The sequence below is a fragment of the Micromonospora sp. MGP-C2 genome (assembly GCF_057766525.1).
Window position 1 is genome coordinate 6019445 of sequence record NZ_JBYMEN010000002.1, and the last position, 115343, is coordinate 6134787.

Genomic DNA, 115343 nt, shown 5'->3' on the forward strand with positions numbered 1-115343 from the left:
GGTGGCGAGGAGCACGGTGATCGTGAGTACCGCGTTGCGCAGCGCGGCGCCGAGGCCCAGGGCGAGCACGCCGATCAGTGCCAGGTAGGCGGCCACCGCGACGATGTCGCCGATCGTGCCGGCCACCGGGGCGCTGCCCCACTCGCCGAGCACCGGTCGGGCCACCAGGGCGCCGACGCCGCCGAGCAGCAGACCGAGGGCGAAGGTGACGGTGCCGGCGACGGCGGCCTTGGCCAGCAGTACGCGGCCACGCGACGGGGTGCACTGGAGCGTGGTCCGGATGGTGCCACTGGTGAACTCGGCGGTGATCGCCAGCAGGCCGAGCGCCAGCACCACGTACTGGGTCAACTCGACCGAGTCGATCAGCACGCTGCCGACGGTGACGATCCCCGCATCGTCGGCCGGGTCGCCGTTGGTGTTGCCGTTGGCGACATAGATGGCCAGTTGGCCGGCGCTCGCTGCCATCACCAGCAGCCCGGCCAGGGCCGTCCACCAGGTGCTGCGCACCGAGGAGAGCTTGGTCCACTCGGCGGCCACCGCGCCACCACGGGTACTGGTGCTCATCGCGCCCCACCTCCGGTCGTTCCGCCCGCGTACTCGACGCTGTCGGCGGTCAGTTCCATGAACGCCTGCTCCAGCGACGCGCCGTGCGGGCTCAGCTCGTGCAGTCGTACGCCCAGCTCGTGTGCCAGGTCCCCGACGCGGTCGGCGGTGGTGCCGGTGACGGTCAGCTCGTTGCGGTCGGCCGCCTGCACTGTCGCGCCGGCGGCGGTGAGGCGCGCGGCCAGGGCGGCGAGGCCGTCCGGGTGCGGGCTGCGGACCCGGACCGCGACCGCGCTGCCGGCGATGACCTCGTCGGTCGGGGCGTCGGCGAGCAGTCGTCCCCGGCCGATCACCACGAGCTGGTCGGCGGTGAGCTGCATCTCGCTCATCAGGTGGCTGGAGACGAAGACAGTCCGTCCCTGGTCGGCCAGCGAGCGCATGAGCTGCCGCACCCAGCGCACCCCGTCCGGGTCGAGGCCGTTCACCGGCTCGTCGAACATCAGCACCGGAGGGTCGCCGAGCAGCGCGCCGGCGATGCCGAGCCGCTGGCCCATGCCGAGGGAGAGGGTCCGTCCCGGTTTCCTGGCGGCCGGCGCGTCCAGCCCGACGGTGTCGAGCACCTCGTCCACCCGACGGGTGGAGATGCCGTTGCTGCGGGCGATGGCCAGCAGGTGCGCCCGGCCGGAGCGGGCCGGGTGGATGGCACGGGCGTCGAGCAGCGCCCCGACCTCGTGCAGCGGCCGGCGCAACTCGCGGTACGCGCGCCCGCCGATGAGGGCCTGCCCGGCGCTGGGACGATCCAGCCCGAGGATCATCCGCATGGTGGTGGACTTGCCGGCGCCGTTGGGGCCGAGGAACCCGGTGACCCGGCCGGGCGCGATGTCGACGGTCAAGGCGTCGACCGCGACGGTCGCCCCGAACCGTTTCGTCAACCCACGTAATGTGATCATGCGCTGACGCTAGGCGCGCGGCCCCCTGCCGCACCGCGCCCGAACGGCAGCACCCGACCCTGACTTTCGTCAGGTCGCGGGCGGGTCGGTCAGCCGACGTAGTCCTCCAGCAGAGCCGGTGTGAGCCCGGCCCGGTGGATCGCCTTCAGCGCCGCGAGCAGGTCGTCCATCAGCGCCGGCCGGAAGTGCATGAGCAGCACGTCGCCGGGCTGGACCACCTTCTCCGGGGTCTGGTAACGCACCTTGCCCTCGTGCACGGTCTCGGTCCAGTGGAACACCGCCTTCGCGCCGCAGTCGTGCGCGGCCCTCAACGTGGTGGCGTCGTGCTCGCCGAACGGTGGCCGGAACAGCGTCGGTCGCTTGCCGAACAGCGCCTCCAGCTTGTCCGCGGCACCGCAGATCTCGTGCCTCTGCCGGTCGTACGACCGGCCGGCCAGCGAGTTGTGCGTGATGGTGTGGTTCTCGACGACCCCGCCCGCCACCATGATCTGCCGGAAGTAGACGTCGTGCTCCTCGGCGGCCGGTGAGTTCAGGAACATCGTGACCGGGATGTGCGCCCGCCAGACGAATTCGGCCACCTCGGGCGGACGGGCCAGCCCACCGTCGTCGATGGTGATGAAGGCGACCCTCTGGTCGGTGGGCAGGCGGTGCCAGAACTGGGCCGCGCCGGTCTCGGGCAGCGGCACCGGTTGCGGCGGTGGCGCCTCGGGGAAGGTCGGCACTTGGGACACGTACCAGTCCAGGCTCCCGGGCACGGGCTTCGTCGTCGGGGACGGCGAGGTCGACGGCGCGGCAGGCGAGGCGGACAGGGCCGGCTGGTCCGTGGCGATCCGTCGGACGTGCAACGCCGGTCCGGCTGTGCAGGCACTCAGCACCAGCAGGGCCAGAAGTGTTACGACGGCGAGGATCCGACGCGCAGGGGTCGCTGACACGCCCGGAAACCTACCGAACAGAGATCAGGATCTCCTCAGGCCGGTGCCCCGGACGACGAAGGCGTCGGGCATCCGGAAGGTGAGATTGTCCGGGCACCAGGGCGGACGTACCACCCGCACCCCGTCCAGCAGCGGCGCTGCCTCGGCCACCACCACGGCCGCCTCCATGCGGGCCAGCACGTCACCGACGCAGCGGTGCGCGCCCGCCCCGAACGCCAGGTGCCGGCGGGACCCGCGCTGACCCGGGCGGAACTCGTCGGGGGACTGCACGACAGCAGGGTCCCGGCCGGCGCGACCCAGCCACAGCACGAGACTGCTGCCGGCCGGCACCGCCGTGCCGCCCAGCGTGCTGTCCGTCGCCGCCACCCGCCGCCAGGTGACGATCGGAGGTTCCAGCCGCAGCCCTTCCTCCACCACGTCGGCCACCGCGACCTCGCCCGTGCTCAGGCCGGCCCGGACCGCGGGCTCGCCAGCCAGCCGGTGCAGCAGCAGGGTGAGGAACTGCGAGGTGGTTTCCTGGCCGGCGACCAGCAGGAAGAAGAGCGCGCCCACCACCACGTCCGGCGGGTGCCCGGCCGCGCGCAGCTCGGCGGCCAACCCGCCGCCGGTGGTCGCGAAGTCGCGCAGTACGCGGTGGAACCGCCCCACCTCGGCGGCGAGGGTCACCTGCCGGTCGACGTCCAGCGGGGCCCAGAACAACTCCAACGCGGCACGGGCGAACTCCTTGACCGCGCCGACCGGGGCGTCCGGCAGCTCCACCAGCCGGGCCAGCACCAGCAGCGGCAGGTCGGCGGCGAGGTCCGCGTACAGGTCGACCGGCTCGCCGGCGTCGAGGGCCGCGCCGAGCCGAGCGACCCGGTCCCGGACCAGCGCGGTCAGCCAGGGCCGCTGCGCGGCGACTCGGGCGGGGTGCAGCGCGTCCGCGACGATCGCCCGGATCTGCGGGTGGCTCGCGCCCGAGTTGTTGGCGAGGGTCGGCGGCAGCCGGAACCGGTGCCCGGCCAGCACCCGCAGCGCGGTCACCGGCATCGGCGTCACCGCGTCCAGCGCGTTGTCCGGCCGATAGGTGACCGGGTCGGCGAGGACCTGACGGACCAGCGCGTGCCGGGTGACGACCAGGTGCGTGCCGCCGACGTGGTCCGGCACCCGGGCCACGTCCGGCCACGCGGGGTCGGTCACCTGCGCCCAGCTGCGGAACAGCACCCGGACACGCTAGCCGGGGCGCCCGGCAGCCCGGCGCGCAACCTCCAGACGGTGGTGCGCTTCACCCGGACGCTCTCCAGAGCTTCCGGCACCGGCACGTCGTACGCCGCCAGCTCGTCGAAGCGGTCCCGGGGCAGGAACGCCCGGCCGGGGTCACCGACCAGCGCCGGTGCGCCGGCCCGGGTGGCGCGCAGCAGGAACCGCAGCACCCGGCGGGCCATCGCGTCGCTGTAGAAGACGTCACCGGCGAGCACCACCTCGGCGTCCCCGGCGTCGCCGTCGAGGATGTCGCCGAACTCGGCGTCGACGCGTACCCCGTTGGCTTCCGCGTTGAGGGCGACCGCCGCCACCGCCAGCTCGTCCACCTCGACGGCTCGCACCGACGCCGCGCCGGCGCGGGCGGCGGCGATGGCCACCAGACCGGAGCCGGAGGCGAGGTCGAGCACCCGGCGGCCGGCGACCAGCTCCGGGTGGTCGGTCACGTAGCGGGCGAGCGCCTGCCCGCCGGCCCAGGCGAACGCCCAGAACGGCGGCGGCCGATCGGTGGAGAACTCTCCCTCGGTCAGCTCCCACAGCCCGATCGGTTCGTCCGCCTGGTGCAGCCGCACCTCGGGGACGAACGGGACCGGGGCCAGCCGGGCGTGCAGCCGGACGAACGTGCTGGAGAGCTCGGACACGTCGCCGATTGTCCCAGCGGCCCGGTGTCCGGCGTGTCGCGGGGGAGCGGTGACCGGTTCACCACCGTCGGTGAAAACCCACCCCGTCCTTGCCGGTCGGTGCGAACACACCCGTCTGGTCCGGCCGACGGGCCGCTCCTAGCGTTGCTCAGTGGAGACGACCGAACGGAGGGCGGCGGTGGTGACGGTGTGGCGGAATGCGGTGCGGGTAGGGGTGGTGCTGGCCTGTCTGAGCGGGGTGGAGCTGGCATTGGCCGCACCGGCGCAGGCGGCGTTCAGCACCGAACTGAGTGGGCTGCCGGCCCGGTTCACCGCCGGCGAGCAGGTGCGCACAGTGTCCGCCGTCGTCTCCCGGACGGACCGGCGCGGGGGCTGCGTGAAGGTGCGCTGGTCGATGGTGCTGAGCGTGCAGGGCCTCCGGCTCGACCAGGTGAAGATGGACCGGGTGGAGGAGGACGGTGACTTCCCGCTGCAGATTCAGACCGACGGTGACGTGGCCCGGTTGACCGACCGGCAGCTCGACCCGGGCACGCTCTGCCCGGGTCGCACGGTCACCGCCCGCTACCGGGTGGCCTTCGCCGAGGACGTCACCCAGGGGCGGGTCACTCTCGCCGCCGAGGCGTACGACGCCAACGCGCGACTGCTGGCCCGACAGACGGCCACCCGCTCGGTGGTGGGTGCGGGTGGCACCCCGACCAGCACGCCGAAGCCGACCGCCACCCCGTCGGAGCCCAGCGAGACACCGAGCGCGCCGGCCGAGGAGGAGAGCACGTCCGTGGATGAGCCGGTGGGGGACTACCCGGTCGACGCCGCGCCACCGGCGCCCGGGCGCCCGGTCTCGCAGACCGGCGGGTTCGGGGTGGTGCAGGCCGCGTTCCTGCTCGGCGGGCTGCTGCTCTTCCTCGGCATGGGGTTGCTGATGCGGCTACGGCACCTGACCCGGGCCGCGGGCGGAGATCCCGCGGAGCCCGACGACCCACCGGTGGACCGGCGCTGGGAGCGGCCCACCACCGCCGACCGTTGGCGACCGGCCCGCCGCTGACCTCAGGGCCGTGGGGGCCGGCGGACCTGCCGCCGACCCCCACGGTTGCTCAGTTGGAGAACGCCTGGAACTCGGCGATCCTGACCTGCGACCGGGCCGGACTGGCCGTCGCGCAGTCCGTCGTGGTGGCCGGGTCGTCGTCCTGCTCGCCCGCGTAGTGCGGGCCACCGGTGCACTGGCTCGCCAGGACCTCCAGTCGCAGGTGGGTGGCGACGGTGCTCGGCACCGCGAACGTCCGGAGGTTGATGTCCCGGCTGTACGCCCGGTACGCCCCGCCGGGGAACGCGTCGCCCGCGCTGGTGTAGATGCGCTGCCACCGCGCCGGGTCGGCGCAGTCGGTGGTCGTCGCGTTGCAGGCGGACACCGCGAACGAGCGCAGCGCGCTGAGCGCGTTCTGACTGCCGGTGTCGGCGTCGCCGGCGATCGCCGGGCGCAGCATCGCGCTGACGTTCACCCGCTTGACCGTCTGCGGGGCGCCCCGGGCAGCGCCACGGTGAGCTGCCGGCCGGCCACCCCGTCCAGGGAGGCCCAGTTCGTCGCCTCGGTGTCGTCGGCGACCCGGTCCAGGTTGACCCCGTCGCCGGTGATCGTCGCCCCGGACGCGGTGGACGCCAGGTTACGGCTCATCCGCAGGTCCACGTACCCGTCCTGACCGGCCCGGGCGACCACGCTGAGCCGCTGGTGCCCGAAGCCGGGCGCGACGGCCAGCAGGTCGTACGTGCCGGCCACCATCTCCACGGTGTCCGGGATCGGCGTCGCCGGGTCGGTGTCGGCGATCGGCGTCGCCCGAGCCTCGTACGTCCCGACGTACACCCGGATCGGCGCGTCGGCGCTGTCCCCGCGTGGACGGAGGGTCAGCGTGGCGTTGCCACCACGCGGGGAGGCGAAGCTCGGCGTCGGGTCGGTGTCGGTGGCACCGTTGGTGGCGGCGTCCCGGCCCATCCCGGAGCGGGCGAACTCGGCCCAGATCAGGTCCTGGTTGGCACCACCGAAGCGGAGCAGGTCGGCGGTGAGCATGTTGTCCCGCATGTCGAGCATGCTGACCTGGCTGGCGGCCTGGAGCAGGAACGAGTCGAACACCAGTTGCGACCAGCGCCGGTTGCCCGGGCACTGGTCGGCGGCGACCTTCCCCTGTGCGCAGTCGAGCTGCCGCTGCGGGGTGCCGAGGCCGTACCGCTTGACCAGCGCGGAGCGGACCCGGAAGTTGGTGGCGCGCCCAGATCTCCCCGTCGGCGTGCACGGCCGGGCCGCCGGTGTTGTAGCCGATGTCGGAGTAGTTGAGCGGGCTGCGGCTGAGGTCGTAGTTGCGGATGCCGCTGACCAGGTTGCCGGTGACGTAGCCGCCGGTGATGAAGGGCGTCTCGCCGGGCGCGCGCAGCCCGTGCTGGAAGAGGTACTCGGCGGCGAGCAGGTCGCCCCACGACTCACCCATCGACCCACCCTGGTGGCCGCTGATCCCGCTGTCCGGGCCGGCGATCATCCGGTTGGTGATCGCGTGGGTGTATTCGTGGCCGATCACCGTCATGTCGTAGTCGCCGTCCACACACGGCGGGTACGGCCCGCCCGCCTGCGGCTGCCACAGGTACATGTTGGTGGTCGGCGGCACGCCGTCGCGCCCGGTGCCCTGGTTGGCGTTGTTCCGGTTGCCGGTCAGCGCGCCCTGCTGGGCACGGCCCTGCTCGGCGTCACCGCCCAGCCCGGCCGGGGTGAGGTTGACCGCCTGGAGGTTCCACGCCGACTCGGTGAAGCCCAACTGGTACGACCAGTCGTGCATCCGGTTGTGCATGGCGAACAGATTGGCGATCGACGCGTCGGCGTCGTTGCGCTGGGCGGAGGTGAACACCTCCGGGTTGCACTTCGACTGGTGCCACTGGTCGGTGAAGGGGTATTCGTAGCGACGGTCCGGGCTGGTGGGCGCCGGGACGACCGGGGTGCCGGCACCCCAGGAGAGCACCGTGTTGGCCGAGTTGCCACGCGAGGTGAAGGTCGGCGTGCCGGTGGCCGCGTCGACGTCCCACGGCTGGCCGGTGGCCGGGTCGCGCCAGGCAGCCTGGCAGCCGGGTGCCGGGTCGCCGCACCAGCGCACCCGGGGGTCCTGCCCGGGGCCGAGGTCGCGGGGCGGGGTGGCCGGGAAGACCGCCCAGCTCGGGTTGTCGGAGTCGAAGTCGACGAGGTCCTCACGGACCAGCACCTGCCCGGTGCTGCCGTCCACGTAGCTGGTGAACGCGGCCGGGTGCTCGGTGTCCGCGCCGATCATGGTCACCTCGTAGGCGGCCCGTGGCCCGTCCAGCGGGGTGGGTACGGCCACCGACCGGATGGTGTGGCTGGCCACCGCGCCGGGGGTCAGCTTGGCGTCGGCGAGCGCGGCGGCGTACGCCTGCTCGGCGGTGCGGGTCGCGGGTGCCGGTGTTCCGGTGTTGCGGGCCAGCGAGGAGTTGACCGAGAGCACCGTGCCCTTGGCGACCGCGAGGGTGACGAGGCCGTCCGGCCCGGCGGGCAGGTCGCCGAACCGTTGCCGGAGGGTGACCACGGCACCGCTGCCGATCGGCCGGACCAGCACGCGTTCCATGGCGGCCACCGAGGCGGCGTCCAGCCCGAACAGGTCGCGGTTGGCGGTCAGGTAGGCGCGTGCGGCGGCCTCCGGGTCGGCGGGCAGCCCGGTGGCGAGAGGGGTACGACCGGGGCCGAGCGCCTGCGGGGTGCCGAGTCGGTTCCACCGGACGTCGGGGTCGGCGGCGCGGGCCAGGCCGCGCTGGCGGGCGTCGGGTGCCGCCGTACCGGTGCGGTTGTCGACGTCTGCGGGCTCGTGGCCCTCGGCGAACGGTCCGGAACTGCGCGCGGCGGACGCCGCGTTGCCGGTGGGGGCCGCGGTGCTCACGCCGGTGGGGAGCAGCGCGGCGACCGTCGCCGTCGTTGCCAGGACGGCGATGAGCCGGCGTCGACGCCGGCTCATCGGGGGTAACCACTCCGGTTGTGGCACGGGACCTCCTCGTGGGAGCGGGATGGCCGGCGAATCGCCGACCGTCAGTGCGCCATGACGCATGTGCATCTGTGGATATCAGTCGATCGTGGCGGCGGCAAGGGCTGAGGGCGCCCACGGGCCAGGAGTTCGAAGTCTTCGCCCTGGTTCCGGTGATCGACATGCTGCTCCGCGACTACCGGCTACGGGCATTCCACGTCGCGCACGACGACGGCCACCACCCACGGTGGCGGCCGTCGCGCTGGTGCCGCCGCTGTGGCGGCGGGTGAAGGATGGGCGGGTGCTCGCCCCAACGGCGGCGACGGCACACGGGGGCGTCCACCGCCGGAGCGTGACGCCGCGGGAGGGGTCAGTCGCTCGGCGCCCAGTCGGGGTCGCGGCCGAAGGCGGCCAGGAGGTGATCCTGCTCGTCGGCGTCGTCGGGCACCCGCACCCCGGTCCGGACCAGGTTGTTGCGCCGGTAGTCGTCGATCTCGTTGGCGAACCACCGTGCGGCCACGCGCACGGCGTCCGGGTCGAGCCGAGGCTGTACGCCGATCGCCACCGCCACGTCCCAGCCGTGGATGAGGTGCTCGGCGAGGAGTTGCTGGAGGTATTCCGCGGCGGGGGTGTCGCCACCGGAGAGGTGCACGGTGCGGTCGATCGTGCCGGGATGGGTGGCGGCGATCTCGGCCTGCGCGGCCGCCTCCCGCGCCGCCGTGATCGGGTCGGCGCCGAGCTGGTCACCGTCGAGTCGGTCGCCGACCTCCTCGATGGTCCGGCCAGCGAGCAGCGGAACGCTCCACCGGTCCTCGTTCACCACGTGGTTGACCAGGGTGCGCACGTCCCAGTCCGAGCAGGGTGTCGGGTCGGACCACTGGCCGGGCTCGACCTGGTCCACCCGGTCGACGAACTCGGCCAGGCTCCGGCGGTACGCCTCCAGCAGATCCATGCTGCCGATTGTTCCGGTCCACGGGGCGGGCCGAGCCGTTTTGCCCGGCCTGGTGTGGGTGATTGCGCTGGCCGCCCGGCTCAGTCCAGGTCGGTGGGGTCCAGGCCGAGCTCCCGGGCGGTGACCAGCCGGACCCACTCGCCGAACTGCCGCCGGGAGATCACCCGGTCGTGCACGGCGAGTTGGACGGCGAGGCCGTCCATGACCGCGCTGATCCGCCAGGCGGCCCCGTCCGGGTCGGCGCACTGGAAGGTGCCGTCGGCCACGCCCGCCGAGATCACCGCCGCCAGGTCCTGACGCCAGCGCAGGTCGAGTCGGCGGGAGACCTTCTCCAACTCCGGCGTACGCAGCGACTCGGACCAGCCGTCGATCCACATCGACCACGAGGCGCCCCGGCCGGCCGGGGTGTAGAGCTTGAGGATCCGGCGGAGTTTGGTCAGCGGTGGGGCCGAGGACCGGGTCACCACGTCCAGTCGGGCGAGATCCTGCTCGACCGCGTACGCGAAGGCCTGTGAGAGCAACCGCTCCTTGGTGGCGAAGTGGTAGAAAACCAGTGCCTGACTCACGCCGGCGGCCTGCGCCACATCCGCCGTTCGGGTATTGGCCAGCCCGCGCTCCACGATCACGTCACAGGCGGTGCGCAGCAGGGCATCCAGGCGGATCTCGGCCGCACGTCTCGTCACGACCGTTACCGTAACCCATCCGAGTGAACACGAACAGTTACCACGACACCCTGATCCGCGCTGCGACAGTCGGAAGCCGGACACTTTCTCAGGCCCTCTTCGATCGTTCTCCAAGGAGTGTCCGTCGAGGTCCGCCGGCACGACCTGATGCGCGCGTACACCCTTCTCGCGACCTGCGACACGATGATGACGATGATTGCCTAATGGTTTCGGAGGGTGACCGTCCGCAACGAATGGCGACATCAGGGCAGCCCCCTAGGAAGCCCTGCGGGATGGCGCTGATCCCACCCGCGCCGAGGGCGGGACGCGCCGAGGCGACCCCGAGTTGGCAGTCGTTCACCGGCTCGGCTAAAGTTCTCATCCGTCACCCGGGAACGTCCGGGGGCGTGCGGACGTAGCGCAGCTGGTAGCGCATCACCTTGCCAAGGTGAGGGTCGCGGGTTCGAATCCCGTCGTCCGCTCGGAGCTGCCGCCACGCATGACGGGGGCAACCTCGGTGGGGTGGCCGAGAGGCGAGGCAACGGCCTGCAAAGCCGTCTACGCGGGTTCAAATCCCGTCCCCACCTCGGCAACAAGCACGGGCGATTGGCGCAGTGGGAGCGCGCTTCCTTGACACGGAAGAGGTCACTGGTTCAAACCCAGTATCGCCCACCACAGAGAACGGCTCGTCACCGAAAGCCCGGTGACGAGCCGTTCTGCTTATCCCCTGGGCTCATCCGACGCTGAGCCGGTAACCGATCCCGCGAACGGTGTGCACGCGCAGGGTGTCGTCGGCGGCGCGCAGTTTGCGGCGTAACCGCTTGACGGCCGAGTGCAGGATCGACGTGTCGCCGAGGTACGCGCAGCCCCAGACCGACTCGAAGAGTCTCTCGTACGTCCAGACTCCGAGCGGTGCCGTGGCGAGTTGGGTGAGCAGGCGGCGCTCGAGTCGGGTCAGGGCCAGCGGTTGTCCACGCCACGTCACCAGATGGCCGAGCGGGTCGATCGTGAGGTCACCGAGACTGGTCCGGCCGGCGGTGACGGCGGGAGCGGCTGCGGCGGGAGTGGGAACGGCTGCGGAGGTGGAGAGCCGCGCCGGCCGGCTGCTGGCCGGCGGGCCGATCATCGCCTGCAACTCCGCGAGGTCGGTGCAGATCACCAGGGTGCCGAGGCCGTTCAGGCGCCGCACCATCCGCTCGCGCACCGACACGTCGGCGGTCACGCAGAATACGAGGGACACATCGTCGATCACTGTTGTACCTCCCCAGGGCCAGTGAAAGACAACGCTGTCTGAACCCCGTAGTCAATGGTTTCCGCACCCCGTGACCCGTTCGGGTTCGCTGACTACGCGCTCTCCGCTTCGCCCGCACGCCGCGTTCTGCGCTAAGTCGAGCGGATCAGGCTGGCTCGGAATCTCCCGTTCGACCGTCGCGGCCCCGCCCTCCGCCGGGGTTCCGGACACCCGGGCACAAGCCGGCACGAACGAGGCCAGGTCGGTGGTTTCGGCGCCGAGGGCGACGCGGCGATGGAGGTGTTCCGGACCAAGGGCTACGAGGGCACCTCCATGCGCGACCTCGCCGAGGCCACCGGCCTGGGCAGCGGCTCGATCTACGCCGCGTTCGGCAGCAAGGACGGCCTCTACCTGGCGGTGCTCGACCTGTACCGGCAGCGGGCCAGATCACGTCCGCTCGCAGCGCCACCGATCTGGCCGGCTTCCTGGTGACCAGCCTCCAGGGTCTTCGGGTGATGGGCGCCATCAACCCGGACCGGGCGGCGCTGACGCGCTACGCCGAGGTCGCGCTCACCTGCCTGGACTGAGTGGGGTGTGGCGCGCACGGGCCGACCACCTCGATCGAGGCGGCCGGCCCGTGACGTTGAGCCCTCACAGCGGAGGCGCGATGTCCCGCCGCTCCTCGACCTGGCGGTACTCCACCGGCTGCTCGGTGGTCGTGACGACCTGGCGGCGGCGACTGAAGATCAGCGTGGTCATGATCAGGCCGAGCACGCCGGCTCCCATCAGGATCCAGCCGACCACGTCCAGGTCGATGCCGCCGACGCTCGCATCCAGCGCGAAGGTGAGAATCGCGCCGAGCGCGATGAGGAAGATGCTGGTGCCGATACCCACGACAGCCTCCTTAAGGGGGTGTGGTGTGCTGTCGAGATTCCTCAATACCCCGCCGGCGACCAGTGCAACCGCAACCGCGCAGGGTGCCGCGCCAAGCGATCTTGGCGTCAGGTAGAGTTCACCTGTCGCCGGCGGTTGTCGGGGACGTGCGGACGTAGCGCAGCTGGTAGCGCATCACCTTGCCAAGGTGAGGGTCGCGGGTTCGAATCCCGTCGTCCGCTCGCGATGTGCCCCACGGGGCCACCACGGGCGATTGGCGCAGTGGGAGCGCGCTTCCTTGACACGGAAGAGGTCACTGGTTCAAACCCAGTATCGCCCACCACCCTGGCCGCCGGGCTCCGCCCGGTCTGCCAGTAACCGGCTACTCACCGGCGCGGAGAACCTCGCTCAGCCGGTGCCGTCGCCGCAGCGCCGACTCGACAGGTATGACCGCGGCGGCCGTCGCCAGCAGCGCCACGCTCACCAGGCCCAGCAGCCACCACGGCAGCACCGCCGCAGGTTCGGTGGCGTGGCCGGTGAGCAGCCGCAGGTCGAGCGGGCCGAGAGTCAGGCGTGCGAGCAGGGCCCCGAGTGGCGGGCCGCACACCGCAACGACCACGACCGGCGGCAGCAGCTCTCCGGCGGCGACCCAGCGGGCGTCGCGCGGCCGCAGGCCGAGGGTCCGCAGCCGGGTCAGGGTCTGCCACCGCTCCGACGCGCCGGCGGCGGCGGCGAGCGTGAGGCCGAGCAACCCCAGCGCCAGCAGCACCGCGGCGGCCGTCCACGCCAGCCGTAGCAGCCCAGCGGTCAGCGGAGCCACTCGCTGCGCCCGCAGGACGTCCGTGCGCAGCACGACATCGGCGGCTACGCCGGTGTTCGACAAGGCCCGCGACGCGCCGGGGCCGGTCACCCAGACGGTGTTCGGAACGGCGGGCAGCCCGGCGTCGGCGAGGGCCTCGGCGTCCACTATGACGACGTCGTCGACACCGCCGACGGAGGGAGCGGTACCGACCGCGGCGAGACGAATCGCCGGGGCACCGTCGCGGGATAGCTGCAGCTGCGTGCCGGTCCGCAGGTTGCCGTCGCTCGATCGGACCAGCGCTGGGACGTCCCCGGGGCCAGGGCCGGGTGCCGTGAGGCGGGCCAGCGCCGGCGCGTCGGGCAGCGGAGTGGTGGCCAGCAGACGCTGGAACGCGGCGGCGTCCACGATGACCAGACGTGGGGTGAGCAGTGTCGATTCGGTGAAGACGCGTGCCGAGTCGGTCACCTGCGCGACGACGACCTGCCCCACCCCGGGTGCGGCGGCGATGCGCTCGGCGAGTGCGGGCGTGGCCGCCTCGGCGTCGGCGCCGACGTCGAGGCGGGCGTCGGCGCCGACGGTGCTCCACGCGCCGTCGTCCAGACCCCGGGTGACGGTGGTGCCGAGGATGAGCGCGAACGACGCGAGCGCCGTGGTGCTGACCAGAACCAGCAACGGCAGCGCGCGCCCGGCCGTTGTGGCCGCCTGGGCGGCACCGAACACGGCCAGCGGGCGGCGCGAACGCAGGGCCCCTCGGAGCGCGAACCGTGCCCCGAGGGGCAGCAGCCGGAGCAGGACGAGCGCGCCGACGAGCGCGCCCAGAGTGAGGGCGCTGATCGGCAGGATCAGATCGCCGGTCAGCTCAGCGGTGTCGCCGTCGGAGGCGACGGGCAGGAGCCCACGCTGGTGCAGTGTGACGAAGGCGGCGACCGCGGCGATCAGGACCGCGGCCTCAACTGCGGCGCGGCGCAGTTGGCCGGTGGCCCGGATCCAGCGTCGGGCGGCCGGGTTGGCGGGTTGGCGCCGGTCGCGGCTGGCGCGGGCGGCGGCGAGGGTGCCGAATGCCGGCCCCGCGATGGCGCCAGCCAGGACCACGGGGACGGCCCAGGTCCAGGAGACGCCCGGAGCGGCCGCGCGGGCCAACGCGAGCCCGACGGCGGCGGCCGACAGGGACACCACTGTGGACTCGATGATCAGTTCCGCCCCGAGGTCGGGTAGCGCCGCCCCACGCTGCCGGGCGGCGCTCAGCACCGGGGTACGGCGGCGGACCAGCAGGTCGGCGGCGAGCAACAGGACCAGTGCCGTGGCGGTCAGCACTCCGGTGAGCAGGACGGCGGCCAGTGCGAAAGCAGCGCTGTTCCGTGTACGGGTGTCGCGTAGGGCGGTGTCGAGCTGCGACTCCCACTTCAGGGTCTGGCCGCGGTCGCTTGATGAGCCGGAGGCTGCCTTGAGCTTGACCACCTGGCTGGCGAGCGCCGCGGTGGCGTCCCAGCTGAGCGCGTCGGGAACGGGTGCGAAGTGGACGGTACGTCGCAGTTGGTCCTCGTCGACGGCGAGCCGGGCGTCCGGCAACGACTCGCGCGACAGCAGGCCGGCGAACCGGGTGATGCCCACGCCGTCGGCGCCGGCCACGGGGCGCAGGAGTGCAGGAGCCAGGAGCCAGGCGGGGTCGACGCTGTCCGCCGGTCGATAGATCCCGCTGACCCGGATGTCCTTGTCGCGACCCTGGCCGTCCCTGACCGGGATTCGGTCGCCGGGGCCGAGATCGAGTGCGGTGGCGTCCTCCTCGGAGAGGCCGACCTGCACCGGCCAGGGCGGTCCGTCGTAGCGGGTCTCGACGTACTCGTCGGAGACGGTGGGGCCGGGCGGGCTGCCGGCGATCCAGGTCACGTCCGGGCCGCCGAGGTCACCGGCCAGGTAGGTGAACTGGAAGGTACGCGGCACGCTGCCGCCGGTGATGTTGAGGACCGGGCCGTTGACAGCGGCGACGGGTGGGAGCAGCGCGGCGTCCAGGTCGGGGCCGAGCGCGTAGGTCGCCTGGGCGCGGAAGTCGTCGAGCTCCTCGGCGAGGCGGGGCATCCGGACCCGTCCGCCGGTCGGCCCGTCGTCGCGTTCCCAGTTGGCGTGGACGAGGACGTTCGAGTCGTGGCCGGCGCGGCGGACCGTGTCCTGGACGGCGTCGTCGGCGGCGGCGCGCAGCAGCGCCGGCACGGCCCCGGCGAGCAGCGTGACGGCCGCGATGACGACGGCGGTGAGCAGCAGTGGCCCCGCGTCGGTACGGCCACGGCCGCGGATGCTGGGCCAGTGCAGCGCCGGCCACCGGCGGGTCAGCCACCGGTTCACGGCGACACCCGCAGGTGCGCGGCGTCGGCCCGGCGGACCTGGACGGTGACCACGACGGCGACCGCCAGCATGCATCCGGCCAGCAGTACGGCGAGCAGTGCGGCCTCGGCTGGCCACGGCCAGTGTGGCTGGGTGGCCGGAACGGGCGCGGCACCGGTGTCGGAGCGCACGAGCAGGGGAGCGACGACGCGGGTGGCGAGCGCGCCGACGACGGCGCCCGCCGCGAGCAGGGGCAGCAGAACGCCGGCGTGCTGGCCGAGCAGCACGGCCCGGATGCCGCGCCGGGACATCCCCAGGCCGCGCAGCCGCGCCACCTCGACGGCGCGGACCTGTAGATCACAGGTGACGTGCAGGACGACGCCGGCGAGCAGCAGCAGGGCCGCGGCCGGGACGATGAGCCGGAGGGCGGCCGGCAGCCCGGCGCGCAGCGGGCCGCCGGTGAGGCGGGCGGTCTCCGCCTCGCGGGTCGCGACGGTGCCCAGGTGCAGGGCGGTGGCCCGTTCGGCGGCACCGGGACCGGCTGGGTGGCCGACCCACCAGGCGTCGACCGGGAACGTCAGGTCGCCGGTGACGGCGCGTGCGCGGGACAGCGTGTCCAGGTCGGCCAGGACGGCGACGGCGCCGGGGGCGGACGGTACGGTCGGCACGACCTCGGTGACGACGACCGGGACGGGCGTGATGCCGACCGTGACGCTGAGCTGGCTGCCGTTCTCGGCACCGACCTCGCTGGCAAAGCGGGCGGAGACGGCGACGGGCACCGGGCCGGGGTCCGGGAAGGCGGTGGCGACGAGCGTTCGGGCGGCGTCCTCGGCGCCGTCGAGGTCGACGGTCGCGGCCATCCGTAGCGCGGATCCCGTCGGCGTGGCGGACACCATGACGCTCGGGTCTCTCACCTTGCTCGGGACCGGCGGTGCGGACGTGGCGGTCCAGTCCGATCCGTCTGTGGATCTCTCCGTCGACGCGGCGGGCGGCACGGTGAGCGTGACGGCCACGGCGACGGGTCCGCCAACCGCGTCGGCGGTGACCGGCAGGGCGACAGCGACGAGGCGCTGCCCGTCAGCCGTCGCGCAGGCGGGCAGCCGATAGTCCTGGCCGTCGAGCGGTACGGCGGGACCGGTGCAGGACGTGCGCAGGCCGCTGGCGTCCTGCAGCAGCAGCCGGGGCGTCACGGTGAGCGGTGCGTCGTCGTCGGCGGTCCCGCTCAGGACGAGCGGGGCGCCTTTCCCGATGGCGAGGCCGGTGACCCGCGTGCGCGGCGCCAGCGTGGCGCCGACGCCCGCCCATCCGCGGTCACTGTCCAGCCGCCCGCGCAGCAGCGCGTCGGCGCGCGTGGTGTCGACGGCGACCAGGCGCGGCGCATCGCCGGCGGTGCCGAGCCACTGACCGACGGAGGTACCACGGTCGAGGGCCGGACTGACCACCCCCGCGGTGACCGCGCTGACGACCGCGCCCTCTCCGGCGACCGGCGCCGTGCTGAGGGTGAGTGCCAGGTCGGTGCCGACGGAGAGCGCGGCCTGGTCGCGCTGCGACTGGTGCCACGTGCTGTCGAAGGCGAGACCGAAGGTCCCGGCCGCGCAGGCCAGTCCGACGAGCAGCCCGGCGGCGACCGCCTGTGGCCGGCGGGCGGCCTCGGAAGCCGCCAGCGGAAGCGCCAGCCCACGGGCGCGGTACGCCAACCGTTCGGCGCCGCGCAGGGCGGGCATCACCACGCGGAGAGCCAGGGCGGCGCCTGCGGTGAGCAGCAGCGCGGGCGCGAGCACCCGGACGGCATCGGCGCGTGGGCTGGCGGCGGTGGGCTGCGCGTACAGCTGCCACCATCCGGCGGCGGCGAACACCGCGAGCATCAGGTCGGCGCCGGATCGGGCCAGCAGTTCGCGGCGGGTGCCCCGATCCCCGGCTGCCGGGACGGGCCGGATCGCCAGGACGATGAGGGCGGCGGCGAGCACCAGCGCGCCGCCGGCGACCGCGAGGACCTGGGCACCGGCGATGGCCGGCCGGACGGTCAGGCCGGCGCCGTCCAGCGGCGGCAGGTGGGTCAGGCCGGCGTGCAGGGCCGACGAGGCCGGTGTCGCGAGCGCTGCGGCGACGGCGGCGACGAGCCCGGCCTCGAGTGTCGCGGTGGCGGCGAGTTGGCGACGGCTGGTGCCCAGGGCGGACCGCAGGGCGGTCTCGTCGGCGCGTATGCCCGCTGTCAGCCGGCCGGCGAGGACGAGTGCTGTCGCGGCCAGGACACCGCCGAGGGCGGCGATGGCGAGCACGACGGCGGCGGTGACGTGCCGTTGGTCGTCGGCGGCCCGCAGGGTCAGCGGCAGGTCGGAGGCGACACGGGCGAGCGTGACACGGTCGCCGAGGGTGCCGGCCAACCGGCGGTCGGCGCCGCCGACGGCCCCGGCCGCGGTCTCCAGGTCGTGGCGGTTGGCGTGGGACAGGTCCGGATGGGCGGTGACCTCCATCCGGTCCACTGTGGCACCGGTGGTGACCAGGTCGGCGAGGTCGACGAGGAACGGGCCGTAGGCGTTGACCGGCTGCAGGAAGCGGCCGTCCCGATAGCCGGTGGCGGAGCCGGCCGCGGCCAGCGGGTCGCGTTCCCAGCCGCGCCCCGCCAGCGGTCGTACGACACCGACGACTGTCAGGTCGATGGCCGGGACGGGCGGGTGGGCCAGCTCGGCGCCCAGGCGCACCCGGTGACCGGGGGTGAGGCCGAGCAGGTGGGCGGTGGACTCCAGCAGCACCGCGTCGCCAGGGTGCTGTGGCCAGCGCCCGGTGACCAGCTCGGCGCGGGCCGGCAGGTCGTCCAGCCCGGACAGGTACGCCTGGGCTCCGACGGTGGTGCCCTTGGCGAGCGTGGGCGGCAGCGCTCGCAGCACCGTCGACGCCCGCGCGGTCGTCGTCACCGGGAACGGTGCGAGCGCGGAGGCCACCACGGTGCGGGTGTCGGCGGCGACGGACCGCGTGTCCCCGCCCTCGACGGTGCCGGTGTAGACGGTCACGTCGACGGCAGCGGGGGCGGCGCGGGCCATGGCGACCTCCAGCGCCTGCTCGGCGGTGCGGGTGACCAGCAGGGTGCAGGTGCCCAGGAGTGTCGCGCCGATCGTGACGACCCCGAGGAGGGCTGCCAGCAACGGCCACTGCGCGCGGGCGCGCCGGCTGACCAGCCTCAGCATCGTCGGGTCATCCGGCGTCTGGCACGGACTCGTACGGCTGCCCGGTCGCCTGTTCGTCGAGGTGCCCGTCGTGGATGCGGATCACCCGGTCGGCCAGGGCCATCATCACCGCGTCGTGCGTCGACACCAGCACGGTGACGCCTTCGGATTCGGATATCCCGCGCAGCAGGGCCATCACCGACAGGCCCGTCTCGGCGTCCAGTTGCCCGGTGGGCTCGTCGGCGAGCAGGAGCCGGGGCGAGGCGGCCAGCGCGCGGGCGATCGCCACCCGCTGCTGCTGGCCACCGGACAGCTCGGCCGGCCGCTGCTGGGCGTGGTCGGCCAGGCCGACCAGTTCCAGCAGCAGCTCGACCCGCCGCTCGCGCTCGGTCGGGGCTACGCGGGCCATCCGCAGCGGGGCGGCGACGTTCTCTGCGGCCGACAGCACCGGGATCAACCCGAAGCTCTGGAAGACGTACGACACCTTCTCGCGCCGCAGCCGGGACAGGCCGTCCTCGTCGAGCGCGGTGACGTCGCTGCCGTCGACGTGCACGGTGCCGGCGTCCGGGCGGTCCAGGCCGCCGATGACGTTGAGCAGGGTGGTCTTGCCCGAGCCGGACCGGCCGACGAGCGCCACCATCGAACCGGCGGCCACGTCGAACGACACGCCGCGCAGGGCGTGTACGACGGTCGGCCCGGTGCGGAAGCGCCGGTGTACGCCGCGCACGCTGAGCAACGGCTCGCTGCTCATTCGCCGCTTCCCGAGTCGGGGCGGATCGTGATGTGGTCGGGTTCCAGGGCCAGCCGGACCCGTCGGGTCAGCGCCAGCGCCTGGCGGAACTCACGGGGCACCTGGACCCGACCGGCCCGGTCCATCACGGCGTACTCCTCGGCGATCACATGCGTGTCGCCCTCGGCGTCGGTGGTGGTGCGGCGCAGCACCTCGCTGCTGGTGCGTCCATCCCGGATCGCGACGGTCCGTTCGACCTGGCTGCTGACCTCCGGATCGTGGGTCACGACGACAACGGTGACGCCGTAGCGTCGGTTGACGTCCCGCAGGACGCCGAAGACCTCGGCGGACGTGGCGGCGTCCAGCTCGCCGGTCGGCTCGTCGGCGAGCAGGACCCGCGGCTTGTTGGCCAGCGCCACCGCGATCGCGACCCGCATCTGCTGCCCTCCGGAGAGCTGCCCGGGGCGCCGATCGGCGCAGTCGGCGACACCGAGGCTGTCCAGCAGTTCGGCCGCGCGCGCCCGGCGCTCCTTGATCGCGGTGCGGGCCGCCGTCATCGGCAGGTCCACCATCTCCCGTGCGGTCAGGTAGGGGATCAGGTTGCTCGCCGTCTGCTGCCGTACGAACCCGACGGTGTGCCGCCGGTAGTCCACCCGGTCCGCGCGGGACATCGCCAGCAGATTCCACTTCTCGACCCGGACCCGCCCGGCGGTGGGGGCGTCGATGCCGGCCAGGATGGAGAGCAGCGTCGACTTGCCCGACCCGGAGGCACCGACGACGGCGACCAGCTCACCGCTCTCCACGGCCAGGTCCAGCCCCTGCAGTGCCTGCACCTCGATCGAACCGGTCTGGTAGATCCGCACCAGGTTCTCGCAGACGATGAGCGCGTCCCGGCCGAACTCGGGCGCCCGTGCGGATGGCTGCGGCAGGGACAGCGGTGTGCTGGACATTCCCTGCTCCGTCCGGGTTGTGCTCACGCAGATTGAAGCAGTTTCGCAATCGGCAGCTCCGTTGACCATGCCCTGGGCGGCTTTCCTGCATTCTGGACGAGGGTGCCGCGGGATCGCGCACCGCGACGGCCACGCACCGGGCGGGTTCTGCCACGGGCAGATCCGCTACCGGTGAAACGGGGTGCCGCCCGCCGGGCCGCGGCGGCACTGTGGGGCGCATGAGACTGCTGGTGCTGGGTGGTACGGGTTTCGTGGGCGGGGCGACGGTCACCGAGGCCGTGCGGCGGGGTTGGTCGGTGACCGTGTTCAACAGAGGTCTGCACGGCTCGGTCCCCCCGGGCGTACACCGGTTGCGGGGTGACCGCACCTCGCCAGGCGGTCTGGCGGCGCTGGCGGGCGGCGAGTGGGACCTGGTGGTGGACACCTGGGACGGCGCGCCGCGCGCTGCCCGCGACGCCGCCCGCGTCCTGGTCGACGCGGTCGGCCACTACGTGTACGTGTCCAGCGGGTCGGTCTACACCGACCCGGCCGCGCGCGGGTTGAGCGAGAACTCCCCGGTGGTGGACGCCGACCCGGGCGCCGTCGACGGCGACTACCCGCAGCTCAAGGCCGGTGCCGAGCGTGCCGTGCGGGAGGTTTTCGGCGACCGCGCGCTGGTCGCCCGGGCCGGGTTGATCCTGGGCCCGGGGGAGGACATCGGCCGGTTGCCGTGGTGGTTGCGGCGCATCGAGCGCGGCGGCGACGTGCTCGCGCCCGGGCCGGTCGACCTGCCGGTGCAGTACGTCGACGTTCGCGATCTGGCGGGGTGGATGCTGGACGCGGGCGCCCGGCGGTTGGGTGGCACGTTCAACGCGGTCGGTCGTCCCGGGCAGACCACGATGGGTGAGCTGCTCGAGGCGTGTGTGGCTGCTACCGGTGCCGACGCCCGGTTGCGCTGGACCGATCCGGCGACGATCCTCGCCGCCGGTGTGCAGGCGTGGAGCGATCTGCCGATCTGGCTGCCGACCGGCCACCCGTACCGGGGGCTGCTGGAGCGGGACGTGACCCGCGCTCTCGCCGCCGGGTTGACCTGCCGGCCGGTGACCGAGACTGTCGACGACACCTGGCGGTGGCTACGCGAGGTCGGCACTGTGCCCTCCCGGGCCGGGCGACCGCTGCACAGCTCGATAGGGCTGGACCCGGCCCGGGAGGCCGCGGTGCTCGCCGGCTGACCGTCCCGTCAGCCCTGCCCGCCGCGCACCGCGGAGGTGTCGACCACCTGCGCGGCGGTCAGTCGCGGCGTGTGCGGTGGGCCCGAGTGTGCCGGGTCCGCGATGCCCAACCGCAGCACGATGTACGGGTAGCCGATCACGGAGAGCATCTGCCGCAGGGTCTGCCGGGTGCCTGGCACCTCCACCGCGGCGCTGAGCGGCACCACCGACACGCCGAGCCGAGTGGCGGTCAGCCAACCGGCGGACAGCGCCTCCCCGGCACGCAACCAGCTGTCCCGCTCGTCCTCGTCGCCGTGCAGGATCGCGTACACCGCCATGCGGTCGTGGCCGGGACTCACGGGCAGGCTGCCGGGGCGGCCGAAGTCGCGACCCGGCACTGTGGTCTGCGGCGGCTGTTCGGGCAGCACCTCCGCCGGCAGGCCGGTGCCCTCGCCGGCGCGGCTGGTCCAGTAACGCAGCTCTGCGCGCAGCTCCGGGTCCTCGGCCTCGATCGTGTCGGCGTGACTGGCGGTCGCGGCCAGCTCCAGCACCTGGTCGCGGTCGAGGATCTGCAACCGGCAGCCCTCCGCGTTGACCGCCCGGGTGATCTGCTCGATCGCCGTGGACGGCACCGGCTCGTCGCTGACCGGCCGCCGGTCGGTGTGCCGGACCTGCATGCACTGCACCATGTGCATGGCGTCCGGGTCCGCCTTTGTCTGGCTCAGGTCGGTCAGTCGGGCCAGCAGCTCGCTGTCGCCCGGGTCGGGCAGTCGCTCCACCACGGCGCGCCACCCCTCGGCCGCCAGCGCGAGCCGTGCGTGGTGCAGGGCGGTGCCACAGCTGATCGCGAGCAGCCGACCCTCCGGGTCGGAGGCGGCGAGCTGCCGATCGGCGACCGAGCGCAGCTCCAGCGCGTCGGGCAGCACCCGCCAACGCCACGGCTGGGTGTTGTGCACCGAGGGGGCGTGGCCGGCGGTGGCGGCGGCCTCCGCCAGCGCGGTGGTCAGCTGGTTCTCCTGACTCATGGTCACGACCTTTCCGTCTCTGCTCATCGTGCCTCACGACACGGCTGTGGTGCGGGGGTTGCCGCACCATCGTGTGGCATACCGGTGGTGTCACCGCAGGGCCACAGGTCCCGACCTCGGCGGGCCGGTCCGCCCGCCGAGGTCGGTCCAAAACCCTCGACACCGTGGGTACGGCGCTCCAGGTCGGCGGAGGTCAGCGTTCCCGGACCACCGCCACCGGGCAGTTGGCGTGCTGGATGAGCTGTTGGCTGACCGAGCCGAGCAGCATCCCGGCCAGCCCGCCCCGGCCCCGGCTGCCGACCACCACCAGCCGCGCGTCGCGGCTCGCCTCGATCAGCATCGCCGCCGGGCTGGCAGGGACCAGGTCGACAGTCACGGCCAGATCGGGGAACGTCCGCCGCCACGGCTCCAGCGACTGCTCCACAGCGGCCTGCTCGTCGGGCACACCGGCCGCCCCGCCGGGGCCCGGTGTCCAGGCGTGCAGGACGCGCAGCGGCACCTGGCGCTGCGCCGCCCGTTCGGCAGCGAAGCCGAGCGCCACCAGCGACGGTCCCGAGCCGTCCACACCGACGGCCACCCGGCCGGTCGACGCGTCGACCGGAGCGCTGCCGACCCCGTCCCGGACCACGACGACCGGGCAGTGGGCGTGCGCGGCGACCGATATCGCCGTCGACCCGGCCAGCAGACCACCGAAGCCACCGTGACCCCGGCTGCCGAGCACCAGCATGCCCGCCTCCGCTGAGCGTTCCTGCAACACCAGGGCGGGCGGCCCGTCGTACACCTCGCCGGTGATCCGCAGGCCGGGGTTCGCGGCGGCGGCGTCGGCCGCCGCCTTGCGGACCAGCTCCTCGACCTGCCGGCGGGCGGTGTCGTCCGGCCAGACCCCGGGCGCCACGCCGGGGCCGACCCAGCTGGCCACTGTCAACCACTCGAAGACGTACGCCAGCCGCACCGGTTGGCCGCTGTGCCGCGCCTCCTCCAGCGCCCAGTCGAGAGCCACCGAGGCGTCGGTCGAGCCGTCGTAGCCGACCAGGATCTCCGCGTCGCGCACGTCGTCCTCCTTCAGGGGTTGGTCGGGTCGGTTTCGCGGACCCAGCGCCACTCGGCGACCTGCGGGTCGTCCTCGCCGTACTGGCGGGTGTAGTCGCGGGCAGCCTGTCGGGCATCGACCATCCGTTGGCGCAGGTGCGCGGCCCGGGCGCCCAACCCGGGCACCCGGTCGATGACGTCGATGACCAGGTGGAAGCGGTCCAGGTCGTTGAGCATCACCATGTCGAACGGGGTGGTGGTGGTGCCCTCCTCCTTGTAGCCGCGCACGTGCAGGTTGTCATGGTTGGTACGCCGGTAGGTGAGTCGGTGGATCAGCCACGGATAACCGTGGTAAGCGAAGATGATCGGCCGGTCCGGGGTGAAGATGGTGTCGAATTCCTTGTCCGGCAGGCCGTGCGGGTGTTCGGTGTCCGGCTGGAGCCGCATCAGGTCGACGACGTTGACCAGTCGCACCTTCAGCTCCGGCAGGTGCTGGCGCAGCAGTTCGGCGGCGGCCAGCGTCTCCAGGGTGGGCACGTCCCCGCAGCAGGCGAGCACCACGTCCGGCTCGCTGCCGTCGTCGTTGCTGGCCCAGTCCCAAATGCCCAGGCCGCGGCGGGTGTGCTGGATCGCCTCGGTCATCGTCAGCCAGTTCGGCGACGGTTGCTTGCCGGCCACCACCACGTTGATGTAGTGCCGGCTGCGTAGGCAGTGGTCCATCGTGGCGAGCAGGGTGTTGGCGTCCGGCGGCAGGTAGACCCGCACCACCTCGGCCTTCTTGTTGACCACGTGGTCGATGAAGCCCGGGTCCTGGTGCGAGAAGCCGTTGTGGTCCTGCCGCCAGACATGGCTGGACAGCAGGTAGTTCAGCGAGGCGAGCGGCTGCCGCCACGGGATGGCCCGGGTCACCTTCAGCCACTTGGCGTGCTGGTTGAGCATCGAGTCGACGATGTGGATGAACGCCTCGTAGCTGGTGAACACGCCGTGCCGGCCGGTCAGGAGATAACCCTCCAACCAGCCCTGGCATAGATGCTCGGAGAGCACCTCCATGACCCGGCCGTCGGGCGAGAGGTGGTCGTCGCCGGGCACGGTCGCGGCCACCCACGCCCGGTCGGTCACCTCGAAGGCAGCGCCCAGTCGGTTGGAGGCGACCTCGTCCGGGCCGAACAGTCGGAACGTCTGCGGGTTGGCGCTGATCACGTCGCGGATCCACGGACCCAGCACGCCGGTCGCGCCGGCCATCGGGGTGCCCGGCTCGGGGACCTCCACGCCGTAGTCGCGGAAGTCTGGCAGGGCCAGGTCACGCAGCACCAGGCCGCCGTTGGTGACCGGGTTGGCGCTCATCCGCCGGTCACCACGCGGCGGCAGCGTCCGCAGTTCGTCGACCGGTGCACCGGTGGCGTCGAACAGCTCCTCCGGCCGGTAGCTGCGCAGCCACTGCTCCAGCTCGGCCAGGTGCGCCGGGTTGTCGCGTACGCCCGACAGCGGCACCTGGTGGGCACGGTAGGTGCCCTCCACCTGGATGCCGTCGACCTCGGCGGGACCGGTCCAGCCCTTCGGCGTCCGCAGGATGATCATCGGCCAGCGGGGGCGTTCGACGACGCCACCGGAGCGGGCCCGCCGCTGGATCTCGGCGATCTCGTCCAGTGCCCGGTCCATCGTCGCGGCGAGCGTGCCATGCACCTGCGCCGGGTCGTCGCCGGCCACCACGTACGGCTGGTAGCCCGAGCCGCGCATCAGGTCGAGCAGGTCGGCCTCGGGGATCCGGGACAGCACGGTCGGGTTGGCGATCTTGTAGCCGTTGAGGTGCAGGATGGGCAGCACCGCCCCGTCGCGCGCCGGGTTGAGGAACACGTTGGAGAGCCAACTGCCGGCCAGTGGCCCGGTCTCCGCCTCACCGTCGCCGATTACACAGGCCACCACGAGGTCCGGGTGGTCGAACGCGGCGCCGTAAGCGTGGCTCAGCGCGTACCCCAACTCACCGCCCTCGTGGATCGAACCTGGCACGTCCGCCGCCACGTGGCTGGGGATGCCGCCCGGGAAGGAGAACTGGCGGAACAGCTTGGACATCCCGGCCTCGTCGCGCGCCACGTCGTGGTAGCGCTCGGACCAGGTGCCCTCCAGCCAGGTGTTGGCCACGATGGCCGGACCGCCGTGGCCGGGGCCGGTGACCAGCATGGCGTTGACGTCGCGCGCCACGATCACCCGGTTGAGGTGGGCGTAGATCAGGTTGAGGCCGGGGCTGGTGCCCCAGTGACCGAGCAGCCTCGGCTTGACGTCGTCGACTGTCAACGGCTCCCGCAGCAGCGGGTTGTCCAGCAGGTAGATCTGCCCGACGGTGAGGTAGTTCGCGGCGCGCCAGTAGGCGTCCAGCCGACGCAGTTCGTCTTCGGTCAGAGGGCTGTGCAGGTCAACAGCAGAATCCATGCTGCGTAAGCCTCTCGCGGGTCGGGTGGGCGTCCGGCGTCCAGTCTCGTCGCTGCGGTCGCCGGTGGTCAGGGCCGTTGGTCCCGGGCCGGGCGGGCAGTGTGCCCGGTGAGCGGCTTCTCGGCCAGACCGCGGACGACGACCACCGGGGCTGGGGAGTGGTAGAGCAGGGACTGGGCCACGGCCCCCAGCATGGCTCGGCCCGGTTCGTCGCCACGGGCGGCGACCACCGCCACCTGTGCCGAGCGGGACATGTCGATCAGCACCTCGGCGGGATCGCCTCGGACGACGCGGCACTCGGTGGGCACCCCGCCGTGGAGATCGGTGTGCCGGGCGAGCGCCTCGCTGAGCTGCTCGGCGACCGCGTCGGTGTCCTCGTCGTACTCCACCACCCGCAGGGCCAGCAGTCGGGCGTCCCTGCGGGCCGCGCACTCCACGGCCCACTGCAGGGCCAGATGTGAGCTGGGTGAGCCGTCCACGCCGACCAGCACCGGCCCCTGCGGCGGCGGTTCGCGGCGGACGACCATCAGCGGGCAGCCGGCCCGCGCGGCCAACTGCACGGCAGACGTCTCGGCCGGGATGCACTGGCCGCTGCCGGCCATGCCACTGTCACCGACCGCGAGCAGGAATGCCGTCTCGGACCGCCGGATGAGGGTGGGCAGCAGGGCGCTCTCGACGATCTCAGCGCCAACGGTCAGCCCTGGCTCGGTCTGGTGGGCGAGTTGGGCAGCCTGTGTGATCAGTTGCTCGGCCCGGTCGCGGGGTGCGGCGACGGTGTCCGCCGCGAAGGCAGCCTGCCAGTCGAAGGTGTGCAGCAGGTGCAGTGGCCGGCCGTGGCCAGCGGCCTCCTGCGCGGCCTGTGCGACGACCGGAAGGTCGAGGTCCGACCCGAGGCCGACCAGCACCGGTGCGTCGGCGGGTGCGGCCATCCGATATCACCTCCCGGGCGTCGCGCCCGGCACGACCAGCCTGTCCTGACCGAGGCTAGTCGGATGGTTTCGGCGGCGGGGCGGTTCTCGTTACGTCACCGTCGTCCGTCAACCAGGGTTGACAATGATGGCGCTGTCAACGTATGTTGACGGCATGAGTCAGGCGACAGAACTCGCGGCGGCAGCCGGCAGCACCGACCCCCGGGTCGGGCTGCGCGCCGTCCGCGCGCTGCGCCGGCTGCTCGAGCGGCTCGAGGTGGTCCAGGTGGACAACGCCCGTCGACAGGGCTGGTCCTGGCAGGAGATCGCCGACGCGCTCGAGGTCAGCCGGCAGGCGGTGCACAAGAAGCACGCCGGGCGACCGGCGGTCAACCAATCCTGGGAGGCGTGATGTTCGAACGGTTCACCGACCGGGCGCGCGACGTGGTGCGCCGGGCGCTGGAGGAGGCACGGGTCGAGGGCCAACGGCCGGTCGGCACCGAGCACCTGCTGCTCGCCCTGCTCGCCGACGACGCGGGCCTGGCCAGCCGGGTGCTCGCCGACGCGGGCGTGCGCGCCGACGACCTGCGCGAGCGCGTCCGCCGGCACACCGTCAGCGGTGGCGCGGGCCTCGGCGACGCGGACGCGGCGGCCCTGCGGGAGATCGGCATCGACCTGGCGGCGATCGTGGCCCGCATCGAGCAGTCCTTCGGCCCGGACGCGCTGCGCGAGGCCGTGCCGGCGCCGCGTCGTCGCTGGGGGCGCAAGCGGTTCCTCGGCGGCCCGTTCTCACCCCGGTCCAAGAAGGTGCTGGAGCTGTCCCTGCGGGAGGCGCTGCGCCTGCGCCACAAGCACATCGGCACCGAGCACATCCTGCTGGGCGTCCTCCGTGAAGGTCACGGGCTGGGCGCGCAGGTGCTCACCGAGTCCGGCGTCGACCTTGACGATCTGCGCCAACGGGTGGAGAGCGCGCTACGGGCGGCGGCCTGACAGGTGGGCTCGCGTTGAAACCTGTCTGTGGCACTTTCGACGCGAGCCCCACGCTGGGTCGCTGAAGATGCCCCGGTGATGCACACTGGCGCCCGTGGATGCTGGACAGGACAGGCGACCCTCGGGCGGCGACGGCGGGCTGCGCTCCGCCGTGGTGGTCAACCCCGTGAAGGTCGACGATCTCGACGAGTTGCGCCGCACCGTCGACGACGCCCTGGCGGCGGCCGGCTGGCCCGCGCCGCAGTGGTTCGAGACGACAGTCGACGACCCGGGCCGCGGTCAGACCGAGCAGGCCGTCAAGGACGGTGTCGACCTGGTCTTCGCCTGCGGTGGCGACGGCACCGTGATGTCCTGCGTCAGCGGTCTGGTCGGCACCGACGTCGCCCTCGCCGTTCTGCCGCAGGGCACCGGCAACCTGCTCGCCGCCAACCTGGGCCTCTCCACCGACCTGGCCGCCGGGTTGCAGGTCGCCGTCGAGCGGGGCCGACGGCTGCTCGACGTCGGCGCGGTCGAGGACAAATACTTCACAGTGATGGCCGGCATGGGCTTCGACGCCCAGATGCTCGAGGCCACCAACGAGACCACCAAGGCCCGCATCGGCTGGCCCGCGTACGTGGTGGGTGCCGCCCGGCACCTGCGGGACCGGCCGATGCGGGTGCAGATCCGCATCGACGACCGTCCGCCGCTGCGGCGCCGGGCCCGCTCGGTTCTGATCGCCAACGTCGGCCGACTCCAGGGCGGTGTTCGCCTGCTCACCGAGGCCGAGCCGGACGACGGCTGGCTGGACGTCGCAGTGCTCACCCCGCGCAGCCTGCGGCACTGGCTCGCGCTCGGCTGGGCGGTGATCCGCCGCAGCGGCCAGGTGCCGCGGATGGAGGTCTACCGCGGTCGGCGTGTCGTGGTCACCAGCAACCGTGCCCAGCCCCGGGAGCTGGACGGCGACCTCATCACTCCGGGCCGGCAGCTGCACGCCGAGGTTCGCCCCCAGGCGCTCTGGCTCTGCGTCCCGCAACCCGAGGACGCCCCCGACCTGGCCGTCGACGCGCAGGGCGCAGGGGAGCGGGGCGAGCAGCTGATCGAGGAAGCGCGCCGTGAGTAGCACCCGGATCGTGCCGGAGACCCGGCTGATGGCCGACGAGGAGCTGTCCGCCGACGACGCCTGGCACACACTGCGCCGCGAGGGCGGCTGGCACCTGCTGCGCGACGCCTTCATCCGCTTCCGCTACGGCGACGGGTTCAGCCACTCCCGGGCCTTCGCGCTGCAGCTGTGCCTCGCCGTGGTGCCCTTCCTGATCGCCCTCACCGGCCTGATCAGCGAGCTGGGTGTCCAGGAGGGCGGCCAGGTGGTCGCCGACACCGTCCTGGCGGTCACCCCCGGCCAGAGCGCGCAGATGGTCGGCGAGCTGCTCGGCGAGGGCGAGAGGGTGGAGGACGCCGGGGAGCTGGCACTCACCCTCGGTCTGCTCACCGGCCTGTTCGCGCTGACCACCACGATGGCCCAGATCGAGCGGGGCGCCAACCGCATCTACGGGGTCGAACGGGACCGCCCGGCGCTGCGGAAATACCTCCGGGCCGCCGTGCTGGCCGTCACCGCCGGTCTGCCCGCGCTCGCCGGCTTCCTGATCCTGGTCGGCGGCGGCGCGATTGGCGACTCGGTACGTGAGCACTACGAGTGGGGTGAGGTCGCCCACGGCGTCTGGAACGTGGTCCGCTTCCCGCTGAGCCTCGCGTTGACCGTCCTCGCCGTTGCCGTGCTGTTCCGGCAGGCGCCACGCCGCAACCAGCCCGGCCTCTCCTGGCTGTTCTTCGGTGCCGGCATCGCCACGGCTCTGTGGTGGCTGGCCAGCCTGCTGCTCGCCGCGTACGTGCGGTTCAGTGACGATTTCGGGCAGACCTACGGTGCGTTGACCGGCATGATGGCGTTGCTGCTCTGGGCCAACCTGACCGGGATGGCCCTCTTCGGTGGGCTGGCCTTCGCCGCCCAGTTGGAGGCGCTGCGCATCGGTGTGCGGGAGCCCGCCCAACCGGACCTGTGGGAGCCCGAGGCGGACCGGGCCGAGCTGGTCGACACGGGGGACATGACCGCGCTTTAGCTGCCCGGCGTGTACGCGTGACGCGGATCGGGTAAAGCGCCTCGCCAGACAACAAGGGAGGTGCGGGGTGACCGCGGTCAAAGAGGTGGCACGGCGTCCGATCGGTCATTTCGCCGAACGGAGCATCGCCGGCCTGGTGGCCGTCACCGGCGCCGGGGTGGCCTTCGGGCTGCTGTTGATGCTCGTCCGGGTGCGGTGGAGCCCTCTGCAGGACGCCGACCACGCCGTCGCCGAATGGTTCAACGGACTCGTCGCCCCGCACCACGCACTCGTCACCGTCCTGCAGGCGGTGACCGACCTGGGCGGCCGACCGATCCTCATCTGGTTGGTCACCATCGCCGTGGTCGGGCTGCTGATCCGGCGCCAGCCCCGACTGGCCGTCTATCTGATCATCACCGGGGTCGGTGGCCTGATCCTCGACCCGTCGCTGAAGACGCTGGTCGGCCGGCTCCGCCCGGTCGTGGACGTGCCGATCGCCAGCGCCCCGGGCAACAGCTTCCCCAGCGGGCACGCGCTCGGCTCGTTCGTCGCGTATGGGGCCCTGCTGCTGGTGTTCCTGCCGGCGATGGCGCCGCGCTGGCGCAAGCCGGTGATCGTCGGGGTCGGCGTGCTGGTGGCGTTGATCGGTTTGACCCGGATCGCGCTGGGCGTGCACTTCATCTCCGACGTGCTGGCCGGCTGGCTGCTCGGCGCCGCCTGGCTGGGCGTCACCGCGTACGCCTTCCAGCTGTGGCGGCGCGAGCGCGGGCGACCGGTGCCGCCGTTGAGCGAGGGCCTGGAGCCGGAGGCGGGGCACGACATCGCCGCCGCCCCCGACGAGGAGCACGTGCTGGCCCACCCCCGCTCGGCGGTGGCCGAGCTGCTGGTCGGCTGGGTGCTCGTGTTCGGAGCGTTGTACGGCTTCGGCACGTACGTCAGCTACCACGCCAAGGGCACCTTCTTCGACACCCTCGACACCGACGTGCCGCGCTGGTTCGCCGAGCGGCACACCGACGTGCTGACCGAGGTGAGCTGGTGGTGGAGCAAGTTCGGTGACACCCACGCGATCCTGCTGATCTCGCTGGTGTTCTGCCCGCTGGTGCTGGCGGTGTGGCGGCGCTGGCGGCCGGTGCTGTTCGTGGCGCTGGCGATGGTGGGTGAACTGACCCTGTTCCTCGCGTCGGCGCGGGCGGTCGACCGGCCCCGCCCGGCCGTGGAGAACCTCGACGGGCAGATGCCCACCTCGTCGTTCCCGTCCGGGCACATCGCGGCCACGATCTGCGTCTGGCTGGCGATCACCCTCATCGTGTTCCCGCGTACCGACCGCTGGTGGCGTTGGATCTTCGTGGCGGTTGCTGTGATCATGCCGGTCGGGGTGGCCACGTCCCGGATGTACCGGGGCATGCACCACCCCACCGACTTCATGGGCGCGATCCTGCTCTCCGCGCTCTGGATCGGGCTGCTCTACCTCGTGGTCCGTCCCAACGCCGACCTGTTGGAAGGCAACCAGCCGGCCATCGAGTCGGAGGACGTGGACACCCTCGACGACGAGCTGGCGCGGGCCGGCCGAGCCGACTGAGCGCCGCCGTGCTGCGGGTGATGACGTGGAACATCCGCACCGGCGGTCGGGATCGTGGCGGCCCCGGCCGGCTGGATCAGGTGGTCCAGGTCGTCAACGAGCAGGCACCTGATGTGCTGGCCCTCCAGGAGCTGCGCGGTTTCGACCGTGACGGGCTGATGGCCACCGTGGCGGGCCGGGTGGGGATGACACCCCACCTGGCCCGGTCCTGCTTCGGGCAGCCGGTGGCGGTGCTGGTCCGGCCTCCGTACCGGGTCGTCGACGCGGGGACGCTGCGGCGGCCTTTCCACCACGGCGCGGCCCGGGTCGTGGTGGCCACCTCCGCCGGCCCGTTCACAGTGTTCGGCACGCACCTCTACCCGTATTCGGGGGGACGGCGGCGGATGGAGGTCGACTGGCTGGTCGCCGAGCTGCGGCGTACCCCCGGCCAGTTGGCGCTGATCGCCGGTGACCTCAACTCGCTCGACCCGACTGTCGACCACACCGCTCAACTGGCCGGCATGCCCGCCCTCTACCGGCGGCGGCACCTGCGCCGGCGCGGCGGCGCCGTGGACACCCGCGCGATCGCCCGGCTGCTCGCCGCCGACCTGGTCGACCTGTGGCCGTCGTGCAACGTCGGGGCACCGGAGGCTGTCGGCCACACCGTTCCGACCCGGTTCGGCGGGGCCGAGTTCGCCGGGATGCGGCTGGACTACCTGCTCGGCACCCGGGCGGTGGCGCAGCGGGCGGGGGAGTGCCGGGTGATCCGGGGCGCGACGGCGGACACCGCCTCGGACCACTACCCGTTGCTGACCACGCTCGACCTCGGCCCGGCCGCAACCGACACCTGAGGCCTGGCACGGACCGGTTACCGTGCCCACCGTGACAGACCGTCCCATCGCCCACTCGCCGCTGCCCGGGCCGTCGAGCGAAAACCGTGGCGCACCAACGGTGGTGCGTCCGACATCGTCGACTGTGGACACGGCGGAGCCGGCCGCCGTCGCGCTCCCGCTCGTCGCGGCCGTCGCGCGGGGTGTGGCGCTGGTCGTGGTGCTGCCGGTACGCCTGCTCTGGGAGCTGATCGCGGCTGCCGGCCGGCTGGTGTACCGGAGCCTGCTCAGCCCCGTCGGCCGGTTCCTGCACCGGTGGCTGCTGTCCCCGCTGTCCTGGGCGCTGCACCGACTCCTCTGGGTCCCGCTGGTCTGGTGCGCCCGCAACCTGCTCTGGCTTCCGTTGCGTTGGGTGGCCCTGACCCTCGTCTGGCTCCCACTGGTCTGGCTGGGGCGGGGTCTCGCATGGGCCGCCCGCACCCTGATCTGGCAACCGCTGGTGTGGCTGGCGTACGGGATCGCCTGGGTTGCCGGCACGCTGGTCTGGGCGCCGCTGGTCTGGCTCGTCGAACGCCTGGTCCTGCCGCCGCTGCGCTGGCTGGGCGCGGCGCTCGCCCCCGTCGGACGGCTGCTGTGGCGGGGCGTCGGCGTGCTCGCCGGGGCGGTGCGCGCAGCGCTCGTCGGGTTGGTCCGGGGGATCTGGTGGGTCGTCGTGGGCTTCGGCCGGCTGGTCGTCACCGCGGTGGTCGGCGCGTGGCGGGCGGCCGGCCGGGTGCTGCGGCTGCTCCACCGCCTGCTGCTGCTCCCGCTCGGGCGTGGGCTGCGCTGGGTGTGGCGGCACACGGTGCTCCCGCTGCTGCGGGGTGTCCGGTGGGTCTGGTCGGTGACTGTCGTGCCGGTGGCGCACGGGCTCGGGGTGGCCTGGCGGGCCACCGTCGTACCGGTGGCCCGGTGGACCCGCCGCGCGGTGCTCGACCCGGCCCGGTTGGCCTACCGGGAGGTGCTCAGCGCCCTGGGTCTGCGCCGCTGACCGTCACGCGCCGAGCGACGCCGCTGACAGTGGCGGCGCCGAGGCGCGGACGCCTCAGAGCACCAGGTTGAGCAGGACGGTGAGCACCACCGAGGCGAGGATCGAGAAGAGGATCATCAGGAGGCAGCCGAGGCCACCACCGAGCGGGCGGATCTCCACGTTGCCGAAGCGCATGAGCGTCACCTGTCCAGGAGTGCGGGATGAGGGGTGAGCAGACGGCGGCACGCGTCCGCCACCTGCGTCGGGGCCGTCGTGACCACGTTGTGCGCGGCGCCGGGGACGACCACCAGGTCGGCGTCCGGCACCAGCCCGGCGGCCTCGTCCCGCCACGGCGCCGGTACGACCGGGTCGCGCGCACCGGTCACGACGAGGGTGGGCGCGGTGACGCGGACGAGGTCCGCCTCGATCGCGTTGTGCACCGAGTGCGACAGCGTCGCGAAGACCCGCCAGGGCCGGGCGTTCCAGACGTCCCGGACCAGGATCGGCGCCTGCAACGGCGCTTCGCGCAGGCAGTCCACCAGCCAGCGGCCGAACAGGGCCGTGCGGGACCGCGCGGACGGGTCACTGGTCGGTCCGGCCAACACCAGAGCGCGTACCGCGTCCGGGTGGTTCGCGGCGAGCGCGGCGGCCACCTCCGCGCCGAACGAGTGACCGAGCAGGCAGACCGGCGGCAACCGGTACGCGGCCAGCCAGGCGGCCACGTGCTCGGCGTGAGCGGCCACGTCGTATGCGCCCCGCGGGTGCTCGCTCAGCCCGAACCCGGGCAGGTCCGGCACGTACACCGGGTGGGTGGGGGAGAGCGCGACGGCCAGCGCGGTGAGGTACCGGTGCGAGACCGCCAGGCCGTGCAGCAGCACCACGGGAGGCGCCCCGGTGCCCGGGTCGGCCCCGCGCCGGGTGTGGGTGCGCAGTCCGTCGACCAGCCGCCACTCGCTGGTCAGCCCGGCGGCCGACCGGGGAGCGGCCATGGCGAGCCGCAGCTCGCCCGGGCCGAACCGGCCGGCGGGCGTGAGACGGGTCGACTCCTCCGACTCAGCGGTCGGGTTCACAGCTCGCGCAACCGGGGCAGCAGTTGCTCCTGCGCCCAGTCCAGGAACATGGGCTGGGTCTCCCCACCGACCTGGATGATCGCCACGTGGGTGAAGCCGGCGTCGACGAACTTGCGGAACGCCTCCACGTGCGCGTCCACGTCCGGGCCGCAGGGGACGCCCTCGGCGACGTCCTCCTCCCGGACGAACTGGGTGGCGGCGGCGAAGGAGTCCGGCCCGGGCAGGTCGGCGTTGACCTTCCAACCCATCCCGAACCAGCGGAACTGGTCGTGCACGATCTTGCGACACTCCGCCTCGTCGGGGCCGTAGCAGATGGCCACCTGTCCGTAGCGGGGCTGACCGGCCCCACCGGCGTCGTCGTACATCTCGATGATGTGCCGGTCGGGTTCGGTGGAGATGATGCCGTTGCCGTACTCGGCGGCCAGCGTCGCGGACTGCCGACCGGAGGCGGCGACGGCCATCGGCACCGGCCGCTCCGGCCGGTCCCAGATGTAGGCGTCGGGCACGTCGAAGTGGTTGCCGGAGAAGGTCAGCGTCTCCCCGTTGAGCAACGGCCGGATGATCTGCAACGCCTCCTCGAACATCTCGTGGCGTTGCTGCACGTGCGGCCACCCGCCGACCACGTGCTCGTTCAGGTTCTCGCCCGCACCGAGGCCGAGGGTGAACCGGCCGTCGGAGAGCGCGCCGATCGTGCTGGCCTTCTGCGCCACGACGGCCGGGTGGTAGCGGCGGATCGGGCAGGTCACGAAGGACATCAGCTCCGCGCGGGAGGTGGCGTGGGCGACCGCGCCGAGCACCGACCAGGCGTACGGCGAGTGGCCCTGCGAATCCAGCCAGGGGTAGTAGTGGTCGGACATCACGAGCTGGTCGAAGCCGGCGGCCTCGGCGCGTACCGCGTGGTCCACCAGTTGCTTGGGACCGGCCTGCTCGCCCATCAGGGTGTAACCGACGCTGACCATCCTGTATCCCCTTTCACCGACGGATCGTTCCCGGGATACCCAGGTCGGCGGCCGTCAACCCTCCCGTCCGGTTCGACGCGGGTGCTGCTTGACGGATCGCGGCGACCTGCCTACCGTCGCTCTTAACCGGTTAAGAGCCGGCTGTGGCGCACATCCTGTGGTGGGGATGATCGCCCCGTGACGGCCCGCGTTCGCGTGGGCCGTTGCGGCTGTCTGGGCTCGGAGCCTGTCAACTGAACCGGTTGCGGTGGCCAAGCCATCGTCCTACGCTGATGCCTGCGCGCCGGGATCCGGGCGCGGCTGCCGGGCTGCAGCCGCCTTCCCCTGTCACGTCCCACCCCTGTCGGGCACCGGGGGTCCTCCCTGAGGAAGGCCATGAAGACTCGACTCTCCGCCGTCGCGGCGGCCCTGCTCGCGTTGCTCGTCGCCGTGCTGGCATTCGGCCAGCCGGCGCACGCCGCGGCTGGTTTCTCCGTCGCGAACGGCAGGTTGTACGACGCCAACGGCGCCGAATTCGTCATGCGCGGCGTCAACCACGCCCACACCTGGTATCCGCAGCAGACCAGCTCGTTCGCCGACGTCAAGGCGCTCGGCGCGAACACCGTGCGGGTGGTGCTCTCCAGCGGCGACCGGTGGACGCGCAACACCAACGCCGACGTCGCCAACGTCATCTCGACGTGCAAGGGCAACCGGCTGATCTGCGTGCTGGAGGTGCACGACACCACCGGGTACGGCGAACAGAGCGGTGCCATCACTCTCGACCGCGCCGTCGACTACTGGCTCAGTCTCGCCGACGTCCTCGCCGGACAGGAACGATTCGTGATCGTCAACATCGGCAACGAGCCGTACGGCAACCAGAACTACGCTTCCTGGGCCACCGACAACGCCAACGCGATCAAGCGCCTGCGTGCCGGCGGGCTGACCCACACGATCATGGTGGACGCCCCGAACTGGGGACAGGACTGGTCGTTCACCATGCGCGACAACGCCGCGTCGGTCTTCGCCGCGGACCCGGCCCGCAACACCGTCTTCTCCATCCACATGTACGGGGTCTTCGACACCGCCGCGGAGATCAGCGACTATCTGGGCCGCTTCCGTTCCGCGGGGCTGCCCATCGTGGTCGGTGAGTTCGGCTTCAACCACTCCGACGGTGACCCGGACGAGGACACCATCCTCGCCTACAGCCAGGCGAACGGGATCGGCTGGCTCGGTTGGTCGTGGAGTGGCAACGGCGGCGGCGTGGAATATCTCGACCTGGCCACCTCGTTCAACCCGGCCAACCTGACCACCTGGGGTCAGCGGCTCTTCAACGGCGCCAACGGCATCCGGCAGACGGCCCGGGAGGCGAGCGTCTTCAGCAGTTTGCCGCCGACCACCCCGCCGCCCACGACTCCTCCGCCGACCACGCCGCCCCCGACCACGCCGCCCCCGACCACGCCGCCCCCGACCACGCCTCCACCTGCGGGTGGCTGCACGGCGACCTACACGGTGACCGGCCAGTGGCAGGGCGGCTTCCAGGGTGAGGTGCGGGTGACCGCCGGCAGCGCCGCGATCACGGGCTGGACCACCCGGTGGACGTTCGCCAACGGCCAGAGCGTCAGCCAGACCTGGAGCGCGACAGTGACCAGCAGCGGGGCCACCGTGACCGCCCGCAACGTGGACTACAACGGCCGACTGGCCGCCGGTGCCAGCACCACCTTCGGATTCATCGGCGGCTGGACCGGCACCAACAGTCTGCCGGCGGTGAGCTGCACCGCCAGCTGACCAGGCACCACGCATCGGTGGCCGGGTCCCGCGCGGACCCGGCCACCATGCCTACCGCAGCGACCTACGCATAGCCCATGATGGATGGACCTCGCAAGACGTCAGGCTGTGGGATTCTCCACATTGATGGGGGACAGTGGCTCACGAGATTGATCCCTAAGGTGAGCCTGCGGTTGCTTTCCGGTAACCGCTCAGCCCGCAGGGGCCACGGGGGTCCTTCATGTACGACTGTGCACAGTCGTGCCCACGATCGACGGGCACGACCCGCTTCACCACGCCCGGAGCCAGCGCGCCGCTCTCAGGAGCAGGCCAGTGAGCGCGGCACGGCGTGTCCTTGCCGCGCTCCGACGCACGTCGTCACTGACACCGGTGCGCGCCGCGCAGCGTCCCTGCCTTCTGATCCAGAAAGGATCATTGGTGTCATCGTCTTATCGACGGCGAGCAGCGCAGGCAGGCCTGCTCGCGGCAACCCTGGTGGCGGGGCTTCTCCAGGCCTCATCCGCTCAGGCCGTTACCGGAGGAACGCCCGTCACCGACGGGTCGTTCGGCTTCGTCGCCAAGGTCGACGTCGGGCCGCTGGAGCGCTCGTGCAGCGGTTCGGTGGTCGACCCCTGGTGGGTGCTCACCGCCAAGAGTTGCTTCAGCTTCAACGGTCAGGCCGTGGTCGCGGGCAAGCCGACCAAGCCGACGACGGTCACCGTCGGGCGCCCCAACCTCACCGCGACCACGGGCGCGGTCGTTCCGGCCTTCCGGATCGTGCCGCACCCCGATCGTGACCTCGTCCTCGTGCGGTTGGCCCGTCGGGTCGACGTGACCCCGGTGGCACTGGGGGCCGCACCGACGGTCGGCGAGCAGCTCACCGGTGCCGGCTTCGGTCGTACCGCCAGCGCCTGGGTTCCCGATCAGTTGCACAGTGGCTCGTTCGGTGTCCAGGCGGTCGGGGCGTCCACCCTCAACATCCTGGGGAGCGGGCAGACCGGAATCTGCCGCGGCGACCTCGGCGGCCCCACCGTCCGGGTGGTGAGCGGCAAGCCGCAGCTCGTCGGTGTGCACTACAGCTCGTGGCAGGGTGGGTGCTTGGCCGAGACGGAGACTCGCCGCGACGCGGTGGACAGCCGGGTCGACGACCTCGCGCCGTGGTTCGCCGCGACGATGCCGCAGGGCGTGGCGACCGACGGCTACGAGGACCTCAACTTCCTGTACACGTCCGACCCGGGGCAGGTCTCCCCGAACACCTTCCCGGCGACCTCGACCGGCGGATTCGCCGACCCGCTCGGCTCCTGGAAGAGCACCGAGACGAGGTACAACCGGGACCGGATCAAGGTGTTCAACGACGACTTCGACGGTGACGGCATCAAGGACCTCGTGGCTCTGTCGACGGCTGCCGATGGCAGCTTCGCCATCGACACGTTCATCACCCGGGCGGACGGCAAGTACGGCGCGCCCATCCGTTCCTGGACGGCCGGAGCCAACTGGGTCATATCACCAGCATGAAGATGGCCTCCGGCGACTTCAACGGTGATGGCCGGGCTGACCTGACCGCCTTCTACGGTTACCAGTCCGGCAACGGCGACGAGGCATGGCTCAACTGGATCTCCCGTCCGGACGGCGGCTTCGACGCCCCGGTCACGGTGTGGCAGGAGTCCACCTTCGGCACCTGGGGGTTCACCTCGGTCTTCGCCGGCGACGTCAACGGGGACGGCCGGGCCGACGCCTCGCTCTTCTACCGCTACAGCAACGGGGCCATGTCGATCTTCACCTGGCCGGGTCAGGCAGACGGCAAGTTCGGCACCCCGTACACCTCCTGGTCCACCCCAGCGGACAAGCCGTTCGCCGCACTCGCCGAGATGAAGGTGATGGACGGCGACTTCAACGGCGACGGTCGCGGTGACGTGGCGGTCCTCAAGTATCGCGGTTTCAGCAGCACCAGCCTGCACACCTTCACGGCCAAGGCGGACGGGAACTTCAACGCGCCCGTCCAGTCCTGGTCGTCGACCGAGTTCGGTCACTTCGCCAGCATGAAGCTGGCCTCCGGTGACTACAACGGCGACAAGCGCGACGACCTGGCCGTCCTCTACAGGTACGCCGATGAGGGCCTCAGCATGAACACCCTCACCTCGACCACGAGTGGCGGCTTCAACGCGCCCATCGGATCGTGGCTGAACCGGCCGCGCACCTACGGCTGGTGGCTGAACATGAGGTTCGACGGCGAGTGACCGTCTCTGCGTGATGGCGGTGCCCCCGCCTCCCGGATGGGAGGCGGGGCACCTAACCGCCGTGCGGCGGGTCAGTGCTCCCCGGTCAGGTTCACGATGACCACCCCGGCGATGATCAACGCAATGCCGGCGAGCTTGGCCAGCCCGACCGGCTCGTCCAGGAACACCGCCCCGATCGCCACGATGGTCGCGGTGCCCAAACCCGACCAGAGGGCGTACGCGACGCCCACCGGGATCTCCTTGACTGCCTGGGCCAGCAGGAGAAACGCCAACAGGTAACCGGTGACGCAACCCAGGGTCGGCCAGAGGCGGCTGAACCCGGCGGTGCTCTTGAGCAGACTGGTCGCCAGCACCTCGGCGAGGATGGCAATCCCCAGCAATACGTACGCCATGCGTCCCCAGTTCTGACTGCTCGGCCGAAGTCGTCGGTGGTCAGGCTAACGCCGGCGGGCGGGCGGCACCGGTTCGGCGGCGAGCCGGGCCGCTCGCATGGTGAGGTAGCGCTGCTCGGGCAGGCTGCTCGTCCGCGCCGCGGCGGCCCGGTAGTCGACGATCGCCCGCTCGCGGTCACCGGCCATCTCGTGCAGGTGGGCGCGGGCGGCGGGCAGCCGGTGGTGCCCGGCCAACCGGGGGTCGTCGGCCAGGGCGTCGAGGGCGGCGAGACCCGCTGCCGGCCCGTGCACCATGGCCGTTGCCACGGCCCGGTTGAGTGCCACCACCGGGCTGCCGACGAGCCGTTCCAGCACCTCGTAGAGCGCCAGGATCTGCGGCCAGTCGGTCTGCTCGGTGCTCGTTGCCTCGTCGTGCAGGGCGGCGATGGCGGCCTGCACCTGGTACGGGCCGACCGGCCCACGCGGCAACGCCCGGGTGACGAGGGCGACGCCCTCGGCGATCGCCGTCGCGTCCCAACGACCGCGGTCCTGGTCCGCCAGTGAGATCAGCTCGCCGGACGGCCCGGTCCGTGCCGGGCCGCGCGCCTCGGTGAGCAGCATCAACGCCAGTAGACCGGCCGACTCGCTGTCGTCGGGCAGCAACGCGTGCAGTGCGCGGGTCAGCCGGATCGCCTCGGCCGCGAGGTCGATCCGGCGCAGGTCCGGGCCGGTGGTGCTGGTGTGCCCCTCGGTGAAGACCAGGTAGAGCACCTGCCGTACGGCCGCCAGCCGTTCGGACCGCTCCTCCGGCTCGGGCATCCGGAACGACAGCCCGGACGCGCGGATGCGCTGCTTGGCACGGCTGATCCGCTGGGCCATGGTCGCCTCGGGCACCAGGAACGCGCGGGCGATCTCGGCGGTGCTCAGACCGCCGACGGCGCGCAGGGTCAGCGCCACGGCCGACGTCGGGGCGAGCGCCGGGTGGCAGCAGAGGAAGAGCAGGACCAGGGTGTCGTCCCGCTCGGCGGTCAACTCGTCGTCGGCGGCGGGTGCGTACCGCTGGTCGTCCGGGTCCCGACGGGCGACCAGGTCCTCCCGTCGGCGTCGGGCCTGCTCGCCGCGGATCAGCTCGATCATCCGGCGGTAACCGACCTGGATCAGCCAGCCGCGCGGATTCGCCGGCAGCCCATCGACCGGCCACTGGGTCGCGGCGGCCAGCAGGGCCTCCTGCACCGCGTCCTCGGCGGTGGCGAAGTCACCGAAACGGCGGGCGAGCACGCCGAGGACCTGCGGCGCCAGCTCGCGCAGCAGGTCCTCGACGTGGGGGTCGGTGGCCAGCGTTCACAGCTCCTGCGGTGGGGCGGACATCACCGGGTGCACCTCGATCGGCATGTTCAGCGGCCGTCCGCCGGGGCCGGGCGCGGTGGAGATGTGCGCGGCCAGCCCCACCGCCCGCTGCGGGCTGTCGCAGTCCACGATCCAGAAGCCGGCGAGGAACTCCTTCGTCTCGGCGAACGGCCCCTCGGTGACCACCGGCGCGCCGCCCTCCCCGGCGCGGACGATCCGGGCCTGCTGCGGGCCGCCGAGGCCCTGCCCGTCGACCCACTCCCCGGCGGCGGTGAGCTTCTCGTTGACCTCGCCCATGAACGCGATGTGCGCCTGGACCTCCGCCGGGGTCCAGGTGTCGATGCTCGGGAAGTCGGTCCCGGCGGCGCTGAACTGCATCAGCAGCATGTACTTCATGGTTTGCTCCTCACAGCTGCGCACCATCCTCGGTGCTCTCACCCTGAGGTAGAAGCAGCCAGCGCCGTTCTCGACACCCCGCCCGAAGAATCTCCAGAATCTTTTCAGTCGACGGCGTCGACCTCCAGCACCAGGCTCTGCTCCGGGTGCAGCGCGGGCAGTTGGACACCCATCCGGGCCAGTGCCGCCCCGCTCAGGACGACGCCGTCCGCGACCCGGCCCGGTGCGGACCGGTCGATGGTCGCCGGCGCCGGCACGCCGGATGCCGGCCGCACCCGGTAACGGCGGTCCGGGTCCAGGCCCGGCAGCCGGACGGGGCCGGGGTACGGCGTCGCGGAGGTGGCCAGCCGCGCCACCGCGTACACCGCTCGGGTGCCGTCGTGGTCGATGACGCCGTGCGCCCAGACGGCCGGGTCCGGGTGGTCGACCCGGACCACCCGGCCGGCGTGCAGCAGCGGGCGCAGCCGCTTGTGCAGTGCCACCCAGGCAGCCAGTTCGGTCTGCTCGTCGGTGCTGATCGAGGCGATGTCCCACTCGATGCCGTGGTGGCCGAAGAGCGCGGTGGCCGCCCGGAATCCGAGGTCGTGCACGCGGTTGGTGGTGTGCGAGCGTTGCGGGCCGATGTGCGTGCCGATCAGCTCCGGCGGCAGCAGCAGGCCGGTCCAGCGCTGGATGCTGAGCCGTTCCAGGGCGTCGTTGCAGTCACTGGCCCAGACCCGGTCGGTGCGCGCCAGGATGGCCAGGTCCACCCGGGCCCCGCCGGACGAACAGCTCTCGATCTCCAGATCCGGGTGGAGGCTGCGCAGCTCGTCGAAGAGCCGGTAGACCGCAAGGGTCTGCCCGTGCACCCCCGGGTGGCCGTGGTGCCCAGCCTCGGTGAGGTCCCGGTTCTGGTCCCACTTGAGGTAGCTGATGCCGGGGTGTTCGGTGAGCAGCGCGTGGAGCCGGTCCCGCACGTGGTCGTACGCCTCCGGGCGGCTCAGGTCGAGCACCTGCTGGTTGCGCCAGGACGGCGGCAGTCGCCCCGGTACGGCCAGCAGCCAGTCGGAGTGCGCGCGGAACAGGTCGGAGTCGGGGTTGACCATCTCCGGCTCCACCCAGAGACCGAACTGAAGGCCCTGGCCGGTCACGTGGTCGATCAGCGGCTGCAGGCCGTCGGGCCAGACGCCCTCGTCGACGTACCAGTCGCCGAGGCCGGCGGTGTCGTCGCGCCGACCGCGGAACCAACCGTCGTCGAGCACGAACCGCTCCACGCCGATCTGCGCGGCCCGGTCGGCGAGGGCCCGCAGCCGGTCCAGGTCGTGGTCGAAGTAGACCGCCTCCCAGACGTTGAGGGTCACCGGGCGGGGGGAGCGCGGGTGCCCGGGCCGGGCCCGCAGGTGCGTGTGCAGCACGTCGCTGAGCCCGTCCAGCCCGGTGTCGGACCAGACCGCGTAGAGCGACGGAGACTCGTACGACTCGCCGGGGCCGAGCCGGATCTCACCGGGGGTGAGCAGCTCGCCGCCACCGAGGGTCGATTCGCCGGTGGGCCGACGCTCGGCGAAGGTGACGTGGTCACCGCTCCACGCGGTGTGCACCCCCCACACCTCGCCGTGGCCGAAGCCGAACCCGGCGGTGCCCGCCACCAGCAGCAGCGTGGCGTCGTGACCGGTGCGACCGTGTCGACCCTCGCGCACCCAGGCGCCCTGCTGCCACCGGTGCCGCTGCGGGGACCGTTCCCGGCACCACCGGCCGGTCAGGTCGAGCAGCTCGGTGGCGACCGCCGGCACCGGCAGCACCGGGGTCAGCTCCCGTAGCTCGTACGCCGTGTCGCCGTCGTTGCACAGCCGGTGCCGGACGGTCAGCAGCCCGTGCGGGTCGAGCATGATCTCGCTGGTCAGGGTCAGCCCGGCGGCCGGGTCCGACGCCCGCACGGTCAGCAGCGCCGCGCCGGGCCCGTCGTCGCGCACGTCCAACCCGTCGAGGCGGAAGGAGGTGGACCAGTCCCGTCCGTCGCGGTGCCCGGCCAGCCCCGGACGGCCACTCCAGCCCGCACTGGCTTCCGGCAGCAGCGACAGCACGGGCGGCTCGTCGAAGCTGCTCGGCACCACCGGCGGCACTGTCGCGTCCACGAGCTGCCGCAGGCCGTCGTCGTCGAGGTCGCCGACGTCGCCGCCCCAGTGCACGACCCGGGGCAGCCCCGGGCCGCGCGCGTCGAGCACCAGGCTGGTCCGCGCGCGGCGCAGGTGCAGGATCGTCATCCCTTCGAGGCTCCCAAGGTCAGGCCCCGAACGAAGTGCCGCTGGAGCATAAAGAAGATCGCCAGGGTGGGGATCGCGACGAGCACGCTGCCCGCCGAGACCAGGTTGTTGTCGGTGAAGAACTCGCCGCGCAGGTTGTTCAGCGAGCTGGTCACCGGGAACTTGTCGCCGGTGCGCATCAGGACGGTGGCCCAGAAGAACTCGTTGTAGATCCAGGTCACCTCAAGGGTCGCCAGCGCGGCCAGGGCTGGCCGGCACAGCGGCATGGTGACCTGCCAGTACTGCCGCCAGATGCTCGCCCCGTCGACCATCGCCGCCTCGTACAGGTCGCGCGGTAGCGCCTTCATGTAGTTGCTGAGCACGAAGACGCAGAATCCACACTGGAAGGCGACGTTGATCAGGATCAGGCCCCAGTAGCTGTCGTACAGCAGCTCCGAGTCGCTCATGAACTCCGGCAGTGGCACCTCGGTGAACACCCGGAACAGTGGGATGAGCAGCGCCTGCTGGGGCAGCAGGTTGGCCGCGGTGAACACCCCGAGCAGCACGATGTTGAGCTTCCAACTGAACCGGGCGATCACGAACGCCACGCAGGAGGCGAGGAAGAGGGTCAGCAGCACGGCCGGGACGGTGATGTAGACCGAGTTGAGGAAGTGCTGGCCGAACTCCGCCGTCTGCCAGGCGGTGATGTAGTTGTCGAAGGTCCAGCCGCCGAACGAGACGTAGCCGTTGGCGGCGGTGTAGTCGTACGAGCGCAGCGAGGTCAGCACCGCCCAGGCGATCGGGAAGAGCCAGACCAGCGCGACGACGATGAGGAAGCCGTGCAGCAACAGCCGCAGCGGGGTCAGCTTGCGGCGGCGCGCCGGCGCCTCGGGCTCGCCCTCGGTGGGCCGGGTGACGGTGGCGGTGCTCATTCCCGGTTCTCCCTCATCACGGTCGCCAGGTAGATGGTGATGAAGACCAGCGAGACGATCAGCATGATCGTCGCCAGCGCCGAGCCGAACCCGATCCGGCTCGCCTCACCCACCACGTTCTGGGTGACCAGCGCCGAGATCAGCTCCAACCCGTTGCGGCCCTTGTTGACCACCCAGACCAGGTCGAACGCGCGCAGCGACTCGATCACCGTCACCACCAGCACGATGATGTTGATCGGCCGCAGCACCGGGAAGACGACCCGGAAGAAGGTGCGGCTCTCCGAGGCGCCGTCGACCGCCGCGGCCTCCCGCAACGACGGGTCGACGCCCTTCAGCCCGGCCAGGTAGAGCAGCATGATGTACCCGACGTGCCGCCAGCCGGAGGCGACCATGACCGCCCAGATGTTGACGCTGGAGTCGCCGTACCAGTCGACGTTGCTGCCGAACACCGCGTTGATCAGGCCCTGGTCGCGGGAGTACAGCAGCTGCCACACGAAGCCGATGAGCGCCAGCGAGAGCACCACCGGCAGGTAGAGCGCGGTCTGGTAGAAGCGGCTGCCTTTCAGCTCCTTGTCGAGCAGGACGGCCAGGAACATGCCGAACGGGGTGGCGATCACGAACAGGACCGCCAACCACAGCAGGTTGTGCTGGACCGCCGGCACGAACGGCGGATAGTTGTTCACCACGTCGCTGTAGTTGCGGGCGCCGATGAACTCGATTTCGTTGAGGGGGCCGATGCCGTCCCAGTTGGTGCCGGAGAGCAGCACGGTGGCCGCCGCCGGCAGCCAGACGAACCCGGTGACGAGCAGCAGCGGGACGAGCACCATCAGCGTGATGACCACGCGGTCGGTGCGGGACAGGAGCCGTAGCCGCCGACGACGGCCACGACCACCCGTGGAGGTGGTCGCGGCCGGCGGCGGCACGGCGCGATCCGCTTGGATCAGGGGCAGGTCGGACACGATGTCCTCCCCTTTCCGCCGTCAGTCAGTGAAGATCGACTTTTTCTGGTTCTCGATGGACGAGGTGAGCCCGCTGATGTCCTTGGGGTTCTTGATGAACTGCTGGATCGCCGGGATGATCACCGTCGAGGCGAAGTCCGGCCGGGTGTCGCGGTCGAGGAACTGGGCGATCTCGGTGGCCGAGCCGACCAGCTCGGCGGCCTTCTTCTGCAACGCGGTGTAACCGCTGACGTCGGCGCTGCTGTTGGCGACGAGGGTGGCCGGGTCGTTCTTCACCGTGATGTTCGCGGCGTCCTTGCCGCCCACGTACTCCAGCAGCTTCCTGGCGTTGGCCTCGTTCTTGGGCTTGCGGGCCATCATGTAGCCGTCGATCGGCGCGTCCAGCGCCTTGGCCCCGATCGCCGGGTCGATCTCCGGGAAGGTGAAGAAGTCGAGGTCGCTCTGCTCCTCGTTGCTGAACTGCTGGCCGACGAAGAGACCGAGCAGGTACATGCCGCTCTTCTTCTGCTGAAGCGACTGCGCCGCCTCCTGCCAGGTGCGGCCGAGGCTGTCCGGCTGGTGCAGGGGGAGCAGACCGGCCCAGGTGTCGAAGACCTTCTTGACCTTGTCGGAGGTCCAGGCCTCCTTGCCGGCCATCAGGTCGATGTGGAACTGGTAGCCGTTGATCCGCAGGTTGAGGATGTCGAAAGTCCCCATCGCCGGCCAGCCGTCCTTGTCGGCGAACGCGATCGGGGTGAGGCCGTCCCTCTTCATCTGCGCGCTGAGCGCGGTGAGCTGGTCCAGGGTCGTGGGCACCTGGTAGCCGTACTGCTGCCACACCGACTTGCGGTAGAACATCGCCCACGGGTAGTACGACGAGGGCACGAAGTACTGCTTGTCGTCGTCCCCCGTGGACGCCTTCTTGAAGGCGTCGGAGAAGCCGGAGAGCTTGCCCCACACGTCGCTGATGTCGCTGGCCAGGCCCTTGGCGGCGAAGAAGCGCATCCGGTACCCGGCGAACCACATGTAGACGTCGTCCGGCTTGCCCTGCAGGTAGTTGTTGATGTTCTCCTGGTACGTGTTGTGGTCGACCGTGTTGATCGCCGGCGTGATGCCGGATGCGGTCTTGAACCCGTCCATGACCTTGGCGGTGACGTCCTTGGGCTTCGGGTCGGACTGGTTCGAGCCGACTGACACGTCCTTCGAGTCGGACCCGGAACCGGAGTCGTCGCCGCAGCCGGCGAGCAGGCCGGTGCCGAGCAGCGCGCCGGTGCCGGCAGCGCCGGCCAGCAGCGAGCGTCGGTTGAGGCCGGCGACCGAGGGTGGTACGAGCCGAGCCAGGTACTCGGCTTGGGATTGGGGACGGGACATCTGTGCCTCCTGCGGGTGAAGAGGTGCTACGCCCAAGGGTCATCAGGGTGGTGAAGGCAGAGCGGCCGTCGTGGTCAGCGATCGGGATTCACCGAGAACCCACATTGACGAACACGAACGGCCATTGGGGGCTCAAAGTACCGCTCCGACGGGCGCTGTCAAGAGGGCGTTCCGCCTCCGCTAACCCAGTTGTGACATGGCTGTTACGAGGTAAACGTTGGAAAAAAATCCATGTTGGAACCTGTTGACTTGCGTGTCCGGGCCGGTGCACCCTCAGCTCTCATGCGGCGATGGCAGGGTGACGGCATCTATTTCGGCGGCGACTACAACCCCGAGCAGTGGCCCCAGCAGACCTGGTCCGAGGACGTCGAGTTGATGCGCCGGGCCGGGGTCAACCTGGTCTCGGTCGGCATCTTCTCCTGGGCGCTGCTGGAGCCCACACCGGGCCGGTTCGAGTTCGGATGGCTGGACCGGGTGCTGGACCTGCTGCACGACGGAGGCATCCAGGTCGACCTCGCCACCGCCACCGCCAGCCCACCGCCGTGGCTGGCCCGCGCGCACCCGGAGACGTTGCCCCGCCGCGCCGACGGCGCGATCCTCTGGCCCGGCGGACGACAGGCGTACTGCCCCAGCTCACCGGTGTTCCGGGAGCGGTCGCTGGAGCTGGTGCGAGCGGTCGCCGGCCGGTACGCCGAGCACCCGGCCGTGGTGATGTGGCACGTCTCCAACGAGTTGGGCTGCCACAACGTGCACTGCTACTGCGACGTCAGCGCCGAGGCGTTCCGCGGCTGGCTGCGGGCGCGCTACGGCGACCTGGACCAGCTCAACGACGCCTGGGGCACCGCGTTCTGGAGCCAGCGCTACGGCGACTGGGCCGAGATCAACCCGCCGCGTACCGCGCCGACCTTCGCCAACCCCACGCAGCAACTCGACTTCCTGCGCTTCTCCTCCGACGAGCAGCGCGCCCAGCTGCGCGCCGAACGGGAGGTGTTGCGGACGTTGGTCCAGCAGCCGGTCACCACCAACTTCATGATCGGCATGGGCGTCAAGCACATGGACTACCACTCCTGGGCCGACGACGTGGACCTCGTCTCCAACGACCACTACCTGACCGCCGCCGACCCGCAGGGACATCTCGGGCTGGCGCTCGCCGCCGACCACACCCGGGGCGTCGCCGGCGGTGATCCGTGGCTGCTCATGGAGCACTCCACCAGCGCGGTCAACTGGCAGCCGCGCAACGTGGCCAAACTTCCCGGACAGCTGCGCCGCAACAGCCTGGCGCACGTCGCCCGGGGCGCGGACGGCGTGCTGTTCTTCCAGTGGCGCGCCTCCCGGGCCGGCGCCGAGAAGTTCCACTCCGCGCTGGTGCCGCACACCGGCCCGGACACCAAGGTGTTCCGCGAGGTCTGCCAGCTCGGCGCGGACCTGAAGGCGCTGGCCGAGGTACGCGGCAGTCGGGTGGACGCCGAGGTGGCGATCCTGTTCGACTGGGACGCGTGGTGGGCGGTCGAGTTGGATTCACACCCCAGCGCCGACGTCACCTACGCCGACCGGCTGGGCGCCCTCCACGCGGCGCTGTGGCGAGCCGGCGTGACCGCCGACATCGTCCACCCGTCGACGGACCTCAGCGGCTACCGACTGGTCCTGGCACCGACCCTCTACCTGGTGCGGGACGCCGACGTCGAGGCGCTGCACCGCTACGTCGAGGGCGGTGGCACCGCCGCCGTCACCTACTTCAGCGGCATCGTCGACGCGAACGACCACATCCGGCTGGGCGGTTACCCGGGCGCGTTCCGTGAGCTGCTCGGCGTACGGACCGAGGAGTTCTTCCCGCTGCGGGAGGGCGAACAGGTCCGGCTCGACGACGGGAGCACCGCGGACGTGTGGACCGAGTGGCTGCACTCCGAGGGCGCCGAGGTGCTGGCGTCGTACACCGATGGGCCCTTGCCGGGTGTGCCGGCGCTGACCCGCCACCGGGTCGGCGACGGCGCCGCCTGGTACGTCGGCACGCGGCTGGACGAGCCGGCCACCGACCGGTTGGTCGCCCGACTCGTCGACGAGGCAGGTGTCCGCCCGGCCGCGTCGGCACCGTCCGGTGTGGAGGTTGTCCGTCGACTCGACGGCGACCGGAGCTGGCTGTTCGTCATCAACCACACCGATGCCGAGGTGCGGCTCCCGGTGCGCGGCACGGAGTTGCTGACCGGGGCGCACTGCGCCGGTGAGCTGACCCTGCCGGCCGGTGAGGTGGCGGTCGTCCGGGAGGATCGGGCCGACGACCCGGCCTGACCCCGGCGACAGCCACGGCACGAAGGAGGTTCCCCAGATGCTCGCCCAGCAGCGGCAGACCGCCATCCTCGATCTGATCCGCCAACGCGGCGGCGTGCGGGTCAGCCACCTGGTCAGCCGGTTCGGTGTCTCCGACATGACGATCCGGCGCGACCTGGAGGTGCTGGCCGAGCGTGGTCTGGTGGACAAGGTGCACGGCGGCGCGACGCTCGCCGGGCCCGGTTCGGCCGAGGAGCCGGGCTTCGCGGCCAAGTCGATCCGCCAGCAGGCGGAGAAGCGGGCCATCGCCGAACGCGCGGCGAGAATGGTGGAGCCGGGGATGGCCATCGCGCTCTCCGCCGGCACCACCACCGCCGCGCTGGCCACCCTGCTCTCCGACGTACGCGGGCTGACCGTGGTGACCAACTCCATCCCGGTGGCTGACGCGCTCTACCAGAACCCGCGCGCCGACCAGACCGTCGTATTGACCGGTGGCATCCGCACCCCGTCGGACGCGTTGACCGGGCCGGTGGCCGAGGCGGCGATCAGCGCGCTCAACGTCGACCTGCTCTTCCTCGGTGTGCACGGGCTCAGCCCCCGCACCGGGCTCACCACGCCGAACCTGCTGGAGGCCGGTGTCAACCGCTGCCTGATCGGCGCGGCGCGTCGGCTCGTGGTGCTCGCCGACCACACCAAGTGGGAGATCATCGGTATCGCCACCATCGCCCCGCTGGAGGCCGCCGACGTGCTGATCACCGACCGCGGCCTGCCGACGGAGGCGCGTGCCGCGATCGGCGAGCAGGTCGGTGAGCTGGTGATCGTGGAACCCGACTAGGCCGCGCGCAGGCAGGGTCGTCCGGGCAGCGGACGTCGCGAGGGGCCCCGCGCTTCACAGCCACCTCACAGGGGTGCTGGATAGGGTGCCGTTCGAGTCAACGTCCGACTCCAGCCTGGAGCGGTCGGCGTCGCACAGGAGTTTCGATGGTCTTCAAGAAGATGTTGAGCGCGTTCGGTGTCGGCGGTCCCAGTGTGGACACCGTGCTGACCAACCCCAACACCCGGCCCGGCCTGACCCTCGACGGGCAGGTCAACCTCGTCGGCGGCGACGCCGAGGCAGCCATCGAGCAGGTTGTCATCGGGCTGGTCACCCGGGTCGAGGTCGAAGGACACGACACGGAGTACGCGGGCACGATGGAGTTCCACCGGATGGCGGTCAGCGGTGCGCTCCAGCTCGCCCCGAAGCAGCAGCTCTCCATCCCGTTCCAGCTGCCGGTGCCGTGGGAGACCCCGATCACCGACGTGTACGGCCAGCGCCTGCACGGGATGACGATGGGCCTGCGCACCGAGCTGGCGATCGCCCGCGCCGTCGACAAGAGCGACCTGGACCAGGTGGCCGTGCACCCGTTGCCGGTGCACGAGCGGATCCTGGAGGCGTTCCAGCGGCTCGGCTTCCGGTTCAAGCACGCAGACCTGGAGCGGGGCCACATCCGTGGTGTCCAGCAGACGTTGCCGTTCTATCAGGAGATCGAGTTCTTCGCCTCCCCGCAGTACGCGAGCACGATCAGGGAGGTCGAGCTGACCTTCGTGACCAGTCAGCGCGGTGTGGAGGTCATCCTGGAGTGCGACAAGCGGGGCGGGTTCCTCAGCTCCGGGCACGACACCTTCGGCCGCTACCAGGTGTCGCACACCGACGCCGACCGGGTGGACTGGGCGCAGGTCGTCGACGGCTGGCTGCGCGAGACCACCTCCCGCTACGGCAGCCTCCGCTCCCAGTACGGCCCGAGCCACGGTCACAGCCGGGGGCACGGGATGGGCGGGATGGTGGCCGGTGCGGCCCTCGGCGTCGCGGGCGGCATGATCGCCGGCGAGATGATCGAGGATGCGTTCGAGGGTGACTTCGGCGGTGACTTCGGCGGCGACGAGTAGTCGTCCAGACACGACGATGGCCTCCGGGAGGTACTCCCGGAGGCCATCGTGCGCTGTGCTCGCGCTACCCGCTTAGTGGCGGGCCTTGCGCTCCTCGCTGCTGCGCCAGTTGCTGCCGGCCTTGGCCAGGCCCCGGCTACCGAGGTAGCCGAGCGTCAGCAGGGTGATCAGGAACCAGGCGTTGTCGGCCCGGAAGATGTCCACCCCGGCGGAGTTCTTTCCGACGACCTGCGACGCGCCCAGTACGGCGGCCACCGCGATCAGGTAGATCCAGAACTCGGTGGTCTTGAACGCCTGCTTGGTCTCCGTACCAGGTGCCTGCATGTCGTTGCGATGCCCGTCGCGCATGACCGGCATCTGCTGGGTGGGCATGTCCCGCGTCGAGGCGGGGTTCTGCGGGTCGTTCATCGGCCGGTTCATCGGCCGGGTGGAAGCAGCCTGCGTGCTCATCTGGTCCTCCTCAGGATGCGATGAGTCGTACCTGCATTCCCTCGCCCCGCTACCGCGTTTCGGCCACGGCACGGTTCGCTTTCGTGGCGGGGACAACCCCCGACTACCCGAGGCCCGGGAGCAGGTAACACCGATCGCCGGCCGGAAAAATCCGGCCGGCGATCAGGTGGGCCTGCGTGTCAGCGCAGGCCGTTGCGGATCGCGACGCTCACCAACAGGTCCGGGTCGTCGGTGATGATGCCGTCGACACCGAGGTCGATCACCCGCTGCATGACCGCGGCGTCATCAACGGTGTACGGGATCACCTTCAGGTCGTCGCGCGTCTGGAGGGTCCGGACGTCCGGTCCGTGGAAGTACGCCGGGTTCTCCCGCAGGTACCAGTCCGCCGAGGCGACAGTGCCCTGCTTGGGGTCGTGCACCTGCCAGTTGGCCGAGACCGTGCCCGCACCGGCGGCCCGGGTCAGCCTGCCCAGGTCCTGGTGCTTCCACCAGTCCAGTCCACCGGTCCACGGGCTCTTCACCGACGGGTTCCCGTACACCGCCTGCAACGAGCACTCGTCGGCGAGGGACGTGCACTCGGCCGGGCCGTACTGCCAGACCAGCGCGACAGTGTCGATCCGCCGGTCGAGCTGCCGCGCGTACGTGATGGTGCGCCAGTCGAACGACTGGATGGTGGCCCGGTTGGTGAAGCCGGCGCGCTGGATGGCGTCGACGAGCTTGCGGGTGAAGCTGCGGTACGGCTCGGTGTCGTTCACCACCGGGCTGATCTTCGTTTCGATGTTCATCCCGATGTCGGTGCGACCACTCGCCTTCACCAGGGCGAAGACCTCGTCCAGGGTCGGGATCCGGGCACCCGGTGCGGGCACCTGCGCGGGCAGCTCGGGCAGCGTCCTCGTGCCGCAGTCGACGGTCTTGAGTTGCGCCAGGGTCAGTTCGTGCACCGGCCTGCCGACGTACGGGAATTTCCGGTCTCCCGGGCGCACCGGGGCGGTGTCGACGCAGTGCGACCCGTTGACGGTGCGGTCGTGCAGCACCACGAGCCTGCCGTCGGCGGTCACGCCGGTGTCCAGTTCCAGCGTGGAGATGGCCCGGTTGGACAACGCGTTCGAGAACGCCGGCAGGGTGTTCTCCGGACGGGTGGCCCGTCCCCCGCGGTGCGCCTGGATGTCGAACGGCGCCGTGTACGCCTTCGGCAGCCGGTAGCCGCGCTGCGCCAGCAGGCCACGCAACCGGTCCGGGTAGTCGGTGATCATGCCGTCCACGCCGTCGTCGATCAGCTTGGCCATGGTCGGCACGTCGTCGACGGTCCACGGGATCACCTTGATCCCGTAGCGGTGCGCCTGGGCGACCATCTCCCTCGTGACGTACGGCTGGTAGCCCGGGTCGGTGACGGTGCCGTTCTGCGGGAAGCCGTGCACCGGTGAGAAGGCGCTCGCGCCGAAGCTGCGGATCGCCCTGATCGGGTCGCCGCCGAAGTCGTCGATGTCCAGCCCGCCCAGCCACGGCGAGGCGCCCGGCTGTCCGGTCTGGAGGAAGTCGTAGTTGGTCAGGGCGACCAGCGGCAACTTCGGCTCGACCTGCCGCATGCGCATCAGCGCGCCCCAGTCGAAGCTCTGGATGGTGACCTGCTTGAGCAGCCCGGCGGCGCGGATCTCGGCCGCGGTGACCCGGACGAACTGGTCGCGGGGCGCGGTTTCGGTCGGCGCGCCCGCCTCCACCTTGGTCTCGACGTTGAGCTTCACGTCCTTCGCCCGATAGCGGTTGACCAGTGCGAAGACCTCACGCAGCAACGGCATCCGGGCACCCGGGACGGCGAGCTGGCCGGGCTTGTCCGGCAGGGTCTTCGAGCCGCAGTCCAGCGAGCGCACCTGGGCCACGGTGAGCGTGTTGACGTACTTCCCGACGTACGGGAACTCCGGGTCGCCGGGCGTCACCGCGGCGGTGTCGACGCACTTGGCGCCACTGATCTTCCGGTCGTGGGTGACGACGGCCTGACCGTCCTCGGTGATCTGCACGTCCAGTTCGAGGGTGGTCACCCCGAGCTGGAGGGCGTTGCCGAAGGAGGCGAGGGTGTTCTCCACCCGCAGCCCGAGGCCGCCCCGGTGGGCCTGCACGTCGAATGTCCGGTCCGGTCGCGGTTTCGCCTGGGCGGGCACCGCGAACCCGGTCATCACCGTCGCGGCCACCAGGGCCGCGACGGCGGTACGGCGTACTGTGCGCACGCTGTCATCCCCTCTGCCGGCGGGCATCTCCCACCGGTCGCCGGACAGCATGGACATCGCGGACTGCGGGCAGGCGGCCAGTGGACGGCGCGACGATGAACCGCCGTGGACGACCTCCCGGTCACGCCGGGTTTGGTCGGCGGGTGGCCGGGCACGCAGTCAGTTCCACAGCTTCTGCGAGGTGATGATCGTGCGTGAGGACGACATGCGGCAGGACGCCGCCCGCCAGGCCGAGGATCGGATCGCCGGAGGCGTGTACGGCAAGGGAGCCGTCGAAGAGGTGACGGTGCCCCGCACCGATGTGCTGAGCGAGATTCAGCGCGACGACCCGCTCGACCCGGCGCACGAACGGATCGATCCGCAGGTGCTGCGCGACGGCGGCCCGGTCGGCGGGCAGGGCGCGGTGACCACCACCGGTGGTACCGCCGGTCCGGCGAGCGTACGCAGGGTGGCCCGGCAGCCGGAGCGACACCCGGGCAAGGTCGCCCCGACCACGACCGGCGACGCCACCACCGGCGGTCTGAGCACCCCGATGGGCGGAAGCACCAGCGACCAGTCCACGTCCGCGACCGGACCCGCCAAGTCCACCCAGGATCACGCCGGCGACTAGAGCGGAACCCCACCGTGATCAATGAGGTTGGCGTGGCTGTCGTAGATCACAGTCCACGCCAACCTCATGATCGACGCAGGGGTTGGCCGGGAGGCCGTGGGGGATCAGCTTGTGGGGCGCAGGATGCCCAGGCGTTGGGTGGCTCGGGTGAGCGCGACGTACAGGTCGCTGCGCCCACGCGGCGACTCGGCCACCATCCGGTCCGGGTCGACGACCAGCACCGAGTCGAACTCCAACCCCTTGGCCTGCGCCACGGTCAGCACCACGACCCGGCTCTCCAGCTCGGGGTGCTCGCCCACGGCGGCCTCCGGCAGGGCCGCGGTCACTGCCGCACCCAACTCACCCACCCGGCCGGCCGGCACCAGCACGCCGAGCCGACCCTCGGTCAACCGGGCCGCCTCGCGGGCGGCTTCGGCGACCAACTCCGCCGCCAACCGCTCGTCGGGCACCGCGCGGTCCCACGGGGGTACGCCGCTCTCCCGCACCGAACGCGGCGGACGCAGCGCCGGGTCGATCTCCGCCAGCACCTCGGCGGCGACCGCCATGATCTCGGCCGGGGTGCGGTAGCTGACCGTCAACTCGGTCAGCCGCCACCGCTGGGCGACGTACGGGTCGAGGGCGTCCGCCCAGGAGGGCGTGCCGCTGAGCGCGCCGGTCTGTGCGACGTCCCCGACGATCGTCATCGACCGGCTCGGGCAGCGGCGCATCAGCAGCCGCCACGCCATCGGCGAGAGCTCCTGTGCCTCGTCCACGATGACGTGGCCGAACGCCCACGTCCGGTCGGCGGCGGCCCGCTGCGCGGTGGTGAGGCGGTCGGCCTCCTCCTGCCGCTCCAGCAGCCGGTCCGCGTCGATCAGGTCGGTGACGCCGAGGATCTCACCGCCCTCGGCCTCGTCCTCGACGTCGATTGAGCGGGAACCTCGGGCGATCTCCAGCACGCCCTCGGCGTACTCCCGTTCCATCATCCGGATGCGGTCCCGCCGGGCGGCGGCGGCCCGCTCGTCCTCGCCGAGCAGCTCGGCGGCCTCGTCGAGCAGCGGCACGTCGGCCGGCGTCCACCCACCGGGCTCCCGCCGCAGCAGCTCCCGCTCGTCCTCGGTCAGCATCGGCGTGGCGGCGGCGATGCGCTCCGGGTCGGCGTACAGGTCGGCGAGCAGCCGCTGCGGGGTGAGCACCGGCCACAGCCGGTCCAGGGCTGCCTGGATCTCCGTCTCCTCGCGCAGCTCGCGGCGGATCTCGGCCCGGTCCGCCTCGTCGAGCAGGTTGTCCCCGCCCAGCGGGTCGGCGCCGATCCGCTCGGCCACCTGGTCGGCGATGGCGTGCACGATCTCCACGTCGAACAGCGCGCGGGCCAGGTTGTGCGGGCGGTCGATGCGACGTACCCGGTCCCGGGCGGCCCGCACGATCTCCGGGTCGAGGGTCAGCGTCTCCCGCTCGACCTCGATCTCCAGCGGCTCGTCCGGCACCCACTGCCGGTCCCGCACGGCCAGCGCCAGGACCTCGGCGAGCACCGCCCGGCCCTTGAGCGCCGCGGTCTCGGCCGGCTCGGTCCGTTGGGCGCTCACGCCCGGGAAGAGATCAGCCTGGGTACGCAGCAGCACGCCGGTCTCCGCCAGCGTCGGCAGCACCTGGGAGATGTAGCGCAGGAAGGTCGCGTTCGGGCCGACCAGCAGCACGCCCCGGCTGGAGAGTTCGCGGCGGTGGGTGTAGAGCAGGTACGCCGCCCGGTGCAACGCGACAGCGGTCTTGCCGGTGCCGGGGCCGCCCTGGACCACCATGACGCCCGGCAGCTCCGCGCGGATGATCTGGTCCTGTTCGGCCTGGATGGTCTCGACGATGTCGCGCATCCGGCCGGTCCGGCCCGCGTTGAGCGCGGCGAGCAGGGACGCCTCGCCGGTCAGCTCCTCGTGGCCGCCGGGTGCGGCGGTGTCGATGTCGAGTACCTCGTCGTTGAGGCCGGTGACCTTGCGCTGGCGGGTGCGCAGGTGCCGGCGCCGGCGTACGCCCTGCGGGTTGGCGGCGGTGGCGAGGTAGAACGGGCGCGCTGCCGGAGCCCGCCAGTCCATCAGTAGCGGGTCGTAGTCACCGCTGGTGTCGAAGATGCCGATCCGGCCGATGTAGCGGCGGGAGTCGTCGTCACCGTCGAGGCGGCCGAAGCACAGCCCATTCTCCACGGCGGAGAACTGCTCGACCTGATCGGCGTACATCGCTACCGAGCTGTCGCGCTGCGAGCGGTCCTGGAGGGTGCCGCCGGTGTTGCGCAGCTCGGCGGTGAGCCGGTGGGCGGCCTGCTCACGCAGCCCGTCCAGCCGGTCGTAGAGCATCGAGACGTACTCCTGCTCGCGACCGATCTCGTCGTCGAGCGGCAATTCGCCGGAACCGCCGGAGTGCCTTGACAAGCCGTCTCCCTAAAGATTAGAATCCTTTGCAGGAACGGCTTTTAGCCGTTCTTTTTTGTGTCCTCGAACTGTTGAAGATAGCGCGTTCCGTCGGCTCTCACCAAGCCGGACGGGTCGGCGCGCCGGTGATCGCGAGGTGGCGGCGGATGATCCTGCGGACCGGGCAACGGGTGGTCTTCATCGGCGACAGCATCACCGATTGTGGTCGACGTGACGTCGCCGCGCCCTACGGCAGCGGATACGTGAGCCTCGTGCGCGCCCTGGTCGACGCACGGCACCCCGAGTTGGAGTTGGAGTGGGTCAACCGGGGTGTGGGCGGCGACACGGTGCGGGACCTGGCCGCCCGATGGGACGACGACGCCATCGGCGAGCGCCCCGACTGGCTCGCGGTGCTGATCGGCATCAACGACATCTGGCGGCACTACGGTGACCGGCCGGATGAGGCAGTCGGCATCGAGGAGTACGAGCGCACCCTGCGTAACCTGCTTCGGCGGGCGGTCGCCGCCACCGGCTGCCGACTGATCCTCGGTGACCCGTTCTTCATCGAGGCGGACCGGAGCGTCCCGCAACGCGCCGACACGGACCGGTACGCGGCGATCGTGGCGGGGCTGGCCACCGAGTTCGACGCGGTGCACGTGGCCAACCAGGCGGCGTTCGACCGGGTGCTGGCGGTGAGCCCGTCGACGCGCTGGGCCGACGACCGGGTCCACCCGCACCTGCCCGGCCACGCGGTCCTCGCCGACGCCTACCTCACCGCACTCGGCGTGACCTCCGCCCGCTGACCGGGCGTCCACCGCAGCGAAGCGCCGGGCCGACCGTCAGGTCGACCCGGCGCGAACACCGTGTGGATCAGCCGCGCGCGGCCTGGTACAGCCGCTCCGGAGTGACGGCTCCGGCGAGCACGCGGCCGTCATCGGTGAGCAGCACGCTGAACAGCTTGCTGCTGAAGAGCCGACCGCTGCCCCAGTCACCACTGACCGCCGGCAGTCCACCGAGCAGCTTCGACATGTCCACGTCCGGCGAGCCGGCTGGTGGCGTAGCCAGCTTCGCGGAGGTCTTGGGGCCGCCTTCGAGCCCGTCGAGGCGGCCGACCAGCACGGTCGCCCAGCCGGAGCCCACCGTACGCACCTGCGGGTCACCCGAGGGTGCGACGTGGCCGAGCTTGCCGGCACCCGGGCCGCCGGCCGGCCGCTCCGCCTTCTCCTCGGTGACTGTCACACCGGGCGGCGGGTTGAACGTGAACTGGTCGGCGTCCGGGCGGCGGTAGTCGACCTGCGTGAAGGCCATCTCGAACGCCGGCCGGTCGCTGCCCTTCGCGAGCACCTCGAAGCGCAGCGGCACGTGCTGCTTGGCGTCGATGGCGATCCGCACCTGGTGCACCAGTGAGTCCTTGTCGCGCGGCTGGAGCACCAACTCGTAGGCGTCCTGGCCGGCGACCGTGGCCGACCGGCCGACGCTGACCTCGGTGCTCGGGTCGATCGCGCCCAACGCCAGGTCGGCTGCCTGCTGCGGGGTGGCCGGCATGGTCGCCGCCGGCTCGGGGACCGGCTTTCCGGCGCCGGCGTCGCCGCCCAGCGTGAGGTGCTTGGCGGTGTTGCTGCGACTCTGCCAGGTCCAGACGTCCCGGCCGTTGCGGATCACGTCCTGCTCGCCCAGGGTGTCCAACAGCGCGACCCGCTGCTGATCCGGGCCGGAATACCAGACCCGCAGGGTGTGCGTGCCGGTCAGCATGGTGGTCAGCTCGTTGCCGGGGACCAGCCCGACGAGAGGCGGCAGGCCGAGATCGGCGCGCTGCACGACGGTCCCGGACAGCCCCTCCAGCCGGGAGGTCTGCAGATCGACCAGAAGCTGGGCCGCGGTACGCGGTGGCAGGCTCGGCTCCGCCTCGGCGGCGAACGTGCCGATCGCCGCGCCCCCGCCGATGACGGCGACGGCAGCCGTGGCCGGGACCAGCCAACGAAGGACGGGACGGCTTCTCAGAACGGACATGGTGACACCTCCTCCGCACATCCTCCCCCCTGTGCCCTGTGAGTGTGCTGAGGACGCCGGACCAGCACGTTTGACCCGGGTGGCACCCTTGGACCGTGCGCTTGCTGGTGGTGGAGGACGAAGCCCGGTTGGCGGCCGCCCTGCAACGCGGCCTCCAGGCGGAGGGGTTCGCGGTGGATGTGGCGGGGACCGGTCCGGCCGGCCTGGACGCGGCCCGGCACGGCGGGTACGACGCGATGATCCTCGACGTGATGCTGCCCGGCCTCTCCGGCTACGAGTTGGTCCGGCGGCTGCGGGCCGAGCAGCACTGGTTGCCGGTGCTGATGCTCTCCGCCAAGGACGGCGAGTACGACCAGGCCGACGGCCTCGACTGCGGGGCCGACGACTACCTGACCAAACCCTTCTCGTACGTGGTGCTGCTGGCCCGGTTGCGGGCGCTGCTGCGCCGGGGCGCGCCGGAACGCCCGGCGGTGCTGGCGGTCGGTGACCTGCGACTGGACCCGGCCCGCCGACGGGTGACCCGGGCCGACGACGAGGTGACCCTGACCGCGCGGGAGTTCGCGCTGCTGGACTATCTGATGCGCCGGCCCGGCCAGGTCGTCTCCAAGACCGAGCTGCTGGACCACGTCTGGGACGCGAGCGTGGAGACCGCGCCGAACGCCGTCGAGGTGTATGTCGGTTACCTGCGCCGCAAGCTCGGCCGCGACCGGCTGGAGACGGTCCGGGGCGCCGGTTACCGGCTGGCGACGTGACCGCCGACGCCCCGGCGGGTGCCCGCCGGGCGTGGCTCGGCTGGATGCCGGTGCTCGGGCTGCGGGGGCGGCTCATGGCGCTCGGGGTGTTCGGCCTCACCATTGGGCTTGCCCTGGGCGGGGTGGTGCTGCTCGGCGCGCTCGGCTTCGTGCTCCAGCGGACGGTCGACACCGAGGCGTTCCGAACCGCCGACGCGGTCGCCCTGCTCGCCGCCGAGGACGCGCTGCCCGACCCGCTGCCGGTGGCCGGTGGCCAGGTGCGCGTCCAGGTCGTCGACGCGCAGGGGCGGATCAGGGCCGCCTCGATCGACGCCGACCGGCTGGTGCCGATGGTCCGCCCGGAGCGGCTGGACCGGGACCGCCGCCAGCGCCTGGACGTGCCGGCCGAGCGGGTCGGGCTCGCCGGTCCGGTCCGGGTGGTCACCGTGCCCGCCGGCACCGCGGCCGACCCGCTCACCGTGCTGGTCGCCCGCTCGATGGCCGACGTGCGGCACAGCGCGCACGTCGTCCGGACCATCCTGCTGGTGGCGTTCCCCCTGCTGGTGGCCGTGCTGGCCGCCGTGGCGTGGCGGGTGGTGGGCGCGACCCTGCGCCCGGTCGAGGCGCTCCGCCGAGGCGCCGAGGAGATCACCGGGCGGGCCGGCGCCGGCCGGTTGCCGGTGCCCGCGTCGGCCGACGAGATCCACCGGTTGGCGGTCACCCTCAACGGCATGCTGGACCGGCTGGAATCGGCCCGGATCCGCCAGCGGGCGTTCGTCTCCGACGCCGCACACGAGCTGCGCAGTCCGTTGACCAACATCCGGACCGAGCTGGAGGTGGCTCAGCGTCTCGCCGACCGGACGGACTGGACGGCCGTCACCACCAACCTGCTCACCGACACCGAGCGACTGAGCCGGCTGGTCGACGACCTCCTGCTGCTGGCCCGCCTGGACGAAGCGCCACCGACCCGAGGCGTCGGCCCGGTGGAGTTGGGCGCGCTGCTGGCCGAGGTCGCCGCCCGTTACCCGTCGCCGCCGGTTCGGTTGACGCCGCCGCCGGGCCCGCTCTGGACGACCGGCAACGCCGACGAGCTGCGGCGCGTGCTGGCCAACCTGGTCGACAACGCGGTCCGGCACGCGTACGGCAGTGTGGTGCTCGCCGCCGAGGCGGCGTCGACGGACGGGCGTGGCTCCGGGGCGTACCACCTGGTGACGGTGACCGACGACGGCCCGGGGATCCCGGTCGCGGACCGGGAGCGGGTCTTTGATCGGTTCACCCGGCTGGATGACGGACGGGCCCGCGACGACGGGCGCCGGCCTGGGGCTGGCCATCGTCCGGGAGTTGGTGCGACGTGCGGGCGGCAGCATCAGCCTGACCGACGCGCCGGAGCAGTGCGGGCTGCGAGTGTGTCTGCTGCTGCCGGCGTTTCCGGGCGAGGACGGCCCTGGGCCACAGATTGACGGTCCGTGACGGCGAGCCTGCCCCCACCCACCCACCGATGACCCCTTTGCTCTGCACCCGCGGACGCGACAGCTACTTAGCGTGACACTTCACCGATGCCTGTCGAAGCGGCTGCCGCGACGTCTCAGCTGCTCGTCAGCAGTGGTGCATCGAGGTAAGCAGAGCAAAGGCTGGGTGGGATGTCTGGCTGGGTGCGCCGGAGGTAACGGAATGTCACGGCGGGCTCGTCAGTGGGCAAGCCACGCTGAGTGAGGTCGGCAGGGTGGGGCCGGCGGGGCTTGGCCGGCGAGGGCGTGGTCGGCGGGTCGTGCCTGGCGGGTCAGCGGCGGCGGGTGCAGACCTGCTCGGAGCTGGCGACGGTGTCGGTGGACCAGACGACGGCGACCGTGAAGCAGTAGTCGTTGGTGCGGTTGAGCGCGTAGATGACGTAGCTGGTGGTGCCGGCGGGCAGCGTCGCGAAGACGTTGCGGTCCTGGCCGGTCCGGCCACCCGCGATGACCACCGGGCCCTCGCTGCCGGCAGGGTAGGTCCAGTTCAGCGCGATGCTGTCCCGGCTGTCGCGCAGCGTCACCGCGCCGGGCGGGCTGCCGGGCGGTGCCGCGGGGCCAGCCGACGGCGGCAGGGTGCCGGTGGAGGCGGGCGCGGTGCTGGCCAGTGAGGCGGTGCTGGCCGGTGAGGTGGCGCTGGGGGAGCCGCTCGCCGGTGGCGGGGCCGGCTCGTCGTCGCCGTCGACCTGGGCCACCCCGGCGATCACTGCGGCGGCGCCGAGCAGGACCACGACCACGCCGGCCACCAGCACCGGCACCAGCCGCTTGCGCTGCGCCGACGGCACCCGGTGCACGGGCACCGGCAGCAGCCGGGACGGTGTGTACGGCTCAAGTGGCGCGTACGGGTCGGAGGGCTCGTACGGGTCGGACGGGTCGGACGGCGGGTGCGCGTCGGCCCGGCGCAGCCTGTACACCCCGGACTGCTCCTCCGTGCCGCCGGCCAGCCCGACCACGGACGGGGGCACCGGAGTGTCGGTGGTGTACGACGAAGGTTCGCTCGCCGGCTCGGGTGGCCATCTGGTGCCCGCCGGCCCGACCGGTTCGTCTGCGGGCACCCGGGGGTTCGGAACGGATCCGCTGCCCGCCGCCGCCCCGGTGTGGTGCGGGGGAGGCGCGGGCGGGTCGTAGTCGGAGTCGGCCGGGCCGTCGCGGTGCGGAGGGACACGAGCTGCCGGCACCACCGGGGTGTCCCGGGCCGTGGGCGGGTCGTCGGCGCAGGCATGGTCGGGGTTGGCCGCCGCCCGGGCCAGCGTCGCCACCTGTGCCGCCAGCGGGTCGTCGGCGGGCAGGTGCTGCCGGCACAGCTCGCGGGCCAGCGCCAGGTTGTCGTGCGCCTCGGCGAACTGCCCGCAGTCCCGCTGCATCGCCCCGAGCCGCGCCAGCATCTTGATGCCGCTGGGGTGCCCGTCGCCGTACACCTCGCGGTGCAGCTCCCAGGCATCCTGGAGCCGGTCACGGGCCACCGTGCACTGCCCGCGGGCGTACTCGACGGTGGCCAGGTCGGCGTGCGCCGCGAGCACCCGCAGCGACTCCGGACCGTCCTGTGCGGTCAGCTCGATGATGACTTCCTGGTAGAGCCGGGCGGCCCTCGAATGGCTGCCGACCCGGTGCAGCACCGCGGCCAGGGTTGCCGCGGCGGCCACGGTGCGCGGGTCGGAGCGGCCATGCAGTCGGGTGGTGGCCGCGTACGCGAAAGCGGCCCACCCCCGGGCCGAGTGCGGCTCACCGAGAGCCACCAGCACCCGCGCCTGGAGGCTGGCCGCCTCGGCCAGCTCGCCGGTGGCGTTGGCCGGGCGGGGGTCAGCGTCGGTGAGCGCGTCGGAGAGCAACTGCTGCGCGCCGGCCAGATCACCGGCCGACACGAGGTGGTGCGCCTGATCAGTCAGTTCGCCGAAGCCGGAAGACACGCCCCATCGTGCTCATCCGACGACGGTAAGTACAAGACCCGCGCCGGTGTCGATTGGTCAGGAACCGGTCAGGTGCTCGGCCAACGTCTCGCTGATCCGGCGCAGCTGGTCGACCTGGGCGGGGCTCAACGCGTCGAACAGGTGCCGTCGTACCCCCTCGACGTGGCCGGGCGCGGCGGCCGCGAGGGTGGCGAAACCCTCGTCGGTGAGCACCGCGATCTGCCCTCGTCGGTCGGTGGGGCACTCCTCGCGGCGTACCCAGCCGGCGGCCTCCAGCCGGGCCACGGCGTGCGACAGCCGGCTGCGCGACGAGCCGGCGGCCTGGGCCAGCTCGCTCATCCGCAGTTGGCGGCCTGGAGCCTCGGAGAGTTGGACCAGGATCTCGTAGTACGCGTGCGGCATGCCCGCCTCGCGTTGCAGCTCGCGGTCGAGCGTGTCCATCAGCACCCGGGAGGCGGTGAGGTACGCGCGCCAGGTGCGTTGCTCGTCGGGGTCCAGCCAGCGGGTCATGACAGCCATCATATCCCCTGTAGTTGAACGTTCAACCAAATCGCGCTAGTCTCGGGCCATGGGTATCCACCGGCTCAACCACGCGGTCCTCTACGTCAGTGACCTCGCCCGCAGTGTCGCGTTCTACAGCGACGTGCTGGGCTTCCGCCCGGTGGCGATGACCCCGGACGGCTTCCGGGGTGCCACCTTCCTCCAGGCCCCCGACTCCACCAACGACCACGACCTCGGTCTGTTCGAGATCGGCGCCGCCGCCGGGCGGTCGACCGCCGGTCGAGCCACCGTCGGCCTCTACCACCTCGCCTGGGAGGTGGACACTCTCGACGAGTTGGCCGCCACCGCCGAGCGACTCGCCGCCGCCGGCGCGCTGGCCGGCACCTCCGACCACGGCACGACCAAGAGCCTCTACGGCAAGGACCCGGACGGTCTGGAGTTCGAGATCGTCTGGCTGATCCCCGCCGACCTGCTCGACGACAGCGCACTGGCTGCCCGCAAGCAGATCGGTCGGCTCGACCTGGACGCCGAGCGGCAGCGCTACGGCGGGCAGACCAGGGGCGGAGTGGGGATCTCCGTCCCGGCCTGATCGGTCGTACGGTAGAACGGACCGATGCCGACCGACCGGACCACTGATTTCCTCCGCGAGCTGCTGGTCCGCCAGTTGACGACCTGGCTGCCCGCGGCCCTGCACCGTTCCCGGCGGGCCACCGTCGCACTCGCGGGCACGACCGCGGGCAGCGCGGAGGCCGCGCTGCGCCTGGTCGCCGCGCACGGCGACCAGGTGCGCGGCCGGCAGGTGACGGTGCTGGTGCTGGCCGACGGCGCCGCCGATCTGCCGGCCCGACTCGGCCCGATCGAGGCGGAGCTGCCCGCCGAGGTCACCGTGCACCTTCTGCCCGGTGACCCATACCGGCTTCCGGTCGCCGTGAAGGCCGCCGGGGCCGCTGGCGCCCCGCTGTTCTCCTTCGTGGACCTGCCCGGCGCCGTGACGCCGAAACTGCTCACCGCCGCGACCAACGGTCGCACCGGAGAGCTGCTGCTGCACACCGGCGACAGCGCCCGTGACGCGCTCGTCTCCGCCGGCTTCCCCCTGGTCGCCGAGGTGGCGCCGGTGCTGCCGGACGGCGACGCGGCCGGTGTGATCGCGTTCGGCAGCCGCTCCGACCGGAGCCTGGAGGCGGTCCGCGACGCGCTCTGGGCGATCGGCGCGGATCTCGACGTGCGCTACCGCGACCCGGCCGACCCGATGGGCGCGACTGTCGACGTGGCCGGCGATCCCGACCTCGAACCACTGATCCGCGAGCTGCTGGCCGAGCTGCGTGAGGGCGGGTCGCGGCCGGTCACCGAACTGCGCCGGCACACCCTCACCGCGACCGTCTACCGTGCCGTCGACACCAACCGGGCGCTCGCCGACCTGCTCGACGCGGGTGAGGTGCGGCGCGACCGCGAGGCCGGCAAGCTGGCCGGTGACGAGATCATCGCCCTGGCGCGCTGAGCATCCCGCACCCCCACAGACGCCGAGCGGGGTGCCGGTGAATCACCGGCACCCCGCTCGACTCCCGGGATGATTACGACCGGGACTTGTCCTGCTTCCAGGACAGCGGACCCGGCAGGTCGACCCGGTGCGCCTTGGCCTTCGAGTTCCAGGACCAGCGACCGATCTTGATGCTCCACGAGGAGAAGCCGTTCTCGGTGAAGTTCAGGATGATCGGACCGTACTTCTTGCGCTTGCGAAACATGAGGCCCATCGGAGGTCTCCCCTCGTCACCGTTCCCTGCCGTGTCGAGATCGAACATGCCCGAACCGACAACTTTTGAAACCCTCTCAATGTCCGTCCTGGACACTGCTCCGCCGCGTACCCGAATCTCTATCCAACAGATAGGTGTTGCGGCACGGTAAGCGCTGCTGAGAGCACTCCGTAACATCGGCAGCGGCGGAAGTCTCATCTGCTGGAAGGTCGTTGACCGCTCGATCCCGTGCCCGGCAACATGAGGTCATGTCGCAGCGCGATGAGCTTCTCCTCACCGCTCGTGTGCACGTCGACCTGGTCCGGCACGCGAGGCCCGTCACCCTGGTGTCGGCGTGACCACGCTGGAGCGTCCGACGACGGACGCCGCCGAGCTGCGTACGCCGAGCCGGGACCTGTTCCGTGCCCTGCTGCGTCGGCAGGCCACCAGCGTCACAGTGGTCACCGCCGTCGCCCGCGCCACCGACCCCGCGTGCCTGGGTGGGATCGGGGCACCGATCCGGGCGGGCTTCACCGCCACCTCGTTCACCTCGGTGTCGCTGGATCCGCCGCTCGTCTCGTTCTGCCTCGGGACGGCGTCGTCGAGCTGGCCGGTGCCGGCCCGAGCCGAGCACGTCGCGGTGCACCTGCTGGCCGCCGGGCAACGGGAGGCCGCCGCCGTCTTCGCCACCAGCGGCATCGACCGGTTCGCCGCGTACCCGGACTGGACGCCGGGGCCGTTCGGGGTGCCGTTGCTGACCGGAGTGCTGGCCCGGCTGCTCTGCCGGGTGGTGCACCGGGTGCCGGCCGGCGACCACACGCTGGTGATCGCCGAGCCGCTCGCGTTGGGCGACGGCGGGGACGGCGCGCCGCTGGTGCACCACCAGGGTGGCTACACCACGGCGGTCGAGGTGTGAGCGCACCGACCACGCCGGACCTGCTCGCGTTGGACCGGGCCGCCCAGGAGCTGCTGTTCCGGGCGGCCCACACGGTCAGCACGTTCACCGACGAGCCGGTCACCGACGCCCAGGTCGCGGCGATCCACGACCTGATCCGGTACGGGCCGACCGCGTACAACGGCCAGCCCCTGCGGGTGCTGCTGCTCCGCTCACCGGCGGCGCGCGCCCGACTGCTGCCGTACGTCTCCAGCAGCAACCGGGCCAAGACGGCCGCCGCTCCGTTGACAGGGGTCCTCGCCGCCGACGTGGACTTCCACCAGCGGCTGCCCGAGCTGTATCCGCACCGTCCGCAGGCGCGGGACTGGCTGGCGAACCGGGCGGCGCGGGTCGAGCAGGCCCGGTTCAACGCCACCCTGCAGATCGGCTACCTGATCGTCGGTGTCCGCGCGGCGGGTCTCGCCGCCGGCCCGATGGCGGGCTTCGACGCCGCAGCCGTGCGGCGGGAGTTCTTCCCCGACGGTCGCCACGAGGTGCTGCTCCTGCTCAATTTCGGGCACCCCGGCCCCGAGGCCTCGCACGAACGTCTGCCCCGGCTGGACACCGGGGAGGTGATCCGCACCCTCGACGATGCCGGCTGAGCGGTGGCCGGGGAAAAGGGCCGTCCCCGGTGTCGGCGGTGCCGGCACCGGGGACGGGAGTTTCGCGGATCAGGCGCCCTTGACCCAGTCCAGTGTGAAGCGGGCGAAGAAGATGCCTCCGGTGTTGCCCACCTCGTACAGGTTGCCGATCGTGCCGTCGTTCAGCACGGCCATCGTCGAGTAGCCCGCGCCGCCCGGCTTGACCAGTGCCCGCGCCGGCCAGCTCGCACCGTCGTCGGTGGACAGCCGGACGGTGAGGTCGTTGCGCGCGGCCGGGGCCGCGTTGTTGCTGAACAGCGCGGTACGGGTCCGCACCGGCGCGCCGTTCGTGCCCAGCTCCGACGGGCGCAGGTAGGAGATCTCGTCGGCGTTGCAGAGCGGATCGGTCAGCAGGGCGCTGGCCGTGGCCGGGCCGAACGTCGCGCCGCCGTCGGTGGAGGTGGAGTAGAACCGGCTACGGGTGCTGTTGTGCCGCATGTTCTGCACGATCGCCCCGGTGCCACGCTCGATCGCCTTGCTCTCGTTGATGTTGCCGCCGGCGGGTCCACCGCGCTTCCACGTCGCGCCGTTGTCGTCGCTGTAGACGTTGCCGGTCTGGGTGAGACCCGCACCGTCCCGGTAGACGAACGGCTGGATCAGGCGCCCGGTGCTGCTCTGGATGCCGTGACCGGAGGAGAAGAACGCCTGCTGCCACGTCGGCACCTTGATGGTCGGGTTCAGCTCGACCGGGGCACTCCAGGTGGCGCCGTTGTCCCTGCTGGTGATGTATTGCAGGTGCAGGCTGTTCGGGTCGTTAGCGGTGTTGAGACCGGATGAGCCGGACCAGAAGCTGATGCCCGGCTTGGGGGAGTAGGTGTAGAAGCAGTAGACGACGCCGGTCTTGCGGTCCACCAGCAGGCTGGGGTCGCCCGCTCCCTCGCTCGTGGTGGCGGGGGCGTGGATGATGCGCGGCTGGTCGAAGGTGCGACCGCCGTCGGTGCTGCGGGTCATGGCGATCTGGATGTTGTTGGTGCCGCCACCCAGGTCGTACGAGCCGTTGATCCGGGCGTCTGCGACGGCGATGACGGTGCCGTTGTTGGTGACGGCCATGCCCGGGATGCGGACCGAGGCGGAGGTGCCGTCGTAGCGGCCGTTGGGCCCGTTGAGGTTGCGGATGACGGACTGCGTGCTGATGACCGTCGTGGCGTTCATCTGCGGAGTGCCGGCGGCCAGGCCGCACCCGGCGGTTCCCCGCAGGGTGCTGTCGAAACCGGGGGCGGTGACCCGCAGGGTGTACGCGGTGCCGGTGCCGACCGTCCAGTAGTGCAGGTAGTTGCCGCCGGCGGCGATGGTGCGCGTCCACGGGGATCCGGTGCGCCCGGGCCAGGCGACTGTGAAGTCCCGGGCGGTGGTGGTGCGGTTCTCCACCGCGAGCTGGAGCCGGCCGGCCGTGCAGTCGTAGCTGGCGACCGCGGACATGCCGGTGCCGCAGTGGAAGATGCCGGCGGAGGTGTCGTCCAGTCCGGTCGGCGTGGTCGTGCGCAGCGTGTACGCCGTGCCCGCCGGCAGGGTCCAGTACAGCTCGTTACTGCTGCTGCCGGCGGCGACCGTGCGGGTCCAGGGGGAGTTGGTGCGGCCCGGCCAGGTGACGGTGAAGGTCTGCGAGGTGGTGCTGCCGTTGGTGAGCCGCAGGTTGAGCCGGCCGGTCGTGCAGTCGGTGCTTGCCGTCGCGCTCACACCGGCGGGGGCGGCGTGAGCTGGCGTGGCGGGCAGGATCGCGGCCACGCCGAGGACGGCGACCACGACCGCCGTCACTCGGCGCGTCAGTACTCGGACAGGAGACACGGGGGATGTCCTTCCGGGGACGGGGGTGAGGAACGGAGAACTTAGCCATAAGACGTCGGATATCTGACGTCCAAGACGCTAAGGGGCGCCGGGCGGGTCGTCAATAGATCGACGCTCGGGTGCCCGTGGCGGCTGCCGGGTGCGGGCGTGTGGGCTCGATTGCGGACGCAGATGATCGAAGATGCAAAACGAGCTTAGATATTTACATCTTGTTGCATCGTCTGGCAGGCTCGCTCTACATCGATCATTGTCGACACGCTGGCGACCCGGCCCGTCCCGGCCCTCGGCCGCCGCCGGCGTGCCGACGATGCCTGTCCGAAGGAGACACCATGCAACGGCGCCAACTCCTCACCCTGGGTGTGCTCAGTCCGTTCGCGGCGATGCTGGCGTCGGGCGGCCCGGCCGGTGCTGCGGCCGCGGCGCAGGTCTTCGGGTTCTCCGCCGATGGCAGCAACTTCCTGCTCAACGGTCAGCCGTTCCAGATCCGCAGCGGGGAGATGCACCCGTCCCGCATCCCTGTGCAGTACTGGCGTCACCGGATCCAGATGGCCAAGGCGATGGGCATGAACACGATCGCCATCTACGTGATGTGGAACCACATCGAGGAACGTCCGGGCGTCTTCGACTTCACCACCGACCGGCGGGACATCGCCGGCTTCATCCGGCTGTGTCAGGCCGAGGGCATGTACGTGCTGCTGCGTCCCGGCCCCTACGTCTGCGCCGAGTGGAACCTCGGTGGTCTGCCGCCATACCTGCTGCGCAACCCGAACATCAGTTTGCGGGTCCGCACCGCCTCCGACCCCAACTACATGGCGGCCGTCACGCGCTACGTCAACGCGCTCGCCGCGCAGGTCAGGCCGCTCATGGTGGCCAACGGTGGGCCGATCCTGATGGTCCAGATCGAGAACGAGTACGGGTCGTACGGCAGCGACGCCGTCTATCTCGAGGAACTGCGGCAACTGTGGCTGGCCGCCGGGATCACCGGGCCGTTCTACACCGAGGACGGGCTCGGCCAGGTGCAGGGCAACCGAACGGTCGTGGCCGGCGGTGCGATCGCACTCAGCGGTGGTGACGCGGCGGCCATCGCCGCGGCCCGGCAGTCCTTCCCGACCGTCCCGGCCATGTCCGGCGAGCTCTACACGGGCTGGTTGACGCACTGGAGCGACGGTGGCTTCGCCGGGTCGAACACCGACATCTCCACCCAGCTGCGGGGCCTGATGGCCGGCAGGCTGTCGTTCAACCTCTACATGATCCACGGCGGGACGAACTTCGGGTACTCCGCGGGCGCGAACGCCGCCGACAACGGGACCGGCTACCAGGCGGACATCACCAGCTACGACTACGGCGCGCCGATCAACGAACAGGGCGGCCCGTCGCGGCTGTACCCCACCTACCGCGAGATCATCGGCACGGCCCTCGGGGTGACGCTGCCGGCCGTGCCCGCGCCGAACCCCACCATCGTGCGTACCGGCGGTCAGGCGGTGGTGCCGACGCCGTACGCCTCGCTGTGGGACAACCTGCCCGCCGCGCTGTCGACGCAGACGAACCCCCAACCGATGGAGATGTACGGCCAGAACTCCGGCTTCATGCTGTACCGCCGGGTCCTGCCCGGCTACACCCGGGCGACGCTGGACATCAGGTCGGTGCGCGACTACGCGACGGTGTTCCTCGACGGCGTCTACCAGGGCGGTCTGTCCCGGAGCAACCTCCCGGCGGCCTACACGACCCCGCTCGGGGTGACCGTGCAGGACGCGCCGCTGGCGTTGAAGACCTCGGCCAGTGGCAGTCCCACGCTCGACATCCTGGTGGAGGGCATGGGCCGCAACAACTTCGGCCAGGCCCTGGTCGACCGCAAGGGCATCACGGAACGGGTGTCGCTCGTCGACGCGGGCACCCTGACCGGCACGTTGACCAACTGGCAGACCCACCTGCTGCCCGTCGACGAGGCGTTCGTGGCCGGCCTCCGTCCGGTGATCACCAACAGCTCGCGGCCCGGCATCTTCTTCAAGGCCACGGTGAATCTCACCCAGACCGGCGACACGTACCTCGACATGTCCCGGTGGACCAAGGGCGTGGTCTGGGTCAATGGTCGTAACCTCGGCCGCTACTGGAAGGTGGGGCCACAGCAGCGGCTCTACTGCCCGGCGCCGTGGCTGCGGGTGGGGGCCAACGAGATCGTCGTCTTCGACCTGCACCAGGTGCAGGCGCAGCCGATCTCCTTCGAGGCCACACTGAGCGGCCAGTCGGGCGCCGTCCGCCACACGGTGGTCAACCGGGCCAGCGGCAAGGCCCTCGACGTGCCGGACCTGTCCCGGGTCACCGGCGTGCAGTTGATCCAGTGGACCCCCAACGGCGGGACCAACCAGGCGTGGTTGATGGCTGGCGCGGTGGGTGGCGTCACCACGATGACCAGCGTCAACTCCGGGCTGCTGGCGGACGTCGAGGCTGGCTCCACGGCTGAGGGGGCGCGGGTCATCCAGTGGAGCGCGACCGGCGGCGGCAACCAGCAGTGGCGGGTCGTCACCGCCACCGGCGACTTCGTGAAACTCGTCAACGTGCAGACCGGCAAGGTCCTCGCCGTGGCCGGCGGGGCGACCACCAACGGTGCCGCCATCGTGCAGCAGAGCGACGCCGGCAGCGCCTCCCAGCACTGGCGGCTCACCCCGAGCTGATGCCCCGGGCGACATGACACCGGCCGGACCAGCGGTTCGGCCGGGACGGTGAGGGCCGGGCAGGCGACCGGCTGCGGTGCGGCGACCGCAGAGGTCACCTACCGGCCCTCACCGGCACGGGCTCACCGACGCGTGATGTCCACCCCGCGCTCCCGGGCACGCTCCGCCGTGGTGCGGTACGGAACTTTGCATCAGGGATGCAAGGATGGGCGCATGGGCGGGCCGAGCGACCGGAGTGAGACGTGAACCAGCGCGAGCGGTGGCACCGGCTCCTGGAGATGGTCGCGGTCGAGGGTCAGCTCGACATCGAGTCCACCGCCCGCGAGCTGGGCGTGAGCACGGCGACCGTCCGACGTGACTTCGACGAGCTCGCCACGCAGCAGTTGGTGACGCGTACCCGGGGCGGAGTGGTCGTCACGAACGTGTCCTACGACCTGCCGCTGCGCTACAAGGCGGTCCGGCAGGCATCGGAGAAGCAGCGCATCGCCGCGGCAGCCGTCGCACTGATTCCGCCGGGGAGCACGGTGGGGCTCAACGGGGGCACCACGACGACAGAGGTGGGCCGGGCTCTCGCGCTGCGCACCGACCCGAACGGGCAGACGACGGCGAACACGGTGGTGACCAACGCGCTGAACATCGCCCACGAACTCATCGTGCGGCCGCACATCCGGGTGGTGCTCACCGGTGGGACGGCCCGCCCACAGTCGTACGAGCTGGTCGGCCGAATCGCGGAGACGATGCTCGCGTCCGTGGCGCTGGACGTGGTCGTGCTCGGGGTGGACGCGATCGACCACCAGCACGGCGCCAGCGCGCACAACGACGGCGAGGCGGCGGTCAACCACGTCATGGTGACCAGCGCCGCCCGGACGATCGTGGTGGCGGACGCCTCGAAGCTGGGCCGCCGGAGCTTCAACCGGATCTGTCCGTTGGGCAACATCGACACCCTGATCACCGACAGGGCGGCGGACCCGGAGCAGGTGAGCCTCGTCGAGCAGGCCGGGGTGAAGGTGGTGCGGGTCTGACGGGCGTCTCTCGACGGCAAAGATGGAACTCGATGCGAAATCGTCGCCGATTTCTTGCATCTTGAGTCAAGTGGGTGCAGCATCCCTGCTTATCGGCCCTCGTGAATGTCCGGAGCCGCGTCGACCCCTCACCACACCGGGAGAAATCGATGATCTGGTCATCGCTGCCCGCGTTCCGTCGCCCCCGCACCGCCGTCCGGGCCGCCGTGGTGGCCCTCATCCTGCTCGCCGCGATGCTGCAAGCCGTACCCGCTCATGCCGGCACACCGGGAAGCGCCACCGGCCTCACGCGGGCCGGGAACACGTACACCATCGCCACCAACACGGCCGCCCGCATCCGGGTGACGCTGACACGCGCGGACATCTTCCGCGTCTGGGCGGCACCCAACGGCACATTCACCGAGCCGGCGGCGAACGAGATCACCGTACGGACCGACTTCGGTGGGGTCGCCAGCACGGTGACCGACGACGGCACCGCCTTCCGCATCACCACCGCGGCGGTGGTCATCCGGATCAACAAGAACCCCCTGACCATGCAGGTCCTCCGCCCGGACGGGCGGCCGGTCTGGCGGGAGGCACAACCGCTGGACTGGTCCGCCGGCCGGACCACGCAGCGGCTGGTACGCGACGCGGACGAGCAGTTCTACGGCACCGGCCTTCGGCTGGGCGAGTGGGCGCTCCGCGACAAGACGGTGCCCATCGCCGTGGACAACCAGTGGCGGGAGAACACGAACGCCAGCCCGGCGCCCTTCTACCTGTCCACCAATGGCTACGGCGTCCTGCGCAACACCTGGGCAGCCGGCTCCTACGGCTTCACCGCACCGGTGACCACCACCCACAACGAGGAACGCTTCGACGCGTACTACTTCGTGGGTGATTCGCTCAAGGCGGTGCTCGGCGCGTACACCGACGTGACCGGCAAGCCGTTCCTGAGCCCGATGTGGGGCCTCGAACTCGGCAACGCCGACTGCTTCAACGCGTCCAACCCCACCTACCAGGGCGACCACAACCGGGCCGGGCACCAGCGGACTCCCGACGTGCTGGCGTACGCGCGGGAAGCCCGGGCCAAGAACATGCCGTCCGGGTGGTTCCTGCCCAACGACGGGTACGGCTGCGGCTACACCGACCTGCCGTCGACAGTGGCGGGCGCCAAGGCACTCGGCTTCCAGACCGGTCTGTGGACCTCCGCCGGGCTCGGGTCCATCGACTCGGAGGTCGGCACCGCCGGCTCGCGCGGCGTGAAGACCGACGTCGCCTGGGTGGGCGGCGGTTACCGCGACGCGTTCCGTGGTGTGCAACAGGCGGTGGACGGCATCGAGCGGAACTCCGACGCGCGCCGCTACGTGTGGACCGTCGACGGCTGGGCCGGTAGCCAGCGCAACGCCGTTGTCTGGACCGGTGACACGTACGGCCGGTGGGACGACATGCGGTGGACCGTGCCGGCCGTAGCCGGCGCGGGGCTGTCCGGCTTCAACTACGCCACCGGCGACGTCGACGGAATCTTCGGTGGCAGCCCGAACACCTACGTGCGGGACCTGCAGTGGAAGTCGTTCACGCCGGCCTTCATGACGATGTCCGGCTGGGGCGCGACCAACCCGGCACCCGGCTACCAGGACAAGCAGCCCTGGCGCTATGCCGAGCCGTACCTGTCGATCAACCGCAGGTACCTCCAGCTCAAGATGCGGCTGATGCCGTACCACTACACGATGAGCCGCGTGGCCAGCGTGACCGGCGTGCCGGCGACCCGGGCCCTGGTGCTGGAATATCCCAACGACCCGGTCGCCCGCGGCAACGCCACCGCCGGGGAGTTCATGGCGGGCGACGCCTTCCTCGTGGCGCCGGTGGTCTCCGACACCGAGTTGCGCGACGGCATCTACCTGCCGGCCGGCACCTGGACCGACTACTGGACCGGGCGGGTGTACCAGGGGCCACTCACGTTGAACGGGTACGCCGCACCGCTCGACCGGCTGCCCCTGTTCGTCAAGGGCGGTTCCATCGTGCCGATGTGGCCGCAGATGAATTACACCGGCGAGAAACCGGTCTCCACACTCACCTACGACCTGTATCCGCGCGGCGCGTCGAGCTTCACGCTCTACGAGGACGACGGCATCACCCGCGCTTACCGGAACGGGGCCTATGCCACCCAGCAGGTCCAGATGACGGCCCCGGCGTCCGGCACCGGAACGGTCACCGTGGACGTGGGCGCCTCCACCGGCACGTACGCCGGCAAGCCGTCGTCGCGGTCCTACGAGTTCAGCGTGCACCTGGCCGGTGCTCCGCAGGCGGTCACGGTCGCCGGCCGGACGCTGCCGCCGCTGAGCACGCGCGCCGCCTACGACTCGGCCAGCAGCGGATGGTTCTACGCGGACGGAGTTCTGTGGATCAAGGCCGGTGCGCGGAACACCGCGTTCCAGACCCGGATCGACGGCGCCGTGCTGCCGGTCGCCGGCACCAGTACGACGCCGCCGCCGATCCCGAGGGACGGCTGGCGCCTCGTGTACGCCGACAGCGAGGAGACCAGCGCGGAGAACGGCGCTGCCACCAACGCCTTCGACGGTAACCCGGCCACCTTCTGGCACACCGCCTGGTCGTCGGCGGCCGCACCCCTGCCGCACGAGATCCAGATCGATCTGGGTGCCACGTACCGGATGGATGGAGTGCGGTACCTGCCACGGCAGGACGGGGGAGTGAACGGCCGGATCGGCCGCTACGAGGTGTACGTCTCGGACAGCCCGAGCAACTGGGGCACCCCGGTGGCGTCGGGGACCTTCGCCGACACGTCGACGCAGAAGGTGGTGCCGTTCGGCGCTTTCCGCAGCGGCCGGTACGTGCGGCTACGGGCACTGAGCGAGGCTGGCGCCCGGGGCCCCTGGACGACGATGGCCGACCTGGCGATCACCGGAACCCCGGTGACGTCGGGGAGCTGATCCCCGCGCGGCCCGTCGGACAGGGTTGCCGCCCTGTCCGACGGGCCGCGGCCAGAACCGGGACCGAAAACGGGGTCAGGACAAGGACCACTGCTGGTTGGCCGCACCCGTGTACGTCCACTGGACGACGGCGGCACCGTCGTTGGTCGCGGCATTCGCCACGCTGAGCGCCTTGCCGGAGTTCCTGTTGATGATCTTGTAGTGCGCGCCGACCGGGATGACGCTCCACAGCTGGTTCGTGCCGCCGTGGCTCGTCCACTGCACGACGCTCGCCCCGTCGGCGGTGGATGCGCCAGACACGTCCAACACCTTGCCGCTGCTGCGGTTGACGATGCGGTGGTAGCCGCCGCCGGCCTCGACGAGAGTCCACCGTTGGTGCGCCGCACCGTTGCTCGACCACTGGATGGCGCCACCGCCGTCTCCGCTGCCGACCGGCACCTCAAGCACCTTGGCGCTGTTGCGGTTGACGACCCGGTACTCGGTCGACGGGTCGAACGCGGCGGCCGGGGTCGCCGCCCGGGACACCTCGACCTTGTCCGCCGTGACCGCGGTGCCGGACGAACTGGCGTTCCTGCTGTTCAGCACCCGCACCCGCAGGACGTGCGAGCCCTGCGCGAGCAGTCCACTGGTGAAGACCATCGCCTGGTCCACCCGCGTGGGGGAGTACAGGTCGACCACCGTCTCCTGGCCGCCGTCGATCGAGACGCCGGCCCGTCCGTGATTCGCCGCCCTGGCGGCGAAGAGCTTGACCTTGTTTCCGGTGAACCGGACCTGGTACGCGCTGTCGAGCGTGCTGCTGTAGTGGTCGTCGCCCTGGAACTGTCGGGCGCCGTTGGTCCCGTACTGCCAGGTGCCCGAGTAGCTGAACTGGTTGTCGCCGGTTCCCGTGGTGTTGTCGTTGACCTGGACCACGCTCGGCACGCCCGGGGCGTCCCCGATCGCGTCCACGCGGGTGAAGAACGCCTCCACGGTGCTCGACCGTGGGCCACCCCACAGACGCTCGGCGAGGACCTCCGTCGGCCGCTTCGCGTACTGGTCGAACCACTCGTCCGTCTGGTGTTCCACAGCATCCGACCAGCGCGCGATCTTGTAGCCGTTGACCTTCGCGTTCGTGTCCGGAGTCCAGCTCTCGTACACGTTCTTGGCGTTGACGTAGAGGTTCAGGCCGGGAGTCACGTACAGGGTGCTCTCCGGAACGCCGACGACCGTGTAGCCCAGGTTGTAGAAGTAGTTCAGCGACCCGGTGTACGGCGTGAGGACGATGCTGGTCGACGGCTTGATGCTGGTCTGCTGGCCGTTCGTCTCCCACCAGTTCCAGAGCTGGGCTGTCTTGCCGTACGACCGCACCTTGTCGTTCATCAGGTTCATGAACTCGGTGAAGACGTCGCCGGTGTAGGGGAAGCCGCGTGCCTGTGCGTAGCTGACCAGCTCGGGGCAGCTGTTCTTGGCGGCGTCGTTCTGGTATTCGTCGCCGCCGATGTGAAAGTAGGGGCCGTCGAAGAGCGGCACGAACTCCGACAGCAGGTTCATGGCGAACGTCCGGGCGGAGTCCTTGGTCAGGTTGAGCGTCCAACCGCCGTTCGATCCACCGGGCCAGGGCGCGTAGTCCATCGACGGGCAGGTGAACCGCGTCGTCGGGTCGTACGTCGTCATCGTGGTGGCGTGCCCGGGCAGGTCGATCTCGGGAACGATGGTGATGTGGTACCGCTTGGCGACATCCTGCATCCGGCGCAGGTCGGCCTTGCTGTAGGACTGGGCAGACGCCAGACCGGGGTACCGGTCGCTGCGGAGGCGGAAGCCGTTCCATTCGGTGAAGTGCATGCGCAGCGTGTTCAGGCGCAGCCACGCCATGCGGCGCAGCAGGTTCTCGAGATAGTCCATCTCGTAGAAGTGCCGGCCGACGTCGAGCATCAACCCGCGCTCCCGGTACTGCGGGAAGTCCCGGATCGTTCCCGCCGGCGCTGTGGTCGCCGTCGCGCTCTGCTTGATCATCTGCAGGAGGGTCTGCGTGCCGTAGTACACGCCGGCCGCCGCGTTTCCTCGGACCACGACGTTCGGGCCGGCGGTCAGCAGGTATCCCTGGTCGCCGATGCCGGCGTCCGTCGTGGTGAGGGTGAGCAGGATGTCGCCGGTCGCGGGCGCCGACGACGAGATGACAGGTACGTCGACACCGCTGATCGCGCCGAGGTCGACGCGTAATGCGGTCGCGGCCGTCGACAACTGGGCGGTGTGGGCGGGGTCCACCAGGATCCGGGAGGTCGCGGTCAGCGTGTAGACGCCGGTGCCGCCGGTCCATTCCCGGACGCTCGGCGCGACCTGCGGTGCCGGGTTGGCCGCGTGTGCCGCCGACGGAACCTGGAGCCCCGCGCCGGCCAGCAGGGCGGCGAGTACGAAAAGAAGACGCTGTTTGCGGGATGGGAACACTGTCGCCTACCTCCGGTCGGGTGACGCTCAGAGCGGCAGAAGATCCTTGACGTTGCCCTGCAACAGGGGCAGGTTGCCGCTGTTGGCCTGCGTGCCCACCAGGTGCACCGGGACGGAGCCGGTGCAACTGACGGCGAGATTGGACAGGGTGCAGCCGGACAGCATCCAGCGGGTGCCCAGCAGGTTCGTGGCGCGGATGTCGCTGTACCAGAGGGTGTTGCCGGTGAAGGTCGGCGGCAGGACGCCGTCGACGACGACGCCGGTGCCGGGATTGCGGTCGACCCCGCCGATCGGAAAGGCCAACGCGGTGCTCCACCGCACGGGCACGCCGCCGTTGGAGTGGTTGACGGTGTTGCCGGTCAGGCTGCCGTGACCCCAGTTGTCGCTGGTGAGAGCGCCGTACGGGCTGGTCTGGGCAAACGAGTAGTAGGCGCCGTAGCAACCGACGACCACGTTGCCGTTGATCGTCCAGTTCCCGGACGAGTTCCAGATCGCGAGTCGGCACGACGTGAAGCTGTTCGCGGTCAACTGCGAGTATTCGCTGCGGTCCGCCATCGACACACCGAAGTAGCAGCGGTGGAAGGCGTTGCCGCTCACCTTGAGCCGGTAGCCGAAGTAGTCGTCCGCCGTCGACCCGGTGACCGCCAGGCCGGCGCCGCGCCAGTTCGTGAAGTCGCAGTCCAGGATCCGGACGCCGGTGCTGCGGCTGATCCGTATGCCGACGTGCGCGAACTGCGGTGCTGAGTCGACCGGGCTGGCCGGGCGTCCGAGGAAGTGGACTCCGCTGATGGTGACACTGCTGCGACCCGCGATGGACAGGGCGCCGGTCTGATCGTTGGCGACGGTGACCGTCGCGCCGTTGCCAACGATGACGCAGCGATCGGGCAGCGCGACAGGAGCGGTAAGGGTGTACGTGGCACCGGATGTGAGCTGCACCTGGGGCGTGCGGGCGAGGACGGCGTTCCAGTCGTCGGTGACGCCGAGGACCGGGAGGGACGTCGAAACGATCGCGGCGTCGGCCCGGCCGGGCGGCGCGACAGCGGCGAGGGCACCGGCGGCACCCGCCACAGCGACCGCGCGGCGGGAGATTCCTGTGGTCATGGTTGTCCTTCGGACAGCGGGGGAATTGTCCTACGTCAGATGTCGGACGAACTTACGAGCCTTATCGATACTCGTCAAGGGCACCCCGGCGCCCGGTTGGGCCGTCCGTGCGGTCGTCTGAGGTGTGCGATCTGTGCAACTTTCTGCAATATCCGTGTCGTCCGCGTGGCAGCTCACCGACCGACTCCGACGCCTCACCAATCCTCGCTGATCCTCGCGTCTGTGGGGCGACCCAACGTCGTACACCGGCTCCGGGCGGGCTGGGAGACCTTGACGGCAGTAGGGTCAGATCCTAGGGTCTGCAACATCCTGATTGATATAGGTGGTCGGATTTCACGAAAGATCATGCGTGCTCGTGTAGCCGGCATCTGCCGGAGGAGGCGGCCAGATGACGATCGAAGACCCGCCGCGGGTCCCGGATCGGCGTGACCTGATCATCTCGGTGGCGCTCAATCCGGCCCTGGACATCACCTACACCGTTCCCCAACTGGTCCCGGACACGTCGCACCGGGTCACCGGCGTGGTCGCCCGTGCCGGGGGCAAGGGTCTGAACGTCGCCCGGGTGCTGCGTCAACTGGGCGCCGAGACAGTGGTCCTGGGTCTGCTCGGCGGTGCCTCCGGCGAGCACATCGAAGCGGAACTGGCGGCGGCCGGCGTGCCGGCGCAGTTCACCCGCCTCGGCGCGGAGACCCGTCGGACGGTGACCGTCCTCGCGCAGGGCACGGCGACCGTCCTCAACGAACCTGGCCCGCACGTCACCGAGGCGCAGTGGGCGGCGTTCCGGGACGCGTTCGCCGAGCGGGTGCGGGGCGCACGGGTGGTGGTGCTGTCCGGCAGCCGGCCGCCGGGCGTACCCGAGACCGCGTACGCCGATCTCGTCACCATCGCGCGAGCAGCCGGGGCCGAGACCATCGTGGACGCCGACGGCCCGGCATTGCGGCATGCGTTGGCCGCTGGACCGGCGTTGGCGAAACCGAACGCCCACGAGACGGCCGACCTGCTCGGACGCTCGGTACGCACCCGCGAGGACGCCGTCGCGGTGGCGCACCGGCTCGTCCGAAGCGGCGCCACCGCCGGTGTGGTGTCCCGCGGCGCGGACGGATTCGTGGCGGTCACCGGCGGGGCCGCCTACAGCGTCCGTGCGCCCGAACGGGTGTCCGGCAACCCGACCGGCGCGGGCGATGCCCTCGCGGCCGTGCTCGCGTACGGGCTCCTCACCCGCGCGCCCTGGCGGAATGTCCTCGCCCAGGGCGCGGCCGTCTCGGCGGCCGCCGTCGCCTGCCCGTGGGCGGGCGAGTACGACGACGACGTGGCTTCCCGGCTGCTGCCCGGAACCACTGTGGAAAAGCTGGAAGAACACCGCACCGACAGAGAGCAGGAACCGTGTCGCACGTCGCCTCCGAGATAGCCTCCCAACCCGAGACGTGGCGTCGCGCCGCGGACCTGGTCGCCCAGCCGGGCGTGGCGCGGGCGCTGCCCCAGCCCGGTGAGCGCGTCGCCGTCGTCGGCTGCGGCACGTCGTACTTCATGGCGCAGAGTTTCGCGACGCTGCGCGAGTCGGCGGGCCAGGGGGAGACCGACGCCTTCGCGGCCTCGGAGTTTCCCTCCGGGCGGCGGTACGACCGCGTCGTCGCCATTACCCGCTCCGGCACCACCACCGAGGTGATCCGGCTCCTTGAGCAGCTGCCGCGCGGCAGCCGCTCGACCGTGATCACGACCGATGCCGACCGGCCGGTGAGCCGGCTCGTGAGTGACTGCGTCGTCCTCGACTTCGCCGACGAACAGTCGGTGGTGCAGACCCGCTTCGCCACGACCGCGCTCGCCGCTTGGCGCGCCGGCCTCGGAGAGGACCTGACCGAGCCGATCGAACAGGCGCGCGCCCAGCTGAACACGCCGGTCGACCCGGACGTCGTCGGTCGGAGCCAGTTCACCTTCCTCGGCACCGGCTGGACCGTGGGGTTGGCGCACGAGGCGGCCCTCAAGCTGCGGGAGGCCGCACAGATGTGGGCCGAGTCGTACCCGGCGATGGAGTTCCGGCACGGCCCGATCAGCGTGGTGGACCACCGGTCCGTGGTCTGGATCTTCGGGCCGGTGGTCCCCGGCCTCCGCGACGATCTGGCCGCCACGGGCGCGATCGTCGTGCACGAGGACGTCGACGCCATGGCGCACCTCACCACCGCGCAGCGGCTCGCGGTCGAGCTCGCGAAGCGGCGTGGCCTGCACCCGGACCAGCCCCGGCTGCTCACCCGGTCCGTCGTCCTGACCGCGCCGGTTGCCTGAGGACCACTGATGACCCTCGTGCCCACCGCCGACCTGGTGGCGGCGGCCCGAGCCGCCGGCACCGGCGTGCTCGCCTTCAACGTGATCACGATCGAGTACGCCCAGGCGATCGCCGCCGCGGCGGAGCGTGCCGGCCGGCCGGCGATCCTGCAGATCAGCCAGAACGCGGCGCGCTACCACTCGGGCCTGTCGGCCATCGCAGCGGCGACGGCCGAGGTCGCCTGGAGGTCCAGCGCGACCCTGTCGCTGCACCTGGACCACGTCGACGACATCGGTCTGCTGGGGCAGGCTCCCGACTCGGGCTTCAGCTCCGTGATGGTCGACGCATCCGCGCTGGCGTACGCCGCCAACGTGGCGACCACCCGCAAGGCGACCGAGTGGGCGCACGACCACCGGCTGTGGGTGGAGGCCGAACTCGGCTACGTCGGCGGTAAGCCGGACGCTCCGGCGAGCGCCCACACCGCCGGCGTCCGCACCGACCCGTCCGAGGCCGCCCGGTACGTGGCCGAGACCGGCGTCGACGCTCTCGCCGTCGCGGTGGGCAGCTCGCACGCGATGGCCGACCGCACCGCCTCGTTGGATCTCGACCTGGTGGCCGCGATCCGCGAAGCCGTACCCGTGCCCCTGGTCCTGCACGGTTCCTCCGGGGTGCCGCTGGACCAGATCCGCGCCGCGGTCGGTCATGGCATGGTGAAGATCAACGTTGGTACGGCCCTCAACGTGGCGTTCACCGACGCGGTCCGTGAGGCCCTGCCGCAATCCCGAGACCCGCGCCGCTACCTCGCAGCGGGACGGGACGCGGTGACCGGGGTTGTCGAACGACTGCTCACGCTCCTGCCCGCGACGCCGTAGCCGGCCGCCGCGCCGCCGGGCGGTGCGCTGGCCCTGTGCCGCGTTGCCGGGCCGCGCGCTGGTCCTGTCCCGCGCTGCCGGGCCGTGCGCTGGTCCTATGCCGTGGGGAGGGCCGGCAGGGGCTCGGACATGTTGAGCCGCAGGGCTGCCGCGACGGCGCCTAGGGCGCCGCCCTCGTCGCCGAACTGGGCCGTCACGACGTCCAGGCGGCGGGTGTGTCCGGGGATCGCCAGCTGACCGATGGCCGTCCGGACCGGTTCGAGCACCGTTTCGCCGGCATGGGCGAGGGTGCCACCGATGGCTACCTTGCCCGGGTCCAACTGCACCACCATTCCCGACAGGACTCGGCCGAGCAGCGTCGCGGCGTGCCGCACCACGTCGGAGACGATCGGCTCGCCGGCGATTGCCCGCGCGACCAGATCGGCCGGGTCCGCGACTGTGACACCGCGCCGGGCGCACTGCTCGATCAGCGCCGACGGTCGGATCAGCAGCTCAAGGCAGCCGCGGCCACCGCACGGACAGGGGTCGCCGTCGGGCTCGACGCTGACGTGACCGATCTCGCCGGCCGCGCCGTGCGCGCCTCGGGCGAGCCGGCCGTCGACGATGAGCCCGCCGCCCACGCCGTCACTCCACCGGACGTAGATGGCGTCCCGCACGTCACGGGTCGCCCCCCAGGTGCCTTCGGCCAGCGCGGCCAGTCGGGAGTTGTTGTCGGTGACGACGGCGACGCCGTACCGGTCCTGAATTCGGGTGCTGATCTGCTTCGCGGCCACCGAGGGGCTGCTGCCGCTGTCGCCGGCCGAACGGCTCCGACCGGCCACCAGGCCGGGCAGGCCGAGGCCGATCGCCTCCAGGGCCCGCAGGTCGATGTCGTGCTGCTGCACGAGGTCGTCGATCAGCTTGATCGCGGCGTTGGCCCGTCGGGCCGGCCCCGCCGTCAGCGTGATGGGGCGGCTGCCCCGGGCCAGGATGTCGTGGCCCAGGGTGGCGACGATGACGGTGATCGTCGCCCGGCCGAGGTCGATGCCGACGATCCGGCCGGCGGACGGGTTGAGGCTGACGGTCGTGGACGGCCGTCCCCGGCCCCGGTGGCCGGACAGCGCGGGCTCGCGCTCGACGACCACACCGCGGGCGATGAGGTCGCCGATGATGTCGAACAGCGTGGTACGCGAGAGCCCGGTCAGCCGGATGAGCTCGGCCCGGCTGAGCGGGCCGGCGCTGCGGAGCTGAGCCAGCAGGACCTCGGTGTGTGCCAGCCGCACACGCTGCATGGCATCCGGGCGTTCGATCACCGGACCATCATGACCGATGCCTCGTTTTCAATGTCGTTGCGGCAGCGTACGGGCGCGGTGGCCGGCGCCGTCACCAGCGCGAGGTGACGGCGCCGGCCGGTGGTCAGGGTGCTCGGACCGCGACGGTCAGCGCCGCCTCGACGGGGGAAGCCCCGGCCGAGCGCGCCGACAGTCTCCCGGTGTACGTGCCCGGTGCGCCGAACGTGCGTCGGGACACCACGGTGAACGCGCTGTTGATCTGCATCGCGGGGATGCTCGGTTCGCGCGTGGCGGTCGGTGTGAGCGCCTCCACCCGCCCGTCGCTCCAGGTGACCGTGGCGGTCAGGTCGGCGGACCGGAGTCCGGGGGCGGTGACCGTCCAGGTGGCGCCGGCCGGTGCGCCGACGACCGCGGTGGCCGGACGACCGGTCGCCTGCTTGCGCCACGCGACGTCGGCGGTGGGGAAGAAGTTGACGCCCTGGACCGTCAACCGGCCCCCGGCCACCGACAGGCGGGTGGTGAAGTCGGCGTAGCTGCGCTGCGCCTGTGGCGTCCACCCGACCTCGGCGGTGGCGACGAGGCGCGGGAAGCTGTAGTACTGCGCCTGACCGATGCGGCGGATGAACTCGCCCCAGAGCGCCGATTCGACCCCGAGCACGCTGGTCTCGGCGATGTTCGGGATGAAGGTGCCGGGGTCCCAGTTGTAGTGCCGGTCCAGCCCGCACGGTCCGCCGCACGCCCAGGTGCCACCGAGCGGCTGACGGGAGTCCTGCTTCTGCGGCACGTACGTGTGGGGGGCGGGGGAGAGGACGACCTGGGCGCCGCGGCCGGTCACCGCGTTGGCCACCGCGGTGCGGTCGCCGTTCCAGTACTGCACGACGGCCCTGTTCTGGGGCAGCGTCGTGCCGGCGTACTCGTTCCAGCCGACCACCGTCTTACCGAGCGAGGCGACAGTCGAGGTGAAGGCGTTCACCATCGTGGTGTAGTTCGCGTGGCTGGTCACGTGGGCCTCGTCGCCGCCGATGTGCAGGTACGGCCCCGGCGTCATGGCGGCGATCTGGGTCAGGACCTGAGTGACGAACTCGTACGTCGTCGTGCTGGCCGAGTCGAACGTCGAGTAGCCGACGTTGCCGGTGCCGTTGGCCGGGGCGGTCCGCTGTCCGGCGGCCGGTTTCGGCTGGGCGCCGGTCGTGTTCAGCTGGGGGATGGCGTGCAGCGCGGCGTTGGTGTGCCCGGGCATGTCGATCTCCGGGATGACGGTCATGCCGTTCACGCCGGCGTAGCGCACGATCTCGGCGTAGTCGGCCTTGGTGTAGAAGCCGGTGACACCCAGCTCGGTGCCCATCAGCTGGCCGCTGTCGTTGTAGGTCATGGCGGTACGGCCACTGACCGTGGTGAGCAGGCCGTAGTCGATGCCCGCCGGGTTGCTCGCCGGGTTGTCGAGGGCGATCCGCCAGCCCTGGTCGTCGGTCAGGTGCAGGTGCAGACGATTGATCTTGTATTGGGCGGCGCCGTCGATGTACGCCTTGATCTCGTTCATCGGGTAGAAGCTGCGAGCGACGTCGAGCATCATCCCGCGGTGGGCGAAGCGTGGGTAGTCGGAGATCGTCACCGCCGGCACGGTCCACGTGGCGTCGACGACGCTGTCGGACTCCACCCACTGGGGGAGGAGTTGGCGCAGCGTCTGCACCCCGTTGAGTGCGCCGTTCGCCGTGTCGGCGCTGATCTGGACCTTCGTGGTGGTGACGACGAGCCGGTACCCCTCGGCTGCCTGACCGGCGGGGCCCTTGCCGGCGCCGACCTCGACGACGATGGGCGCGGGCGCGCTGCTCTGGGTGACCACCGGCAGGCCGTACCCGGTGGCCGGGCGTAGCAGGCCGGCGAGGTAGGTCGCGGGCGCGGTCGCTTGCGCCCCGACCGCGACGATGGGCGTGTTCCGGTTCAGCGTGTACGGCGTGCCGCCGTTCTCCGTCATGGACACGGGTTTGGGCAGCAGGCCCAGCGAGGGCGCGGGTGCGGGCGCCGTCTCGTTCCAGATCTCGAATTCGGAGATGGAGTAGCCGTAACCCGCCCACCGCTGGTGCCCCTGCATGCGCACGTGGGACACGGGCTGCGCCGAGTTCACCGCGATGACGTCCGTCCGGGGGCAGGTGTCGCGTTGGACGCGGGTGACGTCCGTCCAGGTGGTGCCGTTGGTCGAGGTCTGCAGTGTGAAGTCACGGGCGCACGCGTTGGGCCAGGCGAGCACGACGTGGTCGACAGTGGCAGGGGTCGCCAGCCGTACCTGCACCCAGTTGGCGTCCTGGTACTTCGACGACCACCGGGTGTTGCGGTCGCCGTCGTTGACGTGCGCGGCGACGAAGTCGGCCCGGTCGAGCTCGACGCTCGACGCGGTGGCGGTGCCGGTCCGGGCCAGGTTCACCGGCGTGGCGGCGGCCGCGGCCGGCGTGCCGGAGGTGACCGGCGCGACGAGCGTCGCGGCGATCAGCAGTGCGAGGGGGGCGGCGATGCGTCGGCGTCCCGATCCGGTGCTGTGGCGGGAGCGTGGAATCGACATGGGACTCCTTGGGCCGTCGCCCGGAGCGCCGGGCGGCTGGGGTGGCTCGGTACGCCGCAGTCTGACGAGAGTCGTCAATTTAGTCAATGCGTCGAACAATATCCGGCGCCCTCGGTGGGGTGGGCGGGCGTTGTCACGGCAGCGCCGTCACCCTAGGGTTGCTGGTCACCAGACATCGGATGTCTTATGAATCGAGGCAGTGCCGCCAGCTCGGCAATTTTAGTCCGAAGGGTTGACATGATTAGTCCGGTCACCAAAGATTCCCTTACCTTGAGCGCCGCCCACCCGGAAGGCGCGCTCCAATCCGACCTGGGCTACGGAGGGCCACCGTGCCGATAGACGTTCAACCGCCCCGGACCCGCGGGTCGGAGACCACCCGCACGGCGTCGCCGCCACGCCGTGCCGTACCACTGCTGGCGTGGAACGTGATCGCCGTCGTGCTCGGCATCGGCATCTGGACCGTGCTCGCGCGGGTCGGGGTGTCGGGCCTTCCCGGGCCGCAGGCGGTCGCCGTCCGCGCCGGTGAACTCGCCATGGACGGCACCCTGCTCGACGACAGCCTCGCCAGCCTGCGCCGGGTGCTCATCGGATTCGCGCTCGGCACCGCCCTCGCGATTCCGGTCGGCTTCCTGATGGGGTGGTACCGGACGGCACGTGGCCTGATCGAGCCCTACGTGCAGTTCTTCCGCACGATCCCGCCCCTGGCCGTCATCCCGTTGGCCATCCTGCTCATGGGCATCGGGGAGACGCCGAAGATCTTCGTCATCTTCCTGGCCGCGTTCCTGTCCTGCGTCGTGTCGACGTTCCAGGGTGTGGTGAGCGTCGAACGCACCATGATCAACGCAGCCCGGGTGCTCGGCGCGAACGACGCCGTGGTGTTCCGCCGGGTCATCGTCCCCGCGTCCACCCCGTTCATCCTGGTCGGCATGCGCGTCGGCCTCGGCGCGGCGTGGGCGACCCTGGTGGCCGCCGAGCTGATCGCCGCGCAGGAGGGCCTCGGCTACCGCATGCAGCAGGCGCAGATCTACTACGACCTGCCGAGCATCTTCGTCGGCCTGATCACCATCGGTGTGCTCGGCCTGATCATGGACCGGCTCCTGCTCACCGCGGAAAAGCACCTCACCGGATGGCAGGAACGTCGATGACCGAGAAAATCTCCTTCCGCTCCACCAGCCGCACGTTCGAGGTGGGCGGCAAACCGTTCCACGCGCTGCAGAACGTCGACCTGGACATCGCCGACTGCGAGTTCGTCACAGTGGTCGGCCCGTCCGGCTGCGGCAAGTCGACACTGCTGAACATCGCAGCCGGCCTGGTCGAACCCACCGGCGGCGAGGTGCTCGTCGACTCGCGACCGGTGCGTGGGCCCGGCCCGGAACGCGGCGTCATCTTCCAGCAGTACGCGCTGTTCCCCTGGCTGACCGTGCGCCAGAACGTCGAGTTCGGTCTCCAGATCGCCAAGGTCGGGCGGGCCGAGCGGCGGCGACGGGCGCAGCACTTCATCGACCTGGTGGGCCTCACCGACTTCGCCGACGCGCTGCCCCGGATGCTGTCCGGCGGTATGCGGCAGCGGTGCGCCATCGCCCGCGCGTACGCCGTCGACCCCGGCGTCCTGCTCATGGACGAACCCTTCGGCGCCCTGGACGCCCTCACCCGGGTGCAGATGCAGGATCAGCTGCTGGCCACCTGGGGCTCCGAGCGACGCACCGTCATGTTCATCACCCACGACGTCGACGAGGCCGTCTACCTCGCCAACCGGGTCGTCGTCATGGCTGCCCGGCCCGGCCGGGTGCACGAGGTCATCGACGTCGACCTGCCGTACCCACGCACCGAAGCCGTTCGCCTGTCACCGGAATTCTCCCGGATCCGCAATCGGGTCTGGCGCGCCGTCTACCACCAGACCCCTCAGGAAGGTGCATCGCAATGAGCCCTCTCTCCCGTCGATCCCTGCTCACCGGCATCGCCGGCCTCGGCACCGCCGCAGCCCTCGCCGCCTGCGGCGACGACGACCAGTCCGGATCCGGCGGCTCCGGCAGCGAGCCGGTGAAGCTGGGCTACATCGCCGACTTCACCGGCGCGAGCCTCATGGCGATCGCCGACGACAGGAAACTGTGGGCCGAACACGGTCTCAAGCCGGACCTCAAGGTCTTCACCAACGGCCCCCTGCAGGTGCAGGCGCTCGGCGCCGGCGACCTCGACTTCGGCTACCTGGGCCCGGGCGCGATGTGGCTGCCGGCCTCCGGCAAGGCCCGGGTCATCGCCATCAACTCGCTCGGTTTCGCCGACCGGGTCATCGCCCAGCCGGGCATCACCTCCATGGCCGCGCTCAAGGGCAAGAAGGTCGGCGTGCCGGAAGGCACCTCCGGCGACATGATCGTGCGGCTGGCCCTGCGGAGCGCCGGCCTCTCCATCGACGACGTCCAGAAGGTCGCGATGGACCCGAGCACTGTCGTCACCGCGTTCGGGTCGGGCCAGATCGACGCGGCCGGCATCTGGTACCCGCTCATCGGCACCATCAGCAAGCGGGTGCCGAAGCTGACCGAGCTGGCCAAGAACGACGACTTCTACCCGGCCATCAGCTTCCCGTCCGCCTATGTGGGCCGCAACGACGTGGTGACCGGCAAGCCGGACCTGGTGAAGAAGGTGCTCGCGGTGCTGCGTGCCGCCAACGACGAGCGGGCCGCCAACCTGGACCGCGCTGTCGAGGTCACCGCGAAGTTCCTCAAGTCGGCCCCGATCGACCAACTGCGCGCCGAGGCCGCCAACGCCCGGTTCCTGCCGTCCGCCGAGCTTGCCGCCAAGTCCACCGACGGCACCGTCGCGGGTTGGCTCACCGGCCTCAACGGCCTCTTCAAGGACCTGGGGAAGCTGCCGAACGCTGTTGACCCGAGCACCTACTACGACGCCGCCGCGTACGCGTCCTGAGGCGGGTCGCGTGAGAAAGGATCAGCACGTGCGGCCCAACATCGTCTTCATCATGGCCGACGACCACGCCGCGCACGCGGTGGGCGCCTACGGAAGCAAGATCAACGAGACGCCGCACATCGACCGTATCGCGGCCGGCGGTGCTCTCCTGGAGAACTGCTTCTGCACCAACTCGCTGTGCGCGCCCAGCCGGGCCACCATCCTCACCGGCACCTACAACCACGTCAACGGCGTGCAGACGTTGTCGACCGAGTTCGACAACAGGCAGCTCGTCTTCCCGGAGCTGCTGCGCCGCGCCGGTTACCAGACCGCCCTGGTCGGTAAGTGGCACCTCGGGCACGGCCCGGAGCACGACCCCCGGGGGTTCGACTACTGGGAGGTCGTGCCCGGCCAGGGGCGGTACCGCGATCCCGTCTTCATCGGTATGGACGGCACCGAGCAGGTCCGTCCCGGCTACTGCACGAACATCATCACCGACCTGGCCGTCGACTGGCTCGACCAGCGCGACCCGCAACGACCCTTCTGCCTGCTGGTGCACCACAAGGCGCCACACCGCAACTGGGAGCCCGACGACAAGCACCGCGACATGTACGTCGACGACGTGGCCGTGCCGGGCTCGTTCGACGACGACCACTCGGGGCACGCCGCCGCCGCCCGGGCTGCCCGGATGCGGGTGGACCGGGACCTGACGGCCAACGACATCAAGGAGATGCTGCCACCACACCTGGACCCCGACGAGGCCGCCCTCTGGACCTACCAGCGCTACATCAAGGACTATCTGCGCTGCGTCGCCAGCGTCGACGACAACGTCGGCCGCCTGCTCGACTATCTCGACGAGCACGGGCTGACCGACGACACCATTGTCGTCTACACGTCCGACCAGGGCTTCTTCCTCGGTGACCACGGCTGGTACGACAAGCGGTTCATGTACGAGGAGTCGCTGCGGATGCCGTTCCTGATCCGCTACCCGGCGGAGATCCCGGCCGGCTCCACCACCAACGCGCTCGCCATGAACGTCGACTTCGCCCAGACGTTCCTCGACTACGCCGACGTGCCGGCCGACTCCCGCATGCAGGGACGCTCACTGCGACCGCTGCTGCGCGGTGAGGACGTCGACGACTGGCGGCAGTCGGTGTACTACCGCTACTGGGAACACGACGACGACGAGCACCACGTGTGGGCGCACTACGGCGTACGCACCCACGACCACAAACTGGTCTACTACTACGCCGACGGGCTGGGTCTGCCCGGCACCTCCGCCACGGCGCAGGAGCCGGAGTGGGAGCTGTTCGACCTGCGCGCCGACCCGTGGGAGATGCGCAGCGTCTACGACGACCCGGCGTACGCGCGGATCAGGGCGGCGCTCGTCGAGGAACTCGCCCGCGTCCAGCGGGAGTGTGGCGACCTCCCGTGGCAGCCGCCGGCACCGGTCAGCGGGTGACGGACGAGGCACCTCCCGCGCCGGCCGGCCCGGGCCGCCCCGACCGTCGCTGGCCACGCCGCGTCTACGGGGTCGGCACGGAGCCGGACCCCCGGTTCACCCTCGCCAACGAGCGCACCTTCCTCGCGTGGCTGCGGACCGCGCTGGGCCTCATGGTGGCCGCCGCGGCGGTCAAGGCCTTCGGCGCGGAAGGCTCGCAGTGGGCGGCGGCCGTGCTGGCGGTGCTCGCCGTCGGGGTGGCAGTCGAGGCGTTCCCTCGTTGGAGCCGCAACGAACGGGCGCTGCGGCTCCAACTGCCGTTGCCGTCCACTCCCGTCGCGGTCGTGGCGGCGGCGGGGGTGGTCGTGGCCGGCCTGACCATCCTCGTCGTGGTGCTGATCTGATGTCGGTGCCGATCTGATGTCGTGGTGCTGATGTGACGGAACCACCACGGCTCGCCGACCGGGGAGCACAGGCCGAACGCACCCTGCTGGCGTGGCTTCGTACGGCGTTGGCGACGGCCACCGTGCTGGTGGCCGTGGGACGGGAACTGGTGCCGCGTCATCCGTTCGCGGCGGGACTTGTGCTGGCCTGCGCTCCGCTCGCCGTCGTGGTTGCCGTCCTGGCGCGGCGTCGGTATCGGACCGTCCGACTGCCCACCCACCTGGGTCAGCCGGAGGGTGCCGCACTGCTGGCCGCCGGCAGCGCGCTGGTCGTGACGGGCGGCGTGGCGGTCCTCGCCCATGTTCTCGCCCGATAGGGCGGGTTGCCGTCGATCCTGCCGTTCCGGGGTGACACCAGCGTCGCCCCGGAACGGCAGAGAGACCGGTCAGGCCGTCGAGCCGTACAGGTTGATCTCGGCGGCGGAGGCGTACCCGGCGCCGTTGGCGGCGCGGGTGGTGCGCAGGCGTACGTGCCGGGCCGTGGTGGGCGCGAAGAGCGCCGACTTCACTGTGCTGCCGGAGCCGAAGGTGCCGGCGGCGATCTGGGTCCAGGTGGTGCCGTCGGTGCTGGTCTGGATCTGGTAGTCGGCGATGGTGCCGTTGGTGCCGCCGTCCTGGCGGGACAGGTAGTCGAGTTTGTCGATGCGGAAGGTGCCGCCGAGGTCGATGGTGATCTGGTGCGGCATGGCGGCGACACCGCCGACGTAGCGGGTGTGCCAGATGGTGGCGGGGTTGCCGTCGATGGCATTGGCGGCGGCACCGTTCTCGCCGACCGTCTCGACGCTGTCCGCCGTCGCGGTCCAGCGAGCGCGCGACAGCTGCGGGCTGTCTCCGCCGCCGATCGCCTCGTCCGTCGGCGTGGCCTGGAAGACGGCCACCTCGAACGGCGCCAGCGTGATGGTCACCGGTCTGGCGGGACCGGACACGAAGCCGGATCGGCGTCCGTCGCGTTCGGTGAACTTGTACCGCTGGTGGGTCCCGCCGGGCAGCTCGAAGACCGTCTGCGGGTTGACCGTGAAGGTCTGCGCGGACGCCGACGGGTTACGCAGCATCAGCATGCCTCTGGACGCCCCGGCCGAGGAGTTCCAGGCGGCCGTGCCGTAGACGGCGCCTGCCGCCGGGTCACCGCCGACCCAGTGCACGTCACTGAGCAGTCCCTGGTTGGCGCGAGCCCACTTGGCGTTGGCCGCCACGGTGTCCCAGAACCAGGCCGCGCCCGGCCTGCTGGCATCGACGAGCGTGTTGCGCACGTACAGCTCCTGCAGGCTCAGACCGAGCGCGAAGTAGGCGCGGATGTCCTGCGACACCTCCGCCTGGACGCTGGCCTTGGTCAGGTCGTAGTCGGCGGTGAACTGCGGTGTGCGGTCGGAGAAGATGACCCCGTGGTTCATCAGGCTCGGGATCGGGAACAGCGGGTTCTGGGTGGCGACGTTGCGGAACGTCTCCGAGTCGCGGTAGTTGACGTAGCGCTGTTGCGCGCTGCCCGCACCGGTCAGTGACGCGTCGTGCCCGTCGCGCCAGATGGAGTCGGCGTACCACAACCAGTACGGCGAGCCCCAGGTGCCGACTGTGGCGTTGACGAACACGTCCTTCTGGTGCGCCCGCAGATCCCCCGTCAGCCCGAGCAGTGCCTCGTAGTCGGCGATGTAACTCGCGTTCGGGCCGGACTGGTAGAGCCCGCCGCCGATGCCGTCGAGCTTGAAGCCGCGTACCCCCTGGTTGTCCATCATGTCGAAGGCGACCGACCGGAACCGGTCGTAGTAGCGGCTGCCGCCGAGTTTGAACTGACCGCCGCTGTGGGTTTCCAGCCGCTGGTCGGCCGGCTTGCTCGCGTTGATGGCCTGGCGGGTGGCGGCGCTGGTGCCGTACCCGCCGAACGGCGACATCCACACCGACATCGATGCGCCGTACTGCGCGGCCGCGGCCTTCTGCGGTGCGAAACCGGTGGGGAACTGGGTCGGGTCGAACGACCAGACGTTCAGGTTCGTCTCGTCGACCCGTGGTGAACGCAGATAGTCCCAGCCGTCGTCGACCCAGAAGCTGTCGATGGTGGCGCCGCGGTTGCGCAGCTGGGTGCCGAACAGGTTGACGGCCCGGGTCAGCTCGGCGCTGTTGATGACCTCGCCGGGTGGCTTGAGGTCCAGCCAGCTCTGGTAGTGCAGGAACGTGCGGCGGTCGTGAGCGCGTTCGCGTTGCAGGTAGTACTGGAACGAGCGGCGTAGCTGACCGGCGGGCGACACACCTGTGGAGGCGGTGTACACCCACGACGCACCGGCGGTGAGATCCCCGGCACGGGGCACCGCGATGTCGACGGCTGACCCGGTCACTGTCGCCTTCGCCATCGGGTTCTCGATGCCGACGAACACCGTCTCGCCGCCGGCCGTGCCGTGCACCACCGGGCTGCCGTCGTCGTTGCCACGCACCCGTGCGTTCGCCAGGTTGAGCTCCACCAGACGCAGCGACGTCACGTCGAACGTGCCGGCCACCGAGCGCACGGTGAAGCTGTGCTGCACGGAGTTGGCGCCGCCGCGCAGCCGTACCTGCCACTGCACGTCGAGGGTCCGCGCGCCGCTGCCGTACCGGAAGGTGGTGGTGACCGCCTTGCCGGCGAAACGTTCCGCGAGCCGTGCCGACGCCGCGTTCGCCGGCAGGTCGCTGACCACCGGGCCGGCGGAGACCGTCGTGTTCGCCGTCGTGATGGTGCTGCCGTCGGCGAGGGTGAGGGTGAAGAGCCCACGGAGGCTCATCGGCACCGTGGTGTTCGCTGCCCGGTTGTCGAACCGGGTCAGCGACACCGTGCTGCCGAGCACGCTCCACGTGGTCGACAGCGCCGCGTTTGCCAGGGTGAAGCTGCCGCCGGACAGCGACGCCGTCGCCGCCCCCGGTTGGGGGCCGGGGAAGACCAGGCCGGCGGCATCGGTGTAGGTCGGGTCGGCCGGGACCGCCGCCCCGGCCGGGTCCTGATGGCCCCCGACCGTGGCGACGGCAGCGGCGATCAGAGCCAGGACGATGGTGGGCACGACGAGCCGCCGTGGCCGTGCTGCCGATGAGGATGGCGAGGGGATGGCGTGCTGCATCGTGCCTCCATCGGTGGTTCAGGCGGTGGGGGTGCTCCAGCGCTGGTTGGCGCCGTTGGTGCAGGGCCAGAGGATGAGGCGGGTGCCGTTGGCGGTCGCGCCGCCGTTGGCGTCGAGACACTTGCCGCCGGTGCGGTAGGTGCTCGTGGCGGTGTCGTAGGTCCACCGTTGGGTCGTGGCGGTGGTGCAGGTGCCGATCACGATCGTGGTGCCGTCGGTGAGGCTTCCGTTCGCCGGCCACAGGCACTTGCCCAGCGCGGTGAGGGTGCCGTCGTTGCGGTGGGTCCACGTCTGGTTGGCGCCGCTGTTGCAGTCCCAGAGGTTGACCGCGGTGCCGTCGGTGGTGTTGCTGCCGGGGATGTCGACGCAACGGCCGCTGGCAGCGCCGGTGATGACGCCCTTCTTCGGGCCGTAGACCTCGAACTCCCAGAGGGAGTAGCCGAAGGTGGTGGCGCGCGTGGTGCCCTGCATACGGACGTACCGGGCGGTGGTGTTGACGAGGTGCTCGTCGGTGCCGCCGTCCCCGGCGGTGACGGTCACCGCGGTGCTCCAGGTGGTGCCGTTGGTGGAAGTCTGGATCTGGTACGCCCGGGCGTAGGCGGCCTCCCAGCGCAGTGCGACGCGGGACAACTCCTGACTGCTGCCGAGATCGACCTGGATCCAGCTCGGGTCGGTGTAGGCCGAGGACCAGCGGGTGCTGATGTCGCCGTCCACCGCCGCCGAGGCCGGGAAGCTGGCCGTCTCGGTCGACGACGCGGTCACCGGGCGGTTCGTCGCCAGGTTGCCGGTCGCCACCGCCGGGCCGCCGGGAGCCCGGCCGATGCGGTCGATGATCGCCCCGAAGGCGGTGTACGTGGCGACCGGCTTCGGTGACCCCCAGGTCTGCTGGGCGATCACACGCAGGATGGTCCGGATGCCCGCCGCGATCTGGTCCTCGGTCTCCGCGTCCGGGTAGTCACACCAGATGTGCAGCACGGTGCCGAGGTTGCGGGACGTGTCGCCGACGGTGGTGTTGCCCTGGAACCGGTCCGGGGTCCAGGTCTCGTAGGCCCACGTCACGTTCGGCTTGCTGATGGCGGGAACGTAGTAGGTCGGATCCCACGCCTGGTTGGAGATGGTGTGCCCACGGTCCAGCAGGGCCTGCGGGGTGATGCCGTAGTTGTACCAGACCTCGACGTGGATGTTGGACGCCGGCCGGATGGTGCCGTCGGTGCCGATGCCGTCGTTCCACATGCGGGTGGTCTTGCCGCCGGCGCGGACGATGTCGTTGGCCCAGTTGATGAAGCCGTAGTAGGCGTCCTTCGCTGTGGCGTTCGCCCCGTAGGTCGCGCGGGCGTAGGTCAGCAGCTGCGGGTAGGCCGCGTAGTTGCCGATGTACTCGTCCGCGCCGATGTGCCAGTACCGGCCGGGAAACAGCGGCAGGAACTCGGTGATGAGGTCCCGGGCGAGGGTGTAGGCACCCGGCTTGGACAGGTCGAGGTAGTAGGGGTTGCGGTTGCCGTTGGTGTCGGTGAGTTGCAGGTCCGGGTGGTCGGCCAGAATGGCGTTCATGTGGCCCGGCATGTCGATCTCGGGGATGACCTCGATGTGGTACTGGGCCGCCAGGGCGATGAGGTCGCGGATCTGCTGTTTGGTGTAGAACTGCTCCGACACCACCTCCGGGTGGGTGGTGCTCTCCAGCCGGAATCCGAACGTGTCGGACAGGTGCAGGTGCAACCGGTTCATCTTCAGGTAGGCGAGCTCCTTGACGTGCCGACGGAGCCAGTCGACGGTGAAGTACTTGCGACCAACGTCGACCATCATGCCGCGTTCGGACTTGGTCGGGGCGTCGGTGGTCGTGCCCGCCGGCACCGTGCTGGACTGCTTGAGCAGTTGCAGCACCGTCCGGGTGCCGTAGAAGGCGCCGGCGTCGGTCGAGCCCTGGATGGCGATGCTCGATCCGACAGTCATCGTGTAGCCCTCGGCGGGTTGGCTGCCGCCCAGGGTCAGCCGGATGTCGCCGGTGGCGGCCGTGCCGGTGGTGACCGGGACGGTGCGGCCGGTCAGGTCCCGCAGGTCCGCGGCGAAGGTGGCAGCGTCGTCGTTGAGCTGGGCGGTGTACGCGGGATCGACCACGATCCGGGTCGTGGTGCCGAAGGTGTAACTGCCGGTGCCCGCCGTCCACTGCTTCAGCGCCGGGATCACCTGAAGATCACCCGGTACGGCCGAGGCCGGCGTGGCCGGCACTGTCAACAGTGCGGCGGCGAGTACCCCCACCGCGCCGGTCACGCTGATACGTCGAAGACGCATTGTTCGCTCCTCTCGAAAGGCTGGGAAATCAGCAGGACGCCGGGTTGGCGGTGCTGTCGGTGGCGTACGCGGTGAGAGTCGCGACCTGCGGGACGCCGCGCGCGGCGGTGACCCGCAGCCGCAGCCGGTCGCTGTTCACGGCGGCGGTCAGCGGCACGATCCGCTTGTGTCCGACCGTTCCGGCGGCGGCGACCTGTTGCCAGCCGCCGTTGATCCAGGCGTCCACGGCGAACGCCTCGATGCGCTGGCCGTTGCCGACCGACTCCTGCAACAGGAGCCGGTCGAACGTGCGGGCCCGGCAGGCGGTCAGTTCGACAGCGCCGGTGGTCGGCGCCACCCGAGGGCGACCAGTACGTGCCCAGGGCCGTGTCGGTGAGGGCGGCGTGGGTGCCGGTCGCACCCGCCGTGGCGAACAGCTCGCGGCCGTACCGTGAGCGCTGGGTGGTGCCGAACCCGTCCAGGGCGGTGACGTCCGGCGCGTCGATCACGCCGGCCCGATTCGGCGGGACGTTGAGCAGCAGGTTGGCGTTGCGACCCACCGCGTTCTCGTAGAGCTGCATCAGCGCGGCCGGCTGCTTGACCGAGCCGTTCTGGCCGGCGTGCCAGAACCAGCCGGGTCGGATGGACACGTCCGCCTCGGCCGGATACCAGGACAGGTACGTGACAGTCCCCAGGTTGCGCCCGATCAGCGCGCTGGAACCCAGGTCACCCGACGCGGCGCCACTGAGCATGTCGTCGTCACGGTTCAACGCCCCGGGATCAGCGCCCTTGAACGGCAGTGCGCTCCACTCGTCGGCCCGGAACGCCCCGGACTCGGAGCCGACCCAGCGCACGTCCGGGCCGTTGATCGCGATCGTGGCGCCTGGTTGCAGGGCCCGAATCAGCCGGTACCAGTCACCGACCTGGTACGGCTGCGGGTACGCGGTGTACGGGTTGGCGCCGTCGAACCACACCTCGGCCATCGGTCCGTACTCGGTGAGCAGCTCGTAGAGCTGGTTGAGGAAGTAGGCGTTGTAGTCGTCGGCCTGGTACGTGTACGTCTGCGTGGGGGCGCGGGTGTCCCCGGCGACGAGCGTCGGGATGGTGACATTCCGCTTGGCACTGCCGTTGCCGAACCGGTCGCCGCCGCGCCGGCCGGGGATCTCCGCGCCGTCGGCGGGGGAGAGGTAGAAGCCCACGGCGAGACCTGCCGAGCGGGCGGCGTCGACTGTGGCGCGAAGGATGTCGTTCTGGCTGGTCCGGCCCCACCAGGGGCTGCTGCGCACCGAGTGGGTGCTGTATCGCGACGGGTAGAGCAGGAACCCGTCGTGGTGCTTGACGGTGAGGATGACCTGCTTGAAACCGTTGCGCTTGAGCACGTCGATCCACTGTGTTGGGTTGACCACCGTCGGGTTGAACTGGGCCGGGTCCTCGTTCCCACTGCCCCATTCGACGTCGGTGAAGGTGTTCATTCCGTAGTGCAGGAACGCCGTCAGCTCGCGTTGTTGCCAGGCCAGTTGGGCGGCTGACGGTGTGACCTGGGCTGCCTTCTGCCGGATCCGGTCGAGGGTGTCGCACCGGTCGACGGTGATGACGGTGGCCGGCGTGACCGGGCCGCTGCTGCCCGGGTCGCCCGCGCAGCCGGGGGGCGGCGGGGTGCCACCACAGACCGGCGCTTCGAGTTGGAAGTCGGCCGGACCGGCGGCGCCGGTCATCGACGCGAGGGCGATGGCGTCCAGCGTGCCGTGCCAGCCGCGGTTGCGAGTGCCGGCGTCGTTGCCGAAGGCCAGCAGACCCTGCGACGCGTTGGCCGCCGCCACCGGTGTGGTGACTGTGGTGCCCACCTGGCAGCCGTTGACGTACGCGACGAGCCGTGCCGCGGTGTCACTCACGTACTCGTAGGCCAACGCCACGTGGGTGTCCTGCGTGTCGGCCAGGTTCGGCCCGCTCTGCCGGGTGTCGTGGTACGGCGCGTCCGGCCCGTACATGCCGAACTCGGTAGTGGTCTGTGAGCCATTGGCGTAGCGGTAGTAGCCGCCGCCGGCGAGGCTGAGCAGCGTGTCGAAAGTGATCGTGGCGCCGCTCTGTCGGCGTACGACCGCCTCGGCCAGCAGGCTCTTGTTGACGTACTTCGCGCTGGTCACCGGGATCCGTGGGGTGAACCCGATGCCGGTGCCCCCTCCGGTGAGCGTGACGGTCGTACCGCTGATCACCTCACTGCCGGCCAGCCGGGTGAGCTGCCCGTCGACCAGTTCCCCGGTCGAGGGGGTGTAGCCGGTGGTGGAGGTGAACGTGCCGCTGAAGCCGACGTCGAGCAGCGGTTGGTAGTCAGCCGCCGCGACGCGCCACTGCTGGTTGGTGGCGGTGGCGCAGGGCCAGAGGATGAGTCTGGTGTTGTTGGAGGTGGCACCGCCGTTGGCGTCGAGGCAGGTGCCGGTGGCCTGGTTGCGCAGTGTTCTGGTGGTGGTGTCGTAGGTCCAGCGTTGGTTGGTGGCGGTGCTGCAGGTGGTGATGGTGGCGGCGGCGCCGGCTGTGGTGCTGGCGGGTGCGAGGCATTTGCCGCGGTTGCGGATGGTGTTGTCGGCCTGGCGGGTCCAGATCTGGTTGGTGGCTCCGGTGCAGTCCCAGAGGATCAGGGCGGTGCCGTCGGTGGTGGCGGCGCCGGGCACGTCGACACAGCGTCCGCTGGCCACTCCCGTGATCGTGCCGTCCCCCGGAGCCGCGGCGGCCGGTGCCGCCGGTGGGGTGAGCTGGACCAGGCAGGTGGCGAGCAGGGCCAGGGCGGCCAGTGTGGCGCCGCTTGCGCGCGCGCGGCGGCGCAGGGTGGGGGTCATGGGGGTGTCCTCTCCGGGAACGGGTCAGGGAGGGGCGGCGCAGAGGTGAGGTGACCTACGGGTACGGCCGGCCGGCGGTGAGGGCCGGTGTCACACCAGCCACTGCTGGTTGGTGGCGGTGGTGCAGGGCCAGAGGATGAGTCTGGTGTTGTTGGCGGTGGCACCGCCGTTGGCGTCGAGGCAGGTGCCGGTGGCCTGGTTGCGCAGGGTTCTGGTGGTGGTGTCGTAGGTCCAGCGTTGGTTGGTGGCGGTGCTGCAGGTGGTGATGGTGGCGGCGGCGCCGGCTGTGGTGCTGGCGGGTGCGAGGCATTTGCCGCGGTTGCGGATGGTGTTGTCGGCCTGGCGGGTCCAGATCTGGTTGGTGGCTCCGGTGCAGTCCCAGAGGATCAGGGCGGTGCCGTCGGTGGTGGCGGCGCCGGGCACGTCGACACAGCGTCCGCTGGCCACCCCGGCGATCGTGCCGGTCGCGGCGTCGGAGACCGCCTGGTAGCGGTGCCCGGCTTCGGCCGTGAACGTCACCCGGTCACCTGTGCGGTTCACCGGCACGGCCTGGTTCGTGGTCAGGTCCACCAGCGACGCGGTGGCCAGCATCGGATTCCGTACGGTGAGTGAGCCGCCGCTGCCGGCGGTCAGCGTGATCCGAGTGGCCAGCCGGTTGCGCCACTCGGTGTCCACTGTGACGTTGCCGCGGGCCCGCAGACCGCTGACCGAGCCGGTGGGCCAGGCCGCCGGCACGGCGGGCAGCACGTCGACGATGCCGTTCTGGCTCTGCAGCAGCATCTCCGCCATTCCGGCGGTGGCCCCGAAGTTGCCGTCGATCTGGAACGGCGGGTGGGTGTCGAACAGGTTGGCGAGCGTGCTGCTCTTGAGCTGCTCGCTGAGCATCTTGTGGGCGTGGTCGCCGTCGAGCAGCCGGGCCCAGAAGTTGATTTTCCAGGCCTTGCTCCAGCCGGTGCCGCCGTCGCCGCGCGCCGTGAGGGACACCTTGGCGGCGTTGGCGAGAGCAGGGGTGGTCGACGGGGATATCTGCCGACCCGGGTGCAGGGCGTACAGGTGCGAGACGTGCCGGTGGTCGTTGGTCGGGCTGTCCCAGTCCGCCTTCCACTCCTGCAACTGACCCCAGGAGCCGACCCGCAGGCCGGGGTCGAGCTTGTTCAGCGTGGTCTGCCACTGCCCGCGCAGGGTGGCGTCGACGCCGAGCGTGGCGCTCGCCTCGATGGTGTTGGTGAGCAGGTCCCACACGATCTGCTCGCTCATCGACGCGCCGGCCGAGAAGTCACCCTGCTCGGGTGAGTAGCTGGGCGAGACGACCAACCTGCCGTCGCGCGGATCGACGTGCAGGTTGGCCCGCCAGAACTCCGCTGCCTCCTTCATCGCCGGGTACGCCTGGTCGCGGAGGAACGTCGTGTCGCGGGTGAAGCGGTAGTGCTCGTAGAGGTGCTGGCACAACCACGCGGCCGCCTCCGGGAACCAGAAGGCGGTGGCCCAGTCCTGGACGCCGGTGAAGCCGTACGGGTTGGTGCTGAGGTGCGTGACCCAGCCGGTCGTACCGTAGATGTTCTGCGCGGTGACCCGGCCTGGCGCGCGCAGGGCGTCGATGAAGTCGAACAGCGGCGTGGCGGTCTCCGCCAGGTTCGTGGTCTCCGCCGGCCAGTAGTTCATCTGCACGTTGATGTTGGTGTGGTAGTCGGCCTGCCAGGGCGGGGTGTTGGAGTTGTTCCAGATGCCCTGCAGGTTGGCTGGCAGGGAGCCGCCGCGGGAGGACGAGATGAGCAGGTACCGGCCGAAGGAGAAGTACAACGACTCCAGCGCGCGGTCCTGGGCTCGCCCAGCGGCGCCGGTGTAGGCCGACCGCAGCTCGTCGGTGGGAACGTTCGGCATCTGCCCGCCCACGTTGAGCCGGACGCGGTCGAAGAGACTCTTGTAGTCGGCGAGGTGGGCCGCGCGCAACGCCGCCACCGTCGAGGCCGCCGCGCCGTCGACCGCCTGGGTGACCTGGGCGTGGGGGTCGGCGCCGCGATAGCTGGGGTAGGTGTCGGCGTACGACGTCGCGGCGGCCAGCACGATGAACGCCGAGTCGGCGCCGGTGACGGTGATCCGGTCGGTGCCGTCGGTCCGGGTGCCACCTGTGGTCACCACCCGGTACTGGGTCTCGTGGGTCAGCCCGTTGCCGGGCAGCGCGCCCCGCACGGTGATCCGGCCGTTCGCCACCGTGACGGTGCTGCCGGGCTGGGCCGAGGCGGTACGCAGGACGAAGGAGACCTTCCCGGCCTGGCTGGCCGACAGCCGGGTGACGATCACGTTGCGGGGGTGGCTGGCGAAGTATTCGCGCTGGTAGGACACCCCGCCGTAGGAGTACCCGACGCGAGCGGTGGCCTCGGCGAGATCCAGCTCGCGACGATAGTCGCTCACGGTGGCCGGGGTGCCGGTCATGTCGAGGTACATGTCGGCGAGGTTCTGGTACGAGCCGAATCCGGTCGCTGGCTGGCCGAGTGCCGTGGCGACCGCGCCAGGTGCCATCCGTGTGTCCCGGTCGATCTGAGCCTGCACGCCGGTCAGGGCTCCGGGCCGTGGTGACGTCCAGTTGCCGTGGTTGTAGCCGCTGGTGCCGGGACCGCCCGTCCACAGTGTCTTCTCGTTGAGTTGCAGGCGTTCGGTCTGGATGCCACCGAAGACCATGGCGCCGAGCGCACCGTTGCCCAGCGGAAGCGCGTTGCTCTCCCAGTTGGCGGCGGGCTCGTCGTACCAGAGCGCCAGCCCGGGGTCGGCGGCTGCTTCGGCCGGAGCGGAGTTCGCGGACGCGGCGGTCAGGGCCGCGGCCACGACAAGAGCCGCTGCTGCGGCTCGCAGGATCGTCTGGGTACGGCCGATGACAGGCATAGGGCCTCCTCTATGCCATGGGAGTTAACGTGGGATGTATATTTTTGTCAATGGGTCGTACTGGATAACCTGGTGAGGTTGCCTGCGACGAAGATCGGGACCTGAATGGTGGATCGCCAGCCCATCTCGGCCTATTGCCTGAACCATCGATAGCTGTTAGACATCAGATGTCCGAGCTCTCAGAACCGGAAACATCCGATGTATGCGGGGTGGTGTTGGTGAAGCTTCTGCGATCACGGCATCGCGGTTCGGGCGTGGCCAGCCGCGCGGCGTCAGCCGCGGTGGGGCCTGCGTGCTGACGGTCGACGCGCACCATCACCTCTGGGGGAAACCGCCCGCCTGCGCCCGGCTCGACGACGACCGGATGCGGTCGGTCCGGCGTCCGTTCACAGTGGCCCAGTGGCAGGCGCAACTGCGCGCGGCCGAGGTCGATCGCTCCATCCTCGTGGAGAGTGGGCGATGCGACGAGGCGGAGTCGGAGGACCTGCTCCGGTGGGCGACCGAGGCGCCGCAGATCGCCGGTGTGGTGCTGTGGGCTGACCTGACCGGTCCCGGCTTGGAGGCCCGCATCGCCAGGCACCTCCGGCGCTCCGGTGGCGATCGGGTGGTCGGTGTCCGCGCCCAGGTTCAGGCCGAGCCCGATCCGGACCATCTGGACCGCCCGGACGTGCGCCGCGGCCTCCGTGTCGTCGCGGCAGCCGGGCTGGCCTTCGACCTGCTGGTCCGGGTGGACCAGCTGCCCGCCGCGGCGCGGGCCGCCGCGGCGCTGCCGCACGTCCGCTTCGTCCTCGATCATCTCGGCAAACCGGAGATCCGGGCGGGTGCGACGGGACTGGTCCGGTGGCGCGGGCCTTTCGCGGCGCTGGCCGAGCAGCCCAACGTCACGGCCAAGATGTCCGGCCTGGTGACGGAGGCCGACTGGGTCTCGTGGCGGGCCGACGACCTGCGACCGTTCGTCCGCGAGGCGCTCGACCGTTTCGGGCCGGATCGTTTGGTGTTCGGTTCCGACTGGCCACTGTGCCTGCTCGCGGGCAGCTACGGCCGGGTGCGGTCCGCGCTGCACCAGGTGTTGCCGGCGCTGTCCGAGGCGGCCTCACACGCGATCTTCGGAGGCACCGCCGCGCGGGTCTACCGGCTGGCGGTCTGACCCGGCGATCATGGGAACGGGCCCAACCCCGAACATGTGCGGAGGCGGCGATGGCTCTCACCGACGAGGCGATCGGCAAGATCAAGATGATGATCACGTCGGGCGAGCTCGGCCCCGGCGATCGACTGCCGAAGGAGGCGGACCTGGCCCGGCGGCTCGGTCTGTCCCGCAACTCCCTGCGTGAAGCGGTGAAGGCCCTGTCCATCATCCGGATCCTGGATGTCCGCCAGGGTGACGGCACCTACGTCACCAGCCTTGCCCCACAGTTGCTGCTCGACATGCTCAATTTCGTCGTGGACTTCCACCGCGACGACACAGTGCTGGAGTTCCTTGAGGTGCGGCGCATCCTGGAGCCGGCCGCCACGGCGCTGGCCGCGCAGCGGATGGCCGCCGAGGACGTCGCCGGCCTCCAGGCCGTGCTCGACAACCTCGGCGACACCCACGACGTGGAGGCCCTGGTCGCCAACGATCTGCAGTTCCACCGCCTGATCGCCGTCGGCTCCGGAAACACGGTGCTGTGCTCGCTGCTCGACGGGCTCTCCGGGCCCACCACCCGGGCCCGCATCTGGCGCGGTGTCACCCAGCAGGGCGTCCTCGCCCGGACCCGGGAGCAGCATCAGGCGATTGTCGACGCGATCACGATCGGGCACGCCGACCTTGCGCGTTCCTGGGCGACAGTGCACATCGCCGGAGTCGAGGAGTGGCTCCGTCGGGCACTGTGACCGACCATGGCCGCTGACCGGCTTGCGGGGGTCGTACGGCGATGGCGGTGTCGATTCAGGCCCGCACGACGCGGGCGATGCTCGCCCGGATGGGCGCGTAGTGGTCGGCGATGGCGGCTTGCAGGCCGGCCACGTTGCCGGCCGCGATCGCGTCCACGATTGCCCGGTGACGGTGGGCGGTGATCAGCCGGTCCTCCGGCTCGGTGCGCAGCGTGGGAGCGACGATGGCCTGGACCTGCCAGAACGCCTCGGTCAGCTGGAGGATCAGGTCGTTGCCGAGGGGCTCCAGCAACTTCACGTGGAAGGCCCGGTCGACGTCGAGGAAGTCCTTCCCCTGGGCCGCCAGGCTCTCCATCTCGTCGACGAGCGCGGAGAGGGCCACCCGGTGCTCGCCGTCGAGGACGGCGATGACCTGGGCTGCGAGCCCCTGCTCGAGGGTCTGGCGGACATCGACGACCTGCCCCAGCACGTGGTGATCTTCCTCGCCACTCAGGAGACCGCGGAAGGTCAGGCCCTCCACGAGAGCGGCGAGGGACATGCGGCCGACGAAGGTGCCGTGACCGTGCCGCACCTCGACGATGTCGAGGGCAGAGAGGATCTTGACGGCCTCGCGCACGCTGGACCGGCTGGCGCCCACGGCGTCACACAGCTCCGCCTCGGTGGGGAGGATGTCTCCCGGCTTGAGGCGATTCCGCAGAATGTACTCCTTGATCTTGGTAGCGACTTCCTGCCGGCGGGGACCTGGGCGCTCCGCACCGCGTAGCGGAGTGGCGTCAATGGTCGTCATCTGGCACTTGCCCTTCCCTCACGAATCTGACACGCTCACCCTATCGGCATCAGATGTCAGACGTCAGACCCCATTATCTTCGAATCCCTCAGCGCGAGCGTCACGCGAGCGCATGAAGAGCCTATGGAGGCAGCTACGTGAGCACCACCGTTAAGCCATCGGGGAGTTGGCGCGTCCCCCAGCGTCGGCTCCGCTCGCTGGCCGTCGCGTCCACTGCGGCAACCCTCGCTCTCGGACTGGTCGCGTGCAGCGGCGGGCCGGCTTCGACCAACGCCGTCGAGGGGGGCGGGGGGAAGACCTCCATCGAGACCACCCTGGCGTTCACCCTCTCCAGCGGGTTCGACCCGGGTAACGCCTCGTCGGCGGTGGCGACCGCGGTCAACCAGCACATCTTCGAGGGTCTGATCGATCTAGACCCGGTCACGCGGGAACCCTACCGTGCTCTCGCGAAGGAAGACCCGGTGGCCAGCGCCGACGGGCTCACCTACACCGTGGCGGTGCGTGACGGCGCGAAGTTCTCCGACGGCACCCCGGTCACCGCCGAGGACGTCGCCTGGTCCTTCACCCGGGTCCTCAAGCCGGCCGACCCCAAGGCCCCGCCGCTGATGCAGGGCTTCGTGTCGTTCATCGACTCGGTGACCGCCAAGGACGCGACGACCGCCGAGTTCAAGCTGAAGTACCCGTTCGCCCTGTTCTCCGAGCGGATCTCGGTCATCAAGATCCTGCCGAAGGCGAAGACCGCGGACGCGGCCGCGTCGAAGGCCTTCGACACGGCACCGATCGGCTCCGGCCCCTTCAAGATGGACAGCGCGTCCAAGGAGTCGGGTATCAAGCTCAGCAAGAACCCGAACTACAGCGGGCCCCGTCCGGCCAAGGTCGAGACGATGACCTGGAACACCACCTCCGAGGCCTCCGCGCGGGTGTCGGACCTGCAGGGCGGCCGGGTCCAGGCCATCGAGTCGGTGCCGTACCTGAACGTCGACTCGCTCAAGGACAAGTACACGGTCGACGTGAAGCAGGCCTTCAACCAGGTCTTCCTCATGTTCAACTCGTCTGCGGCGCCGTTCAACGACAAGCGGGTGCGCCAGGCCCTGCACTACGCGATCAACAAGGACGAGGTCATCAAGACCGCGCTCAACGGTTACGGCACGGCGGCGACGAGCTACCTGGACGAGGGCAACAAGGACTACCAGAAGGCCGCCACCGTCTACGACTACAACCTGGAAAAGGCCAAGAGCCTGCTCCAGGAGGCCGGCGTCTCGAACCTGAAGTTCCAGCTCGACACCACGGACAACTCCGCCGTGAAGGATGTCGCCCCGCTGGTCATCGAGCAGTGGAAGAAGATCGGCGTCACCGCCACCCTCAACACCGTGCCGTCCTCGGCCATCTACGGTGACATCGTTCCGAAGGACACCTTCCGGGTCCTGATGGCCACCGGAGACCCCAGCGTCTTCGGCGTCGACACCGACCTGCTGATGCGCTGGTTCTTCTACGGCGAGACCTGGCCGGGCCTGCGCTACCGGTGGAACGCCACCGACCGCAAGGCCATGGCCGACCTGCTCGACAAGGCCGCGCAGACCTCCGACGAGGCGGCCCGCAAGGCCCTGTGGAAGCAGGCTCTGGACAAGGTGGCCGACGAGGTCCCCCTGTACCCGATCCTGCACACCAAGGTCGTCACCGCGTACGACCCCGCGAAGCTCAGCGACTTCTCGGGCGCGGCGACCACAGGCCTGTACTTCCTGGGCAGCAGCCGAAAGGGCTGAGCCCGCTTCGGGGGCCCGGACCCCGGCCCCTAGCGTCCCGCCCAGCCCTGTCCCTTGGGCTGGGCGGGACGTCCCGGCGGCCCTCGACGAAAGAAAGACACCATGCTGAGCGTTCTGAGCCTGGTCACGCGACGACTCCTGACCCTGATACCCCTGGTGCTGGGCATCACGATCTTCGTCTTCGTGATCATGCAGTTCTCCCCGATCGATCCCGCGTTGTCCGTCCTCGGCGACCAGGCAACCGCCGCACAGGTGGCCGCGTTCAAGGCCGCCAACGGCCTCGACGACCCGCTGCCCCTGCGGTACCTGCACTTCCTGGGCGACCTGCTCCGGGGCGATCTGGGCATGACCTTCCCGCCGTCCGTCCCGGTCGCCGACAAGATCGCCACCGCGCTGCCGCTGACGATCCAGCTGACGGCCCTCGGCATCGTCGGCGCGCTGATCATCGCGTTGGCCCTCGGCATCCCCGCGGCGCTGTACCGCGATCGCTGGCCCGACCAGGTCATCCGGTTCGTCTCGATGGCCGGTATCGCCATGCCGTCGTTCTGGCTGGCCCTCCTGCTCATCCAGGAGTTCTCGGTCCGTCGCCCCGTCTTCCCGACCGGCGGGTACGTCAACCCCGGTGACTCGTTCTCGCTCTGGCTCCAGTCGCTCGCCATGCCGGCGCTCGCTCTCGCCGTCCCGGTTGGCTGCTCACTGGCCAGAATCGTGCGGACGTCGATGGTCGAGGAACTCGACAAGGACTACGTGCGCACCGCCATCGGCGCCGGCCTGCCGCCCCGCGTGGTGGTCGGCCGCAACGTGCTGCGCAACGCGCTCGTCAACCCGCTCACCGTGCTGGGCCTGCGGATCGGCTACCTACTGGGCGGCACTGTCGTCATCGAGGCCATCTTCTCGCTGCCCGGCATGGGCACTCAGATCATGAGCGCGGTGCAGCAGAACGACACCGCCCTCGCGCAGGGAACCGTGCTGACGATCGCCATCTGCTTCGTCGTCGTGAACCTGGTGGTCGACATCCTCTACCTCTTCGCCAACCCTCGACTGCGCGGAGCCCACTGATGCGTCGAACACTCACCGCCCGGCTGTCGGCTCCCGGCATCGCCTTCAAACGGCTCAGCATCACGGCCCGGATCGCACTGAGCTTCGTCCTGCTCATCGTCGTGGTGGGCATCTTCGCGCCGCTGCTCCTGCGGCACGACCCCGCGCAGGCCGGGCTCGGTGCCGCGCTGACCGGCCCGAACGGCGACTACTGGTTCGGCCTGGACAAGCTCGGACGCGACGTGTTCTCACGGCTGGTCGCCGGCACCCGCCGCTCGTTGATCGTGGGCTTCGGCAGCGCCGGCATCGCCCTGGTGGTCGGCGCGATTCTGGGCGCGCTGGCGGGAACCAGCCGGCCCGCGATCGACGAGGTGGTGATGCGGTGCCTCGACGTCGTCATGGCATTCCCCGCCATCGTGCTCTCCGCCCTGCTGATCATCTCCTTCGGCAAGAACAGCCTCGTGGTCCTCGTGGTCGCGATCGGGTTCGTCTTCGTGCCCTCGATCGCGCGCATCGTGCGCGCCAACGTGCTCTCGCAGTATCGGGAGGACTACGTCGCGGCCGAACGGATCATCGGTGCCCGACGGCCGCACATCCTCTGGCGGCACATCCTGCGCAACTGCGCCGCCCCGATCCTCGTCTTCGTCACCGTCATGGTGGCCGACGCGATCGTGTTCGAGGCGTCCCTCTCCTTCATCGGTGGCGGGCTCGCGCCCCAGGAGGCGGCCTCCTCGTGGGGTTCGGTGATCGCCTTCGGCAAGGAGATGGTGCAGATCGGTGGCTGGTGGGCCACGTTCTTCCCCGGCCTGCTGATCCTGCTGACCGTGCTCGCCCTGAACGTGCTCTCCGAGGGGATGTCCGACGCCTGGGCCGCCCCGGCGGCGCGGCGTGCCACCGCGACGAAGGCCGGCGACGCGCAGGAGGAGGCGCAGCCCGGCTCCGGTGAGGTGGTGCAGCTGCCCGGCCTGCCCGAGGCGGCGCAGCGGCTGCGCGAGCGGGCCCGTCCGCTCCCGCAGGGTGAGCCCGTCCTGGAGGTCCGGAACCTGTCCATCGGGTTCGAGGGGCGCCACCGTGGCGTCGACATCGTCGACGACCTGACCTTCGACGTCCGCCCCGGCGAGGTGATGGGCCTGGTGGGAGAGTCCGGCTCGGGCAAGTCCCTGACCTCGCTCGCCGTGATGGGCCTGCTGCCGCAGGGCGCCCGGGTCCGAGGCGAGGTCCGCTTCGCGGGCACCGATCTGCTGACGATGAGCACCAAACGACGTCGTGCCCTGATGGGCCGCGAGATCGCGATGGTCTACCAGGACGCCCTCTCGGCGTTGAACCCCTCGCTGCGCGTCGGCCCCCAGCTCGCTCAGATGATCAGCCGAGGCGGCACCCGGTCGGCCGAGGAGCTGATGGACCTGGTGGGCCTGGACGCTCGGCGCACCCTGTCCGCGTACCCGCATGAGCTGTCCGGCGGGCAGCGGCAGCGCGTGGTGATCGCCATGGCGCTGTCCCGGGACCCGCGCCTGATCATCGCCGACGAGCCGACCACCGCGCTCGACGTCACGGTCCAGGCGCAGGTCATGGAGCTGCTGCTGCGGCTGCGCGGCCAGCTGGGCTTCGCGTTGATCCTGGTCAGCCACGACCTGGCGCTGGTCAGCGACGTCGCGGACCGCGTCGTGGTGATGTACGGCGGGCAGATCATCGAGAGCGGCGTCACCGCCGACGTGGTCGGTGCGCCGGCACACCACTACGCCCGGGGTCTTCTCGGCTCCGTCCTCTCCCTTGAGGCCGGTGCGGAGCGGCTCACCCAGATCCGTGGTGTGGTGCCGTCGCCGGCCGACTTCCCGGCGGGATGCCGGTTCGCTGATCGCTGCCCCATGGCGACCGAGGTCTGCCGGACGGAGACGCCCCGCCTGGAGGGCGACGCCAACCACCGGTACGCCTGTCACCACCCGGCCGTCACCGTCAGGGAAGAGGAGCTGGCCCGATGAGTGCGACATCCCGGCGCGACTCGATCGTCGAGCTACGCGACGTGCACGTGGTTCACCGCACCCGCGGTGGCGGCCTGTTCGGCCGCGAGCGGGTGTACGCCCTCACCGGCGCGGACCTGACCGTGCGTACCGGCGAGACCATCGGGGTCGTCGGTGAGTCCGGCTGCGGCAAGTCCACGATGGCCAAGGTGCTGGTGGGCCTCCAGCGGCCGACGAGCGGCACTGTCGCCTTCGCCGGCAAGGAAGTCTGGTCGATGAACGCGTCGGAACGACGGCAGCACATCGGTGCCGGCGTCGGCATGATCTTCCAGGATCCGGCCACGTCGCTGAACCGGCGCATGCCGGTCCGCGACATCCTGCGCGATCCGCTCGACGTGCACCGCCGTGGCACCCGCAAGCAGCGTGAGGAGCGGGTCAACGAGCTGATGGCCCTGGTGGGGCTGCCCCGGTCGGTCGCCGACGTCCTGCCGAGCCAGCTCTCCGGTGGTCAACGCCAGCGGGTGTCCATCGCGCGTGCCCTCGCCCTGGAACCTGGCCTGGTCATCGCCGACGAGCCCACCAGCGCCCTCGACGTGTCGGTGCGGGCGCAGATCCTCAACCTGCTCCTGGACCTCAAGGAGCGGCTGAACCTGGCCATGGTCTTCGTCTCGCACGACATCCAGACGGTCAAGCGGATCAGCGACCGCGTGGTCACCATGTACCTCGGCCGGATCGTGGAGCAGACACCCGCCGCCGGGCTTCCCGAGGTCGCGCAGCACCCGTACACGCGTGCGCTCTTCTCGGCCACGCCGGGTCTGCTCTCGCCCCTGGATCCCATCCCGCTCGTCGGCCCCGTCCCGCTCGCCACGAAGCCGCCGACCGGATGCCCGTTCCGCACCCGGTGCTGGAAGGCGACCGACGGCTGCGCCATCGAGATGCCGCCGGTCCGGTCGGGCGACGGCGGCGCCGGCTCCCACGAGTTCCGGTGTTACCACCCCGTACCCGCTGGATCCAGCAACACGGAGCTGGTCGAGCTCGCCAGAGCAGCGACCGGCCGCACCACCCCCCTACATCTCGAGGAGACAGCGTGACCACCCCTGCCCCGCGGTTCGCCGGAGTCGTGCCGCCGGTCGTCACCCCATTGACCGAGGAGGGTGCGGTCGACGTCGCCTCCCTGGAGCGGCTCATCGAGCGGATGCTCAGCGCAGGCGTCGACGGCATCTTCGCCCTCGGCAGCTCCGGCGAGACCGTCTTCCTCACCGACAGCCAGCGGGACCAGGCTCTCGAGGTCGTCGTGAAGACCGTCGCGGGCGCCGTACCGGTCATCGCCGGCTGCATCGAGCCGACCACGCGCCGGGTCCTCGACCGGGCCGACGCGTCGACGCGCCTGGGCGTCGACGGCCTGGTGGCCACTGCACCCTTCTACGCCATCGTCGGCCCGTACGAGGTCGAGCGTCACTTCCGGTCGCTCGCCGCGTCGGTCGAGCTTCCCCTGCTGGCGTACGACATTCCCGTCTGCGTGCACACCAAGCTCTCCCCGGGTCTGCTGAGCCAGCTGGCGGTGGAAGGCGTCCTCGCGGGCGTCAAGGACTCCAGCGGCGACGACGTCGCCTTCCGTCAGCTGGTGCTGGCGATCACGGAACGCGCGCCGGACGCCGGGTTCAGCCTGTTGACCGGGCACGAGGTGGTGGTCGACGCGATGATGCTCGCGGGCGCCTCCGGCTCGGTTCCCGGCCTGGCCAACGTGGACCCGGCGGGCTACGTGCGACTGCACCGGGCTTGCGTGAACGGCGACTGGGACACCGCCCGCGTGGAGCAGGACCGACTGACCCGGTTGTTCCGGATCGTCGACGCGGCCGACCCGGCGACGGCGGCGGGGGCGACCCGGGGCGTGGGCGCGTTCAAGACCGCCCTGGCCCTGCTCGGCGTCATCGACAGCAACACAGTGTCACTTCCGATGCGGCCGCTCGACGCCGACGAAGCGGCGCGGGTTCGTGCCCAGCTGGAACTGGCGGGGCTGCTCTAGCCATGTCCAAGGTGCGCAAGCCCCCGGTCGTCGACGAGGCGGTAGCCGCGCTCGACATCGGGGGCACCAAGACGGCTGCCGCCCTCGTCACGAGGCAGGGCGAGGTCGTCCACCGGGCCACGGCCCCCACCCCTGGTCGGGCCGGGGCGACCGCCATCCTCGACACCGCGGCCGATCTCGTCGATCGGTTGCGGGCGAGGGCGACGGGGACACGCGTCCGTGCCGTCGGAGTCGGTAGTGCCGGAGTGATCGACCACCGGACGGGCCTGGTGCTCTCGGCCACCGACGCCCTGGCCGGTTGGGCCGGCACGGATCTGCGACGACGACTGCGCGAGCTGCTGGACCTGCCCGTCGCGGTGATCAACGACGTGCACGCGCACGCCCTCGGCGAGACGCGCCACGGGGTGGCCGCCGGCCATCAGACGACGCTCTTTCTCGCGGTCGGCACCGGCATCGGTGCCTCCTTCGTCGTCGACGGCACCGTGCTGGCCGGCGCCCACTCCGCGGCCGGGCACGCCGGCCACCAGCCGTCGCCGTACGCCGGGCAGTTGCCCTGCACCTGCGGCGGGCAGGGACATCTGGAGGCGATCGCGTCCGGGCCCGGCCTCGCCCAGGAGTACGCGCGGCGTACCGGCCAACCGGTCGACGACCTGCGGTCGGTGGCTGCGCGCGCAGCGGACGGCGACGCGACGGCCCGGGAGGTGGTCCTGCTGGGCGGGGCTGCCGTGGGCTCGGCTGTCGGCGGACTGGTCAACATGCTCGATCCCGCTGCCGTCGTCATCGGCGGCGGGGTCGCCGGCCTCGGTGACCTCTGGTGGCAGGCACTTCGGGACGGTGTGCGGCGGGAGACGTTGCCCAGCCTGGTCGACGTGCCCGTGCTGGCCTCGACCCTCGGATCGGACGCCCCACTGCTCGGCGCCGCGTCACTCGCCTGGGAGGGCACCGAATGAACAAGCTGATCGCGCATCTCCGCCACCGCCTCGTCGTCTCCTGCCAGGCGTACCCCGGTGAGCCGATGCGCACCCCGGACACGATGCGCCGGGTCGCCCTCGCCGCAGCCAAGGGCGGTGCCGCCGGCATCCGCGCCCAGGGTGTGGCGGACATCGCGGCCATCCGGGAGGCCGTCGACCTCCCGCTCATCGGGCTGTGGAAGGACGGGGACGACGACGTCTTCATCACCCCCACGCTGGAGCACGCGCTGGCCGTGGCACGGGCGGGCGCGCACGTCGTCGCGCTCGACGGCACCGCACGGCCACGGCCGGATGGCCGAACCCTCGCTGACACCATCGCCGCCGTCCACGAACTGACCGGGGCTCTGGTGATGGCCGACTGCTCCACGCTCGGCGAGGGCATCGCCGCCGCGGCGGCGGGCGCCGATCTGGTCGGCACCACCCTTTCCGGCTACACGGCGTACACCAGCAAGCAGCCCGGCCCCGACCTGGACCTGGTTGCTCAGCTCGCCTCCGCGATCGACGTGCCGGTGATCGCGGAGGGTCGGATCCACACCCCGGCCCAGGCGGCGCAGGCGCTGCGGGCCGGGGCGTGGGCGGTGGTGGTGGGCACCGCGATCACCCACCCCAGCACCATCACCGGCTGGTTCGCGTCGGCGATGGCGGACGCCAACCCTGCTGTCACGGAGGCCAAGCTGTGGCTTTGAGCGATCTCACTCTCGCCGAATGCTGGGCGTACCGACCCGATCTTGCTGTTCCGGAGGACCTGGACGCCTTCTGGGAGCGGACACTTCGCGTCGACGAACCGGTGGAGGCGACGTACGAGCCCGTCGACACCGGTCTCACCCAGATCCGCACCTGGTCGGTCACCGTCGCCGGCTACGGCGGCGAGCCGGTGCACGGCTGGCTGCACCTGCCGACGAATGCCACCGGGCCGTTGCCCTGCGTGGTCGAGTATCTCGGGTACGGCCGTGGTCGTGGCCTGCCGCACGAGAAACTGTTCTGGGCCTCGGCGGGCTTCGCGCACGTCATCATGGACACCCGGGGTCAGGGTTGGAGTGCCGCGCCCGGCGACACCGCCGACCCGCACCGCTATCCGGCGGGCACCGTTCCGGGCTTCCTTACCCGGGGGGTCACCAGCCCGGAGGACTTCTACTACCGCAGGCTGATCACCGACGCGGTCCGGTTTGCCCGGGCTGCCCGGGAGCATCCCGCCGTCGACCCCGACCGGGTCGTCGTCACCGGCATCAGCCAGGGAGGTGGCCTCTCGCTGGCGGTGGCCGCGCTGTTCCCGGAGGTGGCGGCCGCCATGCCCGACGTGCCCTTCCTGTGTGACTTCCCGCGTGCCGTCCAGGTCGCCGGTCAGGGCCCCTACGGCGAAATCGCCGAATATCTCGCGCTTCACCGGGGTCAGAGCAGCCAGGTTTTCCGTACGTTGTCGTACGTCGACGCCGCCGTGCTCGCACCCGGCGCGACAGCGCCCGCGCTGTTCTCCATCGCGATGATGGACCAGATCTGCCCGCCCTCGACCTGCTTCGCCGCCTACCACCGCTACGGCGGTGACAAGGAGGTGCGCGTGTACGAGTTCAACGACCACGAAGGTGGCGAGGCGCACCACCAGCTCGAACAGCTCGCCTGGCTGCACAAGCTCTTCGGCCGCTGAGGCCTTGAGGCCTTGAGGCGCTGAGGCCTTGAGGTGCTGAGGCCTTGAGGTGCTGAGGCGTTGAGGCCTTGAGGACAGGGCCGCGGCTGGCGTCAGCGCGGCTCCCAGGCGTCGGGCAACGCGGTGAGCTTGCGGACGTGGGCGGGCAGCCGACCGCTGACGATCTCGGCGAGGCTCACCTCGTCGACGACCCGCCGCACGGCGGCGCGCACCGCCACCCACAGGCCGGGCAGGTTCTCCGCCGAACCCTCGTACCGGGTCTCCTCGGGGCGCAGCCCGCGTACGCCGGCGAGCGGGCCCTCGACGGCCCGCAGCACCGCGCCGACGGTCACCTCGCGCGGCGGTCGGGCCAGCGTGTAGCCGCCCTCGGCGCCGCGCTGAGCGCGCACGATGCCGGCCCGGCGCAGATCCGCCAGGACCGCCTCCAGGAACTTGCGAGGCATGTCCTGCTCGGCGGCGATGGCCTGGGTGGACAGCAGCGAAGGGTACGCGGTGGCGAGGCTCAGCGCTGCCCGTACCGCGTAGTCGCCGCGCGCGGAGATCTGCACAGTGTCATCATGCCCGCCCGGCGCCGTTGGCCGGTGTGGTGGGCGACCCGGGTCGCGTGGTGTGAGAACCGTTGGCCGATCCGCCGGCGCGGAAACCGCCGCCGACGGCGCCCGTCGGCTCGGCCGGCGGCCGGGGCCGGATCACCCGGGCGGCCGGTTGGTCGCGCGCGGCCCGGAACGCGCCGGGGCTGACGCCGACCTCACGGGTGAAGAAGCGACCGAAGTTCGTGGGCTCGGAGAAGCCGAGGTGCCGGCCGATCTGGGCGATCGGCTGGTCGGTTGCGGCGAGGAGTCGGCCGGCCTGCAACGCGACCCGCTCGTCGATGACCTGCTTGGCGCTGCGACCGGTGACGGCCAGGCAGGCCCGGGTCAGGGTCCGCACCGAGCAGCGGAGCTCGGCCGCGTAATCCTCCACCCGGCGGGTGTGCGCGTAGCTGTGCTCCACCTCCCGACAGAACCGGTGGAACGTCTCGTCCTCGGGGCGGGGCGTCGACCGGTCGGCACTGCCCAGGGCCAGCCGCAGCAGCAGTACGGCCAGTTGGTGGCGGAGCAGCGCGCGGGCGGCGACGGTGTCGGGGTGGCGCTGGCAGTCCACCACCAGTTGGCTCACTTCGGTGATCACCGCGTCCTCGTCCTCGCCGGCCAACTGCCGCCAGGTCACCGGCGTGTCCAGGTCGACGTCGAAGCCGCGCAGCGCCTCCGGGTCCCAGGCGACCACTGTCGCGTCGAACTGCGGACCGGAGCAGCGCAGCACCTGGCCGGCGCGGACCCGCAGCAGCGTGCCAGGCCGACAGGGCAACGGGTGGAAGTCGGGTTCGGCGTCGCCGTGCCCACGCGTGGTGAGGATCAGCAGCTCCCGCTCGACGATCACGGGCCGACGCCAGCGCGGGTCAGGGGAGAGGTCGGCCAACGCGAACGTGGCTATCTCGTCGGGGACGGGTGACGCCGTTCCGATCGGTGGCGCGGGGGAGGGACCGGTGGAGACCATCGCCTGCGACGGTAGCCCGAACCGCAGGTCACCGCATCCCGATCGACGCGCGCAGCGAAGTTGGCGCGTCGATGCGGGCTTGTCGCGATCGTCGTGGCCGGGCTACGTTACCCGGCGGTAGCGCCGTCCGGTCCGCGGTCCGCCCGGCGCACCGCCGGCCGCCTACCCGGCTGGCGGCCTCCGCCGACTCGCGATGGGATGGGCATGACGCAGCTGTTCTCGGTCGAAGGCAAGACGGTCCTGGTCACCGGTGGTTCGCGGGGGATCGGTCTGATGATCGCCCAGGGGTTCGTCCGAGCCGGCGCCCATGTGATCATCTCGTCCCGCAAGGCGGACGTCTGTGCGGCGGTCGCCAAGGAACTCTCCGCCGAGGGCCGCTGCGAGGCCATCCCCGCCGACCTGGGCGACGACAGCGGCGCCGAGGCGCTGGCTGCCGCCGTACGCGAGCGCTTCGGTCGCCTCGACGTGCTGGTCAACAACGCCGGCGCCACCTGGGGCGCGCCGCTGGAGGGCTACCCGGAGGCCGCGTTCGACAAGCTCTGGGCGGTCAACGTCAAGGCCGTCTTCCGGCTCACCACCGCGCTGCTGCCGGCGC

At 71.2% G+C, this 115343-nt stretch carries 93 protein-coding genes, 5 tRNA genes and 3 pseudogenes (2 of these 101 running past the window's edge); 52 read left to right on the forward strand and 49 right to left on the reverse strand.

Annotated features, from left to right (window positions below; translation table 11 throughout):
- The 5 genes from AC3CF1_RS27720 to AC3CF1_RS27740 all read right to left on the reverse strand — a co-directional run.
- A protein-coding gene (locus tag AC3CF1_RS27720; protein ID WP_488451587.1) for an ABC transporter permease crosses the window boundary here: on the reverse strand, positions 1-564 show its 5' portion. Its footprint begins 207 nt before the window's first position; only the first 564 of its 771 coding nucleotides appear in the window; the start codon lies at positions 562-564; its stop codon lies off the left edge, out of view.
- Positions 561-1493 (reverse strand): ATP-binding cassette domain-containing protein, encoded by a 933-nt coding sequence (locus AC3CF1_RS27725; protein ID WP_328365641.1) that lies wholly within the window; start codon positions 1491-1493, stop codon positions 561-563. Before AC3CF1_RS27725 ends, AC3CF1_RS27720 begins: the two co-directional genes overlap by 4 nt.
- Positions 1494-1582: 89 nt before the next feature.
- Complete coding sequence (locus AC3CF1_RS27730) at positions 1583-2425, reverse strand: polysaccharide deacetylase family protein (protein WP_488451588.1); 843 nt, start codon at positions 2423-2425, stop codon at positions 1583-1585.
- 24 nt (positions 2426-2449) lie between these two features.
- Positions 2450-3628 carry a cytochrome P450 gene (locus tag AC3CF1_RS27735; RefSeq protein ID WP_488451589.1) on the reverse strand — a complete coding sequence of 393 codons (1179 nt, stop codon included), beginning with the start codon at positions 3626-3628 and terminating at the stop codon, positions 2450-2452.
- Complete coding sequence (locus AC3CF1_RS27740) at positions 3601-4305, reverse strand: class I SAM-dependent methyltransferase (RefSeq protein ID WP_488451590.1); 705 nt, start codon at positions 4303-4305, stop codon at positions 3601-3603. Before AC3CF1_RS27740 ends, AC3CF1_RS27735 begins: the two co-directional genes overlap by 28 nt.
- Positions 4306-4456: 151 nt before the next feature.
- Between AC3CF1_RS27740 and AC3CF1_RS27745 the strand changes: the two genes are divergently transcribed.
- Positions 4457-5347, forward strand: a complete 891-nt coding sequence (locus tag AC3CF1_RS27745) for a hypothetical protein (RefSeq protein WP_488451591.1) — start codon at positions 4457-4459, stop codon at positions 5345-5347.
- A 49-nt stretch (positions 5348-5396) separates the two neighbouring features.
- On the opposite strand, the gene AC3CF1_RS27750 is transcribed toward AC3CF1_RS27745, so the two are convergent.
- The 6 genes and pseudogenes from AC3CF1_RS27750 to AC3CF1_RS27775 all read right to left on the reverse strand — a co-directional run bounded on the left by AC3CF1_RS27750 (position 5397) and on the right by AC3CF1_RS27775 (position 9941).
- A complete protein-coding gene (locus AC3CF1_RS27750) occupies positions 5397-5801 on the reverse strand; it encodes a hypothetical protein (protein WP_488451592.1) in 405 nt (134 codons plus the stop codon).
- Positions 5798-5974, reverse strand: a complete 177-nt coding sequence (locus tag AC3CF1_RS27755; RefSeq protein ID WP_488452160.1) for a hypothetical protein — start codon at positions 5972-5974, stop codon at positions 5798-5800. Before AC3CF1_RS27755 ends, AC3CF1_RS27750 begins: the two co-directional genes overlap by 4 nt.
- Before the next feature lie 360 nt (positions 5975-6334).
- Positions 6335-6532: pseudogene (locus AC3CF1_RS27760) on the reverse strand (hypothetical protein); the annotation flags it as partial.
- 37 nt (positions 6533-6569) lie between these two features.
- Positions 6570-8396: pseudogene (locus AC3CF1_RS27765) on the reverse strand (M36 family metallopeptidase); the annotation flags it as partial.
- Between the two features lie 280 nt (positions 8397-8676).
- Positions 8677-9258: a TIGR03086 family metal-binding protein gene (locus AC3CF1_RS27770; protein WP_088946898.1), complete on the reverse strand. Its 582-nt coding sequence runs from the start codon at positions 9256-9258 to the stop codon at positions 8677-8679.
- Positions 9259-9338: 80 nt separating this feature from the next.
- Positions 9339-9941 carry a TetR/AcrR family transcriptional regulator gene (locus AC3CF1_RS27775; protein ID WP_088946899.1) on the reverse strand — a complete coding sequence of 201 codons (603 nt, stop codon included), beginning with the start codon at positions 9939-9941 and terminating at the stop codon, positions 9339-9341.
- 388 nt (positions 9942-10329) lie between these two features.
- Between AC3CF1_RS27775 and AC3CF1_RS27780 the strand changes: the two genes are divergently transcribed.
- From AC3CF1_RS27780 to AC3CF1_RS27790, 3 genes are all read left to right on the forward strand, one after another.
- Positions 10330-10402: transfer RNA gene (locus tag AC3CF1_RS27780), tRNA-Gly, on the forward strand.
- Between the two features lie 34 nt (positions 10403-10436).
- Positions 10437-10507 (forward strand) — tRNA-Cys (locus AC3CF1_RS27785).
- A 13-nt stretch (positions 10508-10520) separates the two neighbouring features.
- Positions 10521-10595 (forward strand) — tRNA-Val (locus AC3CF1_RS27790).
- 58 nt (positions 10596-10653) lie between these two features.
- On the opposite strand, the gene AC3CF1_RS27795 is transcribed toward AC3CF1_RS27790, so the two are convergent.
- The gene (locus AC3CF1_RS27795) at positions 10654-11112 is read right to left on the reverse strand and encodes a winged helix-turn-helix domain-containing protein (protein ID WP_396688794.1); all 459 of its coding nucleotides are present in this window, start codon (positions 11110-11112) and stop codon (positions 10654-10656) included.
- A 333-nt stretch (positions 11113-11445) separates the two neighbouring features.
- Here AC3CF1_RS27795 and AC3CF1_RS27800 point away from each other — a divergent pair, with 333 nt between their 5' ends.
- Complete coding sequence (locus AC3CF1_RS27800; protein ID WP_355162339.1) at positions 11446-11643, forward strand: TetR/AcrR family transcriptional regulator; 198 nt, start codon at positions 11446-11448, stop codon at positions 11641-11643.
- 159 nt (positions 11644-11802) lie between these two features.
- Here the strand turns inward: AC3CF1_RS27800 and AC3CF1_RS27805 are convergent, their stop codons facing one another.
- Complete coding sequence (locus AC3CF1_RS27805; RefSeq protein WP_088946900.1) at positions 11803-12045, reverse strand: DUF6458 family protein; 243 nt, start codon at positions 12043-12045, stop codon at positions 11803-11805.
- Positions 12046-12193: 148 nt separating this feature from the next.
- On the opposite strand from AC3CF1_RS27805, the gene AC3CF1_RS27810 reads away from it, so the two are divergent.
- Together AC3CF1_RS27810 and AC3CF1_RS27815 are read left to right on the forward strand one after the other, a co-directional pair.
- Positions 12194-12266 (forward strand) — tRNA-Gly (locus tag AC3CF1_RS27810).
- Between the two features lie 26 nt (positions 12267-12292).
- A tRNA-Val gene (locus AC3CF1_RS27815) sits at positions 12293-12367 on the forward strand.
- Between the two features lie 39 nt (positions 12368-12406).
- Here AC3CF1_RS27815 and AC3CF1_RS27820 read toward each other — a convergent pair.
- The 4 genes from AC3CF1_RS27820 to AC3CF1_RS27835 are packed head-to-tail and all read right to left on the reverse strand — an operon-like array spanning position 12407 to position 19989.
- Positions 12407-15166 (reverse strand): FtsX-like permease family protein, encoded by a 2760-nt coding sequence (locus AC3CF1_RS27820; RefSeq protein WP_488451593.1) that lies wholly within the window; start codon positions 15164-15166, stop codon positions 12407-12409.
- Positions 15163-18330, reverse strand: a complete 3168-nt coding sequence (locus tag AC3CF1_RS27825; RefSeq protein WP_488451594.1) for an FtsX-like permease family protein — start codon at positions 18328-18330, stop codon at positions 15163-15165. Before AC3CF1_RS27825 ends, AC3CF1_RS27820 begins: the two co-directional genes overlap by 4 nt.
- Before the next feature lie 7 nt (positions 18331-18337).
- The gene (locus AC3CF1_RS27830; RefSeq protein WP_354980236.1) at positions 18338-19060 is read right to left on the reverse strand and encodes an ABC transporter ATP-binding protein; all 723 of its coding nucleotides are present in this window, start codon (positions 19058-19060) and stop codon (positions 18338-18340) included.
- A complete protein-coding gene (locus AC3CF1_RS27835; RefSeq protein WP_355160086.1) occupies positions 19057-19989 on the reverse strand; it encodes an ABC transporter ATP-binding protein in 933 nt (310 codons plus the stop codon). The genes AC3CF1_RS27830 and AC3CF1_RS27835 overlap by 4 nt, the downstream gene beginning before the upstream one ends.
- Before the next feature lie 218 nt (positions 19990-20207).
- Here AC3CF1_RS27835 and AC3CF1_RS27840 point away from each other — a divergent pair, with 218 nt between their 5' ends.
- On the forward strand, positions 20208-21200 hold the full coding sequence (locus AC3CF1_RS27840) for an NAD-dependent epimerase/dehydratase family protein (RefSeq protein WP_488451595.1): 993 nt from the start codon (positions 20208-20210) through the stop codon (positions 21198-21200).
- A gap of 8 nt (positions 21201-21208) precedes the next feature.
- Here the strand turns inward: AC3CF1_RS27840 and AC3CF1_RS27845 are convergent, their stop codons facing one another.
- From AC3CF1_RS27845 to AC3CF1_RS27860, 4 genes are all read right to left on the reverse strand, one after another.
- Positions 21209-22204 (reverse strand): Acg family FMN-binding oxidoreductase, encoded by a 996-nt coding sequence (locus AC3CF1_RS27845; protein WP_141908413.1) that lies wholly within the window; start codon positions 22202-22204, stop codon positions 21209-21211.
- A gap of 193 nt (positions 22205-22397) precedes the next feature.
- Positions 22398-23255: a universal stress protein gene (locus tag AC3CF1_RS27850; RefSeq protein WP_488451597.1), complete on the reverse strand. Its 858-nt coding sequence runs from the start codon at positions 23253-23255 to the stop codon at positions 22398-22400.
- 11 nt (positions 23256-23266) lie between these two features.
- The gene (locus AC3CF1_RS27855; protein ID WP_354980242.1) at positions 23267-25660 is read right to left on the reverse strand and encodes a phosphoketolase family protein; all 2394 of its coding nucleotides are present in this window, start codon (positions 25658-25660) and stop codon (positions 23267-23269) included.
- 68 nt (positions 25661-25728) lie between these two features.
- Positions 25729-26589, reverse strand: coding sequence for a universal stress protein (locus AC3CF1_RS27860; RefSeq protein WP_354980243.1), 861 nt, complete (start codon positions 26587-26589; stop codon positions 25729-25731).
- Positions 26590-26743: 154 nt separating this feature from the next.
- Here AC3CF1_RS27860 and AC3CF1_RS27865 point away from each other — a divergent pair, with 154 nt between their 5' ends.
- The 7 genes from AC3CF1_RS27865 (at position 26744) to AC3CF1_RS27895 (ending at position 33048) form a co-directional block, all read left to right on the forward strand.
- Positions 26744-26980, forward strand: coding sequence for an HTH domain-containing protein (locus AC3CF1_RS27865; protein ID WP_074318164.1), 237 nt, complete (start codon positions 26744-26746; stop codon positions 26978-26980).
- Complete coding sequence (locus AC3CF1_RS27870; protein ID WP_488451598.1) at positions 26980-27558, forward strand: Clp protease N-terminal domain-containing protein; 579 nt, start codon at positions 26980-26982, stop codon at positions 27556-27558. Before AC3CF1_RS27865 ends, AC3CF1_RS27870 begins: the two co-directional genes overlap by 1 nt.
- Before the next feature lie 94 nt (positions 27559-27652).
- On the forward strand, positions 27653-28657 hold the full coding sequence (locus AC3CF1_RS27875; protein WP_088946912.1) for a diacylglycerol/lipid kinase family protein: 1005 nt from the start codon (positions 27653-27655) through the stop codon (positions 28655-28657).
- A complete protein-coding gene (locus AC3CF1_RS27880; RefSeq protein ID WP_330463886.1) occupies positions 28650-29651 on the forward strand; it encodes a YihY/virulence factor BrkB family protein in 1002 nt (333 codons plus the stop codon). The genes AC3CF1_RS27875 and AC3CF1_RS27880 overlap by 8 nt, the downstream gene beginning before the upstream one ends.
- A 67-nt stretch (positions 29652-29718) precedes the next feature.
- The gene (locus AC3CF1_RS27885; protein WP_088946914.1) at positions 29719-31209 is read left to right on the forward strand and encodes a phosphatase PAP2 family protein; all 1491 of its coding nucleotides are present in this window, start codon (positions 29719-29721) and stop codon (positions 31207-31209) included.
- A gap of 8 nt (positions 31210-31217) precedes the next feature.
- Complete coding sequence (locus tag AC3CF1_RS27890) at positions 31218-32039, forward strand: endonuclease/exonuclease/phosphatase family protein (RefSeq protein WP_354980245.1); 822 nt, start codon at positions 31218-31220, stop codon at positions 32037-32039.
- Positions 32040-32070: 31 nt separating this feature from the next.
- Complete coding sequence (locus AC3CF1_RS27895; RefSeq protein WP_354980246.1) at positions 32071-33048, forward strand: hypothetical protein; 978 nt, start codon at positions 32071-32073, stop codon at positions 33046-33048.
- A gap of 179 nt (positions 33049-33227) precedes the next feature.
- Here the strand turns inward: AC3CF1_RS27895 and AC3CF1_RS27900 are convergent, their stop codons facing one another.
- Entirely contained in the window at positions 33228-34097 is an 870-nt protein-coding gene (locus AC3CF1_RS27900; RefSeq protein WP_488451599.1) for an alpha/beta fold hydrolase, read from the reverse strand.
- Positions 34094-35056 (reverse strand): TIGR03557 family F420-dependent LLM class oxidoreductase, encoded by a 963-nt coding sequence (locus AC3CF1_RS27905; protein WP_099851576.1) that lies wholly within the window; start codon positions 35054-35056, stop codon positions 34094-34096. The genes AC3CF1_RS27900 and AC3CF1_RS27905 overlap by 4 nt, the downstream gene beginning before the upstream one ends.
- Before the next feature lie 375 nt (positions 35057-35431).
- On the opposite strand from AC3CF1_RS27905, the gene AC3CF1_RS27910 reads away from it, so the two are divergent.
- From AC3CF1_RS27910 to AC3CF1_RS27920, 3 genes are all read left to right on the forward strand, one after another.
- Positions 35432-36820 carry a cellulase family glycosylhydrolase gene (locus tag AC3CF1_RS27910; protein WP_488451600.1) on the forward strand — a complete coding sequence of 463 codons (1389 nt, stop codon included), beginning with the start codon at positions 35432-35434 and terminating at the stop codon, positions 36818-36820.
- A 417-nt stretch (positions 36821-37237) separates the two neighbouring features.
- Positions 37238-38314 (forward strand): S1 family peptidase, encoded by a 1077-nt coding sequence (locus AC3CF1_RS27915; RefSeq protein WP_488451601.1) that lies wholly within the window; start codon positions 37238-37240, stop codon positions 38312-38314.
- Positions 38311-39036, forward strand: coding sequence for an FG-GAP repeat domain-containing protein (locus AC3CF1_RS27920; RefSeq protein ID WP_488451602.1), 726 nt, complete (start codon positions 38311-38313; stop codon positions 39034-39036). Before AC3CF1_RS27915 ends, AC3CF1_RS27920 begins: the two co-directional genes overlap by 4 nt.
- A 71-nt stretch (positions 39037-39107) precedes the next feature.
- On the opposite strand, the gene AC3CF1_RS27925 is transcribed toward AC3CF1_RS27920, so the two are convergent.
- From AC3CF1_RS27925 to AC3CF1_RS27955, 7 genes are all read right to left on the reverse strand, one after another.
- Positions 39108-39428, reverse strand: a complete 321-nt coding sequence (locus AC3CF1_RS27925) for a DMT family transporter (protein WP_328365579.1) — start codon at positions 39426-39428, stop codon at positions 39108-39110.
- A gap of 45 nt (positions 39429-39473) precedes the next feature.
- Positions 39474-40745 carry an RNA polymerase sigma factor gene (locus AC3CF1_RS27930; protein WP_488452140.1) on the reverse strand — a complete coding sequence of 424 codons (1272 nt, stop codon included), beginning with the start codon at positions 40743-40745 and terminating at the stop codon, positions 39474-39476.
- A gap of 3 nt (positions 40746-40748) precedes the next feature.
- Positions 40749-41150: a YciI family protein gene (locus AC3CF1_RS27935; RefSeq protein ID WP_328365576.1), complete on the reverse strand. Its 402-nt coding sequence runs from the start codon at positions 41148-41150 to the stop codon at positions 40749-40751.
- Between the two features lie 104 nt (positions 41151-41254).
- The gene (locus AC3CF1_RS27940; RefSeq protein WP_488451603.1) at positions 41255-43390 is read right to left on the reverse strand and encodes an alpha-galactosidase; all 2136 of its coding nucleotides are present in this window, start codon (positions 43388-43390) and stop codon (positions 41255-41257) included.
- Positions 43387-44301, reverse strand: coding sequence for a carbohydrate ABC transporter permease (locus AC3CF1_RS27945; RefSeq protein WP_488451604.1), 915 nt, complete (start codon positions 44299-44301; stop codon positions 43387-43389). The genes AC3CF1_RS27940 and AC3CF1_RS27945 overlap by 4 nt, the downstream gene beginning before the upstream one ends.
- Positions 44298-45260 (reverse strand): carbohydrate ABC transporter permease, encoded by a 963-nt coding sequence (locus AC3CF1_RS27950; RefSeq protein WP_088946924.1) that lies wholly within the window; start codon positions 45258-45260, stop codon positions 44298-44300. Before AC3CF1_RS27950 ends, AC3CF1_RS27945 begins: the two co-directional genes overlap by 4 nt.
- 21 nt (positions 45261-45281) lie before the next feature.
- Positions 45282-46610, reverse strand: coding sequence for an ABC transporter substrate-binding protein (locus AC3CF1_RS27955; RefSeq protein WP_088946925.1), 1329 nt, complete (start codon positions 46608-46610; stop codon positions 45282-45284).
- Positions 46611-46892: 282 nt separating this feature from the next.
- On the opposite strand from AC3CF1_RS27955, the gene AC3CF1_RS27960 reads away from it, so the two are divergent.
- The 3 genes from AC3CF1_RS27960 (at position 46893) to AC3CF1_RS27970 (ending at position 50801) form a co-directional block, all read left to right on the forward strand.
- On the forward strand, positions 46893-48896 hold the full coding sequence (locus tag AC3CF1_RS27960; protein ID WP_488451605.1) for a beta-galactosidase: 2004 nt from the start codon (positions 46893-46895) through the stop codon (positions 48894-48896).
- Positions 48897-48933: 37 nt separating this feature from the next.
- Complete coding sequence (locus AC3CF1_RS27965; RefSeq protein ID WP_488451606.1) at positions 48934-49710, forward strand: DeoR/GlpR family DNA-binding transcription regulator; 777 nt, start codon at positions 48934-48936, stop codon at positions 49708-49710.
- Positions 49711-49856: 146 nt separating this feature from the next.
- Entirely contained in the window at positions 49857-50801 is a 945-nt protein-coding gene (locus tag AC3CF1_RS27970) for a sporulation protein (protein ID WP_354980253.1), read from the forward strand.
- A gap of 72 nt (positions 50802-50873) precedes the next feature.
- Here the strand turns inward: AC3CF1_RS27970 and AC3CF1_RS27975 are convergent, their stop codons facing one another.
- A complete protein-coding gene (locus AC3CF1_RS27975; protein WP_141908434.1) occupies positions 50874-51251 on the reverse strand; it encodes a hypothetical protein in 378 nt (125 codons plus the stop codon).
- A gap of 179 nt (positions 51252-51430) precedes the next feature.
- A complete protein-coding gene (locus tag AC3CF1_RS27980; RefSeq protein WP_488451607.1) occupies positions 51431-53473 on the reverse strand; it encodes a glycerophosphodiester phosphodiesterase family protein in 2043 nt (680 codons plus the stop codon).
- A 190-nt stretch (positions 53474-53663) separates the two neighbouring features.
- Between AC3CF1_RS27980 and AC3CF1_RS27985 the strand changes: the two genes are divergently transcribed.
- On the forward strand, positions 53664-54083 hold the full coding sequence (locus AC3CF1_RS27985) for a hypothetical protein (protein ID WP_088951551.1): 420 nt from the start codon (positions 53664-53666) through the stop codon (positions 54081-54083).
- Positions 54084-54187: 104 nt separating this feature from the next.
- Here AC3CF1_RS27985 and AC3CF1_RS27990 read toward each other — a convergent pair whose 3' ends face one another.
- Complete coding sequence (locus AC3CF1_RS27990; RefSeq protein ID WP_488451608.1) at positions 54188-56482, reverse strand: HelD family protein; 2295 nt, start codon at positions 56480-56482, stop codon at positions 54188-54190.
- 146 nt (positions 56483-56628) lie between these two features.
- Between AC3CF1_RS27990 and AC3CF1_RS27995 the strand changes: the two genes are divergently transcribed.
- Positions 56629-57264, forward strand: coding sequence for an SGNH/GDSL hydrolase family protein (locus AC3CF1_RS27995; protein WP_488451609.1), 636 nt, complete (start codon positions 56629-56631; stop codon positions 57262-57264).
- A 67-nt stretch (positions 57265-57331) separates the two neighbouring features.
- Here the strand turns inward: AC3CF1_RS27995 and AC3CF1_RS28000 are convergent, their stop codons facing one another.
- Entirely contained in the window at positions 57332-58471 is a 1140-nt protein-coding gene (locus AC3CF1_RS28000; protein ID WP_488451610.1) for a LolA family protein, read from the reverse strand.
- 95 nt (positions 58472-58566) lie between these two features.
- Between AC3CF1_RS28000 and AC3CF1_RS28005 the strand changes: the two genes are divergently transcribed.
- Together AC3CF1_RS28005 and AC3CF1_RS28010 are read left to right on the forward strand one after the other, a co-directional pair.
- Positions 58567-59223: a response regulator transcription factor gene (locus AC3CF1_RS28005; protein WP_088946934.1), complete on the forward strand. Its 657-nt coding sequence runs from the start codon at positions 58567-58569 to the stop codon at positions 59221-59223.
- A 74-nt stretch (positions 59224-59297) separates the two neighbouring features.
- Positions 59298-60672 (forward strand): annotated as a pseudogene (locus tag AC3CF1_RS28010) (sensor histidine kinase).
- Positions 60673-60982: 310 nt separating this feature from the next.
- On the opposite strand, the gene AC3CF1_RS28015 reads toward AC3CF1_RS28010, so the two are convergent.
- On the reverse strand, positions 60983-62617 hold the full coding sequence (locus AC3CF1_RS28015) for a tetratricopeptide repeat protein (RefSeq protein WP_488451611.1): 1635 nt from the start codon (positions 62615-62617) through the stop codon (positions 60983-60985).
- A 57-nt stretch (positions 62618-62674) separates the two neighbouring features.
- The gene (locus AC3CF1_RS28020; RefSeq protein ID WP_088951553.1) at positions 62675-63136 is read right to left on the reverse strand and encodes a MarR family winged helix-turn-helix transcriptional regulator; all 462 of its coding nucleotides are present in this window, start codon (positions 63134-63136) and stop codon (positions 62675-62677) included.
- Between the two features lie 49 nt (positions 63137-63185).
- Between AC3CF1_RS28020 and AC3CF1_RS28025 the strand changes: the two genes are divergently transcribed.
- Together AC3CF1_RS28025 and AC3CF1_RS28030 are read left to right on the forward strand one after the other, a co-directional pair.
- Positions 63186-63707 carry a VOC family protein gene (locus AC3CF1_RS28025; RefSeq protein WP_099851601.1) on the forward strand — a complete coding sequence of 174 codons (522 nt, stop codon included), beginning with the start codon at positions 63186-63188 and terminating at the stop codon, positions 63705-63707.
- Between the two features lie 24 nt (positions 63708-63731).
- Entirely contained in the window at positions 63732-64616 is an 885-nt protein-coding gene (locus tag AC3CF1_RS28030; protein ID WP_488451612.1) for a hypothetical protein, read from the forward strand.
- 73 nt (positions 64617-64689) lie between these two features.
- Here AC3CF1_RS28030 and AC3CF1_RS28035 read toward each other — a convergent pair whose 3' ends face one another.
- Entirely contained in the window at positions 64690-64869 is a 180-nt protein-coding gene (locus tag AC3CF1_RS28035) for a DUF4236 domain-containing protein (RefSeq protein WP_053653605.1), read from the reverse strand.
- A gap of 334 nt (positions 64870-65203) precedes the next feature.
- Between AC3CF1_RS28035 and AC3CF1_RS28040 the strand changes: the two genes are divergently transcribed.
- Together AC3CF1_RS28040 and AC3CF1_RS28045 are read left to right on the forward strand one after the other, a co-directional pair.
- On the forward strand, positions 65204-65764 hold the full coding sequence (locus tag AC3CF1_RS28040; RefSeq protein WP_488451613.1) for a flavin reductase family protein: 561 nt from the start codon (positions 65204-65206) through the stop codon (positions 65762-65764).
- Complete coding sequence (locus AC3CF1_RS28045; RefSeq protein ID WP_488451614.1) at positions 65761-66384, forward strand: malonic semialdehyde reductase; 624 nt, start codon at positions 65761-65763, stop codon at positions 66382-66384. The genes AC3CF1_RS28040 and AC3CF1_RS28045 overlap by 4 nt, the downstream gene beginning before the upstream one ends.
- 69 nt (positions 66385-66453) lie before the next feature.
- Here AC3CF1_RS28045 and AC3CF1_RS28050 read toward each other — a convergent pair whose 3' ends face one another.
- Entirely contained in the window at positions 66454-68178 is a 1725-nt protein-coding gene (locus AC3CF1_RS28050) for an exo-alpha-sialidase (RefSeq protein WP_488451615.1), read from the reverse strand.
- A 359-nt stretch (positions 68179-68537) separates the two neighbouring features.
- On the opposite strand from AC3CF1_RS28050, the gene AC3CF1_RS28055 reads away from it, so the two are divergent.
- The 3 genes from AC3CF1_RS28055 (at position 68538) to AC3CF1_RS28065 (ending at position 74829) form a co-directional block, all read left to right on the forward strand.
- On the forward strand, positions 68538-70880 hold the full coding sequence (locus tag AC3CF1_RS28055) for a beta-galactosidase (RefSeq protein WP_488451616.1): 2343 nt from the start codon (positions 68538-68540) through the stop codon (positions 70878-70880).
- Positions 70881-71122: 242 nt separating this feature from the next.
- Entirely contained in the window at positions 71123-71902 is a 780-nt protein-coding gene (locus AC3CF1_RS28060) for a DeoR/GlpR family DNA-binding transcription regulator (protein WP_088946944.1), read from the forward strand.
- Between the two features lie 149 nt (positions 71903-72051).
- On the forward strand, positions 72052-74829 hold the full coding sequence (locus AC3CF1_RS28065) for a discoidin domain-containing protein (protein ID WP_488451617.1): 2778 nt from the start codon (positions 72052-72054) through the stop codon (positions 74827-74829).
- Between the two features lie 75 nt (positions 74830-74904).
- Here AC3CF1_RS28065 and AC3CF1_RS28070 read toward each other — a convergent pair whose 3' ends face one another.
- Both AC3CF1_RS28070 and AC3CF1_RS28075 read right to left on the reverse strand, forming a co-directional pair.
- Complete coding sequence (locus AC3CF1_RS28070) at positions 74905-77253, reverse strand: family 20 glycosylhydrolase (RefSeq protein ID WP_488451618.1); 2349 nt, start codon at positions 77251-77253, stop codon at positions 74905-74907.
- A 27-nt stretch (positions 77254-77280) separates the two neighbouring features.
- Complete coding sequence (locus AC3CF1_RS28075) at positions 77281-78354, reverse strand: right-handed parallel beta-helix repeat-containing protein (protein ID WP_330463868.1); 1074 nt, start codon at positions 78352-78354, stop codon at positions 77281-77283.
- A gap of 388 nt (positions 78355-78742) precedes the next feature.
- Between AC3CF1_RS28075 and AC3CF1_RS28080 the strand changes: the two genes are divergently transcribed.
- The 3 genes from AC3CF1_RS28080 to AC3CF1_RS28090 are packed head-to-tail and all read left to right on the forward strand — an operon-like array spanning position 78743 to position 81486.
- Positions 78743-79762, forward strand: a complete 1020-nt coding sequence (locus tag AC3CF1_RS28080) for a 1-phosphofructokinase family hexose kinase (protein WP_488451619.1) — start codon at positions 78743-78745, stop codon at positions 79760-79762.
- Entirely contained in the window at positions 79738-80634 is an 897-nt protein-coding gene (locus AC3CF1_RS28085; protein WP_488451620.1) for an SIS domain-containing protein, read from the forward strand. The genes AC3CF1_RS28080 and AC3CF1_RS28085 overlap by 25 nt, the downstream gene beginning before the upstream one ends.
- A 9-nt stretch (positions 80635-80643) precedes the next feature.
- Positions 80644-81486, forward strand: a complete 843-nt coding sequence (locus AC3CF1_RS28090; protein ID WP_488451621.1) for a class II fructose-bisphosphate aldolase — start codon at positions 80644-80646, stop codon at positions 81484-81486.
- Positions 81487-81581: 95 nt separating this feature from the next.
- Here AC3CF1_RS28090 and AC3CF1_RS28095 read toward each other — a convergent pair whose 3' ends face one another.
- Together AC3CF1_RS28095 and AC3CF1_RS28100 are read right to left on the reverse strand one after the other, a co-directional pair.
- Positions 81582-82778 carry an ROK family transcriptional regulator gene (locus AC3CF1_RS28095; protein ID WP_488451622.1) on the reverse strand — a complete coding sequence of 399 codons (1197 nt, stop codon included), beginning with the start codon at positions 82776-82778 and terminating at the stop codon, positions 81582-81584.
- Positions 82779-82881: 103 nt separating this feature from the next.
- A complete protein-coding gene (locus tag AC3CF1_RS28100; RefSeq protein ID WP_488451623.1) occupies positions 82882-85314 on the reverse strand; it encodes a family 20 glycosylhydrolase in 2433 nt (810 codons plus the stop codon).
- A 329-nt stretch (positions 85315-85643) separates the two neighbouring features.
- Here AC3CF1_RS28100 and AC3CF1_RS28105 point away from each other — a divergent pair, with 329 nt between their 5' ends.
- From AC3CF1_RS28105 to AC3CF1_RS28130, 6 genes are read left to right on the forward strand one after another with little or no spacing between them, the layout of a single operon-like run.
- Positions 85644-86459 (forward strand): ABC transporter permease, encoded by an 816-nt coding sequence (locus tag AC3CF1_RS28105; RefSeq protein ID WP_488451624.1) that lies wholly within the window; start codon positions 85644-85646, stop codon positions 86457-86459.
- A complete protein-coding gene (locus AC3CF1_RS28110) occupies positions 86456-87238 on the forward strand; it encodes an ABC transporter ATP-binding protein (RefSeq protein ID WP_088946950.1) in 783 nt (260 codons plus the stop codon). Before AC3CF1_RS28105 ends, AC3CF1_RS28110 begins: the two co-directional genes overlap by 4 nt.
- Positions 87235-88236 carry an aliphatic sulfonate ABC transporter substrate-binding protein gene (locus AC3CF1_RS28115; protein WP_088946951.1) on the forward strand — a complete coding sequence of 334 codons (1002 nt, stop codon included), beginning with the start codon at positions 87235-87237 and terminating at the stop codon, positions 88234-88236. Before AC3CF1_RS28110 ends, AC3CF1_RS28115 begins: the two co-directional genes overlap by 4 nt.
- Before the next feature lie 28 nt (positions 88237-88264).
- On the forward strand, positions 88265-89677 hold the full coding sequence (locus AC3CF1_RS28120; RefSeq protein ID WP_488451625.1) for a sulfatase family protein: 1413 nt from the start codon (positions 88265-88267) through the stop codon (positions 89675-89677).
- Complete coding sequence (locus tag AC3CF1_RS28125) at positions 89674-90060, forward strand: YidH family protein (protein ID WP_210794296.1); 387 nt, start codon at positions 89674-89676, stop codon at positions 90058-90060. The genes AC3CF1_RS28120 and AC3CF1_RS28125 overlap by 4 nt, the downstream gene beginning before the upstream one ends.
- 32 nt (positions 90061-90092) lie before the next feature.
- Entirely contained in the window at positions 90093-90416 is a 324-nt protein-coding gene (locus AC3CF1_RS28130) for a DUF202 domain-containing protein (RefSeq protein ID WP_141908450.1), read from the forward strand.
- 69 nt (positions 90417-90485) lie between these two features.
- On the opposite strand, the gene AC3CF1_RS28135 is transcribed toward AC3CF1_RS28130, so the two are convergent.
- The 4 genes from AC3CF1_RS28135 to AC3CF1_RS28150 all read right to left on the reverse strand — a co-directional run bounded on the left by AC3CF1_RS28135 (position 90486) and on the right by AC3CF1_RS28150 (position 101158).
- Positions 90486-93119 (reverse strand): discoidin domain-containing protein, encoded by a 2634-nt coding sequence (locus AC3CF1_RS28135; protein WP_488451626.1) that lies wholly within the window; start codon positions 93117-93119, stop codon positions 90486-90488.
- A gap of 75 nt (positions 93120-93194) precedes the next feature.
- Entirely contained in the window at positions 93195-95465 is a 2271-nt protein-coding gene (locus tag AC3CF1_RS28140; protein WP_488451627.1) for a family 20 glycosylhydrolase, read from the reverse strand.
- Positions 95441-98278, reverse strand: coding sequence for an alpha-L-fucosidase (locus tag AC3CF1_RS28145; RefSeq protein WP_488451628.1), 2838 nt, complete (start codon positions 98276-98278; stop codon positions 95441-95443). Before AC3CF1_RS28145 ends, AC3CF1_RS28140 begins: the two co-directional genes overlap by 25 nt.
- Before the next feature lie 90 nt (positions 98279-98368).
- On the reverse strand, positions 98369-101158 hold the full coding sequence (locus AC3CF1_RS28150; protein WP_488451629.1) for a glycosyl hydrolase family 95 catalytic domain-containing protein: 2790 nt from the start codon (positions 101156-101158) through the stop codon (positions 98369-98371).
- Positions 101159-101450: 292 nt separating this feature from the next.
- Here AC3CF1_RS28150 and AC3CF1_RS28155 point away from each other — a divergent pair, with 292 nt between their 5' ends.
- Together AC3CF1_RS28155 and AC3CF1_RS28160 are read left to right on the forward strand one after the other, a co-directional pair.
- On the forward strand, positions 101451-102305 hold the full coding sequence (locus tag AC3CF1_RS28155; RefSeq protein WP_488451630.1) for an amidohydrolase family protein: 855 nt from the start codon (positions 101451-101453) through the stop codon (positions 102303-102305).
- 50 nt (positions 102306-102355) lie between these two features.
- Positions 102356-103027 carry a FadR/GntR family transcriptional regulator gene (locus AC3CF1_RS28160; protein ID WP_488451631.1) on the forward strand — a complete coding sequence of 224 codons (672 nt, stop codon included), beginning with the start codon at positions 102356-102358 and terminating at the stop codon, positions 103025-103027.
- A 55-nt stretch (positions 103028-103082) separates the two neighbouring features.
- Here AC3CF1_RS28160 and AC3CF1_RS28165 read toward each other — a convergent pair whose 3' ends face one another.
- Entirely contained in the window at positions 103083-103814 is a 732-nt protein-coding gene (locus AC3CF1_RS28165) for a FadR/GntR family transcriptional regulator (protein ID WP_088946959.1), read from the reverse strand.
- Positions 103815-103951: 137 nt separating this feature from the next.
- Between AC3CF1_RS28165 and AC3CF1_RS28170 the strand changes: the two genes are divergently transcribed.
- From AC3CF1_RS28170 to AC3CF1_RS28205, 8 genes are all read left to right on the forward strand, one after another.
- Positions 103952-105577 carry an ABC transporter substrate-binding protein gene (locus tag AC3CF1_RS28170; protein ID WP_141908457.1) on the forward strand — a complete coding sequence of 542 codons (1626 nt, stop codon included), beginning with the start codon at positions 103952-103954 and terminating at the stop codon, positions 105575-105577.
- Between the two features lie 102 nt (positions 105578-105679).
- Complete coding sequence (locus AC3CF1_RS28175) at positions 105680-106636, forward strand: ABC transporter permease (RefSeq protein WP_088946961.1); 957 nt, start codon at positions 105680-105682, stop codon at positions 106634-106636.
- Positions 106636-108594 (forward strand): dipeptide/oligopeptide/nickel ABC transporter permease/ATP-binding protein, encoded by a 1959-nt coding sequence (locus AC3CF1_RS28180; protein WP_355160152.1) that lies wholly within the window; start codon positions 106636-106638, stop codon positions 108592-108594. Before AC3CF1_RS28175 ends, AC3CF1_RS28180 begins: the two co-directional genes overlap by 1 nt.
- The gene (locus tag AC3CF1_RS28185) at positions 108591-109664 is read left to right on the forward strand and encodes an oligopeptide/dipeptide ABC transporter ATP-binding protein (protein ID WP_488451632.1); all 1074 of its coding nucleotides are present in this window, start codon (positions 108591-108593) and stop codon (positions 109662-109664) included. The genes AC3CF1_RS28180 and AC3CF1_RS28185 overlap by 4 nt, the downstream gene beginning before the upstream one ends.
- The gene (locus AC3CF1_RS28190; protein WP_328365458.1) at positions 109661-110599 is read left to right on the forward strand and encodes a dihydrodipicolinate synthase family protein; all 939 of its coding nucleotides are present in this window, start codon (positions 109661-109663) and stop codon (positions 110597-110599) included. Before AC3CF1_RS28185 ends, AC3CF1_RS28190 begins: the two co-directional genes overlap by 4 nt.
- Before the next feature lie 11 nt (positions 110600-110610).
- Complete coding sequence (locus AC3CF1_RS28195) at positions 110611-111549, forward strand: ROK family protein (protein ID WP_488451633.1); 939 nt, start codon at positions 110611-110613, stop codon at positions 111547-111549.
- Complete coding sequence (locus tag AC3CF1_RS28200) at positions 111546-112256, forward strand: N-acetylmannosamine-6-phosphate 2-epimerase (protein ID WP_354980285.1); 711 nt, start codon at positions 111546-111548, stop codon at positions 112254-112256. Before AC3CF1_RS28195 ends, AC3CF1_RS28200 begins: the two co-directional genes overlap by 4 nt.
- Positions 112247-113212 carry an acetylxylan esterase gene (locus AC3CF1_RS28205; protein WP_354980286.1) on the forward strand — a complete coding sequence of 322 codons (966 nt, stop codon included), beginning with the start codon at positions 112247-112249 and terminating at the stop codon, positions 113210-113212. Before AC3CF1_RS28200 ends, AC3CF1_RS28205 begins: the two co-directional genes overlap by 10 nt.
- Before the next feature lie 92 nt (positions 113213-113304).
- Here AC3CF1_RS28205 and AC3CF1_RS28210 read toward each other — a convergent pair whose 3' ends face one another.
- Both AC3CF1_RS28210 and AC3CF1_RS28215 read right to left on the reverse strand, forming a co-directional pair.
- Entirely contained in the window at positions 113305-113760 is a 456-nt protein-coding gene (locus AC3CF1_RS28210) for an RrF2 family transcriptional regulator (protein WP_030333674.1), read from the reverse strand.
- A gap of 7 nt (positions 113761-113767) precedes the next feature.
- Entirely contained in the window at positions 113768-114748 is a 981-nt protein-coding gene (locus AC3CF1_RS28215) for a helix-turn-helix transcriptional regulator (RefSeq protein WP_354980287.1), read from the reverse strand.
- Between the two features lie 204 nt (positions 114749-114952).
- On the opposite strand from AC3CF1_RS28215, the gene AC3CF1_RS28220 reads away from it, so the two are divergent.
- On the forward strand, positions 114953-115343 hold the 5' portion of the coding sequence (locus AC3CF1_RS28220) for a glucose 1-dehydrogenase (RefSeq protein WP_355160839.1). Its footprint extends 386 nt past the window's final position; only the first 391 of its 777 coding nucleotides appear in the window; the start codon lies at positions 114953-114955; its stop codon lies off the right edge, out of view.

Coding starts and splice junctions, on each gene's coding strand:
- AC3CF1_RS27725 (WP_328365641.1), bottom strand. CDS start 1,493: ATGATCACATTACGTGGGTTGACGAAACGGTTCGGGGCGACCGTCGCG.
- AC3CF1_RS27755 (WP_488452160.1), bottom strand. CDS start 5,974: ATGAGCCGTAACCTGGCGTCCACCGCGTCCGGGGCGACGATCACCGGC.
- AC3CF1_RS27770 (WP_088946898.1), bottom strand. CDS start 9,258: ATGGATCTGCTGGAGGCGTACCGCCGGAGCCTGGCCGAGTTCGTCGAC.
- AC3CF1_RS27795 (WP_396688794.1), bottom strand. CDS start 11,112: ATGGTGCGGCGCCTGAACGGCCTCGGCACCCTGGTGATCTGCACCGAC.
- AC3CF1_RS27800 (WP_355162339.1), top strand. CDS start 11,446: ATGGAGGTGTTCCGGACCAAGGGCTACGAGGGCACCTCCATGCGCGAC.
- AC3CF1_RS27825 (WP_488451594.1), bottom strand. CDS start 18,330: ATGCTGAGGCTGGTCAGCCGGCGCGCCCGCGCGCAGTGGCCGTTGCTG.
- AC3CF1_RS27830 (WP_354980236.1), bottom strand. CDS start 19,060: ATGAGCAGCGAGCCGTTGCTCAGCGTGCGCGGCGTACACCGGCGCTTC.
- AC3CF1_RS27835 (WP_355160086.1), bottom strand. CDS start 19,989: ATGTCCAGCACACCGCTGTCCCTGCCGCAGCCATCCGCACGGGCGCCC.
- AC3CF1_RS27840 (WP_488451595.1), top strand. CDS start 20,208: ATGAGACTGCTGGTGCTGGGTGGTACGGGTTTCGTGGGCGGGGCGACG.
- AC3CF1_RS27845 (WP_141908413.1), bottom strand. CDS start 22,204: ATGAGTCAGGAGAACCAGCTGACCACCGCGCTGGCGGAGGCCGCCGCC.
- AC3CF1_RS27855 (WP_354980242.1), bottom strand. CDS start 25,660: ATGGATTCTGCTGTTGACCTGCACAGCCCTCTGACCGAAGACGAACTG.
- AC3CF1_RS27860 (WP_354980243.1), bottom strand. CDS start 26,589: ATGGCCGCACCCGCCGACGCACCGGTGCTGGTCGGCCTCGGGTCGGAC.
- AC3CF1_RS27865 (WP_074318164.1), top strand. CDS start 26,744: ATGAGTCAGGCGACAGAACTCGCGGCGGCAGCCGGCAGCACCGACCCC.
- AC3CF1_RS27870 (WP_488451598.1), top strand. CDS start 26,980: ATGTTCGAACGGTTCACCGACCGGGCGCGCGACGTGGTGCGCCGGGCG.
- AC3CF1_RS27905 (WP_099851576.1), bottom strand. CDS start 35,056: ATGGTCAGCGTCGGTTACACCCTGATGGGCGAGCAGGCCGGTCCCAAG.
- AC3CF1_RS27910 (WP_488451600.1), top strand. CDS start 35,432: ATGAAGACTCGACTCTCCGCCGTCGCGGCGGCCCTGCTCGCGTTGCTC.
- AC3CF1_RS27920 (WP_488451602.1), top strand. CDS start 38,311: ATGAAGATGGCCTCCGGCGACTTCAACGGTGATGGCCGGGCTGACCTG.
- AC3CF1_RS27925 (WP_328365579.1), bottom strand. CDS start 39,428: ATGGCGTACGTATTGCTGGGGATTGCCATCCTCGCCGAGGTGCTGGCG.
- AC3CF1_RS27935 (WP_328365576.1), bottom strand. CDS start 41,150: ATGAAGTACATGCTGCTGATGCAGTTCAGCGCCGCCGGGACCGACTTC.
- AC3CF1_RS27940 (WP_488451603.1), bottom strand. CDS start 43,390: ATGACGATCCTGCACCTGCGCCGCGCGCGGACCAGCCTGGTGCTCGAC.
- AC3CF1_RS27945 (WP_488451604.1), bottom strand. CDS start 44,301: ATGAGCACCGCCACCGTCACCCGGCCCACCGAGGGCGAGCCCGAGGCG.
- AC3CF1_RS27955 (WP_088946925.1), bottom strand. CDS start 46,610: ATGTCCCGTCCCCAATCCCAAGCCGAGTACCTGGCTCGGCTCGTACCA.
- AC3CF1_RS27960 (WP_488451605.1), top strand. CDS start 46,893: ATGCGGCGATGGCAGGGTGACGGCATCTATTTCGGCGGCGACTACAAC.
- AC3CF1_RS27965 (WP_488451606.1), top strand. CDS start 48,934: ATGCTCGCCCAGCAGCGGCAGACCGCCATCCTCGATCTGATCCGCCAA.
- AC3CF1_RS27970 (WP_354980253.1), top strand. CDS start 49,857: ATGGTCTTCAAGAAGATGTTGAGCGCGTTCGGTGTCGGCGGTCCCAGT.
- AC3CF1_RS27975 (WP_141908434.1), bottom strand. CDS start 51,251: ATGAGCACGCAGGCTGCTTCCACCCGGCCGATGAACCGGCCGATGAAC.
- AC3CF1_RS27995 (WP_488451609.1), top strand. CDS start 56,629: ATGATCCTGCGGACCGGGCAACGGGTGGTCTTCATCGGCGACAGCATC.
- AC3CF1_RS28000 (WP_488451610.1), bottom strand. CDS start 58,471: ATGTCCGTTCTGAGAAGCCGTCCCGTCCTTCGTTGGCTGGTCCCGGCC.
- AC3CF1_RS28020 (WP_088951553.1), bottom strand. CDS start 63,136: ATGGCTGTCATGACCCGCTGGCTGGACCCCGACGAGCAACGCACCTGG.
- AC3CF1_RS28025 (WP_099851601.1), top strand. CDS start 63,186: ATGGGTATCCACCGGCTCAACCACGCGGTCCTCTACGTCAGTGACCTC.
- AC3CF1_RS28030 (WP_488451612.1), top strand. CDS start 63,732: ATGCCGACCGACCGGACCACTGATTTCCTCCGCGAGCTGCTGGTCCGC.
- AC3CF1_RS28035 (WP_053653605.1), bottom strand. CDS start 64,869: ATGGGCCTCATGTTTCGCAAGCGCAAGAAGTACGGTCCGATCATCCTG.
- AC3CF1_RS28055 (WP_488451616.1), top strand. CDS start 68,538: ATGCAACGGCGCCAACTCCTCACCCTGGGTGTGCTCAGTCCGTTCGCG.
- AC3CF1_RS28065 (WP_488451617.1), top strand. CDS start 72,052: ATGATCTGGTCATCGCTGCCCGCGTTCCGTCGCCCCCGCACCGCCGTC.
- AC3CF1_RS28075 (WP_330463868.1), bottom strand. CDS start 78,354: ATGACCACAGGAATCTCCCGCCGCGCGGTCGCTGTGGCGGGTGCCGCC.
- AC3CF1_RS28080 (WP_488451619.1), top strand. CDS start 78,743: ATGACGATCGAAGACCCGCCGCGGGTCCCGGATCGGCGTGACCTGATC.
- AC3CF1_RS28090 (WP_488451621.1), top strand. CDS start 80,644: ATGACCCTCGTGCCCACCGCCGACCTGGTGGCGGCGGCCCGAGCCGCC.
- AC3CF1_RS28100 (WP_488451623.1), bottom strand. CDS start 85,314: ATGTCGATTCCACGCTCCCGCCACAGCACCGGATCGGGACGCCGACGC.
- AC3CF1_RS28110 (WP_088946950.1), top strand. CDS start 86,456: ATGACCGAGAAAATCTCCTTCCGCTCCACCAGCCGCACGTTCGAGGTG.
- AC3CF1_RS28115 (WP_088946951.1), top strand. CDS start 87,235: ATGAGCCCTCTCTCCCGTCGATCCCTGCTCACCGGCATCGCCGGCCTC.
- AC3CF1_RS28140 (WP_488451627.1), bottom strand. CDS start 95,465: ATGCGTCTTCGACGTATCAGCGTGACCGGCGCGGTGGGGGTACTCGCC.
- AC3CF1_RS28145 (WP_488451628.1), bottom strand. CDS start 98,278: ATGACCCCCACCCTGCGCCGCCGCGCGCGCGCAAGCGGCGCCACACTG.
- AC3CF1_RS28150 (WP_488451629.1), bottom strand. CDS start 101,158: ATGCCTGTCATCGGCCGTACCCAGACGATCCTGCGAGCCGCAGCAGCG.
- AC3CF1_RS28160 (WP_488451631.1), top strand. CDS start 102,356: ATGGCTCTCACCGACGAGGCGATCGGCAAGATCAAGATGATGATCACG.
- AC3CF1_RS28165 (WP_088946959.1), bottom strand. CDS start 103,814: ATGACGACCATTGACGCCACTCCGCTACGCGGTGCGGAGCGCCCAGGT.
- AC3CF1_RS28175 (WP_088946961.1), top strand. CDS start 105,680: ATGCTGAGCGTTCTGAGCCTGGTCACGCGACGACTCCTGACCCTGATA.
- AC3CF1_RS28180 (WP_355160152.1), top strand. CDS start 106,636: ATGCGTCGAACACTCACCGCCCGGCTGTCGGCTCCCGGCATCGCCTTC.
- AC3CF1_RS28185 (WP_488451632.1), top strand. CDS start 108,591: ATGAGTGCGACATCCCGGCGCGACTCGATCGTCGAGCTACGCGACGTG.
- AC3CF1_RS28200 (WP_354980285.1), top strand. CDS start 111,546: ATGAACAAGCTGATCGCGCATCTCCGCCACCGCCTCGTCGTCTCCTGC.
- AC3CF1_RS28215 (WP_354980287.1), bottom strand. CDS start 114,748: ATGGTCTCCACCGGTCCCTCCCCCGCGCCACCGATCGGAACGGCGTCA.